Origin of the sequence: Mammaliicoccus sp. B-M6 (assembly GCF_022386965.1) — a bacterium.
Lineage (GTDB): Bacteria > Bacillota > Bacilli > Staphylococcales > Staphylococcaceae > Mammaliicoccus > Mammaliicoccus sciuri_A.
This window is the reverse complement of the sequence record NZ_JAJNHJ010000011.1, coordinates 1-81438: the sequence shown is the minus strand read 5'-3', so window position 1 is coordinate 81438 and position 81438 is coordinate 1. Positions and strand designations below refer to the sequence as shown.

General features: G+C 32.3%; 78 protein-coding genes, 1 riboswitch and 1 other annotated feature. Of the genes, 55 read left to right on the top strand and 23 right to left on the bottom strand.

All coding sequences use genetic code 11. From position 1 onward, the window contains the following. Positions 1 to 131 precede the first annotated feature (131 nt). The 5 genes from LQ693_RS06120 to LQ693_RS06100 all read right to left on the bottom strand — a co-directional run bounded on the left by LQ693_RS06120 (position 132) and on the right by LQ693_RS06100 (position 4599). Positions 132 to 965 (bottom strand): DUF6612 family protein, encoded by an 834-nt coding sequence (locus LQ693_RS06120; RefSeq protein WP_107565969.1) that lies wholly within the window; start codon positions 963 to 965, stop codon positions 132 to 134. Positions 966 to 1134: 169 nt separating this feature from the next. Continuing rightward, the gene (locus LQ693_RS06115) at positions 1135 to 1824 is read right to left on the bottom strand and encodes an ABC transporter permease (protein WP_107565968.1); all 690 of its coding nucleotides are present in this window, start codon (positions 1822 to 1824) and stop codon (positions 1135 to 1137) included. Positions 1825 to 1826: 2 nt separating this feature from the next. Next, the gene (locus LQ693_RS06110; RefSeq protein WP_037588621.1) at positions 1827 to 2777 is read right to left on the bottom strand and encodes an osmoprotectant ABC transporter substrate-binding protein; all 951 of its coding nucleotides are present in this window, start codon (positions 2775 to 2777) and stop codon (positions 1827 to 1829) included. Positions 2778 to 2792: 15 nt separating this feature from the next. After that, positions 2793 to 3428, bottom strand: coding sequence for an ABC transporter permease (locus LQ693_RS06105; RefSeq protein ID WP_107565967.1), 636 nt, complete (start codon positions 3426 to 3428; stop codon positions 2793 to 2795). Between the two features lie 13 nt (positions 3429 to 3441). Further along, on the bottom strand, positions 3442 to 4599 hold the full coding sequence (locus LQ693_RS06100; protein WP_107565966.1) for a betaine/proline/choline family ABC transporter ATP-binding protein: 1158 nt from the start codon (positions 4597 to 4599) through the stop codon (positions 3442 to 3444). A 252-nt stretch (positions 4600 to 4851) separates the two neighbouring features. On the opposite strand from LQ693_RS06100, the gene LQ693_RS06095 reads away from it, so the two are divergent. The 5 genes from LQ693_RS06095 (at position 4852) to ribH (ending at position 10442) form a co-directional block, all read left to right on the top strand. Then, positions 4852 to 6366, top strand: coding sequence for an FAD/NAD(P)-binding protein (locus tag LQ693_RS06095; protein ID WP_103361433.1), 1515 nt, complete (start codon positions 4852 to 4854; stop codon positions 6364 to 6366). Positions 6367 to 6807: 441 nt separating this feature from the next. Further along, positions 6808 to 6940, top strand: a riboswitch (FMN riboswitch). Between the two features lie 143 nt (positions 6941 to 7083). Next, positions 7084 to 8130 (top strand): bifunctional diaminohydroxyphosphoribosylaminopyrimidine deaminase/5-amino-6-(5-phosphoribosylamino)uracil reductase RibD, encoded by a 1047-nt coding sequence (gene ribD / locus LQ693_RS06090; protein WP_107565965.1) that lies wholly within the window; start codon positions 7084 to 7086, stop codon positions 8128 to 8130. A 4-nt stretch (positions 8131 to 8134) separates the two neighbouring features. Further along, positions 8135 to 8767, top strand: a complete 633-nt coding sequence (locus tag LQ693_RS06085; RefSeq protein WP_037588611.1) for a riboflavin synthase — start codon at positions 8135 to 8137, stop codon at positions 8765 to 8767. Positions 8768 to 8778: 11 nt separating this feature from the next. Continuing rightward, positions 8779 to 9951, top strand: coding sequence for a 3,4-dihydroxy-2-butanone-4-phosphate synthase (gene ribB, locus LQ693_RS06080; RefSeq protein ID WP_107565964.1), 1173 nt, complete (start codon positions 8779 to 8781; stop codon positions 9949 to 9951). A 20-nt stretch (positions 9952 to 9971) separates the two neighbouring features. Beyond that, a complete protein-coding gene (ribH, locus tag LQ693_RS06075) occupies positions 9972 to 10442 on the top strand; it encodes a 6,7-dimethyl-8-ribityllumazine synthase (protein WP_239703235.1) in 471 nt (156 codons plus the stop codon). A 40-nt stretch (positions 10443 to 10482) separates the two neighbouring features. Here ribH and LQ693_RS06070 read toward each other — a convergent pair whose 3' ends face one another. Further along, positions 10483 to 11487, bottom strand: a complete 1005-nt coding sequence (locus tag LQ693_RS06070; protein WP_107565962.1) for a proline dehydrogenase family protein — start codon at positions 11485 to 11487, stop codon at positions 10483 to 10485. A 245-nt stretch (positions 11488 to 11732) separates the two neighbouring features. Further along, positions 11733 to 12083, bottom strand: coding sequence for a DUF805 domain-containing protein (locus tag LQ693_RS06065; RefSeq protein ID WP_107565961.1), 351 nt, complete (start codon positions 12081 to 12083; stop codon positions 11733 to 11735). Between the two features lie 605 nt (positions 12084 to 12688). Between LQ693_RS06065 and LQ693_RS06060 the strand changes: the two genes are divergently transcribed. After that, positions 12689 to 13024: a hypothetical protein gene (locus tag LQ693_RS06060; protein ID WP_025905246.1), complete on the top strand. Its 336-nt coding sequence runs from the start codon at positions 12689 to 12691 to the stop codon at positions 13022 to 13024. A gap of 42 nt (positions 13025 to 13066) precedes the next feature. Here LQ693_RS06060 and LQ693_RS06055 read toward each other — a convergent pair whose 3' ends face one another. Next, the gene (locus LQ693_RS06055) at positions 13067 to 13576 is read right to left on the bottom strand and encodes a gamma carbonic anhydrase (protein ID WP_107565960.1); all 510 of its coding nucleotides are present in this window, start codon (positions 13574 to 13576) and stop codon (positions 13067 to 13069) included. An 84-nt stretch (positions 13577 to 13660) separates the two neighbouring features. Here LQ693_RS06055 and LQ693_RS06050 point away from each other — a divergent pair, with 84 nt between their 5' ends. From LQ693_RS06050 to LQ693_RS06035, 4 genes are all read left to right on the top strand, one after another. After that, complete coding sequence (locus tag LQ693_RS06050) at positions 13661 to 14479, top strand: alpha/beta fold hydrolase (protein ID WP_025905248.1); 819 nt, start codon at positions 13661 to 13663, stop codon at positions 14477 to 14479. A gap of 81 nt (positions 14480 to 14560) precedes the next feature. Beyond that, on the top strand, positions 14561 to 14968 hold the full coding sequence (locus LQ693_RS06045; RefSeq protein WP_107591017.1) for a transcriptional regulator, SarA/Rot family: 408 nt from the start codon (positions 14561 to 14563) through the stop codon (positions 14966 to 14968). Positions 14969 to 15270: 302 nt separating this feature from the next. Next, positions 15271 to 15807 (top strand): helix-turn-helix domain-containing protein, encoded by a 537-nt coding sequence (locus tag LQ693_RS06040; RefSeq protein WP_107618185.1) that lies wholly within the window; start codon positions 15271 to 15273, stop codon positions 15805 to 15807. Further along, a complete protein-coding gene (locus tag LQ693_RS06035; protein WP_332298945.1) occupies positions 15804 to 16679 on the top strand; it encodes an IS3 family transposase in 876 nt (291 codons plus the stop codon). The genes LQ693_RS06040 and LQ693_RS06035 overlap by 4 nt, the downstream gene beginning before the upstream one ends. A 258-nt stretch (positions 16680 to 16937) precedes the next feature. On the opposite strand, the gene mnmM is transcribed toward LQ693_RS06035, so the two are convergent. Then, positions 16938 to 17495 carry a tRNA 5-(aminomethyl)-2-thiouridylate-methyltransferase MnmM gene (gene mnmM / locus LQ693_RS06030; RefSeq protein ID WP_107565161.1) on the bottom strand — a complete coding sequence of 186 codons (558 nt, stop codon included), beginning with the start codon at positions 17493 to 17495 and terminating at the stop codon, positions 16938 to 16940. Then, a complete protein-coding gene (gene mnmL, locus LQ693_RS06025) occupies positions 17492 to 18451 on the bottom strand; it encodes a tRNA modification radical SAM protein MnmL/YtqA (protein ID WP_107565162.1) in 960 nt (319 codons plus the stop codon). Before mnmL ends, mnmM begins: the two co-directional genes overlap by 4 nt. A gap of 119 nt (positions 18452 to 18570) precedes the next feature. On the opposite strand from mnmL, the gene LQ693_RS06020 reads away from it, so the two are divergent. From LQ693_RS06020 to LQ693_RS06010, 3 genes are all read left to right on the top strand, one after another. Beyond that, positions 18571 to 19746, top strand: coding sequence for an MDR family MFS transporter (locus LQ693_RS06020; protein WP_025905261.1), 1176 nt, complete (start codon positions 18571 to 18573; stop codon positions 19744 to 19746). Positions 19747 to 20037: 291 nt separating this feature from the next. Continuing rightward, entirely contained in the window at positions 20038 to 22422 is a 2385-nt protein-coding gene (leuS, locus tag LQ693_RS06015) for a leucine--tRNA ligase (RefSeq protein ID WP_107565164.1), read from the top strand. A 21-nt stretch (positions 22423 to 22443) separates the two neighbouring features. Beyond that, on the top strand, positions 22444 to 22755 hold the full coding sequence (locus LQ693_RS06010; RefSeq protein ID WP_107565165.1) for a rhodanese-like domain-containing protein: 312 nt from the start codon (positions 22444 to 22446) through the stop codon (positions 22753 to 22755). 154 nt (positions 22756 to 22909) lie between these two features. Here LQ693_RS06010 and LQ693_RS06005 read toward each other — a convergent pair whose 3' ends face one another. Next, positions 22910 to 24169, bottom strand: a complete 1260-nt coding sequence (locus tag LQ693_RS06005; protein ID WP_107565166.1) for a BaiN/RdsA family NAD(P)/FAD-dependent oxidoreductase — start codon at positions 24167 to 24169, stop codon at positions 22910 to 22912. A 122-nt stretch (positions 24170 to 24291) separates the two neighbouring features. On the opposite strand from LQ693_RS06005, the gene LQ693_RS06000 reads away from it, so the two are divergent. The 9 genes from LQ693_RS06000 (at position 24292) to LQ693_RS05960 (ending at position 33510) form a co-directional block, all read left to right on the top strand. Further along, on the top strand, positions 24292 to 25926 hold the full coding sequence (locus LQ693_RS06000) for a putative polysaccharide biosynthesis protein (RefSeq protein ID WP_107565167.1): 1635 nt from the start codon (positions 24292 to 24294) through the stop codon (positions 25924 to 25926). A gap of 3 nt (positions 25927 to 25929) precedes the next feature. Further along, on the top strand, positions 25930 to 26637 hold the full coding sequence (locus LQ693_RS05995; RefSeq protein ID WP_025905266.1) for a pseudouridine synthase: 708 nt from the start codon (positions 25930 to 25932) through the stop codon (positions 26635 to 26637). A gap of 63 nt (positions 26638 to 26700) precedes the next feature. Beyond that, positions 26701 to 27126 carry a YtxH domain-containing protein gene (locus LQ693_RS05990; RefSeq protein ID WP_025905267.1) on the top strand — a complete coding sequence of 142 codons (426 nt, stop codon included), beginning with the start codon at positions 26701 to 26703 and terminating at the stop codon, positions 27124 to 27126. A 252-nt stretch (positions 27127 to 27378) separates the two neighbouring features. Then, a complete protein-coding gene (pepV, locus tag LQ693_RS05985; protein ID WP_025905268.1) occupies positions 27379 to 28797 on the top strand; it encodes a dipeptidase PepV in 1419 nt (472 codons plus the stop codon). Continuing rightward, the gene (gene dat, locus LQ693_RS05980; protein ID WP_025905269.1) at positions 28794 to 29642 is read left to right on the top strand and encodes a D-amino-acid transaminase; all 849 of its coding nucleotides are present in this window, start codon (positions 28794 to 28796) and stop codon (positions 29640 to 29642) included. Before pepV ends, dat begins: the two co-directional genes overlap by 4 nt. Positions 29643 to 29905: 263 nt before the next feature. Next, positions 29906 to 30697 (top strand): phosphotransferase family protein, encoded by a 792-nt coding sequence (locus tag LQ693_RS05975; protein WP_025905270.1) that lies wholly within the window; start codon positions 29906 to 29908, stop codon positions 30695 to 30697. A 13-nt stretch (positions 30698 to 30710) separates the two neighbouring features. After that, complete coding sequence (trmB, locus tag LQ693_RS05970; protein WP_025905271.1) at positions 30711 to 31346, top strand: tRNA (guanosine(46)-N7)-methyltransferase TrmB; 636 nt, start codon at positions 30711 to 30713, stop codon at positions 31344 to 31346. 132 nt (positions 31347 to 31478) lie between these two features. Continuing rightward, a complete protein-coding gene (locus tag LQ693_RS05965; protein WP_025905272.1) occupies positions 31479 to 32321 on the top strand; it encodes a YtnP family quorum-quenching lactonase in 843 nt (280 codons plus the stop codon). Then, positions 32311 to 33510: a MalY/PatB family protein gene (locus LQ693_RS05960; protein ID WP_107565168.1), complete on the top strand. Its 1200-nt coding sequence runs from the start codon at positions 32311 to 32313 to the stop codon at positions 33508 to 33510. Before LQ693_RS05965 ends, LQ693_RS05960 begins: the two co-directional genes overlap by 11 nt. Positions 33511 to 33574: 64 nt before the next feature. Here the strand turns inward: LQ693_RS05960 and LQ693_RS05955 are convergent, their stop codons facing one another. Continuing rightward, positions 33575 to 33889: a hypothetical protein gene (locus LQ693_RS05955; protein WP_051539247.1), complete on the bottom strand. Its 315-nt coding sequence runs from the start codon at positions 33887 to 33889 to the stop codon at positions 33575 to 33577. Positions 33890 to 33968: 79 nt separating this feature from the next. On the opposite strand from LQ693_RS05955, the gene LQ693_RS05950 reads away from it, so the two are divergent. From LQ693_RS05950 to ccpA, 14 genes are all read left to right on the top strand, one after another. Beyond that, entirely contained in the window at positions 33969 to 35045 is a 1077-nt protein-coding gene (locus LQ693_RS05950; RefSeq protein WP_107565169.1) for a M42 family metallopeptidase, read from the top strand. An 87-nt stretch (positions 35046 to 35132) separates the two neighbouring features. Then, positions 35133 to 35912 carry an amino acid ABC transporter substrate-binding protein gene (locus LQ693_RS05945; RefSeq protein ID WP_025905276.1) on the top strand — a complete coding sequence of 260 codons (780 nt, stop codon included), beginning with the start codon at positions 35133 to 35135 and terminating at the stop codon, positions 35910 to 35912. After that, a complete protein-coding gene (locus LQ693_RS05940) occupies positions 35893 to 36612 on the top strand; it encodes an amino acid ABC transporter permease (RefSeq protein WP_103361692.1) in 720 nt (239 codons plus the stop codon). Before LQ693_RS05945 ends, LQ693_RS05940 begins: the two co-directional genes overlap by 20 nt. Next, entirely contained in the window at positions 36609 to 37337 is a 729-nt protein-coding gene (locus LQ693_RS05935; RefSeq protein WP_025905278.1) for an amino acid ABC transporter ATP-binding protein, read from the top strand. The genes LQ693_RS05940 and LQ693_RS05935 overlap by 4 nt, the downstream gene beginning before the upstream one ends. Positions 37338 to 37424: 87 nt before the next feature. Further along, positions 37425 to 38441 carry a PTS sugar transporter subunit IIC gene (locus LQ693_RS05930; RefSeq protein ID WP_025905279.1) on the top strand — a complete coding sequence of 339 codons (1017 nt, stop codon included), beginning with the start codon at positions 37425 to 37427 and terminating at the stop codon, positions 38439 to 38441. Continuing rightward, a complete protein-coding gene (locus LQ693_RS05925; protein WP_025905280.1) occupies positions 38438 to 38752 on the top strand; it encodes a thioredoxin family protein in 315 nt (104 codons plus the stop codon). Before LQ693_RS05930 ends, LQ693_RS05925 begins: the two co-directional genes overlap by 4 nt. A gap of 155 nt (positions 38753 to 38907) precedes the next feature. Beyond that, a complete protein-coding gene (locus LQ693_RS05920; protein WP_025905281.1) occupies positions 38908 to 39786 on the top strand; it encodes a DUF1444 domain-containing protein in 879 nt (292 codons plus the stop codon). Positions 39787 to 39798: 12 nt separating this feature from the next. Beyond that, positions 39799 to 40404 (top strand): YtpR family tRNA-binding protein, encoded by a 606-nt coding sequence (ytpR, locus tag LQ693_RS05915; protein ID WP_025905282.1) that lies wholly within the window; start codon positions 39799 to 39801, stop codon positions 40402 to 40404. Beyond that, the gene (locus LQ693_RS05910) at positions 40388 to 43648 is read left to right on the top strand and encodes a DNA translocase FtsK (RefSeq protein ID WP_311403103.1); all 3261 of its coding nucleotides are present in this window, start codon (positions 40388 to 40390) and stop codon (positions 43646 to 43648) included. Before ytpR ends, LQ693_RS05910 begins: the two co-directional genes overlap by 17 nt. 22 nt (positions 43649 to 43670) lie before the next feature. Beyond that, positions 43671 to 44978, top strand: coding sequence for a UDP-N-acetylmuramate--L-alanine ligase (gene murC, locus LQ693_RS05905; RefSeq protein ID WP_239703133.1), 1308 nt, complete (start codon positions 43671 to 43673; stop codon positions 44976 to 44978). 90 nt (positions 44979 to 45068) lie between these two features. Continuing rightward, entirely contained in the window at positions 45069 to 45620 is a 552-nt protein-coding gene (locus LQ693_RS05900; RefSeq protein WP_025905285.1) for a DUF948 domain-containing protein, read from the top strand. Between the two features lie 91 nt (positions 45621 to 45711). Continuing rightward, a complete protein-coding gene (locus tag LQ693_RS05895) occupies positions 45712 to 46374 on the top strand; it encodes a YtxH domain-containing protein (protein WP_025905286.1) in 663 nt (220 codons plus the stop codon). A 257-nt stretch (positions 46375 to 46631) separates the two neighbouring features. Further along, positions 46632 to 47711 carry a bifunctional 3-deoxy-7-phosphoheptulonate synthase/chorismate mutase gene (locus LQ693_RS05890; protein WP_103361691.1) on the top strand — a complete coding sequence of 360 codons (1080 nt, stop codon included), beginning with the start codon at positions 46632 to 46634 and terminating at the stop codon, positions 47709 to 47711. Between the two features lie 259 nt (positions 47712 to 47970). After that, positions 47971 to 48960, top strand: a complete 990-nt coding sequence (gene ccpA, locus LQ693_RS05885; protein ID WP_025905288.1) for a catabolite control protein A — start codon at positions 47971 to 47973, stop codon at positions 48958 to 48960. A gap of 53 nt (positions 48961 to 49013) precedes the next feature. Here ccpA and LQ693_RS05880 read toward each other — a convergent pair whose 3' ends face one another. Genes LQ693_RS05880 through LQ693_RS05870 form a run of 3 tightly spaced genes read right to left on the bottom strand, consistent with a single transcriptional unit; the run spans position 49014 to position 51447 of the window. Then, on the bottom strand, positions 49014 to 50159 hold the full coding sequence (locus LQ693_RS05880) for an acetoin utilization protein AcuC (RefSeq protein WP_025905289.1): 1146 nt from the start codon (positions 50157 to 50159) through the stop codon (positions 49014 to 49016). Beyond that, the gene (locus tag LQ693_RS05875) at positions 50152 to 50796 is read right to left on the bottom strand and encodes a CBS and ACT domain-containing protein (protein WP_025905290.1); all 645 of its coding nucleotides are present in this window, start codon (positions 50794 to 50796) and stop codon (positions 50152 to 50154) included. Before LQ693_RS05875 ends, LQ693_RS05880 begins: the two co-directional genes overlap by 8 nt. A 15-nt stretch (positions 50797 to 50811) precedes the next feature. After that, positions 50812 to 51447 carry a GNAT family N-acetyltransferase gene (locus LQ693_RS05870; RefSeq protein WP_025905291.1) on the bottom strand — a complete coding sequence of 212 codons (636 nt, stop codon included), beginning with the start codon at positions 51445 to 51447 and terminating at the stop codon, positions 50812 to 50814. A 149-nt stretch (positions 51448 to 51596) separates the two neighbouring features. Between LQ693_RS05870 and acsA the strand changes: the two genes are divergently transcribed. Both acsA and LQ693_RS05860 read left to right on the top strand, forming a co-directional pair. Then, positions 51597 to 53309, top strand: coding sequence for an acetate--CoA ligase (gene acsA, locus LQ693_RS05865; protein WP_025905292.1), 1713 nt, complete (start codon positions 51597 to 51599; stop codon positions 53307 to 53309). 165 nt (positions 53310 to 53474) lie between these two features. Further along, the gene (locus LQ693_RS05860; protein ID WP_107565177.1) at positions 53475 to 55142 is read left to right on the top strand and encodes a formate--tetrahydrofolate ligase; all 1668 of its coding nucleotides are present in this window, start codon (positions 53475 to 53477) and stop codon (positions 55140 to 55142) included. Positions 55143 to 55222: 80 nt separating this feature from the next. Here LQ693_RS05860 and LQ693_RS05855 read toward each other — a convergent pair whose 3' ends face one another. Next, on the bottom strand, positions 55223 to 57679 hold the full coding sequence (locus LQ693_RS05855) for a transglycosylase domain-containing protein (protein ID WP_107565170.1): 2457 nt from the start codon (positions 57677 to 57679) through the stop codon (positions 55223 to 55225). 100 nt (positions 57680 to 57779) lie between these two features. Next, positions 57780 to 57973 (top strand) — a binding site (T-box leader). A gap of 50 nt (positions 57974 to 58023) precedes the next feature. On the opposite strand from LQ693_RS05855, the gene tyrS reads away from it, so the two are divergent. The 3 genes from tyrS (at position 58024) to LQ693_RS05840 (ending at position 60824) form a co-directional block, all read left to right on the top strand. After that, positions 58024 to 59286, top strand: coding sequence for a tyrosine--tRNA ligase (gene tyrS, locus LQ693_RS05850; protein WP_103361687.1), 1263 nt, complete (start codon positions 58024 to 58026; stop codon positions 59284 to 59286). 120 nt (positions 59287 to 59406) lie between these two features. After that, positions 59407 to 59985 carry a LemA family protein gene (locus tag LQ693_RS05845; protein WP_049318639.1) on the top strand — a complete coding sequence of 193 codons (579 nt, stop codon included), beginning with the start codon at positions 59407 to 59409 and terminating at the stop codon, positions 59983 to 59985. Further along, a complete protein-coding gene (locus tag LQ693_RS05840; RefSeq protein ID WP_049318640.1) occupies positions 59985 to 60824 on the top strand; it encodes a TPM domain-containing protein in 840 nt (279 codons plus the stop codon). Before LQ693_RS05845 ends, LQ693_RS05840 begins: the two co-directional genes overlap by 1 nt. A 59-nt stretch (positions 60825 to 60883) precedes the next feature. Here the strand turns inward: LQ693_RS05840 and LQ693_RS05835 are convergent, their stop codons facing one another. Next, complete coding sequence (locus LQ693_RS05835; protein ID WP_107565171.1) at positions 60884 to 62140, bottom strand: S1C family serine protease; 1257 nt, start codon at positions 62138 to 62140, stop codon at positions 60884 to 60886. 167 nt (positions 62141 to 62307) lie between these two features. On the opposite strand from LQ693_RS05835, the gene LQ693_RS05830 reads away from it, so the two are divergent. From LQ693_RS05830 to LQ693_RS05820, 3 genes are all read left to right on the top strand, one after another. Further along, positions 62308 to 62937, top strand: a complete 630-nt coding sequence (locus LQ693_RS05830) for a lysophospholipid acyltransferase family protein (protein WP_025905520.1) — start codon at positions 62308 to 62310, stop codon at positions 62935 to 62937. 154 nt (positions 62938 to 63091) lie between these two features. Beyond that, entirely contained in the window at positions 63092 to 64207 is a 1116-nt protein-coding gene (locus tag LQ693_RS05825) for an HAD family hydrolase (RefSeq protein WP_103361548.1), read from the top strand. Between the two features lie 144 nt (positions 64208 to 64351). Then, positions 64352 to 64885 (top strand): hypothetical protein, encoded by a 534-nt coding sequence (locus tag LQ693_RS05820; RefSeq protein ID WP_107565172.1) that lies wholly within the window; start codon positions 64352 to 64354, stop codon positions 64883 to 64885. Between the two features lie 53 nt (positions 64886 to 64938). Here the strand turns inward: LQ693_RS05820 and serA are convergent, their stop codons facing one another. From serA to LQ693_RS05805, 3 genes are all read right to left on the bottom strand, one after another. Next, positions 64939 to 66534 carry a phosphoglycerate dehydrogenase gene (gene serA, locus LQ693_RS05815; RefSeq protein ID WP_025905517.1) on the bottom strand — a complete coding sequence of 532 codons (1596 nt, stop codon included), beginning with the start codon at positions 66532 to 66534 and terminating at the stop codon, positions 64939 to 64941. Next, positions 66527 to 67684 carry a pyridoxal-phosphate-dependent aminotransferase family protein gene (locus LQ693_RS05810; protein WP_025905516.1) on the bottom strand — a complete coding sequence of 386 codons (1158 nt, stop codon included), beginning with the start codon at positions 67682 to 67684 and terminating at the stop codon, positions 66527 to 66529. Before LQ693_RS05810 ends, serA begins: the two co-directional genes overlap by 8 nt. Positions 67685 to 67785: 101 nt before the next feature. Then, positions 67786 to 68229 (bottom strand): SACOL1771 family peroxiredoxin, encoded by a 444-nt coding sequence (locus tag LQ693_RS05805; RefSeq protein WP_025905515.1) that lies wholly within the window; start codon positions 68227 to 68229, stop codon positions 67786 to 67788. Positions 68230 to 68302: 73 nt separating this feature from the next. Here LQ693_RS05805 and LQ693_RS05800 point away from each other — a divergent pair, with 73 nt between their 5' ends. Then, positions 68303 to 69067, top strand: a complete 765-nt coding sequence (locus LQ693_RS05800) for a glycerophosphodiester phosphodiesterase (RefSeq protein WP_239703132.1) — start codon at positions 68303 to 68305, stop codon at positions 69065 to 69067. 42 nt (positions 69068 to 69109) lie between these two features. Here the strand turns inward: LQ693_RS05800 and rpsD are convergent, their stop codons facing one another. Both rpsD and LQ693_RS05790 read right to left on the bottom strand, forming a co-directional pair. Then, positions 69110 to 69712, bottom strand: a complete 603-nt coding sequence (gene rpsD / locus LQ693_RS05795; protein ID WP_025905513.1) for a 30S ribosomal protein S4 — start codon at positions 69710 to 69712, stop codon at positions 69110 to 69112. Between the two features lie 225 nt (positions 69713 to 69937). Further along, on the bottom strand, positions 69938 to 70402 hold the full coding sequence (locus LQ693_RS05790; protein ID WP_103361546.1) for a GAF domain-containing protein: 465 nt from the start codon (positions 70400 to 70402) through the stop codon (positions 69938 to 69940). A 136-nt stretch (positions 70403 to 70538) separates the two neighbouring features. Here LQ693_RS05790 and ezrA point away from each other — a divergent pair, with 136 nt between their 5' ends. The 4 genes from ezrA to LQ693_RS05770 all read left to right on the top strand — a co-directional run bounded on the left by ezrA (position 70539) and on the right by LQ693_RS05770 (position 75549). Then, positions 70539 to 72233: a septation ring formation regulator EzrA gene (gene ezrA / locus LQ693_RS05785; RefSeq protein WP_037588531.1), complete on the top strand. Its 1695-nt coding sequence runs from the start codon at positions 70539 to 70541 to the stop codon at positions 72231 to 72233. Between the two features lie 142 nt (positions 72234 to 72375). After that, a complete protein-coding gene (locus LQ693_RS05780; RefSeq protein ID WP_025905510.1) occupies positions 72376 to 73521 on the top strand; it encodes a cysteine desulfurase family protein in 1146 nt (381 codons plus the stop codon). After that, a complete protein-coding gene (gene thiI / locus LQ693_RS05775) occupies positions 73511 to 74728 on the top strand; it encodes a tRNA uracil 4-sulfurtransferase ThiI (RefSeq protein ID WP_107565173.1) in 1218 nt (405 codons plus the stop codon). The genes LQ693_RS05780 and thiI overlap by 11 nt, the downstream gene beginning before the upstream one ends. Positions 74729 to 74775: 47 nt before the next feature. Further along, positions 74776 to 75549, top strand: a complete 774-nt coding sequence (locus LQ693_RS05770) for a sulfite exporter TauE/SafE family protein (RefSeq protein ID WP_025905508.1) — start codon at positions 74776 to 74778, stop codon at positions 75547 to 75549. A 59-nt stretch (positions 75550 to 75608) separates the two neighbouring features. Here LQ693_RS05770 and LQ693_RS05765 read toward each other — a convergent pair whose 3' ends face one another. Then, positions 75609 to 76412, bottom strand: a complete 804-nt coding sequence (locus tag LQ693_RS05765) for an NAD kinase (RefSeq protein WP_025905507.1) — start codon at positions 76410 to 76412, stop codon at positions 75609 to 75611. 85 nt (positions 76413 to 76497) lie between these two features. Here LQ693_RS05765 and sppA point away from each other — a divergent pair, with 85 nt between their 5' ends. The 6 genes from sppA (at position 76498) to LQ693_RS13685 (ending at position 81172) form a co-directional block, all read left to right on the top strand. After that, positions 76498 to 77493 carry a signal peptide peptidase SppA gene (sppA, locus tag LQ693_RS05760; protein ID WP_025905506.1) on the top strand — a complete coding sequence of 332 codons (996 nt, stop codon included), beginning with the start codon at positions 76498 to 76500 and terminating at the stop codon, positions 77491 to 77493. A gap of 12 nt (positions 77494 to 77505) precedes the next feature. After that, entirely contained in the window at positions 77506 to 78057 is a 552-nt protein-coding gene (locus tag LQ693_RS05755; protein ID WP_025905505.1) for an RDD family protein, read from the top strand. A 79-nt stretch (positions 78058 to 78136) separates the two neighbouring features. Beyond that, positions 78137 to 78637, top strand: a complete 501-nt coding sequence (tpx, locus tag LQ693_RS05750) for a thiol peroxidase (protein ID WP_025905504.1) — start codon at positions 78137 to 78139, stop codon at positions 78635 to 78637. 60 nt (positions 78638 to 78697) lie between these two features. Continuing rightward, positions 78698 to 79642, top strand: coding sequence for a class I SAM-dependent methyltransferase (locus LQ693_RS05745; RefSeq protein WP_025905503.1), 945 nt, complete (start codon positions 78698 to 78700; stop codon positions 79640 to 79642). Between the two features lie 75 nt (positions 79643 to 79717). Beyond that, positions 79718 to 80914 carry an acetate kinase gene (locus tag LQ693_RS05740; protein ID WP_107565174.1) on the top strand — a complete coding sequence of 399 codons (1197 nt, stop codon included), beginning with the start codon at positions 79718 to 79720 and terminating at the stop codon, positions 80912 to 80914. Between the two features lie 129 nt (positions 80915 to 81043). Continuing rightward, positions 81044 to 81172, top strand: coding sequence for a hypothetical protein (locus LQ693_RS13685; protein WP_258028098.1), 129 nt, complete (start codon positions 81044 to 81046; stop codon positions 81170 to 81172). The last annotated feature ends 266 nt before the right edge of the window (positions 81173 to 81438 follow it).

Sequence of the window (81438 nt, the reverse complement as noted above, 5' to 3'; positions counted from 1 at the left end):
AATATTATTCTAGCATGTAGAGATGCATTTTTTAATACAACGGTGAAACCATACTGTACCATACGCATAGCGTATGGTTTTAATTACACAATCAAAAAAGACTCGAGGCATTAACCTCGAGTCTTTACTATTTATGATGCTTTATCTGAACTGTTTGATGAACTACTGCTTGATGAGCTAGATGATCCGCCTTGCAAGTCTTCTATTTTTTTAGCGTCTTTTGCTTCATCTGGAATCTTAATTTCATCAATTTTGTTTAACTTATTATAAGTGACGTTTGTCTTCATATCAGCAGTTTCGTCATCTTTAGTTAATTTAGCATTTAATTTGTATGAATCAATATGATTATCTTTATTTACTTTCAATACGGCATTACCTTTTACTTTATCAACTTGTGATTCAAATTGTTCTAGTTGATCTTTGTTACCTGAGGCGTTAGCTAACTTAGTGAAATCTTCTTTGTTTTTGATGTCATATGTAAGTTCATATCCATCGTCAACTTTTTTAGATTTCGCATCTTTAAAAGCACTTAAAGTTTTTGCGTATTTTTCATAATTTAATTGGTCTAGAGAACTATCGATATTCATATTTTCTACTTGAGAAGATAAGTCTACCCATTGATCATCTACTTTAGCAATCATTTTATCGCCTTGTACATAAATTGACATTTTCTGACCAGCTTGGTCCATATCTAATTTAGCTGTTTCTTTTTCATCAACATCCATGCCAACTTCTACAGTTTGACTATCTTCGCCTTCAGCAGAAACTTCGATTTTGTTATCAGTATGATAACTTTTAACATCTTTCGCACTACTTTGTAAGTCTTTTACGACTTGGCTAGAACTTTTAGTATCATCTTTCTTTTCTGATTTTGTATCAGAATCTGAACTATCTGAGCCATTCCCGCATGCTGCTAAAACAAGTGTTGATGATAAAAATAAACTTCCAAGTATTCTATATTTCATATTACTTCCTCCTTTGTTTTAACTATACTAACACTATGCAATTCATAATAGCAAAAAATTATATAATTACATAAGTTATGAATGTAAATTATTTGAGTTTTTTCTTAGGTGAAAGTATTAAAATAACAATAGTTGCTACAATTACTTTAAATATAAATTTCATTTAATATCACTCCGAAAGTGTTTGAGGTTGTGGACCTTTTTGCTTTCTCTTTGTTGGGTCTAATTTCTTTTCAATATATCCTAAAAATAAATCACTTAATACTGCTAATAAAGCGGTAGGGATTGCACCGGCTAAGATTAATGATGTACCATCAGTAGCGTTTGTACCTCTAATAATGATATCACCAAGTGTAGATGATCCAATAAATGATCCGATTGCAGTAACACCAATTGCAATAACGAACGCGATTCTTATACCACCAATCATTACAGATAAAGAAAGGGGAAGTTCAACCATCGTTAAGATTTGACGTGATGTCATACCCATACCTTTACCAGCATCTTTAATACTAGAATTTACGTTATTAATTCCGGTATACGTATTTTTGATAATCGGTAATAAAGCGTATAAGAATACTGTCATAACAACAGTGTTTGAACCAAGTCCCATCACAAGCATTAATATAGCAAGTAGGGCAAGTGCTGGAACCGTTTGAATAATATTAGCTAGTGAAATGACAAAGCCAGATAATTTAGAATATCTAGCAATGAAAATGCCTACTGGTATACCTATTATAACCGCAAATAACACACCATAAACAGAAATAAGTAAATGAGTTAGAAAAAGTTGAAATATATATCCACCATTTGTTGCATAATAATCGACTAATTGTGACCATACATTATTATCAACCACTATTACTCACCATCCTTTTCATCGTCAAAATAATTGTGCTTTTTAAGGAATTCTTCAGCTACTACAGCAGGTTCTTTAAGGTTGTTATCTGCTTCGTAGTTTAATTTTTGCATTTGTTCTGTTGAGATTTTTCCTCTTAATTTATTCATTGCACGATCAACATAAGGTTTTTCTTTAATTAAAGATTTTGTAACTAATGGACTTGCATCGTATGGTGGGAAGAAGTTCAAGTCATCTTCAAGCACAACTAAATCATAGCTCGCAATTCTTCCGTCTGTTGTATAACCTAAAACAACGTCCATTTTACCTGTGTTTAACGCATCATATACAAGGCCGATTTGCATTGGACGAGTACGTTTAAAATCGAAACCATATTTTTCTTTAAATGCTGGGTATCCATCGCCAGGACGTTTCATCCAAGATGAATCAACGCCAGCTTCTAATTTATTTGCTACTTTTTTCATATCTGAAACTTTTTTAAGGTTGTATTTCTTCGCTGTCTCTTTCGTAACCATCATGGCATAAGTGTTTTCAAAACCATATGAACCATACCATTTTTGGTCATAATCTTTATCGAATGCATCTCTCACTACTTTTAAAGCTTTTTTAGGATCGGTGATAGGGTCTTTACCTAATGCACCTGTTAAATCAGTTCCCGTATATCTAGCACTTGAAATGTTAACATCTCCACTATTTTGAGCATTAAATGTAACAGTTGATGATCCTAAATTATTGATAAGCTGTATGTTGTTTTCTTTTACGTTATCTTTTTTAGCTTCATGTTCTATCATTAATTTATCTATGTGTCCCATAATTTGTGATTCACTTGTATTTTGCATACCTATTTTTATTGAGTTTTCATCACCTGAAGCGCCAAGAAAAGGTAATGAACATCCAGATAAAATGACAGATAAAGCCATGATAGGCAATAACAGTTTAAAATATCTATTCATGTTTATATTTCCTCCTTATCTTGAAACTTTTAACCCTTTAGGTGTAACCCATAGTTCAACTTTAGAAAGTACAAAGTCCATAATAAGCGCGATTAATGTAACACTTATGGCACCGCCAATAATTAAATCAGGTTGGTATAAGTTCAAACCATTAAAGATAAAGTCACCTAAACCACCAGCACCAATGAAACTTGCTAATGTTGCCCAACTGATTGCATAAACACTTGATAAACGTACGCCACTCATAATAACTGATATAGCAAGTGGTAATTCAATCATGAACATCTCTTGGAATTTTGTCATTCCCATACTAAGTCCTGCTGCTTTAACATTTTTATCAACATTATTGATGCCGATATATGTGTTGTTTAAAATTGGTAATAAGATATAAATAAATAATGCTAAAATGGCAGGTAATTTACCAACACCTAAGAAAGGAATCATAAGTGCTAATACTGCTAATGACGGAACGGTTTGTAGAACACTTGCAATAGATAATACGAGTTTGGCTAACTTTTTAGTTCGTGTTAATAAAATGCCAAGAGGTATCGCTACGATCATTGCTAAAAGTAAAGCTAATAATGAAATATAGAAGTGTTCCAGTGTTTTCTGAAGTAGTTCGTTTCCGTTAACTTGTAAGAATTCGATCACTATTTTTCACTCCTTATTTTATATCACTTTTTTCAGTTACTTCTTCTATTTCTTCTGTTTGTCCCCATATAGAATCGTAAACAATATCTACTAAGCTTGCTCTTGTTATAACACCTTTTATGTAATATTGTTCATCAACCACAGGAATTAATCTCACATTTCGTTTTAAAATTGTACGAACAGAGTCTTGAAGCATCGTACCTGTCTTAACTGTATAAATATCTCGATGCATAATATCGATAATGTCTGATTTTTTTCGATATCCTTCGTTTAAATCTTCAATATCAATATATCCAACAAGTTTACCTTTTACATTTGTAATAAATAGCGTATCTACGCGTCGCTCTCTCATAATTGAAACAGCTTCGTCTATTGTTTTCTCAGAAGTGATGGCAATTGGGTCTTTCATTGCATCATCAACAACACGTATGTTAGGTCTATCTTGTATAAGTCTGTTTTGACCGATAAACTCACGTACGAAATCATTAGCTGGATTTTTTAAAATATTATTTGGTGTATCAAATTGAATGATTTCACCTTGAGACATAATACAAATTCTATCTGCTAATTTAATCGCTTCATCCATATCATGCGTTACAAATATAATGGTTTTACCCAGTTTTTGTTGCAGCGTCTTAACAAGGTCTTGCAATGTATCTCTCGTAATAGGATCTAACGCACCAAATGGTTCATCCATTAAAATGATATCTTGGTCTGCAGCAAGTGCTCTTACAACACCAATACGTTGTTGTTGTCCACCAGATAATTGAGATGGATATAAATCTAAATATGATTCTGGTAAGTCTACTAATTTAATAAGTTCTTTAGCTTTTTTCTCTTTTTCTTCTTTAGTCCATTTAAGTAATTTAGGTACTAATACGATATTTTCACGTATTGTCATATGTGGCATTAAACCAATTTGTTGAATGACATAACCTATATTTCTTCTTAAATTAACTGGATTCATCTTGCTTAAATCTTTACCGTCAAGCGTAATTGTCCCGCTAGTTGGCTCAATCATGCGGTTAATCATTCTTAAAGCAGTTGTCTTCCCGCTACCACTCGTACCGATAAAAGCTATGAATTCACCAGATTCAATTTCCATATTGATGCTATTAACGGCTTTTTTACCGCCACGATAAACTTTAGTTAAGTCTTGGATTGATAACATAACACTTCTCCTTTTTTTGAAATTTATAATAATGACGTTTATTATTATAACACAATAGTTGCATAATTATGAAAATCGCCCAAATCGTGTAATTTATGTTTATTGTTATTTAAAAAAAGGAATAAATACAAAAAGTGTGAATGAGACTAATGTTATATATAAAGACATATTATGTTTTCCACATGTATAATAGATTTATAAAATTGAATGATTTTTGCATAATATGCATTGAGAGATTTGGAGGGGTACAATTTGAAAGTAGCTATAATAGGAATGGGAACGGCTGGTGTTAGTACGTTAAATCAATTAGCAAAGCATAAAAAATTCAAAAAAATAACCGTAGATATATTTGATAGTGTCGAAGATATGGGTATGGGCAAGCCATTTCAAAATGATAGTGATCGTTTACTCATTAACTTACCAGCTAATCAAATGTCTTTAAGTCCAGATGATACGAAAGATTTTAAAAAATGGTATAAGAAAAATGATGATTTTGACTATGGTAAAGCGAAATATTTACCACGATTAGTATTCGGTCATTATATGAAATCTATTTTAAATGACTTGTTAAATAAACACGATAATATATTCGTACATAAGCATAAAGTTGATAGTTGCTATGTCGAAGAAATTAAAGATGAAAGAGGTCAATATAAAATAGATGTCTGTTATATAGAAGATGATGAAGCGGTATGTCAAAAGTATGACTATGTATTTTTGACAATAGGAACTTTACCTTATAAAGATCCATACAATTTATCTGGATTAAAAGGCTATATTGAATCACCATATCCAACAATTAAAGCATTGCGTGATGTAAAAGAAAATGACGATATTGCGATAATTGGAACGGGACTTAGTTCAATAGATGTCATTAGATTTGTGATGGAAAATCATAAACAACTGCCTATAACTGTAGCATCAAGACATGCTCAATTTCCGACAGTTAGAGGTATTAAACATGAAATTAATTTGAAGTATATTACGAAAGATGCAATAGAAAAATTAAAAAAGACGCATAAAGGTATCGCACCATTAAAAGAAATAGAAAACCTCTTTGCAAAAGAATGTGAATATCAAAATATTAACTTGAAGAAAATGCTTTATCGATTTAAAAAAGATAATGTAGCAAATATGAAATATGATTTAAGACATGAAGATGAAGTAGGGCATTTCCAATCATTTGTTGAAGAAGTAAAACATCATATGATTCCTGTTTGGAATGCCATGACACTCGATGATAAGACGACATTTTTAGAAAAGTATGGACATCACTTTAAACGTAATGCGAATCCAATGCCTCAATCATCTGCTAAACAATTAATCGAATGGATTGAAAATGGAGATATTGTCGTTAAAGAAGGTTTAGAAAATGTACGAAAATATTACGGTAAATTTAGAATTAAATATGAAGGTGAACAAGAAGAATCAAGTTATCATTATGTCATAAATGCAACTGGTCCTAAAAAACATTTGTCAGAACTGACAGAAGAAGAGCATTTTATTAAAGGATTAGAGAACAAACAAATTATAGCTGCACATCCATTTGGAGGTATTCTAGTCATGCCATATTCAAATGAAGTTATTAGTCCTAAATTCGGTACAATGCCTAATTTAAAAGTGATTGGACAATTAACAAGTGGTGTTAATTTTGATGTAAATGGCGTTTCACTATTAGTCGATCAATCCGTAAGAGCAGTCAATGACTTATATGTTGAATTAGAAGAAAGAAAAAAAGTTAAAAAGGCAAAATCTAAAAAGAAATAGAATAAAGGAAGTTGAAATGTAAGCTTGAGACAGTGTTTGATGTCTCAAGCTTATTTTTATGTACGGGTGATGGGGCTTTAGAAGCAGTTTTGGCTGAAAGTGCAAATAAGAATACCAGTATTAACACTTCTGAGTAGTTTTGTAATTAAGGCCGTCCATAGTAACAAATCGGACGAGTTTTGTAAATAAGGGGTCTATAGTTACACTTCAGCCGACTTTTGTAACTAAGGCCCCCGTTATAAACAAGTTTGACCAGAAGTGTTTACAACAACCCCGTTATGAACAAGTTTGGTCAGAAATGTTCACAAAGCCCGCCGTTATCAGCTTTTTAAAACCATCAGACAAACACCTGCTAAATAAATTTAACTTCTTCATTTGTAATTCTTAGTGAAATGGTATAGAATGATGTCATCAGTGATTACTGATATATAATTTAATAATATATTCTTTCGGGGCAGGGTGAAATTCCCAACCGGCGGTATAATAGCCCGCGACCCATAAGTGATTTTTCATTTATGGCTGATTCAGTAACATTCTGAAGCCGACAGTATAGTCTGGATGGGAGAAAGAATAGACGACAGCGTATGCTATACGCTTATTTCGTTATACTTAAAATGTTAAAGTCTTTTTTCATAAAAGGCTTATTTCGTGATGCATTTTTACTCCCAACCACCGAAAAGTGATTTTCGGTGGTTTTTATTTTTAGGAGGTAAAGAAATGAATCAATATTTAGATTTTGCAATTGATTTAGCTGAACGTGTACAAGGGCAGACGGGTACGAATCCTTCTGTTGGTGCAGTAATTGTTAAAGATCATAAAATCATAGGTTTTGGAGCGCATTTAAAAAAGGGTGAAGCACATGCTGAAATACAAGCTTTAAAAATGGCAGGTGAAGATGCTCAAGGTGCAACAATATATGTTTCTTTAGAACCTTGTTCACACTATGGATTAACACCACCTTGTGCGCAAGCGATTATCGACAATGGTATTCAATCAGTTGTATATGCAGTTAAAGATGGTTCTCTTAAAAATAGTGGTCATGAAATGTTGTACGAAGCTGGAATAGATGTAAAACATGAGCCTTCAAAAAGAGCAGAAGACTTATATGAGGCATTTTTTCATCAACAACAAACGAAATTACCTTTTATTACTTTGAAAATTTCTACGAGTCTAGATGGTAAAGTTGCGACAGATTACAAAGAAAGTAAATGGATTACATCTAAAGAAGTTAAACAAGATGTATTAAAATTGCGCTCACAACATGATGCAATTATGACAGGTGGGATGACAGTACGAGAAGATAATCCATTATTAACTTCTCGTAATCCTGAGTTAAGTAATCCAACTAGAATTGTATTAACAGAGCAATCAAGCTTTGAAGGTGATTATGAAATATTCAAAGATGAAGATAATCCTGTAGTTGTTGTAACGAGTTCGGAATCATTTCACACGTATGAGAATCAACATATTAAAGTTAAGAACAGTGATTTATCAAATTTAAAAACGATTATGAAAGATTTATATGAAGAAGGATATGCTCAAGTGATGGTTGAAGCAGGTCCTAAACTTGTAAGTCAGTTTATAGAACAAGACTTAGTAGACCAATTAATTATTTATCAAGCCCCGAAGATGATTGGTGGTCAAGGAAAATATCAATATTATCAAACGCATGATGTCGTTCCTTTATCCAATAGTAAATTATTTGAAATTATATCAACAGAAATCATTGGTGGAGATCTTAAAATAACATTAAGAAAGAAGTGACAAGATGTTCACAGGACTCATTGAAACAGTTGGTGTAATCAAGAATACAAGCACAAACCAAGGCGTTAAAACATTAACAATTGAAGCCACTGAAATAATGGATGATTTATCACTAGGTGATTCCGTTGCTGTTAATGGTGTTTGTCTGACCGTTACTGAGAAAGCAAGTTCTACTTTTAAAGTGGAAGTGATTACTGGAACAATCTCAGTAACTTATTTAGAACATTTGAAAATGAATGACAAAGTCAATCTTGAAAGAGCGATGTTAGCGAATGGGAGATTTGGCGGTCATTTTGTAAGTGGACATGTAGATGGTCAAGGCATTATTAAACATATTTCAAAAAGACAAGATGAATGGATTATTGAAATATCTACAGAAGCGCATTTATTAAATCAAATGATTGATAAAGGATCTATCACAGTTGATGGTGTTAGTTTGACAATTTTTAAATTATATCCTCAAAAATTTGAAATTCATTTAATCCCTGAAACGAGAGATCGTACAATCTTTGTTAATAAAAAACAAGGCGACAGCGTACATATTGAAACGGATTTGTTATTTAAATATGTGCAGAAAGCAACAGGACAAAATCATTCAAATTTATCCGAAGAGAAATTACTTAATCTAGGATTTTAGGAGGCTATAACATGTTTGATAACGTAGAAGATGCCATACAAGAACTTAAAAGTGGTAAACCGATTATTGTAGTAGATGATGAAGATAGAGAAAATGAAGGTGACCTCGTCGCTATATCTGAGTATTTAACAGCTGAAACGATTAATTTTATGGCTTCACATGCGAGAGGTTTAATCTGTGCACCGATTAGTAGTGAAATTGCCCAACAATTTGGCTTGAAATTGATGACTGAAACAGGTGATAAATATAAAACTGCATTTACTGTAAGTATTGATCATGCATCGAGTACGACAGGGATTAGTGCTTTTGAAAGAGCAGATACGATTAAAGCATTAATTAATGAAACGTCACCGTCAGCATTTGTTCAACCAGGTCACGTATTTCCGTTAATAGCTAAAGACAATGGTGTTCTTGAAAGAATAGGTCATACAGAAGCTTGTGTTGATTTAGCGAAACTTTCTGGAGCGAAACCAGCTGGTGCTATTTGTGAAATTATGAATGATGATGGCACGATGGCTCGTAGAGATGATTTATATCAATTTAAACGTAAACATGGTTTGTTAATGATAACGATTGATGAACTTGTAAAGTATAGAAAACGACATGATCAAATTATTCATCTTGAATCTAAAGTTAAATTACCAACTTCATACGGTGAATTCGATATGTACGGCTTTACATCTCAATTAGACGATAAAGAATATATTGTCATTAGTTCAGGAGAAATCAAAAATGGTATGAATGTACGTATTCATTCTGAATGTGTGACAGGTGATATTTTCCATAGTGCTAGATGCGATTGTGGAGAACAGCTTGAATATTCAATGAAATACATTCAAGAACATGGTGGCATGATTTTATACTTACCTCAAGAAGGTAGAGGAATAGGTCTGATCAATAAACTTAAAGCGTATGAACTTATTGAACAAGGTTATGACACGATTACAGCTAATGAAGCTTTAGGCTTTGAAGCGGATTTAAGAGATTATACTGAAGCGAGTCAGATTTTGAAATACTTTAATATAGAAGAAATACAACTCATCAGTAATAATCCAGATAAATTTAATCAATTACAAGATTTAGGTATACATGTTTCTAATAGAGTTCCAGTTGTCATTGAACCGAACGAAACAAACGCATCATATATCAATACTAAAAAGCATGAAATGGGTCATTTAATATAAAATAGAATGGAGTTTTTAAAATGAAATTTGAAGGTAAAATGGATGGATCACAATTAAAAGTAGCATTCGTCGTGAGTAGATTTAACGATTTTATAACAGATCGCTTATTAGATGGAGCTAAAGATACTTTAATCAGACATAACGTGGATGAAGAAAATGTTCATGTCGCATATGTACCTGGAGCGTATGAAATTCCTTTAGTAGCTAAAAAGTTAGCGAAGTCAAGTAAATACGATGCAGTCGTAACATTAGGCTGTGTCATTAGAGGGGCGACTACACATTATGATTATGTATGTAATGAAGTTGCGAAAGGTATTTCTAAAGTAAATGATGAAACGGAAGTACCTGTAATATTTGGAATCGTAACGACAGAAACAATTGAACAAGCGATTGAAAGAGCAGGAACAAAAGCAGGTAATAAAGGTGGAGATGCTGCCTTAGCTGCAATTGAAATGGCAAACTTACTTAAAAATATCGAAACACAAATATAAAACCAATGAAGCCAGGACAAGCGTCCTGGCTTCTTATGTGTTATTTTTTCTTACCCTTAGCAATGCCGCCAATACCCAATAGGGTTAAGCCAGCTAATACACTAGCTCCGATAGCGATTTTTCCTTTATTCTTTTCACTAAAGATATCTAATAACATTAAATTAATATTTTGAGGTCTTTCAGCTAATCTTCTCATAAAGTAACCGAACCAGTCTTCCCCAAATGGTACGTACATACAGAAGTTATAGCCTTCGTTAGCAATTTGATATGCATAGTCAGTTCTAAAACCATATAACATTTGGAATTCAAATGAATCTCTTGAAATGTTATGATCTTTAACAAATTGTTTAACGTGATTAATAACATTATGATCGTGTGTTGCAATAGAAGTGAATGCTTTAGCAGTTAATAATCTTTTTTCAATCAATGCTATATAATTTTTATCAATTTCTTCTTTAGTTTGAAAAGCAATATGTGGTGCTTCTTTATATGCACCTTTTACTAATCGTAAACGTACATCATTGTATTTATCCATAATATTCATAGCATCAAATAAGTATGCTTGAATAACTGTTCCTACATTTTTAAATTCACCTTTAAGTTTATCTACTATTTCTGTAGTTCCTACTAAATCTTCATATTTTTCAGCATCGATGTTTACAAATGTATTTCCGTATTCATGAGCTTTTAACAAAATTTCTCTCGTATTTTGATAAGCAAACTCTCTATCTATATTAAGACCTAATTGTGTAAGTTTAATAGATACATGCGCATCAATATTAGCATTGTAGTTTCTACGCATAATTTCAACAATATTTTGTTGAGCTTCTAAAGCTTCTTGACGTGATGTTACGAATTCCCCTAAATTATCTAACGTACATGAAATTCCCTTCATATTTAATCTTTCAACTGTATCGATTGTTGAATCAATATCAACGCCCGCTACCACCTTGTTTGCACCTAGTGCAGGACCCATTTTCTTAGCTGATTCATTCATGAATTTGTTGTTAGATAATGCAATAAAAAAATCTTTTACGACAGGCATAGCAAGTCCTCCTTAAATATATATGTTCATTTAATTTATTTTATCATGGAAATACAAATTTAGTTAAGCGTTTACATTTTTAATATAATGCAAAATTATACTAATTATGAATTCTGACACGAAAAAGAACGCCCCCGTAAGGCATTCCATAATATTGACAATATTTTGACCGAAATTAGAAATTGTATACACGTATATTAATGTAGTTTAATTAGATTTGTATAATGCCATTGAACAATTAAATCTTAAGCGTATTTAGGACTTTCTCCATATTTGTTTGGTGCTTTATGTCCGTCACCACACGCCATAATTAGTATTGCTAGATTCAAAAAGAAACAGATAATCATTAAAACAGCATATAGCACAATCACAATTGTACTAGTAACGGAAGTATTAAATAAACTATATAAAATATTTAAAATAAAAGTGAATGCATAAGTAATAGTAGGAAATATCATTGTCATATTTAAATCATGGAATCTTCTATTTGTTATTGAAATAGCAGCAACAAATGTTGCGATATTAAATATGCTAGAAACAATAACTGTAATCAGTTCAGGGATGGGTAGTACTGTAATTAATAGATTACCTAGCATAGTGATAATGATTGTAGCAAGTATTGGATACTAAAATTCTTTACGTCTAGATCGACCGTGAATATTAAAAGCATTTAACCAAAATAGTTTGTAGTAATGCACCATAATAAATCCCTCCAATAATACTTTTCTAAGATGTAGTTAATACTATTATATACATAAATGGATAAAAAAGGAATTTATATTGTAATAAAGAAACTGATTGGGAAGATCAGTTTCTTTGTTAATTCATTATTATTTAATTTTTTTAATATTGCTTATTATGGTTTAGGGGGTTGATGATGAAGTGACTTGCTCATAGTTTGGTGAAATGGGTTCTGCTGCTATGCTAATTGCATGTGGTAGAAATGTGAATATAAATAAAGAAATAATTATTTTTTTAAAGAAATGCATTTTATCATGCTCCTTTAAAGGCGTCTTATGTTACATCTTTAAAGTAACACGACAATATGAATTGATTGCTAATTCAATGTAAAGATTTAATGGCTATTAATGTTAATTTTATGTTAAGGAAAGCGATGAATCTTTAAAGTATCTTAATAATTATAGCTCGTTTACCGTGATATAATGAATGTATTAGAAATGACTATAAAGGAGAAATCGGGATGTTTAGGGATATGGCATTTTATATGTTTGGGAAACCTTTAGATAGTTTCGTACAATTGTTTATTTTTGAACCGATTGTGATTGGTATAATAGCAATTTTAGTGGCGATGATTACTAAAAAGTCATGGACAGTTTTTATAACAATTATAGCTTTAAATATTATTGATAATTTCTTACTCGTTAACTACCACTTTAGTGGGGCAGGTATAGGCACAATATTAGTTCAGAATGTTGTCTTCTTCTTTGAGAAGTTCTTCTCAATGTTTTATGAGATAATTATCGCTTATATCGTTGTAAAATTACCGTTTATGCATAGCAAATTTAAAATAGCGTAATGAAAAAGGATTGGGACATCGTGTCTCAATCCTTTTTGTTATTTATTGATCTGCTTTATAAATCTCAGCTTTTTCAATATATGATGCATTGATTCTTTTTAATTCATTATAATCATCTTCTGTTAGTTCTCTAATGACTTTTGCAGGACGACCAAACGCTAACGTATGTGGCGGGATTTTCTTACCTGGTGGAACGAGTGACCCAGCACCGATAAATGCATATTCTCCAATTTCTGCACCATCAAGAATTGTTGAATCCATTCCGATTAACGCGTGCTTGCGAATAATACTAGAATGTAATGTCACTTTATGACCAACTGTTACAAAATCTTCTATTATAAGTGGTTGGTTAGGGCTTTGGTGTAAACAACATAAATCTTGGATATTAACACCTTCACCAATAATTGTAGGGGCAACATCTCCTCTAATAACTGAGTTAAACCATACTGAACTTTTAGGACCTATCGTAATATCACCGATTAAAGTTGCATTGTCAGCAATATAACAGCTTTGATCGATTTGTGGTTTTTGACCTTTAAAAGATTTAATCATTCAAGATTCTCCATTCTTTTGAAAAATTTTGTTATACTAAGTTTAACAAAAAAGTAGCTATTTAGGTAAAAGGAGTAATATATTATGTGGAAATGGGAAACTGAGAAAGAAGCTAAAGGAATTGTAGTAATTGTACATAATATGCTAGAACATACAGGAAGATACGCATACGTAATCACTAAGCTACGAAGAGAAGGTTACCACGTTATTATGGGTGACTTAAAAGGGCAAGGACAAACTTCCCGTGTACATAGAGGACATGTTGATAAATTTGAAGAATACCATGAGCAAGTACTTGAATGGATATCTATTGCAGAAGAATATCACTTACCAGTATTTACATTAGGTGTTGGTCTAGGTGGACTTATTCTTCTTAATTTATTAGAAAAAGTAGATTTAAAAGTAGAAGGCGTACTATTGATTTCACCGTTAGTTGCTTTTCAACAAAATATTTCAACAAGACGTAATTTCTTAGCTTCAAGTTTCGGTACAGTTGCGAAAGATGCTAAATTTGATACAGGTATTAAAGTAGAAAGTTTAACAAGAAATAAAGAAGTAATAGATGATACGAATAAAGATGCTTTAATGCTAAATAAAGTGAGTTACCACTGGTATAAGACCATTTTAGAAACGATGAAAGCAACAATGGAAAATATTCACCACATATCTCCAATTCCTACATTACTGATGCTAGGTACAGAAGATAAAATAGTAGATACAGAATCAATCCGACAAATCGGTAAAACAATCAATACAAACGAATTATATTTCAAAGCTTGGCATGGACTTAATCATGAAGTACATAATGAACCAGAACGCGAAAATGTTATGAAATATATCATTTCATTTATGAATAATCGCATTCACTATGTAGGATTATTAATAGATGATGAAACAGAATAATTTGTAAAATATCATACAAATAAGCTTAAACGTTACTATATCGGGTATATAAAACATATAGAGAACGTTGGAGGCGAGTTTATGACAGAGAACGTAAATAACGTAAGTGACTTAATTCTATTAGATGATATTCAAAAAAATATAAATATTATTTTTTATAAAATCGAAGAAAAGTTTGATATAGAAAAAGAAGAGTTTCTTACATTAATCATGTTATGGAATAATGGATCAATGAGTTTGAAAGAGTTGGATGGTTATATAGATATTAAGCCATACAAACGAACAAGATTATACAATAACCTTGTGAAAAAAGGGTGGATTAAGAAAGTACGCCCAGAGAATGATGAAAGAACAGTAATTGTTGAAGTGAATAAAGACTTCGAAGACAAGAAAGATGCAATAATCGATTTCGCTTGTGAAGAAATCAAGAATAGAAAAGAACATTTTGAAAAACAATTTGAGTCAATCGTTAATACATGTAATATATAAAAACGCAAACCTGATGAGCAGGTTTGCGTTTTGTCATTTTTGAAGAATTTTGGGGAGGTATATAGGTTTTGGCTGCAGGGATTAAGAAAAAAGATTGTTAAAAAATGAGTGAGCAGTTTAAGGGTGGAAAAAATGTGAGTTAAAGGGGTAATAAACCCACGAGATTTGGGAAGATGTGAGTTAAAGAAGGAATAAACACACGAGATTTGGCTTAATGTGTGAATAAAGCCAAGAGATGAGCGAAGTCTGATGTGAACCCAAATATTTGACCTAAACAAATCAAAATATTGGGGTGCATTCTAATGAGGAAAAAATATGAATTTAAATTCAAACTAAAACTTGTAAAAGAATATTTAGAAGGACATCAAAGTTATAGAACAATTGCTTTAAAATATGGTGTTTCAAGTTGGTCTGTACTTCGGATTTGGGTCAATCAATATAAAGAGTTCGGAGAAGAAGGCTTAGAAGTAAAAAGTAGAAATACTGTTTATACTAGCGAATTTAAATTATCTGTTTTAAAATTTAGACAAGAAAATATGTTGTCTTATCAAGATACTGCGAATCACTTTAGGATTATTAATCCTATTATCATTGCCAATTGGCAACGTCAGTTTGATGAAAAATGTCGTCTTGATATAGATAATAAACAAAAGGGACGATCTCACACTATGACTAAAAAACGAGCTAAATCAGATAATAAAAATTTACCTTTAAATGAAAATGAACGTGAAGAACTTGAAAGACTTAGAAATGAAGTCGAGACGTTAAAGGCAGGTATAGCTTATCAAAAAAAGTTACAGGCCTTGACCGACATTTACGGAAGCAAAAATCAGAAATAGTAAAGGTCATTAAGGCATTACATGAAATATATAATATACGATTAAGTATCTTATTTAAAGTCGCTCAAATAGCTAAATCTGTATACTATTATTGGATAAATCAATTTAGTAAAGCTAATAAAGATGAAACATTGATTCAAGTAATAAAAGAAATATGTGAAGAATCAAACCATACCTATGGTTATCGTCGTGTTACACAAGCACTAAGAAATAGAGGTCTTATCGTAAATCATAAAAAAGTACTAAGAATCATGAAAGAATATAATCTAACTTGTACAAAGTTCACACATAGAGGCCGTAAGTATCGTTCCTTTAAAGGTAAAGTTGGTAAAGTAGCTCAAAATATATTAAATCGTAGATTTATAACAAGTCTCCCATTTCAAAAAGTCGTAACAGATATTACAGAGTTCAAATTAATGAATGGTCAGAAATTATATTTATCACCTTTTATGGACTTATATAGTTCAGAGATTATAAGCTTTAAAATCTCAAGTCGTCCTACATTAGATATAGTCATCAATCCATTAAAAGAAATGATAGAGCGTCGTCCAAACCTAGACCACCGTTTAACGATTCATTCAGATCAAGGCTGGCATTATCAACATTCACAATACACTAGATTATTAAAAGACCATAAAATATTTCAAAGTATGTCTAGAAAAGGTAATTGTCTAGATAATTCAGTTATGGAAAACTTTTTTGAGTTACTTAAACAAGAAATGTATTATGGCCAAGAATTTAAGGATTTTCAGGACCTTGAACAAGCTATTCATCGATATATCAATTTTTATAATAACGAAAGAATTAAATCAAAATTAAAAGGCTTATCTCCCAAAAATTTCAGGAGACAAACCTTTGAAATAATATACTAATTAAGGTTTAGATTTTTGGGTTCAGTACAGAGATAGTCCAAGTCGTGGCTTAAGTACTGAATAAAGCCAAAAGATGAACTAAATCTTGGCTTAAGTCTTGAATAAAGCCAAGAGATGACCCCAGCCTTACATCAACCACCAATATATCCATAAAATTCAAAGTGCACATATAACGAAAAACGCAAACCTAACTCAAGGTTTGCGTTTACTCATATTACTCATTTTTATCTTTTTTCTATTGCTAGTATATATGGTGGATTATCTTTTTTCTATTGCTAGTATATATGGTGGATTATTTTTTTGGTTTATAAATTGATAGTGAAGTACGTGTGCTGATTGTTGATCTATTGAACTTACGTAATTGATGACTTCGTTAGATTCAATCTGTCCTTCTGGGTGTCCTGGATACACGACTAATACGATGATGCCATTTTTACTTGTCATTTCGAATAGACTTTCAATTGCTTTAATTGTTGTCGGTGCATTCGTTGTAATATGTTTATCGCCTTTTGGTAAATAGCCTAAATTAAATATTGATGCGTCTATTTGCTCATGACGTTCTTTTATTATAGATGCTGCATTTTTATGACTTGTTTGATAATAACGGATATTACTAAATGCTTCTGTTTTGATTTTAGTATTTTTAATGGCTTCTTCTTGTATATCGAACGCATATACTTCTCCATTTGGAACTTGATTAGCAAGGAAAAGTGTATCGTTGCCGTTTCCACATGTTGCATCAACTACGATACTCTTGTCCGTTATATGTGTTGCTATTAAATCTCTTGCGAATGGTAAAATTCCTTGAACAATCATTTTTGAACTTTTTCTGCTTTCTTGAATTTAGAGCCTTGCATTGTGCCACGTTCTTTAAGTTCATTGTCTATAGCGTTAAGGACTTCCCACTTATTTACACTCCACATAGGGCCAACCATTAAATCGATAGGGCCATCACCTGTAATACGATGAATGATCATTTCTTCTGGTAAAATTTCTAATTGGTCACATACGAGTTGCGTATAATTGTCTTGAGTCATGAATTCAAGCATACCTTTTTCGTATTGTTTAACCATTGGTGTACCTTTAAGTAGGTGTAATAAATGAATTTTAATGCCTTGAACATCCATTTGTGCGACTTCTTTCGCTGTTTCCATCATCATATCGTAATCTTCACCAGGTAAACCGTTAATGATATGTGTACATATATTGATATTATGCTTTCTTAATTTAGCGATACCTTCGTAATAGCATTTCATATCATGAGCACGGTTAATTAAATCAGATGTTTCTTGGTGTACAGTTTGTAAACCAAGTTCTACCCATAAATATGTTCTTTCATTTAATTCTGCTAAGTATTCTACAACATCATCTGGTAGGCAGTCTGGTCTTGTCGCAATTGATAGTCCAACTACATTTTCTTCTGATAAAGCAGCTTCGTATTTTTCTCTTAATACTTCAACTGGTGCATGCGTATTTGTAAAAGCTTGAAAATAAGCGATATATTTTCCTTCAGACCATTTCTCATGCATCTTGTCTTTAATTTCTTTAAATTGTACATGGATTGGTTCTGCACGATTACCTGCAAAGTCACCGCTCCCGGCTGCCGAACAAAATGTACAACCCCCATGAGCTACTGTACCGTCACGGTTTGGGCAATCAAATCCACCATCTAATGCTATTTTAAAAATCTTCTCACCAAATTTATTTCTTAAGTGATAATTCCATGTATGATATCTTTTGTTATCAAATGCATAACGGAATTGTTCTGTCATTATATTTCACATCCTGTTCTACAAACTTATCTAAAGCATTTTAACATATAATATTGAACTTTTGCAGAAAAAGGTTTAGACTATTAAAATTGACAAAATTTGAGAGGAGGTCGAAATCCTTGAGAATGCCGAAAATTGTTAAAATGCTCATCATAGGAATGGCGATTAATATTACAGGATCGAGTTTCTTATGGCCACTTAATACAATATATATGAATGAAGAATTAGGTAAGAGTTTAAGTACAGCTGGTATCGTTTTAATGATTAATGCATTCGGGAGTGTAATCGGGAATTTATTAGGCGGAAGTTTATTCGACAAAATTGGTGGGTTTCGTTCTATTATTTTTGCCTCTATTTTAAATATTTTAAGTTTAATCGGGTTAAACTTTTTAAATGATTGGCCATGGTATCCATTTTGGCTTGTGATACTTGGTTTCGGTGGAGGCGTGATTGTGCCAGCTATTTATGCAATGGCTGCTGCGAGTTGGCCAAACGGTGGACGTACAACATTTAATGCGATTTATCTTGCACAGAACTTAGGTGTTTCTATTGGGGCTGCAGCAGGTGGATTTGTAGCGGACTTTAGCTTTAATTATATTTTTATGGCGAACTTACTACTATATGTCGTGTTTATCATAATAGCATTAAAATATTACAACATAGATTTAGATATTCATTTGAAAAATGATGAAGGCATCACGAGTGCTATGCAAGTTAAAGATAAAAGTAAATTCACTGCACTTATACTTCTATGTGTTATGTTTAGTTTATGTTGGATCGGTTATGTTCAGTGGCAAACAACAATTGCAACTTATACACAGTCAGTTGGAATTTCCTTAAAACAATATAGTTTCCTTTGGACAATAAATGGTGTATTGATATTAGCAGGACAACCTTTAATTGCGCCATTTATCAATAGATTTAAAGAGAAATTGAAATTACAAATGTTTATAGGGCTGACGATTTTTATTTTAAGTTATGTGATTACAAGCTTTGCTGAGCAATTTACAATGTTTGTTGTAGGGATGGTTATTTTAACATTTGGAGAAATGTTTGTATGGCCAGCAGTACCTGCAATCGCAAATAAATTAGCACCTAAAGGCAGAATGGGCGCATATCAAGGTATTGTAAACGCATCTTCAACAGTAGGGAAAGCATTCGGTCCAGTTGTAGGTGGCGTAATAGTTGATATGTTTGATATGAAAATGATGTTTTACAGTATGATATTACTTATTTTAATAGGTTATTACTTCTTATACATTTATGATAGAGGTATTCCAAAGCAAGATACATGATATTAATAAATAAGACTTGCAAAATATATTGAAATTGCATAATATTAGGATGTATATAAGTAAAGTAGCTTTAATGCGAATCTTAAGAGAGTCAGTGGTGCTGTGAACTGATGATATCCATTAAGTGAACTTATGAACGAATTATTATTTATTAAAAGCAATCTTAAACCATATAAATGAAGAGCACTTAATTGTGAATTCTGGGTGGTACCGCGGCATATTTATTCAAGTCGTCCCAACTGTTATGATGGTTGGGATGGCTTTTTTTTATTTTATAGGAGGAACGAACAAATGAATTATAATCATCAACAAATTGAAAAGAAATGGCAAGATTTTTGGGCAGCTAACAAAACATTTAAAGCTAACGATAATCTTGGACAAAAGAAATTCTACGCTTTAGATATGTTTCCATATCCATCTGGCGCTGGTTTACACGTAGGACATCCTGAAGGTTATACAGCTACAGATATCGTCTCAAGATATAAAAGAATGCAAGGTTACAATGTACTTCACCCAATGGGTTGGGATGCATTTGGTTTACCAGCTGAGCAATATGCTATCGATACAGGGAATGACCCTAAAGAATTTACAGCTAAAAATATTGCGACTTTTAAAAGACAAATTCAAGAGCTAGGTTTCTCATATGACTGGGATAGAGAAGTGAATACAACTGACCCAGATTACTATAAATGGACGCAATGGATTTTTATTCAATTATATAATAAAGGATTGGCATATGTTGATGAAGTAGCAGTAAACTGGTGCCCAGCATTAGGTACAGTATTATCTAATGAAGAAATTGTTGATGGTGTTTCAGAACGTGGAGGACATCCAGTTGTTCGTAAACCAATGAGACAATGGGTATTAAAAATTACTGAATATGCAGATCGTTTATTAGAAGATTTAGATGAATTAGATTGGCCTGAATCTATTAAAGATATGCAAAGAAACTGGATTGGTAGATCTGAAGGTGCTGAATTAAAATTCAATATTGATAATACAGATTTATCATTTGAAGTATTTACAACTCGTCCAGATACAATTTATGGTGCAACTTTTGCTGTACTTTCTCCAGAACATCCTTTAGTAGATTTAATTACGACTGAAGATGAAAAAGAAGCAGTTGAAGCATATAAATTAGCAGCATCACGTAAATCTGACTTAGAAAGAACAGATTTAGCAAAAGATAAAAGTGGTGTATTCACTGGTGCATTTACAACAAACCCATTCACTGGTAAAAAAATGCCGATTTGGGTTGCTGATTATGTGTTAATTAGTTATGGAACAGGTGCAGTAATGGCAGTTCCAGCACATGATGAAAGAGATGCTGAGTTTGCAGAGAAATTCAATTTAGATATCATCACAGTATATGATGAAGATGGTAAAATGATTGATTCAGATGTATTAAATGGCTTAACAAAAGAAGAAGCGGTACCTAAAGCGATTGAATTACTTGAAGAAAAAGGTATTGGTCATAAAAAAGTAAGCTATAAATTAAGAGATTGGTTATTTAGTAGACAACGTTATTGGGGTGAACCAATTCCAGTTATTCATTGGGAAGATGGTACAATGACAACAGTTCCTGAAGAAGAACTTCCATTAATCCTACCTGAAACAGATCAAGTTAAACCATCAGGTACAGGAGAATCACCTTTAGCTAATATCGATGAATTCATTAATGTTGTAGATCCTAAGACAGGTATGAAAGGTCGTCGTGAAACGAATACGATGCCACAATGGGCAGGAAGCTGTTGGTATTACTTAAGATATATCGATCCACATAACAATGAACAATTAGCTGATCCTGAAAAACTTAAACACTGGTTACCAGTAGATTTATATATCGGTGGTGTAGAACATGCCGTGCTTCATCTATTATATTCAAGATTCTGGCATAAAGTGTTATACGATATCGGTGTAGTACCAACTAAAGAGCCTTTCCAAAAATTATTTAACCAAGGTATGATTCTTGGTGAAGGTAATGAAAAAATGAGTAAATCAAAAGGTAATGTTGTTAACCCTGATGATATTGTACGTTCTCATGGTGCAGACACATTACGTCTATATGAAATGTTCATGGGTCCTTTAGATGCAGCAATTGCATGGAGTGAAAATGGATTAGACGGTTCACGTCGTTTCTTAGATAGAGTATGGCGTTTATTTGTTACAGAAGAAGGGAACATTACGGATAAGGTCGTTGAAAATGAAACTCCAGACCTAGACAAAGTGTATAACCAAACAGTTAAGAAAGTAACTGAAGACTTCGATACACTAAACTTCAATACTGCAATCAGTCAAATGATGGTATTCATTAATGATTGTTATAAACAAGATCAAATCAATAAAGCATATGCTGAAGGTTTTGTTAAAATGTTATCACCAATTGCGCCACATATTTCTGAAGAATTATGGCAAAAACTTGGTCATAACGATACTTTATCTTATGAAGTATGGCCAACATTTGATGAGTCATTACTAGTAGATAACGAAATAGAAATTGTTATCCAAGTTAACGGTAAACTAAAAGACAAAATTAAAATTTCTAAAGATTTATCGAAAGATGAAATGGAAGCAGTAGCGATGGATAATGAAAAAATCAAAGAAGCGATTGAAGGTAAAACAGTCCGTAAAGTGATTGCAGTTCCACAAAAGTTAGTTAATATCGTAGCAAATTAATCAATTAGGAGTGTTCTAGTGATGAAAGAAATTACAGTAACAGAATTAGCAGAAAAAATTACATCTAATAGCCCAATTAATATAGTTGATGTGAGAGAAGATCATGAAGTAGCTCTAGGTGTAATCCCTGGTGCTAAACATATTCCAATGGGAGAAATTCCAAATGAATTAGATCATTTCTCTAAAGACCAAACATATTATATTGTATGTGCAGGTGGCGTTAGAAGTGCTCGAGTAGTTGATTATTTAAATGACCACGACATTGATGCAGTAAACATAGAAGGCGGCATGAATGAGTGGGGCGACGATGGTTTAGAAAACAAAAGAGTTTAATGAAGAAATAAATAAGGCTGAGACATTTTTTAAATGTCTCAGCCTTAAAATATGTGTGAGTATAATATTGTTTAGAGTTAATAACAGTTATAAGAAGTTCTGTAAATAAGGGTGCCATAAATCACACCTGCCACTATATGCATACTATAGAATTTTAATCATTAAATTGTGCGGCGTTATAGCCTGCTACATATCCAGTGACAAGTGCGCTTGTTATATTATAGCCACCTGTATAACCGTGGATATCTAATACTTCTCCTGAGAAGTAAAGTCCTGCACATATTTTGGATGCCATAGTATTGGGTTCGATTTCTTTTATATTAACACCGCCACCTGTTACGAAAGCTTTATCGAGTGGAAGTGTACCATTTACTGTGAATGTAAATGATTTAAGGTTTTCTACGAATGTTCGAATGGCTTGTTGGGACAGATGATGGTATGTCACGTCTAAATCAATACTTGACTGTTGTAAGATAAAATGTAAATATCTTTCTTGGACAAGTCCTTTTAGTGCATTTTTAATTGCTTTATTTGGTTCGTCTTTTAATTTTTTTACAATTTGTTGTTCTAAGTCATGTGCTTTAATTTCTGGAAAGGCATCTATAGACATTTGTATGTCGGTTTTCTTTTGAGTTTTTTGTTCTTTGTAAACAAATTGACTACATCTTAATGCTGCTGGTCCTGAAACGCCAAAATGTGTAAACAACATATCCATTTGATGTGTAATTCTAGGTTTACCATTTTTCTTGAGTACAGATAGTCCAACATCTTGTAAACTTAATCCTTGTAGTGTTTTGTTTTTAATGAATGGTTCACTAGATTTAATTGGTACTTCTGTTGGGAATAGTTCTGTTATGGAATGACCTAAATGCTCAGCAAATTTATACCCGTCTCCTGTCGATCCAGTATGTGGCACACTGCAACCGCCTGATGCGATGATGACAGTCTTTGCAGGGATAAATGTACCATCTTGTAGTGTGACGCCTGTTATTTGTTGATTTTCACTTTCAATAGATGATACTGTAGTTTCTTGGCGTATTTCTACACCATTTTGTTTAATGGAATCAACTAGTGCATCAACAACATCTTGAGCGCGATTTGAAACAGGAAACATTCGTCCGTGATCTTCTTCTTTTAAGTGTACAGATTTAGATTCAAAAAATTGTATAATAGATTCATTGTCGAATGTTGAAAATGGACTATATAAGAATTTTCCATTACCAGGAATGTTTTTTATAATTTCTTCATAAGGTAAGCGGTTGGTAACATTACATCTACCGCCACCAGAAATGCGGAGCTTTCGTCCTAAGCCTTTTTTCTTTTCAAGTAACAAGACGTTTTTACCATTTGAACTTGCACTATATGCGGCCATTAAACCACTAGGTCCAGCACCGATAATTATTGTATGATACATAAGTTACCTCCATAAGTCGATGTAATAATATTTTAACGAATAATGTGTCTTTAAAAAAGTAGTAGAATAGAAATAAACCTGTTATTATTAAATTTAAAAGTAAATTAGATAGGGATGAAATTATGTCAGAAAGTAAAGCGCTAGTAAGGGGAACCTTCCTACTTACTGCAAGTATTTTAATAACAAAAGTAATTGGTATTCTTTATTTAATACCTTTTTACGCTATTATAGGCGATGAAAAAAATCTTGCCCCATTTACATATGCTTATCAACCATACACAATCATGATAACAATAGCAACTGCGGGCGTTCCTTTAGCAGCTGCGAAATATGTATCTAAATATAACGCATTAGGTGCTTATAAAGTAAGTAGAAAATTGTACCGGTCAAGCTTTTTAGTTATGACGGTATCAGGATTTATCGGATTTTTATTACTTTATTTCTTATCACCAACTATTGCTCAATTAACTTTAGCAAATAAAGGTGGTATAGAAGGCGGTTGGGGTATAGAAGATATTACAACTGTTATTAGAACAATAAGTTTTGTAGTATTATTTATTCCATTACTCGCAACATGGAGAGGGATCTTCCAAGGATTTAATTCAATGGGTCCTACAGCTGTATCTGAAGTAACTGAACAAGTAGCACGTATCGCATTTATACTTGGTGGAAGTTATATCGTATTAAATGTCATGGATGGTTCTGTATTAATGGCCAACCAAGTTGCAACATTTGCAGCTGGTATCGGTGCAATTATCGCATTATTGACTTTACTTTATTTTTGGATGAAGAGAAGACATTTAATAAAAGCAGAAGTTCAACAAGATACAAGCGATATTGATGTGTCGTATATCAAAATATATAAAGAAATTATTAAATACAGTATTCCATTTGTAATCGTAAGTTTATGTTTTCCGATTATAAACTTAATCGACCAGTTTACACATAATACTGGGTTAGCAATGGCGGGGGTAGGCAGTGAATTACAAGATATTTATTTCACAATGCTGAGTATGACAACTAATAAAATTGTTATGATTCCGACATCTCTTGCAGCAGGATTCGCAGTGAGTTTAGTACCATTTATTACGAATACTTACAATTCAGGTAGAATTGATGCAATGCATCACCAAATTAGAAAATCATTAGGTGTATTGTTATATTTAACAGTTCCAGCATCACTTGGCATTATGGTATTAGCACAACCATTATATAACGTGTTCTATAGTTATAATCCAATGGGTACAGAAATATTATTCTGGTATGCGCCAGTTAGTATTTTAATCGCATTATTATCTGTAACAGCTTCAATGTTGCAAGGTATTGATAAACAAGCCTTAACAGTATGGATCGTTATCGCGTCATTAGTCATTAAAGCAGTTATAAACTTACCACTTATTATGGTATTCCATACGTTAGGTGCTGTTATTGGTACGGCAATCGCATTATTAGTAGCTGTTATCTTAAATTGTGTAGTTCTATATAAATATGCAGACTTTAAATTTAATATCACAATTTACCATACATTAAGAATTACTTTCTATACTATAATCATGGTATTATTCGTTGAGTTAAGTTACTTTATTGTGTCATTAATCATTGATCCAACATCTAAATTAGGTGCGCTTATCACACTTATTGTAGGAGGATGTGTTGGTGTAATCGTATATGGATATTTAACAATGCGTTCACGTTTAGCAGATGAATTTTTAGGTGATTTAACTGCTAAAATTAGACGCAAAATTAAGTGGGTGTAAATGATGAGATTAGATAAATTTTTAGCAAATTCAGGTATCGGAACAAGAAAAGAAGTTAAAAAGTTTCTAAAGAAAAATCTCGTTACCGTTAATGATGAAATCGTTAAGAAACCTGAAATGCATATTAATCCAGAAGAAGATGTCATAACATTTGATGATATCCCGATAGAATATGAACCAGTTGTCTATTTAATGATGAATAAGCCATCAGGATTCGTTTCAGCAACAGAAGATGATGAACATGAAACAGTCATTGATATTGTTCCAGAATATATGCATTTAGATTTATTCCCGGTAGGGCGTTTAGACAAAGATACAGAAGGTTTATTACTTTTAACAAACGATGGTAAATTCTCGCATCAACTTATGAGTCCGAAACAAAAAGTCGCTAAAAAGTATTATGTTGAAGTATCTGGACACATTTCAGATGATGCAATAGATATTTTTAAAGCAGGCATTGATTTAGGGGACTTTACGTCTTCACCAAGTGAATTAGAAATTGTAGAAAATGGAGAAGAGTCGATAGCTTACGTTACGATTTATGAAGGTAAATTCCACCAAGTTAAGCGAATGTTTCATGCGATAGGTTGTGAAGTGACTTATTTAAAACGTGTTCAAATTGCTGATTTAGAACTTGATGAACGTTTAGAACTTGGTGAGTATAGACATTTGTTAGAAGAAGATTTTAAATTTTTAAATTTATCTGTTTAAAATGTTTAGAAAGATTTCCGCGGGGTAATATAATAACTATTAACTAAATAGAGGTGGATACAAATGGCTAAAAAAGCAGGATTATTTAGAACGTTAGTAGTATTAGGAGGAACTGCAGCAGCAGTTGTCTTATCTAAAAAAGAAAATAGAGATAAATTAAAAAATGAATACGGGAAATATAAAGAAGATCCAGAGAATTACAAAGAAAATGCTAAACAAAAAGCAAACGAACTAAAAGGTAAAGCACAAGACGAGTACTCAAAATATAAAGAAGATCCAACTTCTTATAAAGAGTCAGCTAAAGAAAAAGCGAAAAATGAATTCCAAAAAGCAAAAGAAGATCCAAAAGGTTATGCATCAAATGCTAAATCTCGTCTGAAAAAAGAAGATCAAGATCCAACTGAACAAAGAGAAGCTAAATTTGATGACGAAGGCGGAACTGCTAACAACAATTTAAGAGTTGTTACAGAAGAAGACTTGAAGAAATAATTTTCTTCTTATGTTCAATATTGGCTAAAACTAGGGCAACTTATTTGTCCTAGTTTTTTTGTTAACAACTTTTGTCATGTCGGGAAATAATAAGATTCAAAAAAATAATTTTATATACGACTTTAGTCGTACGTAAAAGGAAATAACTTTCTGTATAAAAATTAAAAATTTATCGGTAATTCTATTTCATATTTACAAAAATATCATGTATTATATAGATAACTATTCAAGTTAAGAAAGAGATGATTTTCGATGTGGAGAGATAAAGTTAAAGAATATGAAGAAGATATTATAAATGATTTAAAGGGGCTATTAAGCATCGAAAGTGTAAGAGATGATGCAGCAAGTACATACGATGCGCCAGTTGGACCAGGTCCAAAAGAAGCGTTAAATTATATGTACAAGTTAGGTGAAAGAGATGGATTTTCTCATGTTGATATAGACAATATTGCAGGTAGAATTGAAGCGGGTAAAGGTGATGATCTATTAGGTATACTTTGCCATGTTGACGTTGTGCCAGCAGGTGCTGGATGGGATTCTAATCCGTTTGAACCTGTAGAAACAGAAGATGCAATTATTGCGAGAGGTACACTTGATGACAAAGGACCAACAATTGCAGCATACTATGCCGTTAAGATACTTGAAGATATGAATGTCGAATGGAAAAAAAGAATACATATTATTGTAGGTACTGACGAAGAATCTGATTGGAAATGTACAGATCGTTATTTTGAAACTGAAGAAATGCCTTCAGTAGGTTTTGCACCAGATGCAGAATTCCCACTAATCCACGGAGAAAAAGGGATTGTAACATTCAACATCGTTCAATCTGGTTATGTGGAAGATAATGATGAGCCTGAAGTAGAATTAAAAGCATTCTTCTCAGGTGAAAGATTCAATATGGTACCTGATACTGCACAAGCTAAATTACTTATCAAAGAACAAATGACAAATGTTGTTCAGAAATTTGAATCATTTTTAAATGAACATGAGATTGAAGGCGAAACAACAATTGATGAAGGATTCTTAAACATCGTTGTTCACGGTAAATCAGCTCATGGTATGGATCCTACATTAGGTGTGAATGCTGGCTTATACCTTATTCAATTCTTAAATGAATTAAATTTAGATAAATACGCGAGCTCATATGTGAAATTTGCAAATGAATACTTAGTTGATTCTCCAAAAGGTGAAAAAATGGGTATGAAATTTGCTACTGAAGAAATGGGTGAAGTGACGACTAATACAGGTATTATGAGTTATACAGATGTAGATGGTGGTCAATTTGGTATTAATTTAAGATATCCAGAAGGCTTTAATTTCGACCAATCAATGTCTCGTTTTTCAGAAGAATTGAAAGAAAAAGGCTTCGACATTGAAATGGATAAACACCAAGTTCCGCATTATGTAGATAAAAACGATCCATTTATTGAAAAACTATTATCAGCATATCGCAATCAAACAGGTGATCAGTCCGAGCCGTATACAATCGGTGGCGGTACATATGCTAGAAACTTAGATAAAGGTGTGGCATTCGGTGCCATGTTTAAAGATTCTGAAGATTTAATGCACCAAAAAAATGAATATATCACGAAAAAACAATTATTTAATGCAACTGCAATTTATTTAGAAGCTATATACAATGTCTGTGTAAAGGGTGATGATGAATGAGTTATATTTATATAAATGATGAGTTTGTTGATGAATCTGAAGGTAAGGTTAGCTATTCTGATAGAGGTTATAACTTTGGTGATGGCATATACGAATACATACGTATATATGATGGCAAAGTATTCACATCTAAAGAGCACTATGAACGATTATTTAGAAGTGCGAAAGAAATTGGACTTAATTTAGACGCGTATTCTGTTGAAGGTTTAACAGAAGTAACAAAAGAATTAGCAGCGAAGAATAATGTTGTAAATGGTGGCGTGTATATTCAAGTGACACGTGGTGTTGCACCTCGAAACCATCCGTTTCCTGATGCGAGTACAAAGCCTGTATTCTCAGCATTCTCTAAAAGCTATGACAGACCATATGACGAATTAGAAAATGGTGTTAAAGCTATTACAGTTGAAGATATCAGATGGTTGAGATGTGATATTAAGAGCTTAAACTTATTAGGTAATGTGTTAGCAAAAGAGAAAGCTACACAAAACGATGCTGCTGAAGCAATCATGCATAGAGGCGAAACAGTTACTGAAGGTAGTTCAAGTAACGTTTATGCAATTAAAGATGGCAAAATTTATACACATCCTGCAAATAATTTAATCCTTAATGGGATTACGAGACGTGTTATAAAAGAATTAGCCGAAGATTTAAATATTCCATTTATTGAAGAATCATTTACATTAGATTTCTTAAATGATGCAGATGAAGTGATTATTTCAAGTACATCTATTGAAGTGATGCCAGTTGTACAAGTAAATGATCAAAAAATAGGTGGCGGAAAAGTCGGACAAATTACGAAGCAATTACAAAATGCATTTAATAATTATATAGAGTCAAAATCATAAAAATTTTTTAGTGTAATTTTAATATCTTAAGTAATTCAAGTGGATACTGAATTTATAAGACTTATTGTATATGAATAGGTTCAAAATACTCGAAAGTTTTCATTTATGAGGTTGAAATCTTAACCGAAAGATAATAAAATTTAAATCAAGCGCACTAAAATTACAAAAATTAAACAAAAATTTTTAAGATTAAAATATGACTCTTGAAAAAGAATATTCTTGAGTCTTTTTCTTTTTCTTTTATTGAAAGTGAGGTGGATAGGTTGGAACATTTTTATCAATTAGGATGGACATTAGACTCAGCAGGTGGTGCATCTGGTGAAGCATATATGGCAGAACAAGATGGCCGCAAGCTCTTCCTAAAACGTAATTCAAGTCCTTTCTTAACAGCATTATCTGCTGAAGGTATCGTGCCAAAATTAGTTTGGACAAAAAGAATCGAAACAGGAGAAGTTGTAACTGCACAACATTGGAAAAATGGTAGAGAGTTAGTCCAAGATGAAATGAATTCTAACCGTGTTGCCAAACTTCTTAAAAAAATACATTCTTCTAAACAATTATTAAATATGCTTAAACGTATGGAAATGAAACCTATGCATCCAGAGATTTTATTTAATAAAATTAACAGCTCATTGTCACGACATGTATTGTCTAACCGTACAGTGAGAAAGGCATTGTTATATCTAGAAGATAACATGCCAACATTAGACAGTAGATTCTATACAGTCATACACGGAGATGTGAATCACAATAATTGGCTTTTATCTGATCAAGATGAACTTTTCTTAGTAGATTGGGAAGGTGCAATGATTGCAGATCCAGCTATTGATATCGGAATGATTTTATATACTTATGTTGATGAGAAAGATTGGTCAGATTGGCTAAGTATGTATGGTATTAACGATACGCATGATTTAAAGAAACGTATGAAGTGGTATACATTGATTCAAGCTATCGCAATGGTAGAGTGGTATGAAGAGAAAAAACGTTATAAAGATATGAATGATTGGTTACACTTCTTAAATGAAGTAATGACAAGAAATGTATTTATATAAGGAGTAACTTTGAATGAGAATGAGAAATAAACCTTGGGCTGACGATTTCTTAAAAGATCATCCCAATATAGTAGATGTAGATCTTAATCATCAATATAAGATGGCTGAATGGTTTGATAAAGATCAACCCATTCATATTGAAGTCGGAACTGGTATGGGTAGATTTATTACTGAGACGGCTAAACAAAATCCTAATATCAATTACGTAGCAATTGAAAAAGATAAAAATGTTATGGTCCGTGTTCTTGAAAAAGTTAAAGAAATGGAATTAAACAATATTAAATTGATTAATCAAGATGCTAAATTATTAACAGAGTATTTTGTTGAAAATGAAGTTTCTAGAATTTATTTGAATTTTTCAGATCCATGGCCAAAGACAAGACATGCTAAAAGAAGATTAACTTTCTCTAGCTTTTTAGAAATTTATCAGCACATTTTGAAAAAAGATGGACAAATACATTTCAAAACAGATAATCAAGGATTATTTGAGTATAGTTTAGAAAGTATGTCTCAATATGGTATGTCATTTGATTATATTAATTTGAATTTACATGAAGATGAGCCTGAAGATAACATCCGTACTGAATACGAAGATAAATTCTCTAGTAGAGGTTTTAGAATCTATCGTATGGAAGCAAGCTTTAAATAAGGAAGTTGGAATCATTATGATTCTAACTTCTTTTTTTATGCCATTTTTAACTAAAGTGTTGTAGCAATCATGAAAGATGTTCATTACTCTAATTAGTGATAAAATAATAATAAATGATTGGAGGGGAATTTCTTGTTAAATATAGGTGATTTTAAATTATATCCATTACAAGGTGGTATTACTCAAATGGATGGTGGTGCAATGTTTGGTGTCGTTCCAAAAGCATTGTGGACTAAAAAATATCCGCCTAATGAACTTAATCAAATACCTCTCGTAACACATCCAATATTCGTTCAAACAGATGAACACAATATTATAATTGATGCTGGGATAGGTAATGGTAAATTAACAGACAAACAAAAAAGAAACTATGGTACAACTTATGAAAGTGATATTAGTAACTCATTAAAGCAATTTAATTTGACCATAGATGATATTGATATTGTATTGATGTCTCATATGCATTTTGATCATGCTTGTGGACTCACAACTGCAGATGGTCAATCAGTATTTAAAAATGCAACAATTTATACATCACAAATTGAATGGAATGAATTGAGAGCCCCAAATATACGAAGTAGTGCTACATATTGGGAACAAAATTATAAAGGTATTGAACATCAAGTTGTAACATTTGTAGATTCGATGGAAATCGTTCCAGGCATTAAAATGATACATACTGGTGGTCATAGCGCTGGTCATAGTGTCATTGAAATTGAAAGTAATGGCATGAAAGGTGTGCATATGGCCGATATCTTGCCTACATTAGCTCACTTAAATCCTTTATGGGTTACAGCCTATGATGATTATCCAATGGATTCTATTAATGCTAAGGAAAGACTTTTACAGAGATATATTAAAGAAGATTATTGGTTCGTGTTCTATCATGATGCCAATTATTTTGCGCTCAAACTTGATGAACAAACGAAGGGAATTAAAGAAGAAATAAGAAGGGATGATTTAATTGAAATATAATTTTGATGAAGTGATTGATAGAAGGGGAACAGCAACAGTAGCATATGATGGACAACGTAAAGTTTATGATTATGAGAACTTAGAACCATTTTGGATAGCCGATATGGATATTAAGACACCTGATTTTATTATTAACCATTTGAAAAACAAATTAGATCAAGCACATTTCGGTTATTTAGTATGGAAGCAAGAAGCATATTTAAATGCGATTAAAAATTGGTACAAAACAAGATTTTCTGTGAATATCCAAACGAATGATATATATTATGTGCCAAGTATTTTATTTACGGTAACTGAAGTTATACGTGAATTTACAAAAGAAGGTGAAGGTGTGTTAATTCATACACCTTCATATAATGCCTTTTTAAATTTAATTGAAGGTAATAAAAGAGTGGCAGTTGAATCACCATTAGTAGCGACAGATAACGGTTATGAGTTGGATAAAGAACAATTTGAAGAAATGGCAGCACGTGATGATGTTAAAGTGTTAGTCCTGTGTAGTCCTCATAATCCAACAGGTAAAGTTTGGACGAAAGAAGAATGTGCATTTATGAAAGATGTTTGTGAAAGACATGATGTCTTTATTGTTTCTGATGAAATTCATATGGATTTTGTGAGAAGTGAAAATGGATTCTATTCAATGACAAATGAAATGACGTTAGATTCTCCAATTCTTGTTGTTACTGGATTAGGTAAAACATTTAACTTAGCGAGTTTAGCAAGTAGTTATATGATTACAAAACATCGCTATTTCACATTACAATTCAATCGTAAATTGGCAACATATTATGGATTGTCAGCTGCAAATACATTGGCTGTTGAAGCAGTTAAAGTAGCCTATAATGAAGCAGGTGAATGGGTAGATCAATTAAATGAGCATATTGAGAAGAATATGACCATCTTAGATGAATTTATTAAAAATGAAATGTCTGATCAGTTATCATTCATTAAGCCTGAATCGACATATTTAGCTTGGATAGACTTTTCTAAAAGTGGTTACGTAGAAAGTGATGTTCAAAAAGCATTGCAATCTGTAGGTAAACTTGCAACAGGCATCGGACATTCATACGAGCTCGGAGAAAGTCACCATTTCAGAATGAATTTAGCTTGTAGTGAAGAAAAATTAAGAAGCGGTTTAGAATCTATTAAAAAATCATTCGACGCACTAGATCACGGTGAAGTTGAATAATATTTCAGTCATAAAATAGAGTCTGAGATTTAAATTAATCACTCAGACTCATCTTTTAAGCTTATTAAATTTCAAATATATCAATGACTTGGCCATTAAAGGCATCGGCTATAAATTCATAGTGTACTTGTTTACCATCATTGTTAACGGTAATACCACCATGCACAACTTTAGTTTCAATGCCGAATTTTTGGTAGGTCTTTGGGATATGTAATATATAAGAGGCTTCAACATTATTAAATTGTGCTTTGACTTGTTTAAGTATTTCTTCACAACTATATGGTTTATATTGCTTAGCATATACGATAGAAGCAACAATACCTAAACCAGTAAAAACGGACAATAATATAATGAAAAAGCGGAACTTATTATTCTGCATGACCATGCCTCCTTCTATTTAATTTAAGTTTAACACAAAGACTGAATGATAGATAAATATTTCAATAAGGAGATTTATAATGACACAAATTAGACAAGAAACACTTAATAGAATGAAAGAATTAACAGAATTACACGCTGTACCTGGTTTTGAAAATGAAGTACGTGAATATTTAAAAGAAAAAATGGCACCATTTGTTGATGAAATTATTGGTGATAATATGGGCAGTATTTATGGTGTGAAAAAATCTAAAAAAGAAAATGCACCTAAAGTATTAGTAGCAGCTCATATGGATGAGATTGGCTTTATGGTTACTGAAATGACAAAAGAGGGTATGTTAAAGTTCACACCACTTGGCGGTGTGTCATCAGACGTATGGCTATCACAAACACTACAGTTAAAAACGCGTGACGGTAAATACTATAACGGCGTAGTTGGCAGTATCCCTAAACATTTTAGAACTGGTAAAGAGTCAGGTGTTTCTATTGAAGATATGCTTTTAGATGTTGGTGCAGAAAGTATTGAGCAATTAAAAGAAATGGGCATTAAAATTGGTGATACAATTGTTCCAAGTACGAATTTTGAACAACTAACAGAGAATAGAATACTCGCTAAAGCATGGGACAATAGATATGGTTGTTTAGTTGGATTAGAATTATTAGAAGCAGTTAAAGATGAAGAGCTTGATGTTGATTTATATGTAGGCGCAAATGTTCAAGAAGAAGTTGGTTTAAGAGGTGCTTCAGCAAGTGTGAATTTAATTAAACCAGATTTAGCATTAGTTGTAGATTGTTCGCCTGCAAATGATATGAAAGGACACGTTGGCTTATCAGGTGCATTAGGAAAAGGTGTATTAATTAGAATTTTAGATCGTACGATGATTTTATCTGAAAGAATGAGAGATTATTTAATTGAAATGGTTGAAGAAAAAGAAATTAATCATCAATACTTCCAATCACCAGGTGGTACAGATGGTGGAGAAATCCATAAAGCTCTAACAGGTATTCCAACTGCGGTAATAGGTGTTTGTGCTAGATATATCCATACAAGTAAAGCTATTTATGACGCAAGAGATTATGAAAGTGCAAAATTATTACTCAATGAAATCGTGTTAAATTTAAGTTCAGAAAAGATTGAATATTTGAAATTTAAATAGTTCAGATTTTAGTAATTGACAGTAGTTGTAATTCGGTCTAAAATATGTTTATTCCGATTTGGATACTAAGAATAGAGGGATGTATATATGAAAAAGGGTATATTTTTAATTATTGCATTAATTGTTGTGTTAGCTGCATGTGGAAACAGCAACGACAAGAAAGAAAGCAGTAAGAAAGATGATAAAACAATTGTAGTTGGTACAGAAGGTACTTATTCTCCATTTAGCTTCCATGATAAAAATGATAAGTTAACTGGATATGATGTAGAAGTAACAAAAGCAGTTGCTAAAGAAATGGGATACAAAGTTAAATTTAAAGAAACACAATGGGATTCAATGTTTGCTGGGTTAGATTCAGGACGTTTTGATATGATTGCTAACCAAGTTGGTATCAACGATGAAAGAAAAGCAAAATATAAATTCTCAGATCCATACACTTATTCAAATGGTGTATTAGTAGTAAATGAGAATAATAAAGACATTAAATCATTCGACGACGTTAAAGGTAAAAAATTAGCACAAACTTTAACATCTAACTATGGTCAACTTGCAAAATCTAAAGGTGCAGATATTACTAAAGTAGACGGCTTCAACCAAGCGATGGATTTATTACAGTCAAATCGTGTTGAAGGTACTTTCAATGATAATGTTTCATATTTAGATTATAAAAAGCAAAAACCTAATGCTAAAATAAAAGCAATTCAAGGTGATGCTGAACAAAGTCAATCTGCATTTACATTTAGTAAAAAAGAAGATGACAAAGTGATTAAAGATTTTAATAAAGGTCTAAAAACTTTAAAAGATAATGGCGAATTAGAAAAAATAAGTAAGAAATGGTTTGGCGCTAATGTTTCAGAGCCTAAATGATGAGCAACTTCATGCATTAAATGCTGCCAAACAAGCATTTCTACCGATGTTAGAGGGTCTAGTTAAATATTCTATTCCTATTACTTTAGTTACTTTTGTGCTTGGTTTAATCTTGGCATTAGCTACTGCATTAATGCGCATATCAAGTAGTAAAGTTCTAAAAGGGATTGCACGTTTTTATGTTTCAATCATTCGTGGTACACCTATGATTGTTCAATTATTCATTATCTTTTACGGAATCCCTGAGATTGGTAGATTGGCAACAGGAAATGCAGACAATCAATTAACTTTGTCACCTGTCATAGCTGCGATAATTGGTCTTTCTCTTAATGTAGGTGCATATGCATCTGAAATTTTAAGAGGTGGAATTATGTCTATTCCTAAAGGTCAAACTGAAGCGGCTTACTCGATTGGTATGAATTATAAACAAACTGTACAAAGAATCATATTACCTCAAGCAATCAGAGTTTCAGTACCTGCATTAGGCAATACATTCTTAAGTTTAATTAAAGATACGTCTTTACTTGGCTTTATTTTAGTAGCAGAAATGTTTAGAAAAGCACAAGAAGTCGCTTCTACAACATATGAATTCTTAACGATTTATTTACTAGTAGCGATATTATATTGGATTGTATGTTTTATCATATCAATCATTCAATCTTACTATGAATCTTATATCGAAAGAGGGTATCGTTCATGATTGAACTTCAAAATATTAAAAAATCATTTAATGATAAAGAAGTCATCAAAGGGATTAATCTTTCAGTAGATAAAGGTGAAGTGATTACTTTAATTGGAAGATCAGGTTCTGGTAAGACAACTTTATTGAGAATGATGAATGCATTGGAAATTCCGACTGAAGGTACTGTAGTTGTTAATGGTGAAACGTACACAGCAGATAATAAGAAGTCACAAATTAAAGTGCGTAAACAATCAGGTATGGTGTTTCAAAATTACAACTTATTTCCACATAAAACAGCAATTGAAAATGTTATGGAAGGTTTAGTTACTGTTAAAAAAGTAAATAAACAAAAAGCATATGACGAAGCACTTCAACTTTTAGAAAAAGTAGGATTAGAAAGTGTTAAAGACCAAAGACCTCATGCTTTATCTGGTGGTCAACAACAACGTGTGGCAATTGCGAGAGCATTGGCAATGAACCCTAAAGTCATGTTGTTTGACGAACCGACATCAGCATTAGACCCAGAGTTAGTGAATGATGTATTAAAAGTTATTAAAGATTTAGCCAATGAAGGTATGACGATGGTCATCGTTACACATGAAATGAGATTTGCTAGAGAAGTTTCTGATAGAATGATATTCATTCATGATGGTTTAATCGGTGAAGAAGGTAAACCGGAAGAAATGTTTACTCAACCGAAGACAGACGCATTGAAGAAATTTCTAAATGTTATAGAAGTATAAAGTTTCAAAATACACATGTTATTATTTAAATTTAAATAATGACATGTGTATTTTTTATTGTATAATCCTTTTAAAGGGAGTGAACAAATGGAACGCGTAAAATCTTTTTTTAATCGAACAATTATAGATGGATTAAGTTATATGGCTTTAGGTTTGTTTAGTACATTAATTGTTGGACTGATTATTGAAACTTTAGGCCAATCATTAAATACATATTTTGATACTTCAATGATGATAGAAATAGGTAAGTTAGCTCAAACTTTAACTGGAGCTGGGGTAGGGGTAGCAGTGAGTTACGGTTTAGGCGCATCACCACTTATTATATTTACAACTGCTGTAACAGGAATGTATGGATATGAACAAGGGGGCGCTGTAGGTAGTTATTTATCTTCAGTATTTGCAAGTGAACTTGGAAGATTATATTCAGGCAAAACTAAAATAGATATTATTTTATCACCGATTTTAACGTTATTTATAGGTGCAGCAATTGCAAAGTTTATAGCACCATTTATCGATGCATTTATGAAAGCATTAGGAAACTGGATACAATTAAGTACGGATCAACAACCTTTATTAATGGGGATATTCGTAAGCCTTATAGTTGGTCTTACACTTAGTAGTCCGATTTCAAGTGCAGCTTTAGCGTTAATGCTTGGCTTAAGTGGAACAGCGGCAGCAGCAGCTACGATAGGTGGTTGTTGTCATATGGTCGGCTTTGCAGTAACAAGCTATAAGGATAATGGTATTTCGGGTGTTATTGCTCATGGTATTGGTACAAGTAAACTTCAAATTCCAAATTATTTAAAGCAACCCTTTATATTAATACCGCCAGTCGTAGCAAGTATTGTCGTAGCACCAATCATGACAGTCTTTTGGCCAATGGAGAATAATGCTGCTGGTGCTGGAATGGGTTCAAGTGGACTTGTGGGGCAAATTATGACGATTAAAACAATGGGTAGTACGACTGAAGTATACTTACAAATTGTATTCTTCCATTTCTTACTACCAGCTGTAATCAGTTTGTTTGTTTATCATTTGTTGAAGAAGTATCATATAATTAAAGATGGTCAACAAACATTAATGATAGGAAGTGCAAAGAAATGAAACAATTAACGTCAATCGAAGAATACAAATCATTGATTAACGAACCAACAATATTTATGTTCACAGCATCTTGGTGTCCGGATTGTCATTTTATAGATCCTGATTTACCTGGACTTGAAGAGAAATATCATCAATATCAATTCGTATCAGTTGATCGTGATGAATTTATTGATTTATGCCAAGAAGTTGATGTTATGGGCATTCCAAGTTTTATCGCTTATAACAACGGTCAAGAACTTGATAGATATGTTGGTAAAGAGAGAAAAACAATTCCACAAATTAGTGCATTTATTGATGGATTAAATAATTAAATTTATATAAAAAAAGCAGGTCGAAAAAAGTTTCTTTTATTTTCGAATTACCTGCTTTTTTATTTTATTTAACTTCATTTAAATATGTTTATCACTGTTACATAACTGCGATTTGTTGTAAACTATATAGAGGTATAAAAATAGGAGTGTTAAGTATGAATGTCTTTCAAATGAGAGATTTATTAAAAGACCGATTGAAAACTTTAGATGCAAATTTTAAGTTTGATAGGGAAAATGAAAGTTTAAGAATTGAACGAACGGATAATCAAAAAGGGCTTTCAGTTAAATTAGCTCCGATTATTGCTAAATATAAAAATAACGGTAATAAAACAATAGACGAAATTGTTTATTACGTCACTGAAACAATAAATGCAATGCAAGATGAATCCAATAAAGAAATTAATAAAATTGAGATCTTGCCTGTCATAAGGTCTACTAGTTTTCATAAAGAAACGAAAGAAGGTACACCTTTTGTCATTGATGAACATACAGCTGAAACAAATATATATTATGCGCTTGATTTAGGAAATACTTATAGACTAATAGATGAGTCTATGCTCAGTGAACTTAATTTAACGAAAGAACAAATTAAAGAGCAAGCGTTATTCAATATTAAAAAGAGAAAAACAACTTACAAGTCTGATGAAGTTCAAGGCAATACATTCTACTTCATAAACACGAATGATGGATATGATGCTTCACGTATTCTCAATCAAACATTCTTAAAAGATGTTTATCAAAATATTGAAGGGGAAATGTTATTAGCTACACCTCATCAAGATGTATTGGTGATTTGTGATATTAAAAATGAAATTGGATATGATATTGTAGCGCAAATGACGATGCAATTCTTCCAAAATGGCTTAGTGCCAATAACATCATTATCATTCTCTTATACACCTGATAAACCTTTAGAACCAATATTTATTTTAGGTAAAAATCACTCTCGTAAGAGAAATCAAGAAGTTATTGAGCGTTTAGAAAAAAATAGAGAAATTTTTAAAAAAATGAAAAATAATCAAAAAAGATTGTAAGGAGTAGGAGAAATGAATTTATTTTATAATAAAAATGGTGTTGGCGACGTATTAATGGTTACTTTAGAACCTTTAACTGAAGGATTAGAATATAATTTTCAAAATGATTTAACAATTATCAAAAGCGAAGATAAAATTGTTGGTTTTAATATATTCAATGCTTCTAAATATGTTCAAATAGAAGGCAATGGCAATATTAAAGTTGAAGAGAAACACATTAATAGTATTCAAGACTTACTAGAGAAAAATAATATTAATTATAAATTAGACGTTGATTTATCTCCTAAGTTTGTAGTAGGATACGTATCTGAAAAATCAAAACATCCTGATGCAGATAAACTATCAGTATGTAAAGTTGATGTTGGTAATGAGACATTACAAATTGTATGTGGCGCTCCAAATATTGATCAAGGACAAAAAGTTGTTGTTGCTAAAGTAGGAGCGGTAATGCCTAGTGGAATGATTATTAAAGATGCAGAATTACGTGGTGTTCCTTCTAGCGGTATGATTTGTTCAATGAAAGAACTTGATTTAGAAGGTGCTCCAAAAGAAAAAGGTATAATGGTACTAGATGATAGTTATACTGTAGGAACACCATTCTTTGAAGACGAAAGGTAGTGAACCTATGAGTTGGTTTGATGATATATTCGGGCAATCGAAAAATGAACAAAAAAATGAAAAGCAAAAAAGCGATCAAGTGTCTTTTGATCATCATCCAGATGACGATTCAACTAATGAAGAAATTTATAGAAGACCTAAAGGCAAATTTAGATTTCCAATACAAATGGAATATGAAGAGCAATCAAATCAAGAGCACCATCAACATGATCATGACACAAGTCAACGAGAAGAGAAATATCATGATAGTAGATTTTATGATGAAAGCTCAGCTTCTTTTCCAACGAATAGAAGAAGACGTAGAAGAAATCGTAATGCAGATTCATATGAACCTGTTAAGAAGTCAAGAAGTTATGACCAGGATGTAACACTTCATTACAGTGCGAAAAGTAAACAATCCTCTCGCTATGACAACAGTAAACGTCATAATGATGACTATCAATTTGAAGAGAGATTGAATGCTTTACATCAACCAAAATTTAAAGCTTCTGAAGTGCCTTCAGCAATATTCGGTATGAGAAAACAAAAAGAAGTTCCCAATAGTGGTTTGAAAGATCATTCAACTAAACCATCAGAAAATGATGCTGAAAAAGAAAATAAACGTAACCAAAGTAGTGAAATCGTTCGAGATGTCCCTACTTATTCAAAGACGGACAATACGATTAACATTGAAAATATTTATGCTTCACAAATTGTTTCTGAAATTAGAAAAGAACGCGAGAAGAAGCTTCAAAAGAAAAAACAATTTGAAAAAGCTTTAAGAGAAAAAAGAGAACAAGAACTTAACAGTCTTGATTCAGAAGAGAAAAAGTCACAAATTAAAAATCAAGACTATTATTTAAAACAACAAGCGTCATTTATTAAAAATGATCCAAAAGATTATCAAGACGTGGAAGATGAACAAGAAGACTTACACGATGAATTACAAAATGACATACATCAAGATGAAACAAGCGACTTACAAGAAGAGAAGGCTAATTCTAATGCGTTACAACCAGATGTCAATGATTTAACTACATATGAATTTAAAGAGATAGACTTGGATTTTGATGATACAGAAGATGACATTCAGCAAGACAATTTTGATGAAATTGTTGAAGAAGTAGATGCTGAACAAGAAGAAGTCAACTCAAATCACGATTCAAATGAAGCGGAAACTTCAGAATTTGAAGAAGTAGAATCAGACAATGAAGTAGAAGAAATTCATAATGCTGAAGATAGTACTGAAGCTGAAGCAATACAGCATTTTGAAGAAGATAAAGATGATTCTAATGAAGCTGTTATCGAACCTTCAGAAATAATCGATACGCATGATTCTCTCGAAGAAGACAATGATGCCTCAATTACACAATCAGAACAATTTGTCGAAGATGATATTTATTTTGAAGAAGTAGAAGATTCTGATTCTGAAGTTGAAGAAATAGATACAATCGATAATGCTGAAGATGTACTAACATTTGACGAAACTGAAGAAGATCAAGAAGAAAGCTTATTCGAGTCTGATCATGTTGATGTGGAAAGTGATACTGAAACAGAAGAAGCGGATAATGTTATTTCTGAAGAAGAAGAAACAAATAACGATCCTATAGAAGTAGAGGACACGGTTCAACAACCTGAAGAACCTAAAGAGACAACTTCTCACGAACCAATCTTGAAGCCTAAGCCTGTTAGAAAGTCTTCACCATTTAACGTGATGATGACGCCATCAGATAAGCGTAAACATCAAGCATTTAAGAATTCATCAAATATCAACAAGACACAAACATCAAACATACAAGAAACAAGAAGTGAAACTCAAAATGAACAACATGAGTCTAACCAAGCTGTTAAACGTAAAGGACCATCTTATGTACTTCCACCAGTATCTATATTAGATGATGTTGTAGAGGAAGAAGATAATAGTGAATGGTTAGAGGAAAAGAAAAAAGAACTAGATGAAGCTTTTTATCATTTTAATGTGCCTGCACATGTAGTAAATATGATACAAGGGCCAACTGTAACGAGATTTGAATTATCTGTTGAAAAAGGTGTTAAAGTATCTAGAATTACTGCTTTACAAGATGACATTAAAATGGCTTTAGCAGCTAAAGATATCCGTATTGAAGCACCTATTCCGGGTACAAGTTTAGTAGGTATAGAAGTGCCTAATCAAAGTCCTAAAAAGATTCCGTTAGGCCAAATGATTACGTCTAAACCTTTCCAACAAGCAGAAAGTAAACTGACTGTAGCAATGGGCTTTAAAATAAATAATGAGCCGCTACTAATGGATATTGCAAAGACTCCTCATGCGCTCATTGCCGGTGCAACAGGTTCTGGTAAGTCAGTATGTATTAATGCTATTTTAACAAGTTTACTTTATAAAAATCATCCAGATGAGCTGAAACTATTACTGATTGATCCTAAAATGGTAGAGCTTGCACCGTATAATAATTTACCGCATTTAGTTGCGCCAGTTATTACTGATGTTAAAGCGGCAACGGCTAGTTTAAAGTGGGCTGTTGAAGAGATGGAACGTAGATATAAACGTTTTGCAGAATTACATGTTAGAAATATTACTGCATTTAATAAGAAAGCAAATTACGAGCAAAGAATGGCAAAAATCATTATAGTTATAGATGAGTTAGCTGATTTAATGATGATGTCACCTCAAGAAGTTGAACAATCTATTGCTAGAATTGCACAAAAAGCTAGAGCATGTGGTATACATATGATTCTTGCTACACAACGACCATCCGTCAATGTGATTACAGGTTTAATTAAAGCAAACGTACCAACAAGAATATCATTCATGGTATCGTCTTCTATTGACTCTAGAACAATTCTTGATGTTGGTGGAGCAGAGAAATTACTAGGTAATGGTGATATGTTATATCTTGGTAACGGTAAGAATAAACCGATAAGAGTTCAAGGTGCATTTGTATCAGATGATGAAATTGATGAAACAGTAGAAAATGTAAGTAGTCAAATGAAACCAAATTATCTATTCAAAGAAGAAACATTGTTGAAAAAGGTAAATGAACAACCTGCTGATGCACTGTTTGATGAAGTTTGTGAATTTATGTTAAACGAAGGTCATATTTCAACTTCACTTATACAAAGACATTTCCAAATTGGATATAATAGAGCAGCTAGAATGATTGATAACCTTGAAGAGAGAGGTTATATATCTGGACCTAACGGCTCTAAACCAAGAGATGTACTCATTACTAAAGATATGATAGAAGAAAGAGAAACTAACATTTAAGAAATAGAAGGAGTGACATGAAATGACATTATTTCATTTTGTCGGCATAAAAGGTGCAGGTATGAGTTCACTTGCACAAATCATGCACGACATGGGACATAAAGTACAAGGTTCTGATATAGAGAATACAGTATTTACTGAAATAGCATTAAAAAATAAAGGCATTAAAATACTACCATTTGATGTTGAAAATATTAAAGAAGGCATGACTGTTATAGCAGGTAATGCCTTTCCAGATACACACCCTGAAATAGCTAAAGCATACGAAATGGGACTTGAAGTGAAAAGATATCATATTTTCCTAGGCGAATTTATGTCTCAATATACGTCAGTGGCTGTTACAGGTGCACACGGTAAAACATCGACAACTGGATTATTATCACATGTGATGAATGGTGATCAAAAGACGTCATTCTTAATAGGTGATGGAACAGGTATGGGATTACCTGATAGCTCATACTTTGCTTTTGAAGCTTGTGAATATAGAAGACACTTCTTAAGTTATTATCCAGATTATGCGATTATGACAAATATTGATTTTGATCATCCGGACTATTTTAAAGATTTACAAGACGTAATAAATGCATTCCAAGAGATGGCTAGTAATGTTAAAAAAGCAATCGTTGCTTGGGGACATGATGCTGAGCTTAGAAAAATTAAAGCTGATGTTCCAATTTACTTTTACGGGTTTGAGCATGACAACGATGTCTATGCTGACAATGTTCAAACGTCTTCTAAAGGTACAACATTTGATGTTTACTTCAAATCTAAAAACGAACTCATAGGTACATTTACAACACCTATGTATGGTGATCACCATGTTCTAAATGCATTAGCAGTTATTGCAATTTGTCATTTAGAAAAACTTGATATTGAAAATATTAAAGAAGCATTATTGACATTTGGTGGTGTAAAAAGAAGATTTAGTGAAAGTTTTTACGACAATCAAATCTTAATCGATGACTATGCACACCATCCGAGAGAAATTAATGCTACAATTGAATCAGCTAGAAAAAAATATCCTGAAAACGAAGTGGTTGCAGTATTTCAACCTCACACATTTTCAAGAACAGAAACTTTCTTAAACGAATTTGCTGAAAGTTTAAACCTTGCTGATAAAGTATACTTATGTGACATCTTTGGTTCTATTCGAGAACAACAAGGTGAGCTGACAATACATGATTTAAAAGCATTAATTCCTAATGCGGATTTAATAAGCGAAGAATCAGTTTCTCAGCTACAAAAGCATGATAATGGTGTTATACTATTTATGGGTGCTGGGGATATTCAAAAAGTTCAAAAAGCCTATGTTTCTTCACTGTCACATTAAATATAATATGTTTATACTTTAATAGTGAGGGTATTAAATATTAGTAAATCGAATAAAGATTAGTTTTATAATTATTAGGAGGCGTTCAGTATGGATTGGATTTTACCAATAGCAGGCATAATTGCTGCGGTTGCATTTTTAATTATTTGTGTTGTTTTAGCACTATTTTTAATGCAATTATTAAAAACAGTTAAAGGAATTAATGAAACTTTAGATGGCATTCAAGGCCAAATACAAGGTATCACACGTGAATCTACTGATTTACTTCATAAAGCAAATCGTTTAACTGAAGATATTCAAGATAAATCATTACGCTTAAACTCAGTAGTAGATGCAGTTAAAGGTGTTGGAGATTCTGTACAAACACTTAATAATTCAGTTGATAGAGTTACAAATTCTATTACTCACAATATCTCACAAAATGAAGATAAGATTTCTCAAGTTATTCAATGGTCAAATGTTGCAATGGAAGTTGCAGATAAATGGCAATTAAGAAGAGATCGTAGAAGTAACGTATCATACAAAAATAATGTAAATGCTTCTAAAGATTTTGAAGCGCAAGTGCCGAAAGACTACAATGAAACAACAACATCAGGTGACAACCTAGATGAAGATAAAATTGGTGCAGGCTTGAAAAAATAACGTGCATGGAAGCAAATAACTATCTTTTCAGGCTGAGGCATTTAAACATGTCACAGCCTGATTTCTTTAATAAAATTAGGGGGAAAATATAATGGAAAACAAATACAATAGAGATTTATATACACATGGATTAGAAACATATGAAGCTGAATATGAAAAAAATACAAACGGTAGAGATTTTGTATTTGGAGTAGTATTAGGTACAGTAGTAGGCGGAATTGTTGGTTTATTACTAGCTCCTAAATCAGGGAAAGAATTACAAGATGATTTAAGTGAGAAATCAAACAAAATTATCGATGACGTTAAAACTAAAACTGATGACTTAAAAGTTCAAGCTCAATCTAAAGCTGAAGAAATCAAAACACAAGCTGAAGAAAAGAAAGAAGAAGTTAAAACTAAAGTTGAAGATAAAAAAGCACAAGCTAGTGAAAAAGCAGAAGAAGTGAAAGCTAAAGCTGCTGATAAGAAAGAAGAAGCTAGTCAAAAAGCGGAAGAAGTAAAAGCTAAAGCTGCTGACAAAAAAGAAGAAGTTAAAACAAAAGCTTCAGAAAAGAAAACAGAAACTAAGAAAAAAGCAGAAGAAGTAAAATCTAAACAAGCTGAAAAGAAAGCTAACAAAGGCGTTGTAACAGCTGACGATGTAGGCGACGAAGAATTAAAAGCACAAAAAGGTGCGATTAAATCTGAAGTAGAAAATGAAGACTTAAAAGGTCCTAAAACAGTTGTAGAGAAAAAAACTTTCGATAAAAAATAATAAATAAGTGATGTATAACGCATATTATTTGTACTACCGAAAAGTCATAACATAACTTTTCGGTAGTTTTTTATATTGTAATGAACACCATTATAAATTAAAATATACTTTATTAGTCTGATTAGTAATAAATTTTAATATTTTTGAGATGTTGGGGTTGAATCAGAGCATTTTAATTGTTATACTAACATCTAATTACTTATATATTTTATCGCTTTAAAGTATGTGAGTTAAATTGTTTACATGAGGTGAAAAGGATGTCAAATGAATTAGAGAATTTAAGAAAAAGAATTGAAGGTATTAATGATGAAATTTTAGCTTTATTACAAGAACGTGGTACTTTAGCTAAAAAAATTGGTGAAGAAAAACGTAAACAAGGTACTCAAGTATATGATCCACAACGTGAAAAAGAAATGTTAAATCATTTAATTGATAATAACCAAGGACCATATAACGACAATACTATTAAGCAATTATTTAAAGAGATCTTTAAAGCTTCTACTGACTTACAAAAATCTGAAAATGAAAAACATTTATATGTTTCTCGTAAATTAAAACCAGAAGATACTATTGTACAATTCGACAATGGTGCAATCATTGGTAATAATAAAAAATCATTCGTATTCGGTCCATGTTCTGTAGAATCACAAGAACAAGTTGATGCAGTTGCGAAAGATTTAGCTGATAGAGGCGAAAAATTCATTAGAGGTGGCGCATTTAAACCACGTACTTCTCCTTATGACTTCCAAGGTTTAGGTGAAGAAGGATTAAAAATTCTTAAAAATACTAAAGATAAATACGGTTTAAATATCGTAAGTGAAATTGTAAATCCTGCACACTTTGAAATGGCTGATGAATACTTAGATGTATTCCAAATTGGTGCAAGAAACATGCAAAACTTTGAGTTATTAAAAGAAGCAGGTAAAACAAATAAACCTATCTTATTAAAACGTGGTCTTTCTGCAACTATCGAAGAATTCATCTACGCTGCAGAATACATTCACTCACAAGGTAACAATAACATTATCTTATGTGAACGTGGTATTAGAACATATGAAAAAGCTACAAGAAACACATTAGATATTTCAGCAGTTCCAATTTTAAAACAAGGTACACATCTTCCAGTTATGGTAGACGTTACGCATAGTACTGGACGTAAAGATATTATGTTACCATGTGCTAAAGCTGCATTAGCAGTTGGAGCTGACGGTGTAATGGCAGAAGTACATCCTGATCCATCAGTAGCATTAAGTGATGCTGGTCAACAAATGGACTTAAACGAATTTGATGCATTCTACAAAGAAATCGTTGAAGCTGCTAAATTATACGAAAAATAATATTCATATACATTAACTGGCGAAAAGTTATCATAACTTTTCGCCAGTTTTTTATGTTGTAAATTAACATATGTTCGTTTGTTTTCTGAAAAACTATTTACAATTTACACAAAAACCAAAAATATTAGAGCAATTGTATCGACAACACCTCTATAATCTTTTATAATTGGTAATTGTGAGTTCGCTTTCATATACTTTGAAAACATTATGAAAACGTGCTAGAATAAAGTAGAAAACGTTTTCAAGATAGGAGGATATTATGACTGTAACAATATATGATGTTGCAAGAGAAGCAAAAGTATCAATGGCAACAGTTTCACGTGTCGTGAATGGTAACCAAAATGTTAAACCTTCAACACGTGATAAAGTAAATGAAGTCATTAAAAGATTAAATTATAGACCTAATGCTGTAGCTAGAGGTTTAGCAAGTAAGAAAACAACAACTGTTGGGGTAATTATTCCTGACATTTCTAATGTTTATTATTCTGAATTAGCTCGTGGATTAGAAGATATTGCCACTATGTATAAATATCATACAATCATTTCAAATTCTGATAATGATAGTGAAAAAGAACAAGAGATATTTAATAATTTATTAAGTAAACAAGTTGACGGTATCATTTTCTTAGGTGGTACTTTAACAGATGAAACAGTAGACCTTATTGATAAATCATCAGTACCAGTAGTCGTATCAGGTACGAATGACAAAGATTCTAAACTTGCTTCAGTTAACATTAACTATACAGAAGCTAGTAAAGAAATTGCTGAATCATTGATCAAGAAAGGTGCTAAGAAATTTGCATTTGTAGGTGGAGGATATTCAGAAAAAGCACAGGATGATGCTTTTAAAGGATTAGAACTTGCACTTCAAGAAGCTGGCCTTGAAATCGAAGACAATGCTAAATTTGTTGGTAATGAAACATATAAAGATGGTAGCCGTGCTTATGAGGCTGTTTCTCAAGATAAGCCGGATGTTATTTTATGTATTAGTGATGAACAAGCAATTGGTATTGTACACGCAGCACAAGATGCAGGCGTTAATGTACCAAATGATTTACAAGTTGTAAGTTTCAATAATACAAGATTAGTTCATATGGTTAGACCTCAATTATCAAGTGTGACACAACCATTATATGATATTGGTGCAGTTGGTATGAGATTATTAACTAAATATATGAATGACGAACAAATTGATGAACCGAATGTGATTTTACCTTATAGAGTTGAATATAGAGGTACAACTAAATAATAGTAAAAAGAAGACTGAAACATATCAATTGTGTCAGTCTTCTTTTTTAATATTTAATTAAACCAGTCTAATATTCTTAATTTAGTATTATTATTTTTTTCAGTTATTTCTGTTCTTCTTGGTATTTCAGTATAGTCTTCTTTTTCATCTACCCAAGTTGAAGGTAGTGGTAATGGTGCGTGTGGTTGGTATTTTTGTAACCATGAATCTGGTAGTGAGCCTTCAGGTGTTTGTAGGTCATTTAATGCAAACCATACATGTGACCACGCTCTAGGTACAACGCGCCATATATTATATCCACCGCCACCAATCATAATGATTTTGCCATCACAATATTTGTCTGCTAAACCTTTAACGATATAAGGTATTTTATACAATGTATCAAGTGTACAGCTCAAATGTGTGAGTGGATCTAAGTAATGTATATCAACACCATTTACACTCAGTATGACATCTGGTTTATATGCTTTACAAACGGCTTCTACTGTATCTTTAAAGACGTCTATGTATGAATCGTCTTCTGTATAAGCATCTAATGGCACATTGACAGTCGTTCCAAATCCTTTACCATCACCGCGTTCTGTTAAGGCGCCAGTGCCTGGAAATAAGTATCGACCTGTTTCATGTATAGAATAGTTCATGACATCTTCATTTGTATAAAATGACCATTGTACGCCATCGCCATGATGAGCGTCTGTATCGATATATAAGATGCGTTGATTATACTTTGATTGCATGTATTGGATGGCAACTGCACTGTCATTATATATACAAAATCCGCTCGCTTTTCCTTTGAAGCCATGATGTAAGCCACCACCAAGATGGCATGCTCTTGTTGCTTCTCCAGTCATAACGGCATCTACTGCACTTAAAGTCCCACCAACAACACGTGCACTATTTTCATGCATATTTACAAATTGTGGCGTGTCTTCAGAATTTAATCCGTATTTATCATATTCTTCTAATGGTAATTCACCATTGCCAGCTTTTTTAATAGCTTCTATATAATTTGGTTCATGTACGAGTTGAAGTTCTTCATCAGTCGCTACCCGAGGTGGAATAATATGTGCTTCTGTTAATACACCTAAATCAAAGAGTAAATCAGTTGTTAATTTAAGTCTCATTTGATTGAAAGGGTGACTATCTGAAAAACGATATTTCAATAAATCTTCAGAATATACATATTTAGCATTAGTCATTTTTTATACCAAACGGATAGATGACATGGTAATCTTGTTCTTCTAATAATTTGTATATCTTCTCTGGATTCATTGATTTCACTCGTAACATCAGGTATCTCTTGCTAATATCTTGTTGATCTGCATATGCTAGAACGTTTAAAATATCAATATTTTGTTCTTTAAATATTCTTGTAATATCATGCAGTGCGCCAACTTTATCATCAATATGTACTTCAATAATAGAACCGGGCATAGTCACACCAGTAAGTTCTAAAAATGTATTGAGCATGTCTTTTTGGGTTACGATACCAATTACTTTATTATCTCGAATAACTGGAATTGACCCGATAGACATTTCATAAAAATCTAGTGCAATATCTTCTACAAAATCAAGTGGATGACAACGTATCACATTACGTCTCATTATTTTTGAAACAGACAATGACAAACTTTTGTTAGGCTCGTCATCAGATAATATGCTTGGCAGAGCCATTTTTATATCCCTATCAGAAATAATACCGAGTAAATGATCTTCTTCATCAACAATCGGTAAATGTCTAATTTCTTTTTGTGTCATTAATACTAAAGCATCTTCAATAGATTTATCACTTTGTATTGTCGTACAAGGTGATGTCATAATTTTTTCAACTAACATAAATTTAAACCCCCTCTAAAAGAAAAATCTATTCATAAATCTGAGCTTATCAAATGCTTCCATTTGTTCTTGTTGAATATTTTGTCCAATCCTTGCCATTAAGCTATTTGCTGGATGACTAATAATTTCAGGGTCGTCTGTTGCAAACACTTCTAATCCACCTTCAGCCATCATTTTATTCATGATTTTCTGATATTGATAAACATCTAAACCACTGTTTTTAAGGTCCCAATGCCAATAATATTCAGTTGTAATGACGATGAAATCTTCCATTTCAGGTGCTTTCATAGCAAGTTGAAGCATTTTTTTACCTAGACCATATTTACGATAATCTAATGACAATTCAATAGCACCTAATTCTAGAATATACGGTAAATTACCATCAGACCATCTCTCTAATGGGTCAGGGTATAAGTATGTCGTATAACCAATAATATGTTGATCAATACGTGCAATAATTATTCTTCCTTCAGGTAATTCTGCAATTTCAATAATGGCTTCAAATTGTTCTTTAGATACTCTAAAACTATTGAGTCCTTCATCAAAAGTCATATTTCGTAATTCATCTGGATGTACAGGTCCTTCAACGATAATGTCTGTGTCTTTATCATAGGGGACAGTTTCAGATATAAAAGTCTTCTTGAATTCCAATGTTGTACCTCCTTTCATTAAGTATGATATTCTATATTTGTAATATGTATTTTGAATAATCAAATTTTTTTGAAAAGTATCATCTATTTATATTATAATGTAAATAGGCTTTATTGAAAACGATTACATTCATAAAAGGGGAGATTTAAATGAAAGTCGAAGTATACGAAGCATTAAATGATTCTTATAACCTTGCTGATTATGATGAAACAGTAAAAAATCATAATTGGAAAGATATCGAAAAGAATTTCAGTTGGAGTGAAACTGGAAAAATAAATATGGCTTACGAATGTATAGATCGTCATGTAGATAATGGTAAAGGGGACAAAATTGCACTTCATTATAAAGATAGCAATAGACAAGATAGTTATACATTTAAAGAATTACAAATCGCGAGTAATAAAGCTGCAAATGTCTTGAAAAATGAAGCGAATGTACAAAAAGGTGATAGAGTATTTATATTTATGCCGAGAACACCTGAATTATATTTCTCTTTATTAGGTACTTTGAAGATTGGGGCTATTGTAGGTCCATTATTCGAAGCCTTTATGGAAAAAGCAGTTAAAGACAGATTAGAAAATAGTGAAGCTAAAGTTATCATTACAACGAACGATTTAGTTGGTAGAATTCCGAAAGATGAATTACCAAACCTTGAACATATTGTCGTTGTAGATGACGAAGTAAGTGATGAATATATTGATTTCAATCAATCATTTGAGCAAGCAAGTGAAGAATTTGATATTGAATGGTTAGATAGAGAAGATGGTTTGATCTTACATTATACATCAGGTTCTACAGGACAACCTAAAGGTGTATTACATGTTCAAGAGGCTATGATTGTACATTATATATCTGGTAAATATGTATTAGACTTTAAAGAAGATGACGTTTATTGGTGTACAGCTGACCCAGGTTGGGTAACTGGCACATCATACGGTATCTTTAGTCCATGGTTAAATGGTGTTACAAACTGTATCGTCGGTGGAAGATTCTCACCAGAAGGCTGGTATGACTTTATTCAAACATATGGCGTAACGATTTGGTATACTGCGCCAACTGCACTACGTATGTTAATGGGTGCTGGCGATGATGTTGTTAGTAAATATGATCTTTCATCATTAAGACATGTGCTTTCAGTAGGTGAACCGTTAAACCCTGAAGTTATTAAATGGGCACATAACGTATTTAATCATAGAGTACATGATACATGGTGGATGACTGAAACAGGTGGACATATGATTGTAAACTATCCATCTATGGATATACGTGCTGGTTCAATGGGTAAACCTTTACCAGGTATTGAAGCAGCAATTGTAGATGATCAAGGTAATGAATTACCACCGAATAGAATGGGTAACTTAGCCCTTAAAAAAGGTTGGCCATCAATGATGAGAACAATTTGGAATAATCAGCCTAAATATGATTCTTACTTTATCAATGATGAATGGTATGTTTCAGGAGATTCTGCATATAAAGATGAAGATGGTTATTACTGGTTCCAAGGTAGAGTTGATGATGTCATCATGACTGCTGGTGAACGTGTAGGTCCATTTGAAGTTGAATCTAAACTCGTTGAACATCCAGCTGTTGCTGAAGCGGGTGTTATCGGTAAACCTGACCCAGTAAGAGGTGAAATTATTAAAGCTTTTATTGCTTTAAGAGATGGCTATGAAGAATCAGACGAACTTAAAGAAGAAATTAGAAAGTTTGTTAAAGAAGGATTAGCTGGACATGCAGCACCTCGTGAAATTGAATTTAAAGATAAATTACCGAAGACACGTTCAGGTAAAATTATGAGACGTGTACTTAAAGCTTGGGAATTAGATTTACCAGCAGGTGACTTATCTACGCTTGAAGATTAAATTAAATAAAGTTCACGTCATATAATTGGCGTGATCTTTTTTACGGGAAATTTGAATAAAAGTAGCTTACATATCGACTTTTATGAGTGAATTGTATATCCTAATAGTGTTAGGATATGTCATTTAATATTTAATTTGTAATATAAATTTAAGGAGTGAACGATGTTGAGTCATTTATCAGATTTAGAAATTGCAAAACAAAGTACTTTAAGACCAATTAGTGAAATAGCTGAGAAGGTGGGGATTTCTCATGAAGCTTTGGAACCTTATGGTCACTATAAAGGAAAAGTTGATATTACAAAGCTAAATGATCTAGAGGAAAAAGGTAAAGTTGTACTTGTAACAGCTTTAAGTCCAACTCCAGCTGGTGAAGGTAAATCAACGGTAACGGTTGGATTAGCAGATGCCTTTAATCAACTTAATCAAAATGTAATGGTCGCATTAAGAGAGCCATCACTTGGACCTGTATTTGGTATGAAAGGCGGCGCAACAGGTGGTGGTTATGCACAAGTTTTACCAATGGAAGAAATCAATTTACATTTTAATGGTGACTTACACGCGATAACGACTGCAAACAATGCGTTGTCAGCATTTATCGATAATCACATCTATCAAGGTAACGAACTTAATATTGATTCTAGACGTGTTGAATGGAAACGTGTACTTGATATGAATGATAGAGAGTTACGTCAAGTTGTAGTTGGTTTAGGTGGTCCAACAAGAGGTGTACCAAGAGAAGATGGTTTTGATATCACAGTTGCATCTGAAATAATGGCTATATTCTGTTTATCAAACGGCATTAAAGATCTAAAAGAAAATCTAGCTAATATTACTATTGGCTATAATGTCGATAAACAACCCGTAACGGTTCGTGATTTAAAAGTAGAAGGTGCTTTAACGCTTATTTTAAAAGACGCGCTAAAACCTAATATCGTACAAACGATAGAAGGCACGCCTGCATTAGTACATGGTGGACCTTTTGCGAATATTGCGCATGGATGTAATTCAATTATTGCAACGAATACTGCTAGAAAGTTAGCGGATATAGTTGTAACAGAAAGTGGATTTGGTTCAGATTTAGGTGCCGAGAAGTTTTTAAATATCAAAACACGTAAAGCTGGATTTGATCCAAGTGCAGTTGTTATAGTCGCAACTATTCGTGCGTTAAAAATGCATGGCGGTGTAGCAAAAACAGATCTAAAAGAAGAGAATGTTCAAGCTGTTCAACAAGGTATCGTAAACTTAGAAAGACACGTCAATAACATTAAACAGTTTGGCGTTGAGCCTGTTGTAGCAATTAATGCGTTTATTCACGATACAGATGATGAAGTACAAGTTGTCTTAGATTGGTGTAAAGAAAATAACGTAAAAGTAGCTTTAACAAAAGTTTGGGAAAAAGGTGGAGCAGGTGGCGTCGAACTTGCTAAAGAAGTATTAAAAGTATTAGAAACACCACAATCATTTAAACATCTTTATGACTTGGACTTATCTATAGAAGAAAAAATAGAAACTATTGTTCAGAAAGTATACGGCGGAAGATCTGTTAAATTCAGTGACAAAGCCTTAAAACAATTGAAGACAATTAAAGAAAACGGGTGGGATAAATACCCAGTATGTATGGCAAAAACACAATATTCATTTACAGACGATCCAAAAGAACTTGGTGCACCAGTAGACTTTGATATAACAATTAGAGAATTATCACCAAGAACTGGCGCAGGATTTATCGTAGCATTAACAGGGGACATCATGACAATGCCAGGTTTACCAAAGAAACCAGCAGCATTAAATATGGATGTTAACGAAGACGGTTCTGCAGTAGGATTATTCTAAATAGAATATAATTCAACAAAAAATAACACCTCATTTTCACTGAAAATGAGGTGTTATTTATTTTGAACTAGAAAGTTTATCTAATTATTGCCACTTGGTGGTGCGGTGCTTGTACCACTGGATGGCTTGCTATTGCTGTTTGAACTACTATTATTACTGCTTGATTTATATGACCAAGCTTCTTTAGAATTTTTAGATACACGTTCTTTTGGTTTAACTTTTGATGATGTGTTTGTATCAATTGCTTGTCCTAGTCGTTTTAATACATAGTCAGAATTAATATCTTTATTCGAAGTATCGACTTTGTCAGATATTAATGTAGAAGATTTAGATTCACCACTGCTACAGCTTCCTGTAGAATTTGTGTATTGGCAAATTGTGTCTTCTTTAACTGTGCTAGGTCTAGAGAATTCACTATCGTATCCTAATTTTTCTCTATCTGTAGAAGATAATGCATTAACCATATCTCTCCACATAAATAATTGATAATGACTGTCTTCATCAAATGTTATTGGTTGGTCATAACCCATCCAAATACCTAGTGTAACTTTTGGTGTATAGCCTACAAACAAGCTATCTTTAGCATCTTGTGATGTACCCGTTTTACCAGCCCAGTTACCGTCAAATGAATTCTTAATTTGGTAACCTGAACCGTCATCAAGAACACCTTCTAAAATACTTGTTGTTAAATATGTTGTTGATTCACTAAAGATACGTTTAGGATCTTTTTTGTGTTGATAAATCACTTCACCATCTCGTGATTTAATAGATTCAATCATATAACTTTCATTATATTCACCTTTATTAGCTAAAGTACTGTAACCATTCACATCTTGTTCTAATGTGAAGTCTGCTGTACCAAGTGTTAAGGCTAAACCATCTTGGATATCTTTAGGTACGGTCATACCCATTTTATTTAAGTTTTCCCATGGTTTGTAATCTTGAACATTACTATACAATCTTAAAGTACTTAAGTTTAAAGAGTTTCTTAATGCATAATCTGCTGTTACCGGACCAAATTCTCTTCTATCGTAGTTATCAGGAGAATAACCTTGGAAGTCGAATTTTTTATCCAGTAGGGCAGTGTTTGGTGTGATTAATCCATTTTCAAATGCTGGTGCATATGTGAGTAATGGTTTCATTGTTGAACCTGGTGAACGTTTAGCACTTGTTGCGTGATTGATTTGTGATTTTTCGTAATCTCTACCACCAACGAACGCTAGAATTTTACCAGATTGATTTTCTTTTAATAATGCACCGACTTCATGTTGGAACTCTTTAGAAGCTTTTTTACCTTCACTGTTTGTATAACTTGCTTCTCTATCCCAAGAGTAGCTACCAGAATTATCTTTAACTTCTTGAAGTTTATCGTACATATCTTTTTCAATCGTTGTATCTACACGGTAACCTTCAGTTCGCATAGCTTGATTAGCTTTTTCAGTATATTTCGTCATAAGAACTGGCGTTTGATCAAGTTCTTTCTTAGAAATATTATCTTCTTTAGCTAAATGATATTTAAGGATATCAACAGTACGTTTTTCAACTTCTTCCGTTAAGAATGGATATTTCTGATTAGGTTCTTCAACTTTATCAACAAATGATTTCTTGATGTCGAATTTTAATGCTTCATCGTATTCTTTTTTCGTAATTTTTTCTTCTTGGTACATTCTTTTCAGAACATAGTGTTGACGATTGATGCCGTATTTCAAGGATTCATCATCTTTCAAATCACCATTCGGTAAGAAAGGTGTGTATGTGTAAGGATTCTGTGGTAATCCAGCAAGATACGCAGATTGTGCGATGTTTAAATTCTTAGCTGATTTACCAAATACACCTTGAGCAGCGGCTTCAATACCCGCTATATTAGAACCATTTGAATTTCTTCCGAATGAAACGACGTTTAAGTAACTATCAATAATTTCTTCTTTTGATAAGTTCTTTTCAACATTCATTGAAAGTAGCATTTCTTTAGCTTTACGTTCAAATGATGTTTCATTAGTTAAAAGTTGGTTCTTAACAAGTTGTTGCGTTAATGTACTCCCGCCAGAAGAATTAGCACTACCAAGTACTTCTTGTACTGATGCTCTTATAAAAGCTTTAGGTACAATACCATTATGGTTATAGAAGTCTTCATCTTCTGTTGATATAAGTGCATTTTTAACATTCTTACTTATGTCTTTCCCTTTAATAACATCCCTTTGGACATCACTTTTTAATCGACCAAGTGACTCTCCAGAACCAAAATAAACAGATGTGCTTTCTGTCATTGAATAAAGTTGTTGCTTCATTTCTTTTTTAGACATTACTTTTTCATCTTTGACAAGTCCTGCGAAGTATCCGCCACCAATACCCAATCCTAAAGCTAATAATAAACAACTAATAAATACAATAATGAAAAATAAATTGCTTATTACATTGTATGTAGTATGGAATATGAGTTTTGGGGACCATTTTGTTTCTTTAAAAGTATCTTTATATTTCTTACTTGAACGATTAAATTGTTCTTTAAGTTTGTTTTTAGACTGATTTGAACTCAAATTTTTACCTCCAATCTAATCATCAATATTATAACATATATGTTTAGTGTTGACTTTTAAAAAAGTTAGCATTATACTTTGTAATTAATTGCATAAGGTAATGAACTAAAGGAGAAGTAGTGATTATTTTCTTTTTAAGAGAGTCAGTGGTGCTGCGAACTGATAAAGTGATAATGATGAATACACCTTTATAACAACAAGTTCAACGTTTTTAATGTACGTAACATTAAAGAGTGATGATGTATGAATTTACGTCATAAGTATGGTGGTACCGTGTATTCAAGCACCCTTACATTTTTTGTGAGGGTGCTTTTTTATATTCTATTTTAGAGGAGGAAAATATAATGACAAATGAACTTTTAGAAGATTTAAAATGGAGAGGTTTAATTTATCAACAAACTGATGAACAAGAAATTGAAGACTTATTAAATAGAGAGTCAGTTAAAATATATTGTGGTGCAGATCCTACAGCTGATAGTTTGCACATTGGGCATTTATTACCATATTTAACACTACGTCGTTTCCAAAACCATGGTCATACACCAATCGTCTTAGTCGGTGGTGGTACAGGTATGATTGGAGATCCATCAGGTCGTTCAGAAGAAAGAAAATTACAAACTGATGAACAAGTTGAAGCTAATGTAAGAGGAATCATGAATCAAATGCATAAAATATTTGATTTTGAAGGTGAAGACTCAGCGATTCTTGTTAACAATAAAGATTGGTTAAAAGAAATAGATTTAATTTCATTCTTAAGAGATTACGCTAAACACGTGGGTGTAAACTACATGTTAGCGAAAGATTCTGTTAAGACGAGATTAGAAACAGGTATTTCATACACTGAGTTTACGTACATGATTTTACAAGCCATTGATTTCGGATACTTAAACCGTAATTACGATTGTAAAATGCAAATTGGTGGTTCAGACCAATGGGGTAACATCACGACAGGATTAGATTTAATGAGAAGAATGTACGGTGACACTGAAGCTTATGGTTTCACAATTCCACTTGTTACAAAAGCAGACGGTAAAAAATTCGGTAAATCTGAATCAGGTACTGTATGGTTAGATAGAAGTAAAACGTCAGCTTACGAGTTATACCAATTCTGGATTAATTCACAAGATGCTGATGTTGTGAAATACTTGAAATACTTTACTTTCCTTGATAGAGAAGAAATTGAAAGACTTGAAAAAACAGTTGAAGAAGCACCTCATTTAAGAGAAGCTCAAAAAGTATTAGCTGAAGAAATGGTTCGCTTTATACATGGTGAAGAAGCTGTAGAAGAAGCTAAAAGAATTACAGATGCACTATTTAAAGGCGATATTAAATCATTAACAAAATCAGAAATCGTAGAAGGTTTTAAAGATGTGCCAACAGCTGAAGTAAGTTCTGAAACTGTACAACTTGTTGACTTTATTATTGAAGCAGGTGTTTCACCTTCAAAACGACAAGCACGTGAAGATATCACAAATGGTGCAATTTACTTAAACGGTGAACGTATTCAAGATGTTAACCACGAGATTTCAAGCGAAGATAAAATAGATGACGAATTTACAATTGTTAGAAGAGGTAAGAAGAAATACACAATGGTTAAATACGTTTAATATTTATGAGCTATAATGGCTGAGGCAATGATGTTTGTCTCAGTCTTTTTTCGCATACATATGGTATTTATTGTATAATAAAGAAGACCATTTATTTATAAAAAGAAAGGGAGACATTTAATGAAAAAATATTTAGGACCAATTATTGTTGTTGTAGCAGTAATTGTTATTATTGGCTTATTTATGATCGGTCCATACAATAGATTAGTTGGACTTGAAGAAGAAGCGGATAAGTCATTATCTAATATTGATAATCAGCTTCAAAGACGTGTTGACTTAATTCCTAACTTAGTTGATACAGTTAAAGGTTATACGAAACACGAAGAAAAAGTATTCAAAGATGTATCAGATGCACGTAGTAAATTAGCAGGTGCGAATACGCCAGAAGAAAAAGCAGAAGCAAATGGTGAAGTTAATAGTGCGTTAAGTCGTTTACTTGCTATCAGTGAAAATTATCCAGATTTAAAAGCAGATAAGCAATTTACAGGATTAAGAGACGAATTAGCTGGTACTGAGAATAGAATTGCAGTAGCTAGAAAAGATTATAATGAATCTATTAATGAATATAATCAAGCTACTCGTAGATTCCCATCTAGTATCGTAGCAGGATTGTTTAATTTTGATAAGAAAGAATATTTCCAAGCCAAAGGTGAAGCTAAAGATGCACCAAAAGTTGACTTTGGCGGAGACGAATCTTAATGAAATCAATGTTTAAACGATTTTGTGTCTTGCTTATTGTTAGCTTTTTTTCACTAAGTTATGTCGTACATGCAGCTGATGATAAATTTCCTAAGTTAGAACAGCCTGTATTTGTACAAGATCATGCTAAATTAATGACTGATCAAGATAAAGACAAAATTAATCAAAAAGGTCAAAAATTACAAGACGGAACAGATGCAGATATCTTGTTAATGACGATGAAATCAATAGGTCAAACACCTCGCCAAGATTATGCATTAGAAGCGGGGCGACACTATAAAGTTGGCGACCAAAAGCATAATCGAGGTATTGTTATTCTTTTAAATATGGATAACGGTAATGAGAATAATAATAGAGGTATTGATATAGCAGTTGGAGATGGACTTGAAGGTGTCCTTAACGACTCTAAAGTTGGGGAATTGATTGATTCTAAATTTATGCCTTATCAAAAGAAAGCTTCTCAAACTAAAGATAGTAAAAAAGCAAATGCTTATTACAGTCAAGGTTTAACAAATTTATATGATGCAGTGTGGGATGAAGTAGCTAAAAGTTACGGATACGATGGTAAGAAGTTCACAGAAGACGAACCACAAAGTAGTGGATTAGGAAAAATACCATTTATCATCTTTATCATATTTATTATTGTTTTCTTCATTATTTACTTCAAAAATGGAGGCGGTAGACCTCCAAGAGGTGGAAATAGAAGAGGTACAAGACGTGGTATGACTGGACCATTTATCTTTGGAGGTTCATCAGGTAGTTCTGGTGGCGGATTCTCCGGAGGTGGCTTCGGCGGAGGAGGCGGCTTCTCTGGCGGAGGCGCAGGTAGAGGCTTTTAGTTTGTAATATGTATATAGAAAAAGCATGCAACTCGATATGAGTTGCATGCTTTTTTGAATTAGTTTTGTTCTTTCAATGTGATTTTTGTTGTATGTGTTTTACCGTCTCTAATATATTTGATTGTGATTTTGTCACCTGGTTTTTTCTCATTGTAGATATAATTTTTAATATCAGAAACGTCTGATACATCTTTATCGTCTACTTTAGTGATGACATCATCTTTTTTAAGTCCGTTGTCTGCTTTTTTATCTACTTCAGAAATGTAAACACCTTTATCTGTTGTGAGATTTAATTCTTTCTTATATTGATTTGGTATATCATCTATTGAGATCATGCTGATACCGATATAAGGTCGTGTTACTTTACCGTCATCCATTATATCTTTAATGATATTGTTTACTTCATTACTTGGTATTGCAAAGCCGATACCTTCTACATCTGATCTTGAAATTTTCATTGAGTTAATTCCGATAAGGTTACCGTTTAAGTCGATTAATGCGCCACCTGAGTTACCTGGGTTTATGGCAGCATCTGTTTGAATAACTGTTGCTTCTGTAACACCTTGAGAAGTTTGTACATTCATCGTACGTTCTTCTGAAGAAATAATACCTTGAGTCACACTGTTTGCAAATTCTACACCTAATGGGTTACCTAAAGCAAATACTGTTTCACCAGCTTTAACTTTAGATGAATCGGCAAATTTAATTGGTTCAATATTATAATTGCCTTCTATTTTTAATACTGCTAAGTCAGTCATAACATCTGTACCGACAAGTTTGGCTTTCACTGATTTATCATTATGAAGGCGAATTTCTATTTCATTTGCACCTTCTATAACATGGTTGTTCGTTACGATGTAAGTACTATTACCATTAGATTGATAAATCACGCCTGTACCTGTTCCCGTTTCTTCTGAATCACCAGATCCGTCTGAATCCTCAGAATTGTTACCACCGAAAAATGATTCTAGTCCGCTTGCTTTTTGTTTGTTAATAACGCCTACAATTGAAGGTGAAACATCTTCAATCATTTTAGAAACGGATTTGTTGCTTGATTTATTATCTTTAATATTGCCACCTTTTTCATTAGCTGGTGCTTTTGTAATATTTGCTTCATCATTATAATTGCTAAACACATCTACTATTTTAGTCCCGCCGATATATAAGGCGAGTATTAAGACCGCACCTAAAATACCAGAAATAAATGGGATAAGACAACTTTGATACCAAGGGATTTTATTTTTTTGTTTGTAATAGTAACCATTTGAAGTTGTCTTATTAATATTTTGTTGATCCTCATTTTGATTTTGATCCATTGTATTGCCTCCTTAAACACTGTCCATAAAATAATTATTATAGAAATTCCTTTAAAAAGCTAATAATATGGTTGTTTTAAATTGTTACAATATTTTGTATGAAAACTTGTTACGTAAGTACGACAATGATAGAATATGTATATCATTAAGAAGAGAGTGGTCATTAAATGTATAAATTTGCGAGTACAGTTTTACATACTATTTTTCAAAAATTCGGGAAACAAATTGTAGCAATTAACAAAGAGAAAGTTCCTGATGAACCTTATATCGTTACGTGTACACATACAGGATATGTAGAAGTTATCATGTTAGCTTTAAGTTTATATCCTACAGAAATTAATTATATGGCTAAAAAGGAATTATTTTCGAAAGACTGGTCAGATAAGTTCTTTCATTCATTGAATGCATTTCCAGTTGATAGAGAAAAACCAGGTCCAAGTACTTTGAAAATACCTGTTAAGTTATTAAATGAAGGTAAAAGTGTTGGAATTTTCCCATCTGGTCATAGAGCAGAAACAGGAGAAGCACCATTAAAAAGAGGGGCTGCAACGATTGCTGTATTAAGTAACAAACCAATTGTACCAGCTGCTTTTGAAGGACCTAAACAAGTTAAATCAATTTTTGGATTTAGACAAAAGTCATTTATTAAATTTGGTGATCCGATTGATCCAAACGACTTTCCAAGTGATATGAAGAAAAGTGAAAAAATCGCTAAAATTATGACTTTATTAGAAGAAAGAACGAATACTTTACAAAAAGAAGTGACGTATATCGCTCAGAAATCTAGACAAAAATAACATTATAAAATTTTACAAGCGATCATTTGCTTGTAAGATTTTTTTGTATTATAAACTAAAACGTTTTCATTTATCTTATGTTGTAATACTACTGTATTCAGTAATAATCTATGCTAAAATTATAATCAGAATGTTCAAAAAATGGAGGCATAATATGAAACAAGTATTATTTGATGTAGACGGTGTTTTTTTAAGTGAAGAAAGATGTTTTGACGTTTCTGCTTTAACAGTTTATGAAATTTTACATAGTGAAGCTTTTTTAAACTTAAAAGGAACAGTAGACATAGAAACATTAGAAGAACAAGATATTAAACAAATTAGAAAAGACATATTTATTGATGATCAAATTCTGAATCAACTTAAGTCTTTAGGTTTAAATTCTAACTGGGATATGCTTTTTATTGTGATTAGTACACATTTAATTGAATTGTTAAAGCAAGCAAAAGCTAAAAATCTTGACTTGAGTAACGTTAACTTTGACGACAATACTTTGAAAAATTATGCTCAACAAATAGTAGGTAAAGAGATAAATATAGAAACTCCTCGTCGATTTTTATCTAAAGCGACTTCCGGTAAAGAAAATATTTATCATGATCTTATCGCTTTTGCTCAAGAAGAACTAAATGTAGAAGATGCTTCAATTTTTGAACTGAAAAGTAAGTTCTGGGATGTAGCACAAGAAGTATATCAAGAATGGTACTTAGGTACTGAGCTATATCAAGAAGTTGAACATAAGACACCTCGTACAACTTTTAAAAATGGTTATATAAAAGAAGAAGTAGTGTTAGCTGATGTGGATGAAGTGACACAATTGCTAGAAGATTTGAAAGCAGCAGGATATCAAATCGGTATTGCTACAGGTAGACCAAGAACAGAAACAATCGTTCCATTTGAAACAATCGGTTGGTTAAAACAATTTGATGAATTCCATATTGGAACAGCATCAGAAGTTCTTAAAGCAGAAACAACATATCCAGAATTTAAACCACTCGGTAAACCAAATCCATTTAGCTATTTAATAGCGAATGGTGGAAATGACCCAGAGAACTATTTAACTTATATAAAAAAACAAGAACAAGTGTTTAGTGAGCAAGATATATATATAGTAGGTGATTCATTAGCTGATTTATTGAGTGCACAAAAAACAGGTGCAACATTTATAGGCACACTTACTGGATTAAAAGGTCAGTCTGCAAGAGCAGAGCTAGAAGATTATGATGCTGATTATATTGTAGATAACGTATTAGATATTAGAAACGTATTATTATAAATTGATAATCCCTCAAATCATCAAAGATTTGTGGGATTTTTTGATAAATAAACATTTTATAAGATTTCATTACAATATTTACTTACAAATATTGTATAATAAGAGTGTGAATAAAATTTTGAAAAGCAAATGGTGGTTGGAATAATGTATATTGATATTTTATTTAAAAATCATGATGCTGATAGAAACCACTTTATAAGGCAAACTGGGTTCTCTCATAAGAAAATTTCTAAACTCAATAAACAAGATCCTAATTCGTATAGTGATGATTTAATAAAAGAGATCGCTCAGTTCCTTAATTTAAGCTATGACAGTACTAGAAATGAATTAGTGCAAATTAAAGAAAAGGGGACACTTTATAAAGCACAAACTGTCGAAGAACTAAAGATTGTGATTGATACGAGCCCTAAAGAATTTATAGTGAGTAAAGAGGTCTATAGTTTGATTAATGATATTAAGCAATCTGATATCTCTCATGATCAGCAATATATGAAAGATGTATCCCAAACTGTTTTAACGTCATTTATTTTATGGATTGTAGGCAAAGTGAAAAGTATTGGTAAATCATCTGAAGAAAAATTGATTAATGATTTAAGGTTACATATCTTAATGTACTATGATATTCATGAAATGAACAACAATCGAGCAAGACTCGTACTCAAAGGATTTGTTAGTTAAATATGCATAATAAAAACCACGTGTTAGTATTGATCTAACACGTGGTTAATTGTTTATAGTTGTTTATTTAGTTCGACTTTTTTAATGCTTTGGAAGCCATCAATAGCAAATAAGTCATCTATTGTTTCATCTGAAGCTTCATCATCTATTGATAATATCATTAATGCTTCTCCACCGATAGAATGTCTACCTAAGTGCATTGAAGCAATATTAATGCCATGTTCTCCTAAGATTTGTCCCATTTTACCTACGATACCAGGTCTGTCATTATGATGGATAAGTAACATATGTTTTTCAGGTTTGAAATCTACAGGATAGTCATTAATTCTTACGATACGAGGTCCATAACCATTTAATACAGTTGAACCGATTTTAATAGAATGATCTTTGTTCACTAATTCTAATTCAATATAGTTGCTGAAACCATATTTTTTACTATTTTTTTCGATTTGATACGTTACACCTTGTTCATTTAACAATACGAGTGCATTGATTAAATTAACATGATCACCTAAGTCTTGTTGTAAGACACCCATAACAAGTTGTCTTGTAATTAAACTTGTGTCATCTAATGCAATTTCACCATGATATTTAATTTTTAATTCTCTTGGACCTTTTTCAAATAGTTGGATACCAACTTCACCAGTTGTTCTACTTAATTCAACAAAAGGTCTAAGTTCTGCTTCAACTTCACCAGACATTTGTGGTGCGTTTACAGCGTGTAAGACGTTATTATTTTCAAAGATATCGATGATTTCATTTGCAACAGATACTGCAACTTTTTCTTGAGCTTCGATAGTTGAAGCACCAAGATGGGGTGTTACGATTATTTTTTCATGTTGCGTAAGTGGTGTGTTATTTGCTGGTTCTTCAGTAAATACGTCTAGAGCAGCTTTTTCGATTTTACCTTCATCAAGTGCTTTAATTAAGGCATCTTCATCGATAATACCACCTCTAGCAACGTTGATGATTTGTAAGTTAGGTTTTGCTTTATTGAAGAAGTCTTCATTTACAAGACCTTTAGTCTTTGGTGTAAGAGGAGTATGCACTGTAATAAAATCTGCTTGTTCAGCAATTTCATCTACAGTTGCTCTCGTAATTTCTAAACGTTTCGCGTCATCACTTGATAAATAAGGGTCAAATGCAAGAATATTCATGCCGAAACTTTGAGCACGTTTGGCAACACCTAAACCGATTCTACCTGCACCAATTACGCCAAGTGTCTTCTTGTATAATTCAGTACCACGATATTTTTTTCTATCCCAATTACCTTCTTGTAATGAGCGATGTGCTTCTGGAATATTTCGAGCCATAGAAAGAATCATTGCCATAGAATGTTCAGTTGCAGAAATAGTGTTACCATCAGGCGCATTAATAACAAGAATACCTTGTTTAGTTGCGTGATCGATATCAATATTATCAACACCAACACCAGCTCTAGCTACAACGCGAAGATTTTTCGCTGCATCTAGAATAGGGGGTGTGATTTGAGTTTGGCTTCTTACGATTAAAGCATCATAGTCACCGATAATGTTAACGATTTCTGATTCACTCAAGCCAGTTTTGATGTCTATTTCGAATTTTTCATGATCTGTTAAACTTTTTAAACCTTCTTCTGATATTGGATCGACTACAATTACTTTAAACATATTGATTAACTACCTCCTGGAATTTTGAAACACCTTTACCAAGTACTGATTGATCACGTATTTCTGAAAGTATAATTTCTAATGCGCTAATAAATTGCAACATGTCATTTGGAGAGACTTTACCCATGTGACCAACCCTTAATATTGTTCCTTTAAGGTGCTGTTGACCACCTGCAATTGTAATGTTGAATCTATTAAGTAATTCATCTTTAATCGTCTTAACTTCATCTTTATTTGGCACAAAAGCTGTTACAGTAGGTGAAGCAAATTCATCTTCAACTAATAGTTCCATATCTAAAGCTTTTAAACTTTCTCGAACGGCTGTTTTACATACTTCGTGTCTTTTGATTGTATTTTCAAATTTTTCTTCTTGAATTAAATCACAATAAGTTTGTACACCTCTAATAAGTGATACAGCTGGTGTAAAAGGTGTTGAATCATCGTTTAAAGAAGTTATGTATTTATTTAAATCTAAATAAAATCTTGAAGTAGTCACTTCTTTAAACCTTTCGATAGCTCTATCATTATATGCTACAAATGCAGCTCCAGGTGGTAACATGATTGCTTTTTGACTACCTGAAACGAGAACGTCGATGTTGTCTTGTTCCATATCTACTTCAACTGCGCCAATAATACTAACGCCATCCACTACAAAATAGATGTCAGGATTAAATTGTTTAACTAACTTACCTAAAGCATTAATAGGGTGTTTAACAGAAGTAGACGTTTCACAAAATTGTGTGAATACGGCTTTAACATCAACATTAAGTGAGTTTAAATATGTTTCAAATTCTTTTAAATCGACACCTTTTCCCCATTCAACTTCAAAAATATGTGCCTTAAATGGATATGAGGATGCGATTTTTCTAAACCTATCCCCAAAAGCGCCTGAAACAATAATGACAATATCATCTTCAGGATTCGCTACATTAACCATAGCTGCTTCAAGAGCACTTGTTCCTGATGAAGTTAGAATAGCAACAGGGTGTTTAGCCCCAAAAATTGTTTGTAAATCTCTCGATGCTTGATGAATAATTTGACTAAATTCCTTTGTTCTATGTCCTGTCATAGGTTGATTCATACTTTCTAAAATCTCCCTAGGAACAGTTGTAGGACCTGGTGCGAGTAATAAAGAATCATGCTGATACATATATATACACTCCTTACTGAATTTATGTTCTATATTGTAGCAAAGAAAATAGTAAAATAATAGTGAATTTATTGAAAATTCCGATTAAAACGCTTTCATTACTAAAATCTTATTTCACCTGTTGCTACAACTTGAACATTACCAGCTAAAGCACGTGTTACCATACAAGATTCTTCTGCTTTTTGAACAAGTCTGTTTAATCTTTTTTGTAAATTTTCATCTGGTTCTTCAGATAAATAAATAATAGGGAAATGTTCTATTTTTCTATAAGTGATCACGCCATCTTCAAAATCAACATGACCTTTAGAATCCACTTCGATTCTTTCGATATCAATTTCAGAACGTTCAATCATTGCCGCCAATGTAATCATATAGCAAGTTGAAGCTGCACCTAATAACATCTCGTCTGGATTTGTACCTATTTCTGGTCCGTCCATTACTACAGGGATTGATACGCGTGTAGATAAATTATCAGTTGTGATATGGCCAGAAGCATTTCTGCCTTTAGTCCATGTTCCTTTTAAATTAAAAATATGTGTTGTCATATTCATGTTCCTTTCTATAATTAAAAATATTTGGGTATAATCTATAGTATGACTGATTTTAAAGGAGTAGACAATGAATGTGAATAATCAAAATTGCAAATTAAAAATTGCACACAGAGGTGTTCCATCATTAGCACCAGAAAATACAATGATTTCTTTTAAACGTGCAATAGAATTCAATATAGATGCTCTAGAAATAGATATACATAGAACGATTGATGGTGAACTTGTTGTTATTCATGATCCAACGACGAACCGTACTTCACAAGAAAAAGGGGTCATCAATAAATTAACTTATGAAACATTGACAAAATATGATGTCGGTAAATGGAAAGGTCAAGCATATATTGGTGAGCAAATTCCGTTATTTCAAGATGTACTTAAATTAATAAAAGACACACATATAAAGCTTCTAATAGAAATCAAGCAACCAGAAAACTATCCTAATATTGAATCGGATATTATCGCTATGATCAAACAACATGATATTTCGTACAATCAAATTATGATTCAGTCATTCAATAGAAATTCAATTCAAAAAATAAGCACTTTATTGCCAGATATTGAATTAGGTGTATTGATTAAGAAGAAAAACCGTTTTATAAGTAAAAGGGCAATTAAGAAAATAGGGGAGTATGCAAACTATATTAATCCGAATTATAAAATTGTAACGAGAAAATTTGTAGAGGCAGCACATGCATCGCAACTTAAGGTATTACCGTATACGATAAATAATAAATCTACGGCTCAAAAAATGTTAGCGATGGGTGTTGATGGTTTAATATCGGATTACGCACATTTATTAGATGAATGGATGAAGTCATCAATTATAAAATAAAAAACCACTTTCGAAATGAAAGTGGTTTTGTTTGAACAAAGATTAACGAGAGTAGTACTCAACGATTAATTGTTCATTGATTTCAGCAGATAATTCGCTACGTTCTGGAACGCGTACGAAAGTACCTTCTAATTTGTCAGCATCGAATGATAAGTAATCAGGAACGTGATGACTTAATTCAACTGATTCTAATACGATGTTTAATTTTTGTGATTTTTCACGAACACTGATAGTTTGACCAGGTTTTAAAGTGTAAGATGGGATATCAACACGAGCGCCATCTACAGTAATGTGACCGTGGTTAACTAATTGACGTGCTTGACGACGAGTACGAGCTAAACCTAATTGGTAAACTACTGCGTCTAAACGTGAAGCTAATAGTGCCATGAAGTTATCACCGTGGATACCTTTCATGTTACCAGCTTTATCGAAAATAGTGCGGAATTGACGTTCGTTGATTCCGTACATGTAACGTAATTTTTGTTTCTCTTGTAATTGAAGACCATACTCAGATAATTTTTTACGTTGAGTTGGACCGTGTTGTCCTGGTACGTAAGGACGTTTTTCTAATTCTTTACCTGTGCCGCTTAATGAAATACCTAAACGACGTGATTTTTTCCAGTTTGAACCTCTAAATCTTGCCATTTTGAAGTTCCTCCTTTTTCTTGTTTGATTGTTATGAAGAAACAAGAAAGAATGTTAAATGCTCATAGGGATATGTTATATTTGTGTGCCTTCACCTTGCAGCCGCGGTTACACAACACGCCTTCTTTGGGAATAACATAGAGCCTTATAATATTTAACTGCTACTTTCGTTAATTCACACAAAAGTCATTATACATTTTTGTTTTGTTCATGTCAATTTATATTTTAAAGATGGATATGCTTTTCTAGCGTTTTGACAAGTAATTCTAACCCTTCAAGATCAGTTTGATCAAATCTTGATTTAACAGGTGCATCTATATCTAACACACCGATGATTTCTTTGTTATAGTATATAGGTATAACGATTTCTGATTGGCTATTCGCATCACATGCAATATGTCCAGGGAATTGATTAACATCTTCAACAAGTTGTGATTGCTTTTCGGCAACAGCTGTTCCACAAACCCCTTTACCAATTTCAATGTCTACACAAGCTGGTAATCCTTGAAATGGACCAAGTTTTAAGGCATTATTTTTAATAAGATAAAACCCAACCCAATTAATGTTTGGTAAGAATTGGTTGATGAACGCAGATGCATTACTTAAATTAGCAATTAAATCTTGTTCTCCTGATAATAAACCATCTAATTGGCGGTTGAGTAATGAATAATCTAGTTGTTGTTCTGACATTTTTATTCCTCATTTCAATGTTTATTTGAATTATATTACTATTTTATGATTTTGAATATGTTTTGCATAGAAAAAGGTTTGTTGGATATATATTTTACGTTATAATAAAGAGAACGATTTAGGAGGAGAATACATAATGGCAATTTATATAACACTTGCAGTTATAATCATTATATTAATTGGTATTGGTATAATGTTATGGTTGCGTACATCAAAGCGAAATTTGATTACTGAGACTGAGCAGCGTAAGCAAAAAATTAAGCAATTACCTTTTCAAGATGAATTAGCTAAGCTTAAAAAATTAAATATCCATGGTGAAGCTAAAGACAAGTATGACCAATTTAAGAGAGAATGGCAAACTGTTTTACAAGAAGATTTAAAAGTTGTAGATGCAAAAATTCATGATGCTGATGCAGAACTTGATAAATTTAAGTTCTCACAATCAGAAGAAAGTATTGCTGATGCTAACAAAATAATGGATGGTATAGAAAAGAAATATACGCGCTTAACTCAGAGTGTTACAGAATTAATGACAACAGTGGAAACAAGCGACAAACTATACGATGAATCTAAACAGATTTATAGAGAAACGAAGAGAGAAGTATTAGCGAATAGACACCAGTTTGGGGATGCTGCTGAACTAATCGAAAAAAACATCGAAGCTTTTCTACCTAGAATTGAACAATATGAAGAACTTGTTGAAGATGGACACTACATTAAAGCAAGTGGTCATATCGATCAATTGAATACGGATATGAAACGTATGCAAGAAGATATGGAGGAAATTCCATTATTAATCAAAGATGTACAAAAAGAACTACCAGGTCAATTCCAAGACTTGAAATTTGGATGTAGAGATTTGAAAGTTGAAGGTTATAACCTTGAACACGTTAAAGTAGAAGGGACGCTTCAAACATTACGTGGCAAATTAAATTTAGTTGAACCATTGATTGGAAGATTAGAATTAACGAAAGCTGAAAGCATTATTAATGAAATTAATGATTCTTTAGATGATATGTATGATTTAATTGAACATGAAGTAAAATCTAAAAATACTGTCGAACAATCTAAAGAAATTATTACAGATGAATTATTCCATGCTAAAGATATGAACTACACACTTCAAACTGAAATTGAATATGTAAAAGAGAACTATTATATTTCTGAAGAAGATGTACATAAAGTAAGACAGTATGAGAATGAAATTCAAAACTTAATCAGTGTATACGATGAAATTTTAGGTGAAATGGCTAAAACAAATGTACGCTATAGTGAAGTTGAAGATAATCTTCTATATATAGAAGAACATGTTAAAGTAATTAATGATAACCAACAAAAAATACAAAATCATTTAGTTTCTCTTAGAGAAGACGAAGCTACAGCTCAACAAAATACATTACGTGTTCAATCTAAGAAAGAAGAAATATATAGAAATTTATTAGCATCTAATTTACCAAGTGTACCTGAAAGATTTATCATTATGAAAAATGAAATTGATCACGAAATTCGTGAAGTAAATAAAATCTTTAGTCAAAGACCTATTAATGTACAATATGTGAAAGATAAAGTAAGTAACATTGTACTTCAAATGAATAAATTTGAAGATGAAACAACAGATGTACTTATTAATGCTGTTCATGCTGAAACATTAATTCAATATGGTAATAGATATAGAAAAGAAAATAATGAACTGAATAAGAGTCTTAATGAAGCAGAAAGACTGTTTGCTAACAATAGATATAAACGTGCTATTGAAATAGCTGAAGCGGCACTTGAAAAAGTAGAACCGGGTATCAGTGAAAAAATAGAAGAAGATGTAAATAAACGATAAGAACGTTATAAAGGCGAAGACATGGTAAATGTCTTTGCCTTTATTTTTTTCTGAGTTCATGGATGTTTTTTCTAAGTCAATTAGTATATCTATACGAAATGACTTGTGGTATCATTATATAATGAAAAAAAGAGGTGACAGTATGATATATCTTGATAATGCTGCAACGACAAAGCCTAATGAGGACGTTATTCAAACATATACACAAATGAATCAACATTACTTTTTCAATCCAAATAGTCCTCATTCTGCCGGCATAAAGATTGCTCATTTACTTGATAAAGCAAGAGAAAATATTAAGCAATATTTAAATTTAAAAGATCCATTCAATATTATATTTACAAGTGGTGCTACTGAATCGAATAATATCGCACTTCAAGGGATGGCCAAAGCGAAGAAGAGATTTGGTAACACAATCCTTACAACTAAAATGGAACATCCGTCAGTTCTTGAAACGATGAGAGGATTAGAGGACGAAGGTTTTAATTTGAAATATATTAAAACGACGAAGGATGGGAAATTAGATATATCATCTTTACAAGAATTGCTTAACGATGATGTTGTTCTTGTTACATGCATGCATGTCAATAATGTAATGGGGCAGATTCAACCAATTGAAGAAATTAGTCGAATTTTAAAAGGTTATCCTAAAGTACATTTTCATGTAGATGGTGTACAAGGTTATGGAAAATTACCATTAGATATTAATTTAGCAGATAGTTATAGTTTAAGCGCACATAAATTCCACGGATTAAAAGGTTCAGGTATACTGGCAATTAAACAAATTAAATCGATTAAACAAATTATATTTGGTGGCGGACAAGAGCAAGGCTTAAGAAGCGGTACAGTTAATGCACCTGTCAATATTGCATTAGCAAAAGCGATGAGAATAATGAACGATCATATGGAAGATAATGCTCAAGTATTAAGTCAAAGAGGTAAAGAAATTAGAGCTTTTGTAGAACAATATAAAGGTGTCTTGATTAATTCACCAATCGATGCAGCACCATATATATTAAATATTTCTTTTCCAGGCGTTAAAGGTGAAGTATTAGTCAATGCATTTTCTAAATTTGAAATTTATTTGTCTACAACGAGTGCATGTTCTTCAAAGAAAAGTTCTCATAACGAAACGTTAAAAGCAATGGGATTAAGTAACCTTGTTATTGAAGGAAGTATAAGAATAAGTATTGCACCAGATTTAACGAATGAACAAATAGAACGTTTTAAAGATGCCTTTGATAAAGTATATAAAGAGGTAAAGGAGTTAATAAAATATGAATTATGATCACATATTAGTGAGATACGGAGAGCTGACTTTAAAAACAGGTAATAGAAATATGTTTGTGAATAAATTAAAAGCAAATATCAAAAGCCGATTAATGCCACTTCAAGGTTATAAAGTACGGGCAAATCGTGACCGTATGTATATCGATGTACACGAAGGTTCTGACATTGAAGAAATGATGAGCAGAATTCAAACTGTGTTTGGCGTACACTCTGTAAGTCCAGTAGTTCGAATTGAAAAAGATTTAGATTTAATGAAAGAAGTCGCTTTAAAGTTTGCGCATGATTTTAAAGATGGAGACACATTTAAAATTGACGTCAAACGTGCTGATAAAACGTTTGAACTTGATACTTTTCAATTGCAACAAGAGTTAGGTGGGCATGTACTTCAAAACACTGATCACATAACAGTAAATGTTAAACAACCAGATCATAAAATTAAAGTAGAAGTTCGTAAAGACGCTATTTATATGTACAACCGCGTACTTGAAGGCGCTGGTGGATTACCTGTTGGGACAGGTGGTAAAACATTGCTTATGCTTTCAGGTGGAATAGATTCACCAGTAGCAGGTGTGGAAGTGATGAAACGAGGCGTGACAATTGAAGCTATTCATTTTCATAGTCCGCCGTATACAAGTGAACAGGCTAAACAAAAAGTAATCGATTTAACAAAACAACTTGCACACTTAACAGGCGATATCAAATTGCATATTGTACCTTTTACAGAACTTCAAAAGCAAATTCATAAAGTTGTTGAAGAAAGCTATACAATGACAAGTACAAGAAGAATGATGTTAAGAGTTACTGAGAAAGTAGCACATGAAATCGGTGCACATGCAATTGTAAATGGTGAGAACTTAGGACAAGTAGCGAGCCAAACTTTAGGTAGTATGTATGCTATTAATAGCGTAACATCAATGCCGATTTTACGTCCGTTACTTACATTTGATAAAGAAGACATTGTTAAAAAAGCGAAAGCTATTAATACATTTGATTTATCAATTCAACCATTTGAGGATTGTTGTACGATATTTACACCAAAAAATCCAAAGACAAATCCTAAACTAGAAAAAGTGGAATATTTTGAATCAAAATTTGATTTTGGTCCACTAATTGATGAAGCGGTTAAAAATGTAGAAACACTTACAATTTCTAAGCATGATGATTTGAATCAACAAAAAGACGAATGGATGGATGAACTACTTTAATACGAACGTTGGGATGTCGTTATCATTAAAGTAGAGGAGATATCCATATGGAGTTTGATTTAAATATATTATTAATCATTATTTTGTTTGGTTTAATTGCATCGTTTATCGATTCAGTTGTAGGTGGAGGAGGATTGATTTCTTTACCTGCATTACTAGCAGTAGGAATGGATCCAGCCACAGCTCTAGGTACAAATAAATTAGCGAGTTCATTCGGTTCATTTACGAGTACGATGAAATTTATAAGAGCGAAGAAAGTAGATTTCGATATTGTAGGTAAATTATTTCCATTATCCTTTGTAGGTTCGATATTTGGTGCGATTACGGCTACATATTTACCACCAGAATATTTAAAGCCATTGGCAATCATTATATTGGCACTTGTAACCATATACTCAATTGTAAAAAAAGATTGGGGAGACATTAATCGATATAAGAAATTGTCACTAAAAAAAGCAATCTTGTTTATTATTGGTGTAACGGTAATTGGTTATTATGATGGATTTCTTGGAGGCGGAACAGGATCATTCTTCCTATTTGCTTTATTAATGATTGGTCTTGATTATTTACACGCAGCCGGAAATGCTAAATTTTTAAACTTTGCTTCTAACATAGGTGCATTACTGTTATTTATGGTTTTAGGACATGTCAATTATATCTATGGATTAAGTATGGCAGTATCTATGGTAATCGGTTCGTATTTAGGGGTTACATTTGCAATTAAAAAAGGCGTATCTTACGTTAAAGTATTATTTATTATTGTAACGATAACGTTAATTCTCAAAAATCTATATGACTATATTAGTAGTCACTTTATGTAAAAAAACACCTTAGCGTCTATGCGCTAAGGTGTTTTAATTTATGAGGTTGTTGCTTATTTTTATAAGAATTTTCTTTGTACTTTACTCCAGAATGAATTCTGAGGTAATTTCAATGTTCGAATATATTTATCTTGAATTCTAAGTGAAATAAAGTCTGTTTCTTGAATACTTAATGCTTCATTATCTAGTCCCATAATTGGATAATAGTTACCTTCTTTATCAAGAATGATTTTAAGGGTTCTTGTATCACCCAATACTACTGAACTACTCACTGTTCTGAAATTGTTATTATTCAGTGACGCGATTTCGGTTAATTGCATGCTTCTAATTTTAGGGTCAATAATTGCGCCGTCTAATGATTTGTTATATCCAGTTGATCCTGTTGGTGTTGAAATTAATAAACCGTCTCCGTTGAATGCCTCGAAGTATTCGTCGTCAATGTATATTTCCATCTTCATCGGCTTGATGACGCTTGATTTAATGTAAAAATCATTTAAACACATATAAGACATTTGGTTATTCAAGTTTACTTCTAGGACAGGATATTTTCTGACACTTACTTCATGAGAATCAATAGATTCAATTAAATGTGGAATGTCATCTATACTAAAATCAACATATAAGTAATTCTGATCTAGTCGTGTTTTGATACCAATATAAACTTTGTCTTTATTAAAGTTCGTTTTTCTACAAGCTTGTAAGAAACTCCCATCTCCCCCGACTGAAGCAATAATATCTGCATCATCGTAATTTGAAACAAATTCAAATCCGTGTGGTTCCATTTCTTTCTGGATTTTTTCACGTGTTTCTAATACGTCACGGTCTTTTGAACTAAATAAATAAATACGTTTATACGAAGTCATAATTTGTTCCTCCCAAAAGTTACAGTTATTATTAAAGTCTGTTATTATTATAAATGTAAATATTTAAAATAGAAAGGATGATACTATGTCTAAACGAATTATTGCGATAATCATCGCAGCTGTTTTAGTTGTAGGTGGTATAGTTGTCAGCACAGTTGGCATATTTTTAGACGATTCGTGGAAAAAAGCAGTAACAGATTCAGATGGCATAAGTGAGTCTGTCGTATCTGGTAGTGATAGTAGTAGCAAAATTGTTAAATTATCAGTAGATGGTACCATTCAAGATACAGGTGTCCAAGAGTCATTATTTAGTGGTGGAGGGTATAATCATCAATCCTTCTTAAAACAACTTGATAAAATTAAAAAAGACGATCAAGTTAAAGGTGTACTTCTAGTTGTCAATTCACCAGGTGGTGGAACATATGAAAGTGATGAAATACATAAAAAATTAGAAGAAATTAAAGCTAAAGATAAAAAAGTTTATGTTCAAATGAAAAATATGGCAGCATCAGGTGGCTATTATATCTCAACACCAGCTGACAAAATTTATGCAGGATCACAAACATTAACAGGTTCACTTGGGGTTATTATCTCAAGCATTAATTATTCAGAACTTGCGAATGATCTAGGTGTGAAAGATGAATCTGTAACTTCTGGTAAACATAAACAAATCTTGAACCCAATGAAAGAAATGTCGAAAGAAGAACGTGATATCATGCAATCCATCATTGATGATAGTTATAAACAATTTGTAAATGTCATTAAAGATGGTAGACATATGTCAGAATCAGAAGTTAAGAAATTAGCTGACGGTAGAATTTATTCTGCACAACAAGCTAAATCAAACGGTTTAATTGATGAAATTGGTTATGAAGATGATGCTATTAAAGCATTAAGAAGTGACATAAAATCAAAACATGCACAAGTTATAACGTATGATACAACAGGAGGATTCTTAAACTTCCCAATGGCTGCTAAAAGTAAACTTTCTTCTATGATAGGTTTAGATGATATGACTAAATACGAAGCCTTAATTAAAGCGAATAAATCACCACAACCTATGTATTTATACGGTGAATAAGGAGGGATTGTAATGACAGAAACAAGTTATGAACAAGTCGCTACTACACGTGAACAAAGTGAAATTGAGCGTACTGTCAATAAATATATGTCTGATATTAAATCCATCGTATTTGCTGGATTCTGGGTCCGATTTTTAGCTTATATCATCGATATTTTAGCTTTAGCAGGATTTAAAGGTATTGTACTAAGTCCGATATTTGCACTTACAAGTATTAATACTTCATATCTGTGGGTTCCATACTTCAGTGTTGAAAATATGGCAAGTGCCTTAATATTTTATTTATATTTCGTGTTGATGACGTATTATTTTAAAGCAACACTAGGCAAGATGATCTTAGGTTTAAGTGTCTATCGAGAAGATGCACAACCGCTCAAATTGAAGGATGTTCTATTTAGAGAATGGATCGGGCGAATTATCTCTGGTGCATTATTAGGCATTCCATATATTGTAGTAGCATTTACGAAAAAGCATAAAGGTATTCATGACTATTTTGGGGAAACAGTCGTTCTCAAAAACAAATATGTTCAAATGAGAAAAGACTTCCAAAATGTGATTGGATAATTAAGTTATAATCAAAAGAATTTTAAAGTCTCTTTAATCATGATAAAATATATTTATCAAGAATAAGGAGGCTTTTTTTATGGCGCAAGTTACATTCAAGAATGAACCAATTACAATATTAGGTGAGGAAGTTAAAGTAGGTTCAGTAGCACCTGATTTTACTGTATTAGCAAACGACCTATCTGAAAAGACATTAAAAGACTATGAAGGTAAAAAGAAACTTATTAGTGCCGTACCTTCTTTAGATACAGGCGTGTGTAGTCAACAAACACGTAAATTTAATGAAGAAGCTGCAAATGAACAAGATGGCGTTGTCTTAACGATTTCTAACGACTTACCATTTGCTCAAAAAAGATGGTGTGCAGCTGAAGGTTTAGATAATGTGATTACATTAAGTGACCACCGTGATTTATCATTTGGTGAAAACTATGGTGTTATCATGAAAGAACTTCGTTTATTAGCACGTTCAGTATTTGTTTTGGACAAAGATAATAAAGTTGTTTATGCAGAAATAGTGAGTGAAGGTACAAACCATCCTGACTATGACAAAGCTTTAGAAGCATTTAAAAATTTAGACTAATTAACAACCATAAACTGCTGTCCATTTAGTGGACAGCTTTTTATACGAAAGAGGGCAATTATGACTGAAGAAAAGAATATGATGGAAGTATTATTTGAAAAACTTGATGTAAAAAGTAAAGACCTCCACGACGAGAATGGACAAAGCTATATAGAGAATCTTGGTTTGGCAATGGAAGACATTTATACAAACCAAAGAGATCTTTTAGAACAATCAACATTACAAGAACGAAGAAAAGCGTTCCAATTTGCTTATTTAAGTTTATTAAAAGAAGAAGTGATTCAACCCAATCATCAAATGACGCCAGATTCAATTGGGTTTATTTTAAGCTACCTTGTAAACTTATTTAATAAAAACAAAAAAGAATTAAACATTGTAGATATTGCAAGTGGTACAGGACATTTGAGTGCAACAATCAATGAACAAAATCAAGATAAGACATTGATGCACCACTTGATTGAAGTAGATCCTGTATTACAACGTGTAAGTATACATTTAGCTAACTTCTTAGAAATACCATTTGATGTATACCCACAAGATGCTATTATGCCACTACCTTTAGAAGAAGCGGATGTCATTGTCGGCGATTTACCAGTCGGATATTATCCAGTTGATGAACGCAGTAAAGAGATGAAATTAGGCTTTGATGAAGGGCATAGTTATAGTCATTATTTATTATTAGAACAAGCTGTTACAGCAACAAGACCAGGTGGTTATGTATTCTTAATCGTACCAACAAATATCTTTGAAGGTGAAGAAGTGAAACAGCTTCAAAAATATATTGCAACAGAAACAGAAATGCAAGCATTTTTAAACTTTCCTAATTCATTGTTCAAGACAGAACAATCACGTAAATCACTATTGATTTTACAGAAGAAAGACCCTGGAAATACTAAGAGTGTTGAAGTATTGCTAGCAAATATACCAGATTTCAAGGCACAATCTCAATTGCAAACGTTTTTATCAGAAGTAGATGAATGGATGAAAGAAAATCATTCTTTATAAACTGTATTAATGCTTGATTCATAACTGTATTAGTGTTTAAATAGTATAGAATAGTATTATCAGGAGGAAGTCTAAATGACAAAAATTATAGCAATTAATGCTGGTAGCTCATCTTTAAAATTCCAATTATTTGAGATGCCTGAAGAAAAAGTTATCACAAAAGGATTAGTCGAGCGTATCGGATTGAAAAATTCAATTTTCTCAATTTCGGTAAACGGGGAAAAAATCACAAAAACATTAGATATTGAAAATCATGAAGTTGCAGTAAATATCATGATTGAAGCTTTAAAAGAGCACAATATCATCGAAGACATTAATGATATTCAAGGTACTGGTCATCGTGTTGTTCACGGCGGAGAATTATTCCCAGAATCAGCACTTGTTACTGAAGATATATTAGCTAAAATCGAATCATTAACTGATTTAGCACCATTACACAATCCTGCAAACATCATGGGTATTAAAGCATTTAGAAAATTATTACCAAGTATCCCACACGTTGCAGTATTCGATACATCATTCCACCAAACAATGCCAGAAGAATCATATTTATACAGCTTACCTTACAACTTCTATAAAGATTTCGGTATTCGTAAATATGGTTTCCATGGGACAAGTCATAAATATGTATCTGAAAGAGCAGCAGAATTATTAGATCGTCCATTAGATCAATTAAGAATTATCTCTTGTCATATCGGTAATGGTGCTTCTATTGCTGCAATTGACGGTGGTAAATCTGTTGATACTTCAATGGGCTTCACACCATTAGCAGGTGTTACAATGGGTACACGTTCAGGTAACCTTGACCCAGCTTTAATTCCATACATCATGGAGAAAACTGGTAAAAATGCTGAAGAAGTATTAAATATCCTTAATAAAGAATCAGGTTTACTTGGTATTTCAGGTTCATCAAGTGACTTAAGAGATATTCAGCAAGATGCTAACGAAGGTAGCGAACGTGCTAAATTAGCATTAGATGTATTCGCATCTAGAATCCATAAATATATGGGATCATATGCTACAAGAATGCACGGCTTAGATGCAATTGTATTTACAGCTGGTGTAGGGGAAAACTCTGACACAGTTCGTGCTAAAGTATTAGAAGGATTAGAATTCATGGGTGTTTATTGGGATCAACGCTTAAACACAGGTTTACATGGAGAAGAAGCGTTCATCAACTACCCACATTCACCAGTAAAAGTTATTGTAATTCCAACTGACGAAGAAGTTATGATTGCACGTGACGTTGTGAAATTTGGTAACTTAGGATAATAAAGTATTTTTAAAAGCGAGACAGGCGTATCTTATATGTGAATAAGATGCCAGTCTCGTTTTTTTTATGTTTAAAAAGTGATTCTACGGTTATATGTAAGTAATGCATATTCTAAGGAGGATATATAAATGAGACCAGAAAGAGCATTAATGAAATTAGTTAGAATTGTTACACGTAGAGTCGTTAGAGAACAATCTAAAAAACAGAAACAAGAAAATAACCAAAACTTAAAAGATCAAAATAATAATCAAAACTAATATAAAAGCGTTCAGCCATAAGGTTGAATGTTTTTTTATTGTAATAGAAAATATGTGAAAATGAGTAATAGATTTATGTGATTTGGGGAGAATATGAGATAAAGAGGTAGTAAACCCACGAGATTAGGAAAGATGTGAGTTAATGAGGAAGTAAACTCACGAGATTGAAAAAGATTGATGTGAACCCAAATATTTGACCTAAACAAATCAAATTATTGGGGTGCATTCTTATGAGGAAAAAATATGATTTTAAATTCAAAATAAAA

Excerpts from the sequence above, each read along its gene's own strand:
- LQ693_RS06005 (WP_107565166.1), bottom strand. The coding sequence starts at position 24,169 with ATGTATCATACAATAATTATCGGTGCTGGACCTAGTGGTTTAATGGCC.
- LQ693_RS06065 (WP_107565961.1), bottom strand. The coding sequence starts at position 12,083 with ATGCTAGGTAATCTATTAATTACAGTACTACCCATCCCTGAACTGATT.
- trmB (WP_025905271.1), top strand. The coding sequence starts at position 30,711 with ATGAGAATGAGAAATAAACCTTGGGCTGACGATTTCTTAAAAGATCAT.
- LQ693_RS05900 (WP_025905285.1), top strand. The coding sequence starts at position 45,069 with ATGGATTGGATTTTACCAATAGCAGGCATAATTGCTGCGGTTGCATTT.
- tpx (WP_025905504.1), top strand. The coding sequence starts at position 78,137 with ATGGCGCAAGTTACATTCAAGAATGAACCAATTACAATATTAGGTGAG.
- murC (WP_239703133.1), top strand. The coding sequence starts at position 43,671 with ATGACATTATTTCATTTTGTCGGCATAAAAGGTGCAGGTATGAGTTCA.
- LQ693_RS05845 (WP_049318639.1), top strand. The coding sequence starts at position 59,407 with ATGAAAAAATATTTAGGACCAATTATTGTTGTTGTAGCAGTAATTGTT.
- pepV (WP_025905268.1), top strand. The coding sequence starts at position 27,379 with ATGTGGAGAGATAAAGTTAAAGAATATGAAGAAGATATTATAAATGAT.
- LQ693_RS06120 (WP_107565969.1), bottom strand. The coding sequence starts at position 965 with ATGAAATATAGAATACTTGGAAGTTTATTTTTATCATCAACACTTGTT.
- LQ693_RS05820 (WP_107565172.1), top strand. The coding sequence starts at position 64,352 with ATGTATATTGATATTTTATTTAAAAATCATGATGCTGATAGAAACCAC.
- LQ693_RS05920 (WP_025905281.1), top strand. The coding sequence starts at position 38,908 with ATGAATGTCTTTCAAATGAGAGATTTATTAAAAGACCGATTGAAAACT.
- LQ693_RS05955 (WP_051539247.1), bottom strand. The coding sequence starts at position 33,889 with ATGCAGAATAATAAGTTCCGCTTTTTCATTATATTATTGTCCGTTTTT.
- serA (WP_025905517.1), bottom strand. The coding sequence starts at position 66,534 with ATGTTTAAAGTAATTGTAGTCGATCCAATATCAGAAGAAGGTTTAAAA.
- LQ693_RS05940 (WP_103361692.1), top strand. The coding sequence starts at position 35,893 with ATGTTTCAGAGCCTAAATGATGAGCAACTTCATGCATTAAATGCTGCC.
- LQ693_RS06040 (WP_107618185.1), top strand. The coding sequence starts at position 15,271 with ATGAGGAAAAAATATGAATTTAAATTCAAACTAAAACTTGTAAAAGAA.
- LQ693_RS06000 (WP_107565167.1), top strand. The coding sequence starts at position 24,292 with ATGTCAGAAAGTAAAGCGCTAGTAAGGGGAACCTTCCTACTTACTGCA.
- thiI (WP_107565173.1), top strand. The coding sequence starts at position 73,511 with ATGAATTATGATCACATATTAGTGAGATACGGAGAGCTGACTTTAAAA.
- LQ693_RS05805 (WP_025905515.1), bottom strand. The coding sequence starts at position 68,229 with ATGACAACACATATTTTTAATTTAAAAGGAACATGGACTAAAGGCAGA.
- LQ693_RS05770 (WP_025905508.1), top strand. The coding sequence starts at position 74,776 with ATGGAGTTTGATTTAAATATATTATTAATCATTATTTTGTTTGGTTTA.
- LQ693_RS05925 (WP_025905280.1), top strand. The coding sequence starts at position 38,438 with ATGAAACAATTAACGTCAATCGAAGAATACAAATCATTGATTAACGAA.
- ccpA (WP_025905288.1), top strand. The coding sequence starts at position 47,971 with ATGACTGTAACAATATATGATGTTGCAAGAGAAGCAAAAGTATCAATG.
- dat (WP_025905269.1), top strand. The coding sequence starts at position 28,794 with ATGAGTTATATTTATATAAATGATGAGTTTGTTGATGAATCTGAAGGT.
- LQ693_RS05835 (WP_107565171.1), bottom strand. The coding sequence starts at position 62,140 with ATGGATCAAAATCAAAATGAGGATCAACAAAATATTAATAAGACAACT.
- LQ693_RS05935 (WP_025905278.1), top strand. The coding sequence starts at position 36,609 with ATGATTGAACTTCAAAATATTAAAAAATCATTTAATGATAAAGAAGTC.
- LQ693_RS05880 (WP_025905289.1), bottom strand. The coding sequence starts at position 50,159 with ATGACTAATGCTAAATATGTATATTCTGAAGATTTATTGAAATATCGT.
- mnmL (WP_107565162.1), bottom strand. The coding sequence starts at position 18,451 with ATGACAGAACAATTCCGTTATGCATTTGATAACAAAAGATATCATACA.
- LQ693_RS05810 (WP_025905516.1), bottom strand. The coding sequence starts at position 67,684 with ATGTATCAGCATGATTCTTTATTACTCGCACCAGGTCCTACAACTGTT.
- sppA (WP_025905506.1), top strand. The coding sequence starts at position 76,498 with ATGTCTAAACGAATTATTGCGATAATCATCGCAGCTGTTTTAGTTGTA.
- LQ693_RS06045 (WP_107591017.1), top strand. The coding sequence starts at position 14,561 with ATGACAGAGAACGTAAATAACGTAAGTGACTTAATTCTATTAGATGAT.
- LQ693_RS05755 (WP_025905505.1), top strand. The coding sequence starts at position 77,506 with ATGACAGAAACAAGTTATGAACAAGTCGCTACTACACGTGAACAAAGT.
- LQ693_RS05895 (WP_025905286.1), top strand. The coding sequence starts at position 45,712 with ATGGAAAACAAATACAATAGAGATTTATATACACATGGATTAGAAACA.
- mnmM (WP_107565161.1), bottom strand. The coding sequence starts at position 17,495 with ATGATTGTTCAAGGAATTTTACCATTCGCAAGAGATTTAATAGCAACA.
- LQ693_RS06085 (WP_037588611.1), top strand. The coding sequence starts at position 8,135 with ATGTTCACAGGACTCATTGAAACAGTTGGTGTAATCAAGAATACAAGC.
- LQ693_RS05830 (WP_025905520.1), top strand. The coding sequence starts at position 62,308 with ATGTATAAATTTGCGAGTACAGTTTTACATACTATTTTTCAAAAATTC.
- LQ693_RS06060 (WP_025905246.1), top strand. The coding sequence starts at position 12,689 with ATGTTTAGGGATATGGCATTTTATATGTTTGGGAAACCTTTAGATAGT.
- LQ693_RS06010 (WP_107565165.1), top strand. The coding sequence starts at position 22,444 with ATGAAAGAAATTACAGTAACAGAATTAGCAGAAAAAATTACATCTAAT.
- ribH (WP_239703235.1), top strand. The coding sequence starts at position 9,972 with ATGAAATTTGAAGGTAAAATGGATGGATCACAATTAAAAGTAGCATTC.
- LQ693_RS05745 (WP_025905503.1), top strand. The coding sequence starts at position 78,698 with ATGACTGAAGAAAAGAATATGATGGAAGTATTATTTGAAAAACTTGAT.
- LQ693_RS05995 (WP_025905266.1), top strand. The coding sequence starts at position 25,930 with ATGAGATTAGATAAATTTTTAGCAAATTCAGGTATCGGAACAAGAAAA.
- LQ693_RS05945 (WP_025905276.1), top strand. The coding sequence starts at position 35,133 with ATGAAAAAGGGTATATTTTTAATTATTGCATTAATTGTTGTGTTAGCT.
- LQ693_RS06055 (WP_107565960.1), bottom strand. The coding sequence starts at position 13,576 with ATGATTAAATCTTTTAAAGGTCAAAAACCACAAATCGATCAAAGCTGT.
- LQ693_RS05990 (WP_025905267.1), top strand. The coding sequence starts at position 26,701 with ATGGCTAAAAAAGCAGGATTATTTAGAACGTTAGTAGTATTAGGAGGA.
- LQ693_RS06110 (WP_037588621.1), bottom strand. The coding sequence starts at position 2,777 with ATGAATAGATATTTTAAACTGTTATTGCCTATCATGGCTTTATCTGTC.
- LQ693_RS05780 (WP_025905510.1), top strand. The coding sequence starts at position 72,376 with ATGATATATCTTGATAATGCTGCAACGACAAAGCCTAATGAGGACGTT.
- LQ693_RS05890 (WP_103361691.1), top strand. The coding sequence starts at position 46,632 with ATGTCAAATGAATTAGAGAATTTAAGAAAAAGAATTGAAGGTATTAAT.
- acsA (WP_025905292.1), top strand. The coding sequence starts at position 51,597 with ATGAAAGTCGAAGTATACGAAGCATTAAATGATTCTTATAACCTTGCT.
- LQ693_RS06100 (WP_107565966.1), bottom strand. The coding sequence starts at position 4,599 with ATGTTATCAATCCAAGACTTAACTAAAGTTTATCGTGGCGGTAAAAAA.
- ribB (WP_107565964.1), top strand. The coding sequence starts at position 8,779 with ATGTTTGATAACGTAGAAGATGCCATACAAGAACTTAAAAGTGGTAAA.
- LQ693_RS05840 (WP_049318640.1), top strand. The coding sequence starts at position 59,985 with ATGAAATCAATGTTTAAACGATTTTGTGTCTTGCTTATTGTTAGCTTT.
- tyrS (WP_103361687.1), top strand. The coding sequence starts at position 58,024 with ATGACAAATGAACTTTTAGAAGATTTAAAATGGAGAGGTTTAATTTAT.
- LQ693_RS05930 (WP_025905279.1), top strand. The coding sequence starts at position 37,425 with ATGGAACGCGTAAAATCTTTTTTTAATCGAACAATTATAGATGGATTA.
- LQ693_RS06070 (WP_107565962.1), bottom strand. The coding sequence starts at position 11,487 with ATGCCTGTCGTAAAAGATTTTTTTATTGCATTATCTAACAACAAATTC.
- ribD (WP_107565965.1), top strand. The coding sequence starts at position 7,084 with ATGAATCAATATTTAGATTTTGCAATTGATTTAGCTGAACGTGTACAA.
- LQ693_RS05800 (WP_239703132.1), top strand. The coding sequence starts at position 68,303 with ATGAATGTGAATAATCAAAATTGCAAATTAAAAATTGCACACAGAGGT.
- LQ693_RS05875 (WP_025905290.1), bottom strand. The coding sequence starts at position 50,796 with ATGTTAGTTGAAAAAATTATGACATCACCTTGTACGACAATACAAAGT.
- LQ693_RS06050 (WP_025905248.1), top strand. The coding sequence starts at position 13,661 with ATGTGGAAATGGGAAACTGAGAAAGAAGCTAAAGGAATTGTAGTAATT.
- LQ693_RS13685 (WP_258028098.1), top strand. The coding sequence starts at position 81,044 with ATGAGACCAGAAAGAGCATTAATGAAATTAGTTAGAATTGTTACACGT.
- ytpR (WP_025905282.1), top strand. The coding sequence starts at position 39,799 with ATGAATTTATTTTATAATAAAAATGGTGTTGGCGACGTATTAATGGTT.
- LQ693_RS05765 (WP_025905507.1), bottom strand. The coding sequence starts at position 76,412 with ATGACTTCGTATAAACGTATTTATTTATTTAGTTCAAAAGACCGTGAC.
- LQ693_RS05790 (WP_103361546.1), bottom strand. The coding sequence starts at position 70,402 with ATGTCAGAACAACAACTAGATTATTCATTACTCAACCGCCAATTAGAT.
- rpsD (WP_025905513.1), bottom strand. The coding sequence starts at position 69,712 with ATGGCAAGATTTAGAGGTTCAAACTGGAAAAAATCACGTCGTTTAGGT.
- leuS (WP_107565164.1), top strand. The coding sequence starts at position 20,038 with ATGAATTATAATCATCAACAAATTGAAAAGAAATGGCAAGATTTTTGG.
- LQ693_RS05740 (WP_107565174.1), top strand. The coding sequence starts at position 79,718 with ATGACAAAAATTATAGCAATTAATGCTGGTAGCTCATCTTTAAAATTC.
- LQ693_RS05825 (WP_103361548.1), top strand. The coding sequence starts at position 63,092 with ATGAAACAAGTATTATTTGATGTAGACGGTGTTTTTTTAAGTGAAGAA.
- ezrA (WP_037588531.1), top strand. The coding sequence starts at position 70,539 with ATGGCAATTTATATAACACTTGCAGTTATAATCATTATATTAATTGGT.
- LQ693_RS05950 (WP_107565169.1), top strand. The coding sequence starts at position 33,969 with ATGACACAAATTAGACAAGAAACACTTAATAGAATGAAAGAATTAACA.